The sequence below is a fragment of the Phytopseudomonas straminea genome (genome assembly GCF_900112645.1).
In the GTDB taxonomy this organism is placed as follows: domain Bacteria; phylum Pseudomonadota; class Gammaproteobacteria; order Pseudomonadales; family Pseudomonadaceae; genus Aquipseudomonas; species Aquipseudomonas straminea.
The window spans coordinates 57,672-173,014 of sequence record NZ_FOMO01000009.1 but is presented as its reverse complement, the minus strand read 5'-3'; the positions used below and the strand labels follow the sequence as shown (position 1 = coordinate 173,014).

The 115,343-nt window shown below is 64.2% G+C and carries 93 protein-coding genes, 2 tRNA genes, 1 pseudogene and 1 riboswitch (1 of these 97 only partly in view); of the genes and pseudogenes, 41 read left to right on the top strand and 55 right to left on the bottom strand.

Annotation, left to right across the window (positions count from 1 at the left end; translation table 11 throughout):
- Both dctM and BM279_RS19515 read left to right on the top strand, forming a co-directional pair.
- A protein-coding gene (gene dctM, locus BM279_RS19520; RefSeq protein ID WP_093506497.1) for a C4-dicarboxylate TRAP transporter large permease protein DctM crosses the window boundary here: on the top strand, window positions 1-904 show its 3' portion. Its footprint begins 380 nt before the window's first position; 904 of the gene's 1,284 nt are visible here — the last part of the coding sequence; its start codon lies beyond the left edge, outside the window; its stop codon occupies window positions 902-904.
- A 323-nt stretch (window positions 905-1,227) separates the two neighbouring features.
- Window positions 1,228-3,129 carry a beta-ketoacyl synthase gene (locus BM279_RS19515; RefSeq protein ID WP_093506495.1) on the top strand — a complete coding sequence of 634 codons (1,902 nt, stop codon included), beginning with the start codon at window positions 1,228-1,230 and terminating at the stop codon, window positions 3,127-3,129.
- Between the two features lie 95 nt (window positions 3,130-3,224).
- Here the strand turns inward: BM279_RS19515 and cysQ are convergent, their stop codons facing one another.
- Both cysQ and nudE read right to left on the bottom strand, forming a co-directional pair.
- Window positions 3,225-4,046: a 3'(2'),5'-bisphosphate nucleotidase CysQ gene (gene cysQ, locus BM279_RS19510; protein ID WP_093506493.1), complete on the bottom strand. Its 822-nt coding sequence runs from the start codon at window positions 4,044-4,046 to the stop codon at window positions 3,225-3,227.
- Complete coding sequence (nudE, locus tag BM279_RS19505; protein WP_093506491.1) at window positions 4,043-4,609, bottom strand: ADP compounds hydrolase NudE; 567 nt, start codon at window positions 4,607-4,609, stop codon at window positions 4,043-4,045. Before nudE ends, cysQ begins: the two co-directional genes overlap by 4 nt.
- A 134-nt stretch (window positions 4,610-4,743) precedes the next feature.
- Here nudE and yrfG point away from each other — a divergent pair, with 134 nt between their 5' ends.
- The 10 genes from yrfG to BM279_RS19455 all read left to right on the top strand — a co-directional run bounded on the left by yrfG (window position 4,744) and on the right by BM279_RS19455 (window position 19,111).
- Entirely contained in the window at window positions 4,744-5,403 is a 660-nt protein-coding gene (gene yrfG, locus BM279_RS19500) for a GMP/IMP nucleotidase (RefSeq protein ID WP_093506489.1), read from the top strand.
- Window positions 5,404-5,743: 340 nt separating this feature from the next.
- Window positions 5,744-7,549 carry an allophanate hydrolase gene (gene atzF, locus BM279_RS19495; protein ID WP_244154192.1) on the top strand — a complete coding sequence of 602 codons (1,806 nt, stop codon included), beginning with the start codon at window positions 5,744-5,746 and terminating at the stop codon, window positions 7,547-7,549.
- A gap of 208 nt (window positions 7,550-7,757) precedes the next feature.
- Window positions 7,758-11,387 (top strand): urea carboxylase, encoded by a 3,630-nt coding sequence (uca, locus tag BM279_RS19490; RefSeq protein ID WP_093506485.1) that lies wholly within the window; start codon window positions 7,758-7,760, stop codon window positions 11,385-11,387.
- Between the two features lies 1 nt (window position 11,388).
- Window positions 11,389-12,111, top strand: coding sequence for a GntR family transcriptional regulator (locus BM279_RS19485; RefSeq protein ID WP_075932414.1), 723 nt, complete (start codon window positions 11,389-11,391; stop codon window positions 12,109-12,111).
- A 61-nt stretch (window positions 12,112-12,172) separates the two neighbouring features.
- A complete protein-coding gene (gene urtA / locus BM279_RS19480; protein ID WP_093506483.1) occupies window positions 12,173-13,438 on the top strand; it encodes an urea ABC transporter substrate-binding protein in 1,266 nt (421 codons plus the stop codon).
- A gap of 68 nt (window positions 13,439-13,506) precedes the next feature.
- Entirely contained in the window at window positions 13,507-15,078 is a 1,572-nt protein-coding gene (gene urtB / locus BM279_RS19475; RefSeq protein ID WP_093506482.1) for an urea ABC transporter permease subunit UrtB, read from the top strand.
- A 112-nt stretch (window positions 15,079-15,190) separates the two neighbouring features.
- Window positions 15,191-16,279 carry an urea ABC transporter permease subunit UrtC gene (gene urtC, locus BM279_RS19470; protein ID WP_093506480.1) on the top strand — a complete coding sequence of 363 codons (1,089 nt, stop codon included), beginning with the start codon at window positions 15,191-15,193 and terminating at the stop codon, window positions 16,277-16,279.
- Complete coding sequence (urtD, locus tag BM279_RS19465) at window positions 16,276-17,115, top strand: urea ABC transporter ATP-binding protein UrtD (protein WP_093506478.1); 840 nt, start codon at window positions 16,276-16,278, stop codon at window positions 17,113-17,115. The genes urtC and urtD overlap by 4 nt, the downstream gene beginning before the upstream one ends.
- A 106-nt stretch (window positions 17,116-17,221) precedes the next feature.
- On the top strand, window positions 17,222-17,920 hold the full coding sequence (gene urtE / locus BM279_RS19460; RefSeq protein WP_093506476.1) for an urea ABC transporter ATP-binding subunit UrtE: 699 nt from the start codon (window positions 17,222-17,224) through the stop codon (window positions 17,918-17,920).
- 429 nt (window positions 17,921-18,349) lie between these two features.
- Window positions 18,350-19,111 (top strand): SDR family NAD(P)-dependent oxidoreductase, encoded by a 762-nt coding sequence (locus BM279_RS19455; RefSeq protein WP_070885232.1) that lies wholly within the window; start codon window positions 18,350-18,352, stop codon window positions 19,109-19,111.
- A gap of 24 nt (window positions 19,112-19,135) precedes the next feature.
- Here the strand turns inward: BM279_RS19455 and BM279_RS19450 are convergent, their stop codons facing one another.
- A complete protein-coding gene (locus BM279_RS19450) occupies window positions 19,136-21,130 on the bottom strand; it encodes a methyl-accepting chemotaxis protein (protein WP_093506474.1) in 1,995 nt (664 codons plus the stop codon).
- Window positions 21,131-21,324: 194 nt separating this feature from the next.
- Between BM279_RS19450 and BM279_RS19445 the strand changes: the two genes are divergently transcribed.
- Both BM279_RS19445 and BM279_RS19440 read left to right on the top strand, forming a co-directional pair.
- Window positions 21,325-21,843 carry a GNAT family N-acetyltransferase gene (locus BM279_RS19445; RefSeq protein ID WP_093506472.1) on the top strand — a complete coding sequence of 173 codons (519 nt, stop codon included), beginning with the start codon at window positions 21,325-21,327 and terminating at the stop codon, window positions 21,841-21,843.
- Window positions 21,840-22,377 (top strand): annotated as a pseudogene (locus BM279_RS19440) (GNAT family N-acetyltransferase). The gene BM279_RS19445 and the pseudogene BM279_RS19440 overlap by 4 nt, the downstream one beginning before the upstream one ends.
- On the opposite strand, the gene BM279_RS19435 reads toward BM279_RS19440, so the two are convergent.
- From BM279_RS19435 to BM279_RS19425, 3 genes are all read right to left on the bottom strand, one after another.
- Window positions 22,378-22,644 carry a DksA/TraR family C4-type zinc finger protein gene (locus BM279_RS19435; protein WP_093506470.1) on the bottom strand — a complete coding sequence of 89 codons (267 nt, stop codon included), beginning with the start codon at window positions 22,642-22,644 and terminating at the stop codon, window positions 22,378-22,380.
- Window positions 22,645-22,900: 256 nt separating this feature from the next.
- A complete protein-coding gene (locus BM279_RS19430) occupies window positions 22,901-23,764 on the bottom strand; it encodes an isocitrate lyase/PEP mutase family protein (protein ID WP_093506505.1) in 864 nt (287 codons plus the stop codon).
- 149 nt (window positions 23,765-23,913) lie between these two features.
- Window positions 23,914-24,669, bottom strand: coding sequence for a substrate-binding periplasmic protein (locus BM279_RS19425; protein ID WP_093506503.1), 756 nt, complete (start codon window positions 24,667-24,669; stop codon window positions 23,914-23,916).
- Window positions 24,670-24,942: 273 nt separating this feature from the next.
- On the opposite strand from BM279_RS19425, the gene BM279_RS19420 reads away from it, so the two are divergent.
- The 4 genes from BM279_RS19420 (at window position 24,943) to BM279_RS19405 (ending at window position 28,621) form a co-directional block, all read left to right on the top strand.
- Complete coding sequence (locus BM279_RS19420) at window positions 24,943-25,671, top strand: VC0807 family protein (protein ID WP_093506468.1); 729 nt, start codon at window positions 24,943-24,945, stop codon at window positions 25,669-25,671.
- 12 nt (window positions 25,672-25,683) lie between these two features.
- A complete protein-coding gene (locus tag BM279_RS19415) occupies window positions 25,684-26,124 on the top strand; it encodes a YqaA family protein (RefSeq protein WP_093506466.1) in 441 nt (146 codons plus the stop codon).
- Window positions 26,125-26,334: 210 nt separating this feature from the next.
- Complete coding sequence (locus tag BM279_RS19410; protein WP_027903231.1) at window positions 26,335-27,288, top strand: lysylphosphatidylglycerol synthase transmembrane domain-containing protein; 954 nt, start codon at window positions 26,335-26,337, stop codon at window positions 27,286-27,288.
- 67 nt (window positions 27,289-27,355) lie between these two features.
- Window positions 27,356-28,621, top strand: a complete 1,266-nt coding sequence (locus BM279_RS19405) for an Hsp70 family protein (RefSeq protein ID WP_093506464.1) — start codon at window positions 27,356-27,358, stop codon at window positions 28,619-28,621.
- Window positions 28,622-28,729: 108 nt separating this feature from the next.
- Here BM279_RS19405 and BM279_RS19400 read toward each other — a convergent pair whose 3' ends face one another.
- Window positions 28,730-31,033: a YgiQ family radical SAM protein gene (locus tag BM279_RS19400; protein WP_093506462.1), complete on the bottom strand. Its 2,304-nt coding sequence runs from the start codon at window positions 31,031-31,033 to the stop codon at window positions 28,730-28,732.
- Between the two features lie 196 nt (window positions 31,034-31,229).
- Between BM279_RS19400 and BM279_RS19395 the strand changes: the two genes are divergently transcribed.
- Window positions 31,230-33,080 (top strand): diguanylate cyclase domain-containing protein, encoded by a 1,851-nt coding sequence (locus BM279_RS19395; protein ID WP_093506460.1) that lies wholly within the window; start codon window positions 31,230-31,232, stop codon window positions 33,078-33,080.
- Between the two features lie 4 nt (window positions 33,081-33,084).
- Here BM279_RS19395 and dnaB read toward each other — a convergent pair whose 3' ends face one another.
- The 7 genes from dnaB to rnr all read right to left on the bottom strand — a co-directional run bounded on the left by dnaB (window position 33,085) and on the right by rnr (window position 40,125).
- On the bottom strand, window positions 33,085-34,479 hold the full coding sequence (gene dnaB, locus BM279_RS19390) for a replicative DNA helicase (protein ID WP_093506458.1): 1,395 nt from the start codon (window positions 34,477-34,479) through the stop codon (window positions 33,085-33,087).
- Window positions 34,480-34,600: 121 nt separating this feature from the next.
- A complete protein-coding gene (gene rplI / locus BM279_RS19385) occupies window positions 34,601-35,047 on the bottom strand; it encodes a 50S ribosomal protein L9 (RefSeq protein WP_013793171.1) in 447 nt (148 codons plus the stop codon).
- Between the two features lie 21 nt (window positions 35,048-35,068).
- Window positions 35,069-35,962: a YybS family protein gene (locus BM279_RS19380; protein WP_093506456.1), complete on the bottom strand. Its 894-nt coding sequence runs from the start codon at window positions 35,960-35,962 to the stop codon at window positions 35,069-35,071.
- 36 nt (window positions 35,963-35,998) lie between these two features.
- Window positions 35,999-36,229, bottom strand: a complete 231-nt coding sequence (gene rpsR / locus BM279_RS19375; protein ID WP_013793173.1) for a 30S ribosomal protein S18 — start codon at window positions 36,227-36,229, stop codon at window positions 35,999-36,001.
- A gap of 28 nt (window positions 36,230-36,257) precedes the next feature.
- A complete protein-coding gene (rpsF, locus tag BM279_RS19370) occupies window positions 36,258-36,680 on the bottom strand; it encodes a 30S ribosomal protein S6 (RefSeq protein ID WP_013793174.1) in 423 nt (140 codons plus the stop codon).
- Between the two features lie 203 nt (window positions 36,681-36,883).
- A complete protein-coding gene (gene rlmB / locus BM279_RS19365) occupies window positions 36,884-37,633 on the bottom strand; it encodes a 23S rRNA (guanosine(2251)-2'-O)-methyltransferase RlmB (protein ID WP_093506454.1) in 750 nt (249 codons plus the stop codon).
- The gene (gene rnr, locus BM279_RS19360; protein WP_093506452.1) at window positions 37,630-40,125 is read right to left on the bottom strand and encodes a ribonuclease R; all 2,496 of its coding nucleotides are present in this window, start codon (window positions 40,123-40,125) and stop codon (window positions 37,630-37,632) included. The genes rlmB and rnr overlap by 4 nt, the downstream gene beginning before the upstream one ends.
- 202 nt (window positions 40,126-40,327) lie before the next feature.
- On the opposite strand from rnr, the gene BM279_RS19355 reads away from it, so the two are divergent.
- Together BM279_RS19355 and BM279_RS19350 are read left to right on the top strand one after the other, a co-directional pair.
- A tRNA-Leu gene (locus tag BM279_RS19355) sits at window positions 40,328-40,414 on the top strand.
- Window positions 40,415-40,497: 83 nt separating this feature from the next.
- Window positions 40,498-40,584, top strand: a tRNA-Leu gene (locus BM279_RS19350).
- Between the two features lie 94 nt (window positions 40,585-40,678).
- Here BM279_RS19350 and BM279_RS19345 read toward each other — a convergent pair.
- The 12 genes from BM279_RS19345 to BM279_RS19290 all read right to left on the bottom strand — a co-directional run bounded on the left by BM279_RS19345 (window position 40,679) and on the right by BM279_RS19290 (window position 55,987).
- Window positions 40,679-42,613, bottom strand: a complete 1,935-nt coding sequence (locus BM279_RS19345) for a methyl-accepting chemotaxis protein (protein WP_093506450.1) — start codon at window positions 42,611-42,613, stop codon at window positions 40,679-40,681.
- A 189-nt stretch (window positions 42,614-42,802) separates the two neighbouring features.
- Window positions 42,803-44,095, bottom strand: coding sequence for an adenylosuccinate synthase (locus tag BM279_RS19340; protein WP_093506448.1), 1,293 nt, complete (start codon window positions 44,093-44,095; stop codon window positions 42,803-42,805).
- A gap of 79 nt (window positions 44,096-44,174) precedes the next feature.
- On the bottom strand, window positions 44,175-45,359 hold the full coding sequence (locus BM279_RS19335) for an ATP phosphoribosyltransferase regulatory subunit (protein ID WP_093506446.1): 1,185 nt from the start codon (window positions 45,357-45,359) through the stop codon (window positions 44,175-44,177).
- A 346-nt stretch (window positions 45,360-45,705) separates the two neighbouring features.
- Window positions 45,706-46,575 (bottom strand): protease modulator HflC, encoded by an 870-nt coding sequence (gene hflC / locus BM279_RS19330; protein WP_013793180.1) that lies wholly within the window; start codon window positions 46,573-46,575, stop codon window positions 45,706-45,708.
- Complete coding sequence (gene hflK / locus BM279_RS19325; protein ID WP_093506444.1) at window positions 46,575-47,765, bottom strand: FtsH protease activity modulator HflK; 1,191 nt, start codon at window positions 47,763-47,765, stop codon at window positions 46,575-46,577. Before hflK ends, hflC begins: the two co-directional genes overlap by 1 nt.
- A gap of 98 nt (window positions 47,766-47,863) precedes the next feature.
- Window positions 47,864-49,165, bottom strand: a complete 1,302-nt coding sequence (gene hflX, locus BM279_RS19320; protein WP_093506442.1) for a ribosome rescue GTPase HflX — start codon at window positions 49,163-49,165, stop codon at window positions 47,864-47,866.
- A gap of 14 nt (window positions 49,166-49,179) precedes the next feature.
- On the bottom strand, window positions 49,180-49,440 hold the full coding sequence (gene hfq, locus BM279_RS19315) for an RNA chaperone Hfq (RefSeq protein WP_013793183.1): 261 nt from the start codon (window positions 49,438-49,440) through the stop codon (window positions 49,180-49,182).
- A 111-nt stretch (window positions 49,441-49,551) separates the two neighbouring features.
- Window positions 49,552-50,508 (bottom strand): tRNA (adenosine(37)-N6)-dimethylallyltransferase MiaA, encoded by a 957-nt coding sequence (gene miaA / locus BM279_RS19310; RefSeq protein WP_093506440.1) that lies wholly within the window; start codon window positions 50,506-50,508, stop codon window positions 49,552-49,554.
- Window positions 50,509-50,722: 214 nt separating this feature from the next.
- The gene (gene mutL / locus BM279_RS19305; protein ID WP_093506438.1) at window positions 50,723-52,597 is read right to left on the bottom strand and encodes a DNA mismatch repair endonuclease MutL; all 1,875 of its coding nucleotides are present in this window, start codon (window positions 52,595-52,597) and stop codon (window positions 50,723-50,725) included.
- Entirely contained in the window at window positions 52,594-54,024 is a 1,431-nt protein-coding gene (locus BM279_RS19300; RefSeq protein WP_208604551.1) for an N-acetylmuramoyl-L-alanine amidase, read from the bottom strand. The genes mutL and BM279_RS19300 overlap by 4 nt, the downstream gene beginning before the upstream one ends.
- An 8-nt stretch (window positions 54,025-54,032) precedes the next feature.
- Window positions 54,033-54,500: a tRNA (adenosine(37)-N6)-threonylcarbamoyltransferase complex ATPase subunit type 1 TsaE gene (gene tsaE / locus BM279_RS19295; protein WP_027903242.1), complete on the bottom strand. Its 468-nt coding sequence runs from the start codon at window positions 54,498-54,500 to the stop codon at window positions 54,033-54,035.
- Entirely contained in the window at window positions 54,488-55,987 is a 1,500-nt protein-coding gene (locus BM279_RS19290; protein WP_093506434.1) for an NAD(P)H-hydrate dehydratase, read from the bottom strand. The genes tsaE and BM279_RS19290 overlap by 13 nt, the downstream gene beginning before the upstream one ends.
- Window positions 55,988-56,045: 58 nt before the next feature.
- On the opposite strand from BM279_RS19290, the gene queG reads away from it, so the two are divergent.
- A complete protein-coding gene (queG, locus tag BM279_RS19285; RefSeq protein ID WP_027903244.1) occupies window positions 56,046-57,116 on the top strand; it encodes a tRNA epoxyqueuosine(34) reductase QueG in 1,071 nt (356 codons plus the stop codon).
- A gap of 91 nt (window positions 57,117-57,207) precedes the next feature.
- On the opposite strand, the gene orn is transcribed toward queG, so the two are convergent.
- Complete coding sequence (orn, locus tag BM279_RS19280; RefSeq protein WP_093506432.1) at window positions 57,208-57,750, bottom strand: oligoribonuclease; 543 nt, start codon at window positions 57,748-57,750, stop codon at window positions 57,208-57,210.
- A 27-nt stretch (window positions 57,751-57,777) separates the two neighbouring features.
- Window positions 57,778-58,569, bottom strand: coding sequence for a class I SAM-dependent methyltransferase (locus BM279_RS19275; protein ID WP_093506430.1), 792 nt, complete (start codon window positions 58,567-58,569; stop codon window positions 57,778-57,780).
- Window positions 58,570-58,687: 118 nt separating this feature from the next.
- On the opposite strand from BM279_RS19275, the gene rsgA reads away from it, so the two are divergent.
- Window positions 58,688-59,719: a small ribosomal subunit biogenesis GTPase RsgA gene (gene rsgA / locus BM279_RS19270; RefSeq protein WP_093506428.1), complete on the top strand. Its 1,032-nt coding sequence runs from the start codon at window positions 58,688-58,690 to the stop codon at window positions 59,717-59,719.
- 31 nt (window positions 59,720-59,750) lie between these two features.
- Here rsgA and motB read toward each other — a convergent pair whose 3' ends face one another.
- A complete protein-coding gene (gene motB / locus BM279_RS19265) occupies window positions 59,751-60,785 on the bottom strand; it encodes a flagellar motor protein MotB (protein WP_093506426.1) in 1,035 nt (344 codons plus the stop codon).
- A gap of 5 nt (window positions 60,786-60,790) precedes the next feature.
- The gene (gene motA / locus BM279_RS19260; protein ID WP_013793194.1) at window positions 60,791-61,642 is read right to left on the bottom strand and encodes a flagellar motor stator protein MotA; all 852 of its coding nucleotides are present in this window, start codon (window positions 61,640-61,642) and stop codon (window positions 60,791-60,793) included.
- A 121-nt stretch (window positions 61,643-61,763) separates the two neighbouring features.
- Between motA and BM279_RS19255 the strand changes: the two genes are divergently transcribed.
- From BM279_RS19255 to BM279_RS19235, 5 genes are all read left to right on the top strand, one after another.
- Window positions 61,764-63,284 (top strand): HDOD domain-containing protein, encoded by a 1,521-nt coding sequence (locus BM279_RS19255; RefSeq protein ID WP_093506424.1) that lies wholly within the window; start codon window positions 61,764-61,766, stop codon window positions 63,282-63,284.
- A 66-nt stretch (window positions 63,285-63,350) separates the two neighbouring features.
- Complete coding sequence (locus BM279_RS19250) at window positions 63,351-64,166, top strand: rhodanese-like domain-containing protein (RefSeq protein ID WP_093506422.1); 816 nt, start codon at window positions 63,351-63,353, stop codon at window positions 64,164-64,166.
- Between the two features lie 62 nt (window positions 64,167-64,228).
- Window positions 64,229-65,080, top strand: a complete 852-nt coding sequence (asd, locus tag BM279_RS19245) for an archaetidylserine decarboxylase (protein ID WP_093506420.1) — start codon at window positions 64,229-64,231, stop codon at window positions 65,078-65,080.
- 128 nt (window positions 65,081-65,208) lie between these two features.
- Window positions 65,209-67,005, top strand: coding sequence for a molecular chaperone (locus BM279_RS19240; RefSeq protein WP_093506418.1), 1,797 nt, complete (start codon window positions 65,209-65,211; stop codon window positions 67,003-67,005).
- A gap of 64 nt (window positions 67,006-67,069) precedes the next feature.
- Entirely contained in the window at window positions 67,070-69,133 is a 2,064-nt protein-coding gene (locus tag BM279_RS19235) for an EAL domain-containing response regulator (RefSeq protein WP_093506416.1), read from the top strand.
- A 480-nt stretch (window positions 69,134-69,613) separates the two neighbouring features.
- Here BM279_RS19235 and serB read toward each other — a convergent pair whose 3' ends face one another.
- A complete protein-coding gene (gene serB / locus BM279_RS19230; RefSeq protein ID WP_093506414.1) occupies window positions 69,614-70,813 on the bottom strand; it encodes a phosphoserine phosphatase SerB in 1,200 nt (399 codons plus the stop codon).
- Between the two features lie 179 nt (window positions 70,814-70,992).
- Here serB and BM279_RS19225 point away from each other — a divergent pair, with 179 nt between their 5' ends.
- Window positions 70,993-72,519: an AhpA/YtjB family protein gene (locus tag BM279_RS19225; RefSeq protein WP_093506412.1), complete on the top strand. Its 1,527-nt coding sequence runs from the start codon at window positions 70,993-70,995 to the stop codon at window positions 72,517-72,519.
- A 153-nt stretch (window positions 72,520-72,672) separates the two neighbouring features.
- Here BM279_RS19225 and BM279_RS19220 read toward each other — a convergent pair whose 3' ends face one another.
- The 10 genes from BM279_RS19220 to BM279_RS19175 form a co-directional block, all read right to left on the bottom strand.
- Window positions 72,673-72,888 (bottom strand): TOBE domain-containing protein, encoded by a 216-nt coding sequence (locus tag BM279_RS19220; RefSeq protein WP_013793202.1) that lies wholly within the window; start codon window positions 72,886-72,888, stop codon window positions 72,673-72,675.
- 51 nt (window positions 72,889-72,939) lie between these two features.
- Window positions 72,940-73,752: an aliphatic sulfonates ABC transporter ATP-binding protein gene (gene ssuB / locus BM279_RS19215; RefSeq protein WP_093506410.1), complete on the bottom strand. Its 813-nt coding sequence runs from the start codon at window positions 73,750-73,752 to the stop codon at window positions 72,940-72,942.
- Window positions 73,749-74,540, bottom strand: coding sequence for an aliphatic sulfonate ABC transporter permease SsuC (gene ssuC, locus BM279_RS19210; protein WP_093506408.1), 792 nt, complete (start codon window positions 74,538-74,540; stop codon window positions 73,749-73,751). Before ssuC ends, ssuB begins: the two co-directional genes overlap by 4 nt.
- Window positions 74,541-74,589: 49 nt before the next feature.
- Entirely contained in the window at window positions 74,590-75,738 is a 1,149-nt protein-coding gene (ssuD, locus tag BM279_RS19205) for an FMNH2-dependent alkanesulfonate monooxygenase (RefSeq protein ID WP_093506406.1), read from the bottom strand.
- Between the two features lie 55 nt (window positions 75,739-75,793).
- Complete coding sequence (locus BM279_RS19200; RefSeq protein ID WP_093506404.1) at window positions 75,794-76,759, bottom strand: sulfonate ABC transporter substrate-binding protein; 966 nt, start codon at window positions 76,757-76,759, stop codon at window positions 75,794-75,796.
- 103 nt (window positions 76,760-76,862) lie between these two features.
- Window positions 76,863-77,450 carry an NADPH-dependent FMN reductase gene (gene ssuE / locus BM279_RS19195; protein WP_093506402.1) on the bottom strand — a complete coding sequence of 196 codons (588 nt, stop codon included), beginning with the start codon at window positions 77,448-77,450 and terminating at the stop codon, window positions 76,863-76,865.
- Between the two features lie 9 nt (window positions 77,451-77,459).
- Complete coding sequence (locus BM279_RS19190) at window positions 77,460-78,098, bottom strand: peroxiredoxin (protein ID WP_093506400.1); 639 nt, start codon at window positions 78,096-78,098, stop codon at window positions 77,460-77,462.
- A gap of 136 nt (window positions 78,099-78,234) precedes the next feature.
- On the bottom strand, window positions 78,235-78,786 hold the full coding sequence (locus BM279_RS19185) for a sugar O-acetyltransferase (RefSeq protein ID WP_093506398.1): 552 nt from the start codon (window positions 78,784-78,786) through the stop codon (window positions 78,235-78,237).
- 59 nt (window positions 78,787-78,845) lie between these two features.
- Window positions 78,846-79,514, bottom strand: a complete 669-nt coding sequence (locus tag BM279_RS19180) for a DMP19 family protein (RefSeq protein ID WP_093506396.1) — start codon at window positions 79,512-79,514, stop codon at window positions 78,846-78,848.
- Window positions 79,515-79,594: 80 nt separating this feature from the next.
- Complete coding sequence (locus tag BM279_RS19175) at window positions 79,595-81,952, bottom strand: DNA polymerase II (RefSeq protein WP_093506394.1); 2,358 nt, start codon at window positions 81,950-81,952, stop codon at window positions 79,595-79,597.
- A gap of 101 nt (window positions 81,953-82,053) precedes the next feature.
- On the opposite strand from BM279_RS19175, the gene BM279_RS19170 reads away from it, so the two are divergent.
- Window positions 82,054-82,689 (top strand): class I SAM-dependent methyltransferase, encoded by a 636-nt coding sequence (locus tag BM279_RS19170; protein ID WP_093506392.1) that lies wholly within the window; start codon window positions 82,054-82,056, stop codon window positions 82,687-82,689.
- Between the two features lie 436 nt (window positions 82,690-83,125).
- Here the strand turns inward: BM279_RS19170 and BM279_RS19165 are convergent, their stop codons facing one another.
- Entirely contained in the window at window positions 83,126-85,000 is a 1,875-nt protein-coding gene (locus tag BM279_RS19165; RefSeq protein ID WP_093506390.1) for a potassium transporter Kup, read from the bottom strand.
- A 169-nt stretch (window positions 85,001-85,169) separates the two neighbouring features.
- On the opposite strand from BM279_RS19165, the gene BM279_RS19160 reads away from it, so the two are divergent.
- The 8 genes from BM279_RS19160 to BM279_RS19125 all read left to right on the top strand — a co-directional run bounded on the left by BM279_RS19160 (window position 85,170) and on the right by BM279_RS19125 (window position 96,493).
- Complete coding sequence (locus BM279_RS19160) at window positions 85,170-86,696, top strand: sensor histidine kinase (protein WP_093506388.1); 1,527 nt, start codon at window positions 85,170-85,172, stop codon at window positions 86,694-86,696.
- Window positions 86,693-87,376 carry a response regulator gene (locus tag BM279_RS19155; protein WP_093506385.1) on the top strand — a complete coding sequence of 228 codons (684 nt, stop codon included), beginning with the start codon at window positions 86,693-86,695 and terminating at the stop codon, window positions 87,374-87,376. The genes BM279_RS19160 and BM279_RS19155 overlap by 4 nt, the downstream gene beginning before the upstream one ends.
- A gap of 381 nt (window positions 87,377-87,757) precedes the next feature.
- Complete coding sequence (gene betI / locus BM279_RS19150; RefSeq protein ID WP_093506383.1) at window positions 87,758-88,348, top strand: transcriptional regulator BetI; 591 nt, start codon at window positions 87,758-87,760, stop codon at window positions 88,346-88,348.
- Window positions 88,349-88,897: 549 nt separating this feature from the next.
- Window positions 88,898-90,370, top strand: coding sequence for a betaine-aldehyde dehydrogenase (gene betB / locus BM279_RS19145; RefSeq protein ID WP_093506380.1), 1,473 nt, complete (start codon window positions 88,898-88,900; stop codon window positions 90,368-90,370).
- A 163-nt stretch (window positions 90,371-90,533) separates the two neighbouring features.
- The gene (betA, locus tag BM279_RS19140; protein WP_093506377.1) at window positions 90,534-92,243 is read left to right on the top strand and encodes a choline dehydrogenase; all 1,710 of its coding nucleotides are present in this window, start codon (window positions 90,534-90,536) and stop codon (window positions 92,241-92,243) included.
- A 109-nt stretch (window positions 92,244-92,352) separates the two neighbouring features.
- A complete protein-coding gene (mdtD, locus tag BM279_RS19135; RefSeq protein ID WP_093506375.1) occupies window positions 92,353-93,768 on the top strand; it encodes a multidrug transporter subunit MdtD in 1,416 nt (471 codons plus the stop codon).
- Window positions 93,769-93,883: 115 nt separating this feature from the next.
- Window positions 93,884-95,221: an ATP-dependent RNA helicase DbpA gene (gene dbpA / locus BM279_RS19130; protein ID WP_425272697.1), complete on the top strand. Its 1,338-nt coding sequence runs from the start codon at window positions 93,884-93,886 to the stop codon at window positions 95,219-95,221.
- 36 nt (window positions 95,222-95,257) lie between these two features.
- On the top strand, window positions 95,258-96,493 hold the full coding sequence (locus BM279_RS19125) for a diguanylate cyclase domain-containing protein (RefSeq protein ID WP_093506371.1): 1,236 nt from the start codon (window positions 95,258-95,260) through the stop codon (window positions 96,491-96,493).
- Between the two features lie 4 nt (window positions 96,494-96,497).
- Here the strand turns inward: BM279_RS19125 and BM279_RS19120 are convergent, their stop codons facing one another.
- Window positions 96,498-97,232: a substrate-binding periplasmic protein gene (locus BM279_RS19120; RefSeq protein WP_093506369.1), complete on the bottom strand. Its 735-nt coding sequence runs from the start codon at window positions 97,230-97,232 to the stop codon at window positions 96,498-96,500.
- 269 nt (window positions 97,233-97,501) lie between these two features.
- Between BM279_RS19120 and BM279_RS19115 the strand changes: the two genes are divergently transcribed.
- The gene (locus BM279_RS19115) at window positions 97,502-98,686 is read left to right on the top strand and encodes a BaiN/RdsA family NAD(P)/FAD-dependent oxidoreductase (RefSeq protein WP_093506367.1); all 1,185 of its coding nucleotides are present in this window, start codon (window positions 97,502-97,504) and stop codon (window positions 98,684-98,686) included.
- Between the two features lie 57 nt (window positions 98,687-98,743).
- Here BM279_RS19115 and sstT read toward each other — a convergent pair whose 3' ends face one another.
- Together sstT and BM279_RS19105 are read right to left on the bottom strand one after the other, a co-directional pair.
- A complete protein-coding gene (gene sstT / locus BM279_RS19110; protein ID WP_093506365.1) occupies window positions 98,744-99,976 on the bottom strand; it encodes a serine/threonine transporter SstT in 1,233 nt (410 codons plus the stop codon).
- A 393-nt stretch (window positions 99,977-100,369) separates the two neighbouring features.
- Window positions 100,370-101,758 (bottom strand): L-serine ammonia-lyase, encoded by a 1,389-nt coding sequence (locus BM279_RS19105; RefSeq protein ID WP_093506363.1) that lies wholly within the window; start codon window positions 101,756-101,758, stop codon window positions 100,370-100,372.
- 142 nt (window positions 101,759-101,900) lie between these two features.
- Between BM279_RS19105 and BM279_RS19100 the strand changes: the two genes are divergently transcribed.
- Entirely contained in the window at window positions 101,901-102,842 is a 942-nt protein-coding gene (locus BM279_RS19100; protein ID WP_093506361.1) for a LysR family transcriptional regulator, read from the top strand.
- A 10-nt stretch (window positions 102,843-102,852) separates the two neighbouring features.
- Here BM279_RS19100 and BM279_RS19095 read toward each other — a convergent pair whose 3' ends face one another.
- The 9 genes from BM279_RS19095 to BM279_RS19055 all read right to left on the bottom strand — a co-directional run bounded on the left by BM279_RS19095 (window position 102,853) and on the right by BM279_RS19055 (window position 112,151).
- On the bottom strand, window positions 102,853-103,557 hold the full coding sequence (locus tag BM279_RS19095; protein ID WP_093506359.1) for a PqiC family protein: 705 nt from the start codon (window positions 103,555-103,557) through the stop codon (window positions 102,853-102,855).
- A gap of 249 nt (window positions 103,558-103,806) precedes the next feature.
- Window positions 103,807-106,056, bottom strand: coding sequence for a DNA topoisomerase IV subunit A (parC, locus tag BM279_RS19090; RefSeq protein ID WP_093506357.1), 2,250 nt, complete (start codon window positions 106,054-106,056; stop codon window positions 103,807-103,809).
- A gap of 7 nt (window positions 106,057-106,063) precedes the next feature.
- Complete coding sequence (locus BM279_RS19085) at window positions 106,064-106,588, bottom strand: retropepsin-like aspartic protease family protein (protein WP_093506355.1); 525 nt, start codon at window positions 106,586-106,588, stop codon at window positions 106,064-106,066.
- Complete coding sequence (locus BM279_RS19080; RefSeq protein ID WP_093506353.1) at window positions 106,585-107,571, bottom strand: esterase-like activity of phytase family protein; 987 nt, start codon at window positions 107,569-107,571, stop codon at window positions 106,585-106,587. The genes BM279_RS19085 and BM279_RS19080 overlap by 4 nt, the downstream gene beginning before the upstream one ends.
- A complete protein-coding gene (gene parE / locus BM279_RS19075; protein ID WP_013793230.1) occupies window positions 107,571-109,469 on the bottom strand; it encodes a DNA topoisomerase IV subunit B in 1,899 nt (632 codons plus the stop codon). Before parE ends, BM279_RS19080 begins: the two co-directional genes overlap by 1 nt.
- A gap of 45 nt (window positions 109,470-109,514) precedes the next feature.
- On the bottom strand, window positions 109,515-110,096 hold the full coding sequence (locus BM279_RS19070) for a YqiA/YcfP family alpha/beta fold hydrolase (protein ID WP_093506351.1): 582 nt from the start codon (window positions 110,094-110,096) through the stop codon (window positions 109,515-109,517).
- 61 nt (window positions 110,097-110,157) lie between these two features.
- The gene (gene cpdA / locus BM279_RS19065) at window positions 110,158-110,976 is read right to left on the bottom strand and encodes a 3',5'-cyclic-AMP phosphodiesterase (protein ID WP_093506349.1); all 819 of its coding nucleotides are present in this window, start codon (window positions 110,974-110,976) and stop codon (window positions 110,158-110,160) included.
- Window positions 110,977-111,090: 114 nt separating this feature from the next.
- Window positions 111,091-111,543: a DUF1249 domain-containing protein gene (locus tag BM279_RS19060; protein WP_093506347.1), complete on the bottom strand. Its 453-nt coding sequence runs from the start codon at window positions 111,541-111,543 to the stop codon at window positions 111,091-111,093.
- Window positions 111,534-112,151, bottom strand: a complete 618-nt coding sequence (locus tag BM279_RS19055) for an NUDIX domain-containing protein (protein ID WP_093506344.1) — start codon at window positions 112,149-112,151, stop codon at window positions 111,534-111,536. Before BM279_RS19055 ends, BM279_RS19060 begins: the two co-directional genes overlap by 10 nt.
- Window positions 112,152-112,324: 173 nt before the next feature.
- Here BM279_RS19055 and BM279_RS19050 point away from each other — a divergent pair, with 173 nt between their 5' ends.
- Window positions 112,325-113,080, top strand: coding sequence for a DUF3298 and DUF4163 domain-containing protein (locus tag BM279_RS19050; RefSeq protein WP_244154191.1), 756 nt, complete (start codon window positions 112,325-112,327; stop codon window positions 113,078-113,080).
- A gap of 52 nt (window positions 113,081-113,132) precedes the next feature.
- On the opposite strand, the gene thiC is transcribed toward BM279_RS19050, so the two are convergent.
- A complete protein-coding gene (gene thiC / locus BM279_RS19045) occupies window positions 113,133-115,019 on the bottom strand; it encodes a phosphomethylpyrimidine synthase ThiC (protein ID WP_093506342.1) in 1,887 nt (628 codons plus the stop codon).
- 175 nt (window positions 115,020-115,194) lie between these two features.
- Window positions 115,195-115,301: riboswitch (TPP riboswitch) on the bottom strand.
- Window positions 115,302-115,343: the final 42 nt, after the last annotated feature.

Sequence of the window (115,343 nt, the reverse complement as noted above, 5' to 3'; positions counted from 1 at the left end):
GCGCTCGGGCTACAAGAAGGAGTTCGCCGCCGGCATCGTCTGTAACGCCGGTACCCTGGGCATCCTGATTCCGCCGTCGATCGTCATGGTGGTCTACGCCACTGCGACCGAAACCTCGGTGGGCAAGCTGTTCATGGCCGGTGTGGTGCCGGGGCTGCTCTTGGGCGTGTTCCTGATGGTCACCATCTACATCATCGCCCGGGTCAAGAACATGCCGTCGCTGCCACGCGCCTCGATGGCCGAGATCCTCACGGCTGGGCGCAAGGCCGGCTGGGGCCTGGCGCTGATCGTGATCATCCTCGGCGGCATCTACTCGGGCATGTTCACGCCGACCGAAGCCGCCGCGGTGGCCGCGGTGTACGCTGCTTTCGTGGCGATCTTCATCTACAAGGACATGACCGTTCGCGAATGCCCGAAGGTGTTCATCGAGGCCGGCAAGCTCAGCGTGGTGCTGATGTTCATCATCGCCAACGCCATGCTGTTCGCCCATGTGCTGACCACCGAGCAGATCCCGCAGTCGATCACCGCCTGGGTAGTGGATCAGGGCTTCAGCCCGATCGAGTTCCTGATCGTGGTGAACATCGTGCTGCTGATCGCCGGCACCTTCATGGAGCCGTCGGCGATCATCCTGATCCTGGCGCCGATCCTGTTCCCGATCGCCATGCAGCTGGGTATCGACCCGATCCACCTGGGCATCATCATGGTGGTGAACATGGAAATCGGTCTGATCACGCCGCCGACCGGGCTCAACCTGTTCGTCACCTCGGCGGTCACCGGCATGCCGCTGACCCGCACGGTGCGCGCCGTATCGCCGTGGCTGCTGGTGATGCTGGCATTCCTGATCCTGGTGACGTACGTGCCGTTCATTTCCCTGGCGCTGCCGAACTGGCTGGGTATGAACTGATGGTTGCTGCGCCCTGCGGCATTGAAGCAGGGCTCTAGCTCGTAAGCCGTTGTACAGGCTGTTCCACGCGATAGAAAAGGAAGCCCGGCCTAGCGTCGGGCTTCTTCGTTGAGGACCGCGTACATGTGGGTCGTGCCGCCGCCCGCGATAACGGGTAACCTTGTATCCAGTCGTGACTTGCGGGTCATGAATCGCGTCAGCATAGGCACCTGAAAAGTCATCATGGCGCCTTCTTCTTGATAAGAAAGCGCGCCGCGCTCGACCCGCTGACCCGGTACGCGCCTGTCTTGCGTGCCGATCTGAATAGTTTAAGGAGTGTCCGCGTGAAGTCTCGTTTGCCTGTGATCGTCGGTTTCGGTGGCTATAACGCCGCTGGCCGCAGCTCCTTCCACCACGGTTTCCGCCGTACGGTGATCGAATCGCTGGACGAACAGGCACGTCAGGAAACCCTTACTGGCCTCGCGGTAATGACCAAGCTGGTGCGCGTGGTGGATGGCCGTTACCAGAGCCAGGACGGCGAAGCCCTGTCGCCCGCCGACATCGAGCGCCGCTACGGCACGCAGATTCTTGCCTCGACCCTGGTGCGCCGCATCGAAAAGCAGCACCTGGATCCCGATGCCGCCCACTGGCACAAGAGCATCGCGGTGGGTGGCGAAGCCGGCAGCCTGACCTTCGTCAGCAGCCGCAAGCAGCTGCCCGAGCCGCTGCCGGCCAATTGGTCGGTCGAAGAACTGGGCGGCAATGACGTGCGCGTCACTCTGCATGACAGCTGCGAATTCAAGGTCGACAGCTACCGCGCCCTGCCGGTGAAATCCGCCGGCCAGTTGCCCACCGGCTTCGAGCCTGGCGAGCTGTACAACTCGCGCTTCCACCCCCGTGGCCTGCAGATGGCCGTGGTCGGCGTGACCGACGCCCTGCGTGCCACCGGCGTGCCATGGCAGACCATCGTCGACCACGTGGCGCCTGACGAGATCGCCGTGTTCGCCGGCAGTATCATGAGCCAGCTCGACGAGAACGGTTTCGGCGGCCTCATGCAGTCGCGCCTCAAGGGCCACCGCGTCAGCTCCAAGCAGCTGGCCCTGGGCCTGAACACCATGCCGGCCGACTTCATCAACGCCTACGTGCTGGGCAGCGTCGGCACCACCGGCAGCGTAACCGGTGCTTGCGCGACCTTCCTGTACAACCTGCAGAAGGGCATCGAGCAGATCAACGCCGGCAAAGCCCGCGTGGTGATCGTCGGCAACAGTGAAGCACCGATCAACGCCGAGTGTATCGAGGGCTACGGCGCCATGGGCGCCCTGGCCACCGAAGATGGCCTGCGCCTTATCGAAGGCAAGGACGACGTCGACTTCCGCCGCGCCAGCCGGCCGTTCGGCGAGAACTGTGGCTTCACCCTGTCCGAGGCCTGTCAGTTCGTGGTGCTGATGGACGATGAGTTGGCCCTGCAGCTGGGCGCCGATATCCATGGCGCCGCCACCGACGTGTTCATCAACGCCGACGGCTTCAAGAAATCCATTTCCGCGCCAGGCCCGGGCAATTACCTGACCGTCGCCAAGGCAGTCGCCGCTGCCACTCAGCTGGTCGGTATCGACGCCGTGCGCCAGCGCAGCTTCGTGCATGCCCACGGCTCCAGCACCCCGGCCAACCGGGTCACCGAATCCGAACTGCTGGACCGCGTTGCCGCCGCCTTCGCCATCGACAGCTGGCCGGTCGCGGCGGTAAAAGCCTTCGTCGGCCACTCCCTGGCCACCGCCAGTGGCGACCAGGTGATCTCCGCCCTGGGCACCTTCAAGTACGGCATCATCCCCGGCATCAAGACCATAGATGAAGTGGCCAGCGACGTACACCAGCAGCATCTGAGCATCAGCAACGTCGACCGCCATGACCAGCGCATGGACGTGTGCTTCATCAACTCCAAGGGCTTTGGCGGCAACAATGCCAGCGCCGTGGTGCTGGCCCCCCATGTGGTCGAGCGCATGCTGCGCAAGCGCCACGGCGAGTCGGCGTTCAGCGCCTACCAGCAGCGCCGCGAGCAGACCCGCGCCAACGCCCAGGCCTACGACGAGCAGGCGACCAAGGGCCAGCTGGAGGTCATCTACAACTTCGGCAACGACCTGATCGACGACACCGAAATCGCCATCGATGACGCGCAGATCAAGGTGCCGGGCTTCGCCCAGCCGCTGGTGTATAAAAAGGATGATCGCTACAGCGACATGCTGGACTGACAGTCGAAGCCAAACTTGTGGGAGCGGGCCATGCCCGCGAACGCTCGCAAAGGCGAGCCCAGCAAAAGCCGGATCATCTGGTTAACGATCTGTCGCTAACCCAGCGCCTTTGCCTCTTCCACGATCAGCCCACGCCACTCGGCATCCGCCGGCAACGCCAGGAAGAACGGGTTGAGCAACGACTCGCGGGCTTCGTAGCGCAGCGGCCCGCCCTGCAGCGTCAGCACCACGCCGCCTGCGCCTTCCAGCACGCCCTGCGCCGCAGCGGTGTCCCACTGCGAGGTGGGTGCCAGGCGTGGGTAGAAGTCGGCGCTGCCCTCGGCCAGTTGGCAGAACTTCAGTGAACTGCCGACGCTGACCCGCTCGATCTCGCCGAAACGAGCCAACAGCGCGGCCAGCAGCTGTTCCTGGAGGGCGCTGCCATGGCGGCGGCTGGCGACCACGGTCAGGCCAGTGACTGGCGCCTCACGCATGGTGATCGCCTGGGGCTGCTTGCCCGGCTCGATCCGCCAGGCGCCGAACGCGCGGCCGCCGTGATAGATCACGCCCGTGGCGGGAATGCCGACCACGCCGAAGACCACTTCACCTTGCTCGATCAACGCCACGTTGACGGTGAATTCCTCGCTGTCGGCGATAAATTCCTTGGTGCCGTCCAGCGGGTCGACCAACCACCAACGCGACCAGCCGGCCCGCTCGCCCAGGGCGATATCGGCATCTTCCTCGGACAACACGGGAATGCTCGGTTCCAGCGCCAGCAGGCCCTCGGCCAGGATGCCGTGGGCGGCCAGGTCGGCGGCGGTGACCGGCGAGGCATCGGCTTTCTCGATCACATCCACGCCCTGACGCCAGAACGGCAGGATGGCCTCACCGGCGCGCTGCACCAGATCCAGCACACCGGGCAATAACGGATGATTCATCGGCTCAGTTCCCCACGTTGCTCCAGGAGGTCGCGCACCAGGTACAGGGCCGCCAGGGCGCGACCCTCGCTGAACTGTGGATGCTGAATCAGCGCGGACAGTTCGCGCAGGCTGACCTTGTCGACCCGCAGCGGCTCGGGCTCGTCGCCGGGCAGGCTCTGTGGATAAAGATCACGGGCCAGCACCACCTGGATCTTCTGGCTCATGTAGCCCGGCGACAGACTCAGCTCGGTCAGGTGCTCGAGGCGGCGGGCGCCGAAGCCGGCCTCTTCCTGCAATTCGCGATTGGCGGCATCGAGCACGTCTTCGTCCGGTTCGATCAGGCCCTTGGGCAGCGACAGCTCGTACTCGCCGGTGCCGCCGCAGTATTCCTCGACCAACAGCACGTGCTCGTCATCGGCCATCGCCACGATCATCACCGCGCCATGGCCGGTGCCGCGCCCGACCAGCCGCTCATAGGTGCGCTCGGCGCCGTTGCTGAAGCGCAACTGGATCTCCTCGACACGGAACAGGCGGCTGCTGGCGACGATCTCGCGGGCGATGACGGTGGGCTTCTGACGCATGGGTGAGTCCTGCTGTTGGGCTGACCGGAACGGTTATCATACCGTGCCTGCCCTGATTGTCTGCGTCCTCGCCGTAGCATTTGACGACCTGCAGGCAGCGTACCGCCATTTACCACCTGGAGAGTTGCCTCGCCATGAACCTGCCCTGGTCCGACATCGACACCGTCCTGCTGGACATGGACGGCACCCTGCTGGACCTGCACTTCGACAACCACTTCTGGCTCGAGCACCTGCCGCAGCGCTACGCCGAGCACCACGGCATCAGCCGCGCCCTGGCCGATGCCGAATTGCAGCCGCTGTTCACCGAGCACGCCGGCCAGCTGAACTGGTACTGCACGGACTTCTGGAGCCGCGAGCTGAAGCTGTCGATCAAGGACCTCAAGCGCGAGGTCGCCGACCTGATCGCCCTGCGCCCGGACGCCGACACCTTTCTCGCCGCCATCCGCCAGGCCGGCAAACAGGTGGTGATGATCACCAACGCCCACCGCGACTCCCTGTCCCTGAAGATGGAACGCATCGAACTGGCGCCCTACTTCGACCGCATGATCAGCTCCCACGACTATGGCTTTCCCAAGGAAGACCAGCAGTTCTGGGCGGCCCTGCAGCAGGACCTGACGTTCGAGCCGGCGCGCAGCCTGTTTATCGACGACAACCTGCCGATCCTGCGCAGCGCCGGGCGCTTCGGCGTGAAACACCTGCTGGCAGTGTACGAACCCGATAGCCGCAAGGGCGTGAAGGACACCGAGGAGTTCGCCGCGGTGGGCGATTACCGGGAGTTGTTGCAGGGGTTATAAGTCAGCACTGAGGTTGGCTGGTACAAAAACATTGTGGGAGCGGGCGGGGACGCCTAGTCCATGCCCGCGAAGCGATCGCGGACATTCCATTGCTATCGCTGATCGCCTCTCGATTTTCGCGGGCATGGCCCGCTCCTACAGATTCTGGACTTTCTCAAAGCCTGCGTAGCTGCCTCCAACGAACGTCGCACCAAAAGGCTCCACCAAGCTCCGACAAGGTGCAGAAACAGCTTAAAAAACAGCCTGATAAAAATAAAATCCATATAAATCAGTTCGTTAAAAACTGGCACCGCTATTGCTCTAGAGATTTCAACTTGGATACAAGATGGAATCTCAGTGCATGTCCCACGCCTCTTTCGCCTTCACCCTTGCCGACTGGCAACAGGCTTACCGTGACGCCGCCCAACCCGCCGAGTTGCTGCACGGTCTGCTGGCGGCCCTCGATACGGCCGACAACGCCTGGATCAGCCTCGCCACCGTAGCGCAGCTCGATGCCCAGCTGAGCCAGCTGCAGGCGCTGCTCGACCAGGCCGAAGGCCAGCAGAGCAAGCTGCCACTGTACGGCGTGCCCTTCGCCATCAAGGACAACATCGACGCTGCAGGCTGGGCTACCACTGCCGCCTGCCCGGAGTTCGCCTACCAGGCTGAAGCCGACGCCACGGTGGTTGGCCGCCTGCGCGCTGCCGGCGCCATCCTGATCGGCAAGACCAACCTCGACCAGTTCGCCACCGGCCTGGTCGGCACCCGCTCGCCCCATGGCGCCGTGGTCAACAGCTTCAATGCCGATTACGTCAGCGGCGGCTCCAGTTCCGGTTCGGCCAGCGTGGTCGCACGCGGCCTGGTGCCGTTCTCTCTGGGCACCGATACCGCTGGCTCGGGCCGTGTGCCGGCGGGCTTCAACAATATCGTCGGGCTCAAGCCGACCAAGGGCTGGCTGCCCAACACCGGCCTGGTGCCGGCGTGCCGCACCGTCGACTGCATCTCGATCTTCGCCCTCACGGTGGGCGATGCCGAAACCGTGGCGGGCATCGCTGGTGGCTACGACAGTGCCGACGCCTACTCACGGCAAAACCCCAACAGCGCACCGGTCGGCATGCAGGCCGCACCGACCTTCGCCGTACCGGACAGCCTGGAATTCTTTGGCGATACCCAGACCCAGGCGGTTTTCGAGCAGGCGCTGGAGCAGCTGAAAAGCCTTGGCGTGACGCTCAAGACCATCGACTTCGGCCCGTTCCGCCAGTTGGCCGAGCAGCTCTATTACGGCCCCTGGGTCGCCGAGCGCACGGTTGCCGTGGAAGGCGTCGACCCGGCGCATATCGACCCGGTGGTGCGCGGCATCGTCGAAAACGGCCACCAGTACAGCGCCTGCGACGCCTACAAGGCCGAGTACCTGCGCGCCGAACTGAGCCGCGCCATCAACGACGCGCTGGCCGGCTTCGATGCCCTGGTGGTGCCGACCTCGCCGACCATTCGCAGCCTCGCCGAAATGCAGCAGGAGCCGGTGCTGTTCAACAGCCAGTTCGGCACCTACACCAACTTCACCAACCTCGCCGACCTGTCCGCTCTGGCGCTGCCGGCCGGCCTGCGCGACGACGGCCTGCCCGCCGGCATCACCCTGCTCGCCCCGGCCTGGCATGACCGCGCCCTGGCGGCCTTCGGCAAACGCTGGCAGGCCAGCCTGGAGCTGCCACTGGGCGCCACCGGCCGTGCCCTGCCGCCGCAAACCGCTGCCACGGCGATACCGGCTGGCAGCGTACGGGTCGCGGTGGTCGGTGCGCACCTGACCGGCATGCCGCTGAACTTCCAACTGGCCACCCGCGACGCGGTGCTGGTCGAGCAGACCCTTACCTCGCCCGACTACCGCCTCTACGCCCTGGCCGGCACCGTGCCGCCGAAGCCGGGCCTGGCGCGCAGCACCGATGGCAGCTCGATCATCGTCGAGCTGTGGGACATCCCCCTAGCGCGCTTTGGCGAGTTCGTCGCCGAGATTCCCGCGCCGCTGGGCATCGGCAACCTGACCCTGGCCGACGGGCGCAGCGTGAAGGGCTTCATCTGCGAGCCCTGGGCGCTCGGTGATGCCCGCGACATCACCAGCTTCGGCGGTTGGCGCGCCTTTATCGCCAGCCAGCAAGCCACCAAGAACTGAACCCGCAGAGTGGATGGCCGAAGCCATCCACCCACGAACAGCTGGTGGAAAACGCTTCGCGGTTTCCCACCCTACGTCGAGGACACGAACATGTTCCATACCGTACTGATCGCCCACCGCGGGGACCAGCTGCGCAGCAGCGCAGCGACGAAGTCAAAGTGCCGGGCGGGCATAGCCCGTCGCGGCGATCTCGCCACGGAGAACCACTATGTTTGAAACAGTTCTGATCGCCAACCGTGGCGAGATCGCCGTCCGCGCCATCCGCACCCTGAAGCGCCTGGGCGTGAAGAGCGTGGCGGTGTATTCCGATGCCGACCGCAATGCCCAGCACGTACGTGATGCCGACGTGGCCGTGGCCCTTGGCGGCGACAAGGCTGCCGACAGCTACCTGCGCATCGACAAGATCCTTGCCGCCGCCAGGGAAACCGGCGCCCAGGCGATCTATCCCGGTTACGGCTTCCTCTCCGAGAGCGCCGAGTTCGCCGAGGCCTGCGAGAACGCCGGCATCGCCTTCGTCGGCCCGACGCCCGCTCAGATTCGCGAGTTCGGCCTCAAGCACCGCGCCCGTGAACTGGCCGCCGACGCAAAGGTGCCGATGGCGCCCGGCACCGCGCTTTTGCAGAGCCTGGACGAAGCCCTGGGCGCGGCGGAAACCATCGGCTACCCGATCATGCTCAAGACCACCGCCGGCGGCGGCGGCATCGGCCTGACCCGCTGCGCCGATGCCGTGGCCCTGGCCAGTGCCTACGACAGCGTCAAGCGCATGGGCGAGCAGTTCTTCAGTGACGCCGGCGTTTTCATCGAGCGTTTCGTCGACCAGGCGCGACACGTCGAAGTGCAGATCTTCGGTGATGGCAAAGGCCGCGTGGCCGCCCTCGGCGAGCGCGACTGTTCGCTGCAGCGGCGCAACCAGAAGGTGGTCGAGGAAACCCCTGCGCCGAACCTGCCACAAGCGACCCGTGAGCGCCTGCACGCGGCGGCCATCCAGCTCGGCGAGTCGGTGAGCTACCGCAGCGCCGGCACAGTGGAGTTCATCTACGACGCCGCGCGCGACGATTTCTACTTTCTCGAAGTGAACACTCGCCTGCAGGTCGAGCACCCGGTCACCGAGATGGTCACCGGCCTCGATCTGATCGAATGCATGCTGCGCGTGGCCGCCGGCGCCGAGCTGGATTGGGCCGCCCTGAGCCGCGCCCCACAAGGCGCCGCAATCGAAGTGCGCATCTATGCCGAAGACCCGCTGAAGAACTTCCAACCCAGCCCGGGCGTGCTCACCGACGTGCATTTCCCGGACGACGTGCGCGTAGACGGCTGGGTCAGTACCGGCAGCGAGGTGTCGGCGTTCTATGACCCGATGATCGCCAAGCTGATCGTCCACGCGCCAAGCCGCGATGAGGCCATCGCCAAGTTGCGCAAAGCCCTGGGCGAAACCCGCCTGCACGGCATCGCCAGCAACCTCGACTACCTGCGCCAGGTGGTGGCCGAACCGCGCTTCCACAGTGCGCAGATCTGGACGCGTCTGCTCGACACCTTCAGCTACGCGGCCCAGGTGGTGGAAGTGCTGGAACCCGGCACCTACAGCAGCGTGCAGGATTTTCCGGGCCGCCTCGGCTACTGGGACATCGGCGTGCCGCCGTCCGGGCCGATGGACGATTACGCCTTCCGCCTGGCCAACCGCATCGTCGGCAATCACGAGAGTGCTGCCGGCCTGGAATTCACCCTGCAGGGCCCGAGCCTGCGCTTTCACAGCGACGCGCTGATCGCCCTCGCCGGTGCCGACTGCCCGGCCGAACTGGATGGTGAAGCCGTGCCCTACTGGGCGCCAATCGCCGTCAAAGCCGGCCAGGTGCTCAAGCTCGGCCGTGCACAGAGCGGCTGCCGCACCTACCTCGCGGTGCGCGGCGGCTTCGACGTGCCGCTGTACCTGGGCAGCCGCTCGACCTTCGCCCTCGGCCAGTTCGGCGGCCATGCAGGGCGCACGCTGCGCGCCGCCGACATGCTGGCCATCTCCCAACCGGGGTTGCCAGCCTGCACCACGCCGGCGCCGGTCAGCGAACCCCAGGCGCTGGCCGACAGCCTGATTCCCGCCTACGGCACCACTTGGAACATCGGCGTGCTCTACGGGCCCCATGGTGCCCCGGACTTCTTCACACCCGAGGCCATCGAACAGTTCTTCGCCGCCGACTGGCAGGTGCACTACAACTCCAATCGCCTGGGTGTGCGCCTGTCTGGGCCGAAGCCGAGCTGGACCCGCGCCGACGGCGGCGAGGCCGGCCTGCACCCGTCCAACGTGCATGATTGCGAGTACGCCATCGGCGCCATCAACTTCACTGGTGACTTCCCGGTGATCCTCACCAAGGACGGCCCCAGCCTCGGCGGTTTCGTCTGCCCGGTGACCATCGCCAAGGCCGAGCTGTGGAAGGTCGGCCAGGTCAAGCCGGGCGATACCCTGCGTTTTCACCCGATCAGCTTCGAGCAGGCCCAGGCGCTGGAGCAGGCGCAACTGGCCAGCCTGCAGAGCCTGAGCGCGGTCAGTGCCGCGCAACTGCCGGCGCCGAGCCTGCAACCGGGCGACACGGTTTCCGCAACCGTACTGGCCGAGCTGCCCGCCGATGGCAACCGCCCGCGCACGGTCTATCGGCAAGCGGGCGATGCCTACATCCTGCTCGAATACGGCGACAACGTGCTCGACCTGGCGCTGCGCCTGCGCGTGCATCTGTTGATGGAAGCGCTCAAGGCCCAGCCGCTCGCCGGCCTGGAAGAACTGGCGCCAGGCGTGCGCTCCCTGCAACTGCGCTATGACAGCCGCGTGCTGCACCAGCAGGCGCTGCTCGATCATCTGCTGCGCCTGGAAGCCAGCCTGGGCGATGTGGCAGGCCTCAAGGTGCCGACCCGTATCGTCCACCTGCCCATGGCCTTCGAGGACAGCGCCACCCTGGCTGCCGTTACCCGCTACAGCGAGACGGTGCGCAGCCAGGCGCCGTGGTTGCCGAACAACGTCGACTTCATCCAGCGCGCCAATGGCCTGGCCACCCGCGAGGACGTACGCGACATCCTGTTCGACGCCAGCTACCTGATTCTCGGCCTCGGCGACGTCTACCTCGACGCGCCCTGCGCCGTGCCGCTCGACCCGCGTCACCGGCTGCTCAGTTCCAAGTACAACCCGGCGCGTACCTACACCGCCGAAGGCACCGTGGGCATCGGCGGCATGTACATGTGCATCTACGGCATGGACTCGCCCGGCGGTTACCAACTGGTCGGCCGCACCCTGCCGATCTGGAACAAGTTCGTGAAGAACGCCCAGTTCGAGGGCGGCCAGCCTTGGCTGCTGCACTTCTTCGACCAGGTGCGTTTCTACCCGGTCAGCGAGGCCGAGCTGGACGACTTCCGCGAGGCCTTCCGTGAAGGCCGCGCGCAGATAAAGATCGAGCAGAGCACCTTCGACTTCGCCGAGTACCAGGCCTTCCTGGCCGACAACGCGCAGAGCATCAGCGACTTCCAGCACCGGCAAAAACAGGCCTTCGACGCCGAAGTGCTGCTGTGGCGTGACGACGATGCCGACAGCCATGCTGCGCCAGCTGCCAGCCTGGAGGAGGACGAAGCCGTCGACGGCCACCTGGTCAGCGCCGATATGTGCGGCAGCGTCTGGAAGGTGCTGGTCGAGCCCGGCCAGTACGTCGAGGCCGGCGCCACGCTGCTGGTGGTCGAGGCGATGAAGATGGAGTTGGCGGTCACCGCACCGCTGGCCGGGACGGTCAAGGCCGTGCGCTGCCAGCCAGGCAAGGCGGTCACCCCGGGTGACGCGCTGCTGGTGCTCGAACCGGGCGAGGCGGCCTGAGATGCAACTCGTCGACCCGATCAGGCGCGGCAAGGAGCGCCCGGAGAATCTCGCCGAGCGCATCTACGGACAGCTCAAGGACGACATCTTCGAGTTTCGCCTGCTGCCCGGCGACCGCTTCAGCGAAGGCGAAGTCGCCGAGCGTATGGCGGCCAGCCGTACACCGGTGCGCCAGGCCCTGTACCGGCTGGAGCGTGAGGGTTACTTGGAGGTGTATTTCCGCAGCGGCTGGCAGGTCAAGCCGTTCGACTTCGCCCACTTCGAGGAGCTTTACGACGTGCGTATCGTTCTCGAGCAGGCGGCGGTCAAGCGCCTGTGCGACCGCGAGGCGGAGCAAACCCCCGCCCTGCTGAGCGAACTGAAACGCATCTGGATGGTGGCGCCCGAGCAGCGTCTGGAAGACGGCCGCGAAGTGTCACGCCTCGACGAGCGCTTTCACTGCCAACTGGTGGAAGCCACCGGCAACCGCGAGATGGCCCGCCTGCACGGCGAGGTCAGCGAAAAGATCCGCATCATCCGCCGTCTGGATTTCACCCAGACGCCACGGGTAGAAGCCACCTACGACGAACATGCACGCATTCTCGGCGCGATCCTGTCGCGCCGCTGCGAAGAGGCACAGCTGTTGCTCAAGGCCCACATAGAGGTCAGCAAGGCGGAAGTGCGCAAGATCACCCTGCACATGCTGCACAGCGCTCGCGAGCGCGCCGTGCAGGCGCAGGGTTGACGTGATGTCCCTTGATCCACTGCCAACAACACATAACTCGTTTGTGAATGGAGATCGAACTATGCAACGTCGCAGCCTGATCAAGGCCTTCACCCTTTCCGCGTCCATCGCTGCCATGGGCCTGACCTGGACAGTGCAGGCCGCCGAGACCATCAAGGTCGGCATCCTGCACTCGCTGTCCGGCACCATGGCCATTTCGGAAACGTCACTGAAAGACATGGCGCTGATGACCATCGACGAGATCAACGCCAAGGGCGGCGTGCTCGGCAAGAAGCTCGAGCCGGTGGTGGTAGACCCGGCGTCCAACTGGCCGCTGTTCGCCGAACGTGGCCGCCAGCTGCTGACCCAGGACAAGGTCGCGGTGACCTTCGGCTGCTGGACCAGCGTGTCGCGTAAATCGGTACTGCCGGTCTACGAGGAACTCAACGGCCTACTGTTCTACCCCGTGCAGTACGAAGGCGAAGAGATGTCGCCGAACGTGTTCTACACCGGCGCCGCGCCGAACCAGCAGGCGATCCCGGCAGTGGAATACCTGCTCAGCGAAGACGGCGGCGGCGCCAAGCGTTTCTTCCTGCTCGGCACCGACTACGTCTACCCGCGCACCACCAACAAGATCCTGCGCGCCTTCCTGCACAGCAAGGGCATTGCCGACAAGGACATCGAAGAGGTCTACACGCCGTTCGGTCACAGCGACTATCAAACCATCGTCGCCAACATCAAGAAGTTCTCCGCCGGCGGCAAGACCGCGGTGGTGTCCACCGTAAACGGTGACTCCAACGTGCCGTTCTACAAGGAACTGGCCAACCAGGGCATCGAAGCCACCGACGTGCCGGTGGTGGCGTTCTCGGTCGGCGAGGAAGAACTGCGCGGCATCGACACCAAGCCGCTGGTCGGCCACCTGGCGGCCTGGAACTATTTCCAGTCCGTGGAGAACCCGGTCAACGAGAAATTCGTCGCCGACTGGAAGGCCTACGCCAAGGCCAAGAAGCTGCCGAACGCCGACACCGTGGTCACCAACGACCCGATGGAAGCCACCTACGTGGGCATCCACATGTGGGCCCAGGCCGTCGAGAAGGCTGGCACCACGGACGTCGACAAGGTGCGCGCAGCCATGGCCGGCCAGGAATTCGCCGCACCGAGCGGCTTCACCCTGAAGATGGACGAGAAGAACCATCACCTGCACAAGCCGGTGATGATCGGCGAGGTCCAGGAAGACGGCCAGTTCTCGGTGGTCTGGGAAACCGAAGGGCCGATCCGCGCCCAGCCGTGGAGCCCGTACATCGAGGGTAACGACAAGAAAGGCGACACCCCGGTGAAGTCGAACTGATCCGCACCGTGGCACAGGCGCCGAGTCGTTCTCCGGCGCCTGTGCCACGGGACACCAAGGACACGCCCATGCCTTATGCCTTTGCCCGAATTCTCTTCAGCCTGCTGCTCCTGCTGCCATTGGCCGCACAAGCCGGCGAAGCCGACGATTTCGTCGCCGCAAGCGCCACGCAGCAAGCCAGGCAGCTGGAAAGCTGGGCCGCCATGCCCGACCCGGCACGCCAGCCGCTACTCGATGCGCTGCAACAGGGCCGTGTGGCCGCTGACGGCGACAAACGCGCCTTCATCGAAACCGACGCTGGCTACCGCGCCGCCGAAGGCGATGCCGAGCCGCAAGGCACCCTGCGCAAACTACGCCTGAACAATCGCCTGCGCGGGCTGATCGCCAACGCCCAGGCCAGCCATCAGTTGCTCGCCAGTGAGGCAAGCGTGCGCCTGAGCGCCGCCCAGCAATTGCAGAAGAGCGCCCAGCCGGCGCAACTGCCGCTGCTCGCCCAGGCGCAAGCCGAGGAAGACGACGACGCCGTGCGCGATGCCCTCACCCTCGCCCTGGCCAACCTGCAACTGGTCGACGCCAACCCGGCGGTGCGCCTGGCTGCCGTGCGCCTGCTCGGCGAAACCGGCGAGCCGCTGGCCCGTACCCGCCTGGAAAACCTGCTGGAGCCCGGCGTGGAAAGCGACGCAGCCGTGCGCACCGCCGCAGAAACCAGTCTCGCCCAGGTCAAGCGCAAGCTGCTGATCGGCGAATTGCTCGGCCAGGCATTCAGCGGCATGAGCCTGGGCTCGATCCTGCTGCTCGCCGCCCTCGGCCTGGCCATCACCTTCGGCCTGCTCGGGGTGATCAACATGGCCCACGGCGAAATGCTGATGCTCGGCGCCTACTCCACCTACATGGTGCAGATTCTCTTCCAGCGCTTCGCCCCCGACGCCCTGGCGCTGTACCCGCTGGTCGCCCTGCCGGTGGCCTTCTGCGTGACCGCGGTGATCGGCATGGCCCTGGAGCGCACGGTGATCCGTCATCTCTACGGCCGCCCGCTGGAAACCCTGCTGGCCACCTGGGGCATCAGCCTGATCCTGATCCAGCTGGTGCGCGTGCTGTTCGGCGCGCAGAACGTCGAAGTGGCCAACCCCTACTGGCTGTCCGGCGGCATTCAGGTGCTGCCCAACCTGGTGCTGCCGTACAACCGCATCGTGATCATCGGCTTCGCCCTGGCGGTGGTGGTGCTGACCTGGCTGCTGCTCAACAAGACCCGCCTGGGGCTCAACGTGCGCGCCGTCACCCAAAACCGCAACATGGCCGCCTGCTGCGGCGTGCCCACCGGCCGCGTGGACATGCTGGCCTTCGGCCTCGGCTCAGGGATAGCTGGCCTCGGCGGCGTGGCGCTGAGCCAAATCGGCAACGTCGGCCCCGACCTCGGCCAGAGCTACATCATCGACTCGTTCCTGGTGGTGGTGCTCGGCGGCGTCGGCCAACTGGCCGGCAGCGTCATGGCGGCCTTCGGCTTAGGCATCGCCAACAAGATCCTGGAGCCGCAGATCGGCGCCGTACTCGGCAAGATCCTCATCCTCGCGCTGATCATTCTGTTCATCCAGAAGCGTCCGCAGGGCCTGTTCGCCTTGAAAGGGAGGGTGATCGATTGAACCGCACGCTTAATCTCGATGCTGTGGGAGCGGGCCATGCCCGCGATTGCATCACCGCCGTCGTTGGCGCGCATGGCGCACTCCCACAGATCGGCCTACAGGGGATTCACCAATGAACGCCGCCAACCAAACCCTATTGGCTCGCGCCAGCCACAGGCTCGGCCCACAGGTGTCACTGGCCATCGGCCTGCTGATGCTCGCCATGTTGGTCGCCATGCCCGTTCTGCACCTGCTGCCGGCCGAGCATGCGCTGCACGTTTCCGCCTACAGCCTGACCCTGGTCGGCAAGATCCTCTGCTACTGCATCGTCGCCCTGGCGCTGGATCTGGTCTGGGGCTACGCCGGCCTGCTATCCCTCGGCCATGGGCTGTTCTTCGCCCTCGGCGGCTACGCCATGGGCATGTACCTGATGCGCGAAGCCGCCGGCGACGGCCTGCCGGCGTTCATGGGCTTTCTCGCCTGGACGGAGCTGCCTTGGTACTGGTACGGCACCGACAACTTCCTATGGGCCCTGTGCCTGGTGGTGCTGGCGCCCGGCTTGCTGGCGCTGGTGTTCGGTTTCTTCGCCTTCCGCTCGCGGATCAAGGGCGTGTACTTCTCGATCATGACCCAGGCGCTGACCTTCGCCGGCATGCTGCTGTTCTTTCGCAACGAGACCGGTTTCGGCGGCAACAACGGCTTCACCAACTTTCGCAGCATCCTCGGCTTCGAGATCACCGCCGCCGGCACCCGCGCCACGCTGTTCGCGCTCACCGTGCTGCTGTTGGTCGGCAGCCTGTACCTGGGCTGGCGCCTGGCGCGCAGCAAGTTCGGCCGGGTGCTAACCGCCCTGCGCGACGCCGAGAACCGCCTGATGTTCTGCGGCTACGACCCACGCGGCTACAAGCTGTTCATCTGGGTGCTGTCCGCCGTGCTGTGCGGCCTGGCCGGAGCGCTGTACGTGCCCCAGGTGGGCATCATCAACCCCAGCGAAATGGCCCCGACGCAATCCATCGAAGCCGCCGTGTGGGTGGCCCTCGGCGGGCGCGGCACGCTGATCGGCCCGCTGCTCGGCGCCGGCCTGGTCAATGGCATGAAGAGCTGGTTCACCGTGGCCTTTCCCGAGTACTGGCTGTTCGCCCTCGGCGCGCTGTTCATCGTGGTCACCCTGTTCCTGCCCAAGGGCGTCATCGGCCTGCTCAAACGAGGGGACAAGTCATGAGAAGCGCACCGATTCCGGAAATGCTGATCGACCCGGCTGGCAGCAGCCGCGATGCCATCGGCCTGGGCCAAAGTGCAGGCAGTGGTCTGAACGTACGCCACGGCACCATCCTGACACTGGAAGACATCAACGTCGCCTTCGACGGCTTCAAGGCGCTGACCGACCTGACGCTCTACATCGGCGTCGGCGAGCTGCGCTGCATCATCGGCCCCAATGGCGCCGGCAAGACCACCCTGATGGACGTAATCACCGGCAAGACCCGGCCCAATAGCGGCACCGCGTTCTTCGGTGAAACCTTCGACCTGACGCAGATGAGCGAGGTCGAGATCGCCCAGGCCGGCATTGGCCGCAAGTTCCAGAAACCGACGGTGTTCGAGGCGCTGAGCGTGTTCGAGAACCTCGAACTGGCGCAGAAGACCGACAAGTCGGTATGGGCCAGCCTGCGCGCCAGGCTCAGCGGTGAGCAGCGCGACCGCATCGACGAGGTGCTGGCCACCATTCGCCTGGACGGCTCGCGCCAGCGCCCGGCCGGCCTGCTGTCCCACGGCCAGAAGCAGTTCCTGGAAATCGGCATGCTGCTGGTGCAGGACCCGCAACTGTTGTTGCTCGACGAGCCGGTGGCGGGCATGACCGACGCGGAAACCGAATTCACCGCCGAGCTGTTCAAGTCCCTGGCGCGCAAACACTCGCTGATGGTGGTCGAGCACGACATGGGCTTCGTCGGCACCATCGCCGACCATGTCACCGTGCTGCACCAGGGCCGCGTGCTGGCCGAAGGCTCGCTCGACGCCGTGCAGGCCAACGAGAAGGTGATCGAGGTTTATCTCGGCCGGTAAAGGATTCGTAGGGTGGATGACGCTTTTTTCATCCACCAAGGCATCACACGGTGGATCGATAGAGCGTGAGCTACGCACCCCGACCACCTACGCAAAGGACATCGACATGCTGCAAGTCCAACAGCTTCACCAGTACTACGGCGGCAGCCACATCCTGCGCGGCCTGTCGTTCGACGTGAAGGTCGGCGAAGTCACCTGCCTGCTCGGCCGCAACGGCGTCGGCAAGACCACCCTGCTCAAATGCCTGATGGGCCTGCTGCCCGCCAAGGAAGGCAGCGTTCAGTGGGAAGGCAAGGCCATCACCGGCTACAAACCGCACCATCGGGTGCACGCCGGCATCGCCTACGTGCCCCAGGGCCGCGAGATATTCGGACGCCTGACGGTGGAGGAAAACCTGCTGATGGGGCTCTCTCGTTTCAGCGCGAAGCAAGCCAAGGAGGTGCCGGCGTTCATCTACGAGCTGTTCCCGGTGCTGCTGGAAATGAAGCACCGCCGCGGCGGCGACCTGTCCGGCGGCCAGCAGCAACAGCTGGCCATCGGCCGCGCGCTGGCCAGCCAGCCACGCCTGCTGATCCTCGACGAACCCACCGAAGGCATCCAGCCCTCGGTGATCAAGGAAATCGGCGCAGTGATCAAAAAACTCGCCGCCCGCGGCGACATGGCCATCCTGCTGGTCGAGCAGTTCTACGACTTCGCCGCCGAACTGGCCGACCAGTACCTGGTGATGAGCCGCGGCGAGATCGTCCAGCAGGGCCGCGGCGAAACCATGGAAGCGGACGGCGTGCGCGGGTTGGTGGCGATCTGATCACCTGTTCATAATCTCTCAGCCCAGGTTCGCCGATTTTGGCAGCTAATTAGCGAGAACGGCCGACCGCGAACTCGTGGGAGGGGCTTTAGCCCCGAGCTCTTAGCCCCCTAAAAGCTCGAGGCTAAAGCTCCTCCTACAAAAGCGGCGCCGCCCGATGTCCGCTTCTACCTTGTAGGCTCCGCTTCAGACGCATAAAAATCGTGAACAGGCTCTGAGCGGTAAAAGCCCGCCACTGTACCTACGCGGTAGCTGCCCAAGCCGGTTATTCTTGCCGTCCGCCCATCCCACTTTCACCTGCCGGCCAACCCGCAGGCGCCAAGGGTGGCGAGGATCCGCGTCGACGAGCCCACTCCGGCAGTCGATCAGCACGAATCGCCCAGGCCACTGGCCGGGCGGTGTTCACTGACGACAGACAAGAGGCAGAACATGACCCAGGTAGTTTTCATCACCGGTGCCACTTCCGGCTTTGGCCGCGCCACCGCTCGCCGCTTCGCCGAGGCCGGCTGGGCGCTGGTGCTTTCGGGCCGCCGCCAGGAGCGCCTGGAGGAACTCAAGGCCGAGCTGGAGAGCAAGGTGCCGGTACATATCGCCACCCTCGACGTGCGCGATGCCACCGCCGTGCAGGCCCTGGTCGACAGCCTGCCGGCGCCGTTCGACAAGATCCACGCGCTGATCAACAACGCCGGCCTGGCCCTGGCGCCGGAAGCAGCGCAGAAGGTGGCCTTGCAGGATTGGCACACCATGATCGACACCAACATCACCGGCCTGGTCAACGTCACCCACGCGGTGCTGCCCAAGCTGCTGGAAACCGGCAAGGGCGCCAGCATCATCAACATCGGTTCGGTAGCCGGCGAATGGCCGTACCCGGGCGGCCACGTGTACGGCGCCAGCAAGGCGTTCGTCAAACAGTTCAGCTTCAACCTGCGCTGCGACCTGGTGTCCACTGGTGTGCGCGTCACCGACATCGCCCCGGGCATGGCGGAAACCGAATTCACCCTGGTGCGTACCAAAGGCAACCAGGCGGCCTCCGATGCGCTGTACAGCACTACCACGCCACTGAGCGCGGAAGATATCGCCGAGCAGATCTTCTACGTCGCCACCCTGCCTGCCCATATCAACATCAACCGCCTGGAAATCATGCCCAGCCGCCAGGCCTGGGGCCCGTTCGCGGTCGACCGCGACAAGTAATCGATTGACGGGCTCGCCTGCCCGTCACTTGGCCCCCTGACTCATCCGCGCGAGCCGCTGGGACAGCTCCTCAATGGCCCGGCCCAGCTCGCGCAAGGTTCCGGAATCGCGCGCGCCCTCTTCGCTGGCGCCGTGAATACGCACGGCCAGCTCGCTGATTTCCTGGGTCACGTGGCTCTGCTCCTGGGCCGCGACGGCGATCTGCTGGGCGCGCTGCACGATATCCTCGAAGCCATTGACCGTGCCCTCCAGGGTGACCGCGACGCCATTGGCCTGCTCGACCGCTTCGTGGGTACGTCGCACGCCAGCCTGCATGGTGGCGACGGTCTGGCCCGACGCATCGCGCAGTTGGCCGATCATCACCTGAATCTCGTTGGCCGACGCCTGGGTACGGCCGGCAAGCGTACGCACCTCATCCGCCACCACGGCGAAACCGCGGCCCTGCTCCCCGGCGCGCGCCGCCTCGATTGCGGCGTTGAGCGCCAGCAGGTTGGTCTGCTGGGAGATCGAGGTGATCACCTCGAGCACGCTGCCGACCCGCTCGATATCGCTACCCAGGCGACCGATTGCCGCCTCGGCCTGACCGATCTCCTCGGACAGCGCCTGGATCGACGCGCTGTTGCTACGCACGTTCACCTGGCCTGCGCGCGCCGATAGCAACGAACGCTCCGCGGTATCCGAACAATCGGTGGTATTGCCGGCCACTTCCTGGGCACTGGCCGACATCTCGGTGATGGCGGTGGCCAACAAGGCATTGTCTTCACGCTGGGTTTCGGCCCGCTCGGCGATGGCCTGCGACAGGCTTGCCAGCTCGGCAGCCTGGCGCTCAAGCACGCGAGATTGTTCCGATATATCGAGCAGCATGTTGCGCAGCGAGCCGGCATAGCGATTCACCGCCGAGCGCAACGCACCAATTTCGTCACTTCGACCGACGGGCAACTCGCTTCCACCACCCTCACCGAGCTGCTCGATCTGCGCGGTGGTTTCTTCGATCTGCGCCAGCAAACGACGCCCGGCGAACCACGCCAGGCCGAGCAACACGGCCAGCAAGGGCAGCAGGAAGAGCAGAAGTTCTCCGGTCAGGCGATGACTCAGCCCGGCGACCTGGCCCTCGGGCGTGACGAGCCCGAGCTGCCAACCGGTATCCCCCAGGGGCGCGAAGCTGACATAGGCGCGGCCCTGCAGGCGCACGTCGTAGTCGAGCATGCTGGTCGGTGTGCCGGCGCGCGCGGCCTGCAAGGCAGCCTGCAACGGTGCGACCGCAGGATCACGCTCCACCAGCCCGGCCATGGTAGGCAGCCCACCGGTGGCCTTGGCATCCGGGAAGAACAACAGGTTACCGGCCCGATCGACCACGAAGGCATAGCCGCCGGTGACGTTGCCGCGCTCGCTCAGGAACGTGGCCAGGCCGTCGAGGCGCAGATCCACCGTCGCCACGCCGGCAAACTTCCCGCTCAGTTGATAGGGCACGCTGCAGGTGGTCATCGCCACGCTGGTCACCGGATCGAGATAACCGTCGGACCACACGCAACGACCAGGTGCGGACGAGCGCGCCGCGCTGTACCAGGATTCCTGCTGATAGGGCGGCGCGGAGGCGGCGTTGTAATCGCCACTGTACTCGAGACCGCCGCTCGCACTACGCGCCCAGAAGAAGCTGCGCAGCGCCACGCCGCTCTCGAAGGCACCCGGCTCGGGCCACAGGCCGCCACCGGCGATGGCGGCATTACCCTGGCTGTCGATCACCCCCGGCAGCACGTTGCGCACCAACTCGGCGTCCCGCGGCAAGGCCTCGGCCAAGTGCGCCAGGCCCGCCGTGGTGCCCTGGATTTCGCTGAGTTGCAGGGCCAGCTGGCGCGCCAGCGCAGCGGCAGCCTGCTCGGCGGATGTCACCCCGACCGCCATCAGTTGTGGTTTGCCACGCAGCGCCATGACCGAATAGACCGCCAGGGCGGTCAGGCTTAGCAACAGCAGTACGCCTACGGTCATCCGCTTGGCCACAGTCACCGGAAACAATGCCATGTCGTTTCTCCGCTGTTATCAGGGCTTCTCAACCGAACTGCACGACTATTGATACTAGGGCTATCTGCCATTACAGCAAGCGTTTCTCTGCGATAAACCGCTCAAGCTCGGGCAATCCACGATTGCCTCCGACGAGCGCCCAGACCGATACTGACCGCCGCGACTTATACCTCCATCTGCACCCGAGTTTGCCCATGTCCATTGCCATACGTAACGCCGCTGCAGACGACCTGCCCGCCCTGCTCGCCATCTACAACGATGCCGTGCTCAACACCACGGCCATCTGGAACGAGCGCCCCGTGGACCTCGCCAATCGCCAGGCCTGGTTCGAGGCGCGCGGCGCCCAGGGCTATCCGATCCTAGTGGCGGTCGATGAGGCGCAACAGGTGCTGGGCTATGCCTCGTTCGGCGACTGGCGGCCCTTCGAAGGCTTTTGCAATACCGTCGAGCATTCCGTGTACGTGCGCCACGACACCCGCGGCCGGGGTCTTGGCCCGCTGCTGATGCAGACGCTGATCGAGCGGGCACGAGAGGTCGGCAAGCACGTGATGGTCGCCGCCATCGAAAGTGGCAACGTCGCCTCGGTGCGCCTGCACGAGCGGCTGGGTTTCAGCGTCACCGGGCAGATGCCACAGGTCGGCTGCAAGTTCGGCCGCTGGCTGGACCTGACCTTCATGCAGCTGATCCTCACGCCGCAGCGCAGCACGCCATGATCCTGCAGATCCGCCAGCTCGACGAAGCCGGTTTCGACGCCTGTCGGCAAGGGCTAATCGCCTTGTTGATCGATGCGGTGGCCAACGGTGCCTCCGTCGGTTTCCTGGCCGATATCGACACCCGGCAGGCGGACGCCTACTTCGACGATGTGCGCCGTGCGCCGTGCGCTTTGCAGCGGCGCGCTGGCGATCTGGATCGCTGAAGAGCATGAAAAAGTGCTGGGTTCGGTGCAGCTCAACCTGTGCCAGAAACCCAATGGGTTGAATCGCGGCGAAGTGCAGAAATTGCTGGTGCTGAGCAACGCGCGTCGCCGTGGTATTACCCGGCTGCTGATGCAGCAACTTGAGACCCGTGCCAGGCAACTGAAGCGAGGTCTACTGTATCTGGACACCGAGGCCGCTAGCGAAGCCGAACACCTTTATCGCGCGCTGGGCTACACCACGATCGGCGGCCTGCCCGATTACGCCTGCGGGCCGGACGGCCAGTACCGAGCCAACGCCATCTACTACAAGACTCTCTTTCGGCCCAGCTGACTACCGCAGTTGGCTGTCCTTGCTGCCGCGACGGTTGAAACCTCCGGCCTTTGCCTGTTCCTGGTCAGCATGGGCCTGGCAGTTCACGCACAGGCGCACGCCGGGAACGGCCTGGCGTCGCGCTTCGGGAATCGGCGCATCGCATTCTTCGCAATGGGTCAGGCTCTCGCCTTTGGGCAGTTGACTGCGCGCGCGCTGCACGGCGTCTTCGATGGTGCTGTCGATCTGCTCCTGCACGGCGCCGTCTTGCGCCCAACCGGTGGCCATAGCGTTCTCCCAATGAGCGGGCTGATGAAATCCCAGGCAATGCCACGAAAACAGACGAAGCGCCTGGTTCACGTGGTGCAAGGGCCTATTGCTTGGACTCGTGTACGAGCCGTTCAACGCAGCAGTATTTCAACAAGCTGATGGTGGTGCTGGCTCGAAGATAGGAGCGTGAGGCAGGGCTTGGCAAGGGCGGCCGACGGCGGACGAATCGGCTCGCGTTGCGCGGCCGCTGTCCGGCGTGGCAGGTGAAGCGGGGTTATTCCTTGACGTTCATGAACTCGTCGGCCCAGGCCACGTAGTCCTCTGGCTGGGTGTACTTGTGCGCGAGCTCCGAGGCGCTCAGGTCACTGGCGACGGCGTTGCGCTGCTCGCGCAGGCAGTCGTAAGTGGCCTTGATGGCCGCGAAGTAAGCCGCATGGCCGTTGACCACGATGCGCACGCCCAGCTTGGCGAGACGCTCGTTATCGCGCAGCTTGGGGTTGCCGTAGGTCACCAGCATCAGCGGCACGCTGAGGTGCTCGGCGATCTTTTCCAGATGCTCGAAATCCTCGACACCGACCATGCAGATGGCATCGGCACCGGCCTTTTGATAGGCCACGGTACGTTTGACCACTTCATCGACGCTGAGCACGCCGGCGTTGGTACGGGCGATGATCGCCAGGTCCGGGTCTACACGCGCTTCAAGGGCCGCACGCACTTTGCCGACGCCTTCGGCGACGCTGATCAGATCGGTCGACTTGCGGTTGAATTGGGCGGGCAGCAGGGTGTCTTCGATGGTCAGCGCGGAGATGCCGGCGCGTTCCAGCTCGACCACGGTGCGCATCACGTTCAGGGCGTTGCCGTAGCCGTGGTCGGCATCGGCGATCACCGGCAGGCGGGAAACCCGGTGGATGCGGGTGGCCTGCTCGACGAACTCGCTCAGGGTGATCAGCGCGAAATCCGGCGCGGCGAGTACCTGCAGGGAGGCCACCGAGCCACCGAGAATGCCGACTTCGAAACCGAGGTCGCCGGCGATGCGCGCGGACATCGGGTCGAAAACCGAGGCGGTGTGGTAACAGGCGCCCGAAGCCAGCAGGGTGCGGAAGGCGCGCCGCAGTTCATGATGGGAAGCACGTTGCATATTGGTCATAGGCATTGTCCAAACGTCGAATGAATCGGGTGCCCGACGGCCTTGTCCCCTGCCGTCTGAAGCGAATTCTTGTGCTGTGCCGCGAGCGATGGCCGGCTGTTGTCGGCTGCTGCTCGCCTCGCAGCAATTTTCCCGCCAACTCAGCGCAGTGCGGCGGGAAGCTCTACATGGGGGAGCCACTGGCGGAAAATCGCCGAGAATCCCCCATCACGGCGCATTTCCGCCAATTTTGCCTGCCAGTCAGCAACCACTGCCGGATCGGTGTCCAGCGAGAAGGCGATGTAATACGAAGACTCCATGAACACCATCTGCGGCTGCACATCCGCCGGTTCAAGGCCTGCCGGGGCGAGCATGTCGCGTAGCAGGAGGTCTTCCAGCAGGATCAGGTTGCCGCGGCCATGTGCGAATAGCGTGACCATGGTCTGTGGCGTCGGCACGCCATACAGATTCGGCAGCCCCTTGGCCTGCAGCGCCTCGTAGCTGTACCACTGTTTGGGTACCGCCAACGGCCCGCTGGCCGCCACATCATCGAGGCTGTTCACCTGCATGCCCCGCGACTTCAGCGAATAGAAGCGTACTTTGCCATGCAATATAGGCCCCACCCATTGAAAACGCTTTTCACGCTCAGGCGTACGCACCATGGCGAACAGCGCAATATCCGGCTCACGCTGGGCAATCGTGTAGGCGCGGGTCCAGGGCATCATCTCGATCTGCGCGTGGGCGCCGGTTCGCTCGATCAGCTCACGCACCACATCGACGCCAAAACCGCGTAGCTGCCCATCCTGCATGAACGCCGTGGGTGGCCCCGGCTCAGTGAGAATGCGCAGCTCGGCGTGGGCGCGAGTGCACAGCAGCAACGCGACGATCAACACACCGTAGCAACGCAGCGGGCCCATCAGGCCGTACCCCCTGAACGCGAAAACGCAGTCGGCTGCCAGGCGGCGAATTGCACTGTCGATGCACGCCTTGCAGCTAAAGCCGGCAATTTTACCCCAGTAACCGGCCAATTTCAGCAAGCAGGCGAACGCAGGCATTAGAGGCCGACAGCTTATCCGATTGCGCCCAATACAAATGGCCGAAGGACTTTGTGGCCATTGCAACGACAATCGGGCTGGCGCCAGCGCTTCAGGCAGGCGATCATCGGCGCTCGCCCATCAACGCGCACCGACATGACCGACACCACGCAAATGCCCGCCCCGTCGCACAAACCCCGCCCGTTCATCGACCTGCTGATCAGCATCGTGATCCCCTCGCTGATTCTCATGAAGCTCAGCGGCGAAGCCCGCCTGGGCCCGGATGGCGCACTGGTGCTGGCTCTGGCATTCCCGCTCGGTTGGGGCGCGTTCGAGCTGATCAAGTACCGTAAATTCAACTTCGTCGCCCTGCTCGGTCTGGTCAGTGTGATCCTCACCGGTGGCATCGGCCTGCTGCACCTGGACAACCAGTGGCTGGCGATCAAGGAAGCGGCGATTCCCGGGCTGATCGGCATTGCCGTACTGGTCTCCACGCGCACTCGCTACCCGCTAATCCGCACGCTGCTGTTCAACAAAACGGTACTCAACGTCGACAAGATCCATGAGCGCCTGGAGCAGGGCGGGCACACACCGCGCTTCGAAACCCGACTGATGCGCGCCACCTACCTGCTCAGCGGCACTTTTTTCTTCTCCTCGGTAATGAACTACGTGCTGGCCAAGTGGATCGTTACCAGCCCGGCTGGCAGCGAGGCGTTCAACGACGAACTGGGTCGCATGACCCTGCTCAGCTACCCGATGATCGCCATCCCGTCGATGATCATGCTGATGGCCATCTTCTATTACCTATGGCGCACCATCCATGACCTCACCGGCCTCAAGCTGGAAGAGATCATGGCCAATAGCGAAACTGACAAGCAGCCCTGACAGCTCAGCGCTTTGCCGGATTTCTACGCCTATTTCGGGCTGTTCGCCGCCGCATTCGGCGCAGCGACGCTGCTGCCCCTGCAATCCGAGGCGCTGCTCGTCGGCCTGCTGCTCGGCAGCGCGCAGCCGGCCTGGGCTCTGGTACTGTTCGCCAGCGTAGGCAACGTGCTGGGCTCGCTGGTCAACTGGTGGTTGGGGCTTTATCTGGAGCGTTTCCGCGACCGCCGCTGGTTCCCGGTCAACGAACGGCGCCTGCAACAAGCGCAGCATTGGTACGGCCGTTATGGTCGTTGGTCGCTGCTGCTGAGCTGGCTGCCAGTGATCGGCGATCCGCTGACCCTGGTCGCCGGCATCATGCGTGAGCCGCTGTGGCGTTTCACGCTGATCGTCGCCTTCGCGAAAACCCTGCGTTATGCCGTGCTGGCCGCAGCCACACTGGGTTTGAGCCTGTAAAAAGACACACTCGGTAACGGCCTGCAAACCGGTGCCAGTTGAGCAAGCGGCCCGCCTCCGGGATACTGCGCACCCTGTACACCCACATCCCGCCGGGACATACCCCGGGAAAGGGCCTGAACGATGGGTACGACAGCCCATCGAATGCAGAGTCGACTGTCCGCAAAGACGTGAAACAGGGGATCGCCGTTGCAAGGTACCAAGCCCACGATGAAACGCAGTGACCTGATCTGGACGCTGATCGGGTTGTGCGCCGTGGTCGCGTCCTGCTTCCTGCTCTACCGCGAAGTGCGCAATATCTCCCTCGACGAGATCGCCGGCAGCCTCAAGGCCATCCCGCACCTGAACTGGATTCTCGCCGCCATCGCCACCCTTGGCGCCTACTCGGCACTGGCCTGGTACGACCGCATCGCCGTCGCTCACCTGGGCAAGAAGATCTCCTGGCGCTTCATCACCCTGTGCTCCTTCACCACCTACGCCCTGGCCCACAATATCGGTGCTTCGGTGTTCTCTGGCGCCGTGGTGCGCTATCGCGCCTACCGCACCAAGGGCCTGACGCCCCATGAAATCGGCATCCTGATCGTCTTCTGCTCCTTCACCTTCGCCCTCGGCACGCTGCTGGCCAGCGGCTGCGTACTGGTGCTGCAGCCGGATCTGATCCACCGCGTACTGAACGTCACCCCACTGGTTTCGGTGGCCATTGGCGGTCTGCTGTTGCTGCTGGTCGCCCTCTACGTGCTGGGTTCCTGGCTGCAGTTCAAACCCTGGAAGTTCGGCAAACTGCATGTCGAATACCCACGCCTACGCATCGTCGGTCGCCAATTGCTGGCCGGCCCATTGGAGCTGGCCTGCGCCGCGGCGATCATCTACTTCGCCCTGCCCGAAGCCTACAACCCGGGCTACATGGTGGTGCTCGGCGTATTCCTGGCGTCCTTCTCCCTGGCCCTGCTGTCCCATGCGCCGGGCGGCCTGGGCGTGCTAGAAGTGAGCTTCCTGGCGGCCCTGCCGGAGATTCCGGCGCCGGACGTACTGGCCGCACTCATCGTATTCCGTGGCTTTTACCTGCTGCTGCCGTTCGCCCTCTCGCTGCTCGTGGTGCTCGGCTTCGAGTGGGGCCAATGGCGCGAACGCCGCGGCGAAGTGCAAAATCCTCCACTGCCCTGACGAAGCGGCAGCACTGCCCGATCATTTCGCCTAGAATGCGCGGCCGTTTTTTCAGGAGCCGCGCGACATGCCTCTTTCCACCCCTGCCCGCGCCTGCGGTATCGACTTCGGCACCTCCAACTCCACCGTAGGCTGGTTGCGCCCGGGCGGCGAAACGCTGATCCCGTTGGAAGACGGCAAAATCACCCTGCCCTCCGTGGTGTTCTTCAATCTCGAGGAGCGCAGGCCGGTCTATGGTCGCCTGGCCCTGCACGAGTACCTGGAAGGCTACGAAGGCCGTCTGATGCGCTCGCTCAAGAGCCTGCTGGGTAGCAAGCTGCTAAAAAGCGAAACCGCGGTGATGGGCAGCGCCCTGCCGTTCAAGGACCTGCTGGGCTTCTTTATCGGCGAACTGAAGAAACGCGCCGAAGCGGTGGCCGAACGCCCCTTCGAAGCCGTGGTGCTGGGCCGCCCGGTGTTCTTCGTGGATGACGATCCGGCCGCCGATCAGGAAGCCGAAAACACCCTGATCGCCGTGGCGCAGAAGCTCGGTTTCAAGGACGTGTCCTTCCAGTACGAACCAATCGCCGCGGCCTTCGACTACGAGTCCAGCATTGAGCGCGAAGAGCTGGTGCTGATCGTCGATATCGGCGGCGGCACCTCGGACTTCTCCCTGGTGCGCCTGGCACCGGAGCGCCGCCAGCTGGCCGAACGCCAGGGCGATATCCTGGCCACGGGCGGCGTGCATATCGGCGGTACCGACTTCGACAAGCAGTTGTCGCTGGCCGGCGTGATGCCGCTGTTCGGCTATGGCAGCCGGATGAAGAGCGACGCGCTGATGCCCACCAGCTTTCACCTCAACCTGGCGACTTGGCACACCATCAACATGGTCTACTCGGCCGCCTCGCAGCGGGCGTTGCAGAACATGCGCTACGACATCGTCGACCCGACCGGCATCGACCGCCTGTTCAAGCTGATCGAGCAGCGCGCCGGCCACTGGCTGGCGATGCAGATCGAAGACAGCAAGATCGCCCTGACCGAGCACCAGCAGCACCCCATCGACCTGCAACGCATCGAAGATGGCCTGCGCGCCGAGCTGACCCGCGGGCTGTTCGAGGACAGCATCGCGGCGCTGCTCGAACGCATTCGCAGCAGCGTGGCCACGCTGCTCAGCGATGCTGGCGTGGCCCTGGAGCAAGTCGATACGGTGTTCTTCACCGGCGGCTCCAGCGGCGTGCCGGCCCTGCGCCAGAGCGTGGCGGCGCTGCTGCCCAACGCCCGGCATGTAGAAGGCAACACCTTCGGCAGCATCGGCAGCGGCCTGGCCATCGAAGCGAAGAAGCGTTACGGCTGACAGCTGGGAAGGGGCGGCGATAAGTTTGTGGGAGCGCGCCATGCGCGCGACTCGCGGGCATGGGCTAGACGCCTCCGCCCGCTCCCACCGGATAGCTGACTACCTGCCTTAGCGCGGCGCTACCGGACGCGGCTTCTTCTTGCCGCTAGCCCCTTTCCCGCCGCCCTTGCGCTGCTCCTGCAGCCGGGCTTCGGCCGCTGCTTTGGCCTGCTCGCGCTTGTCCCAGGGCTTGCTGCCGTCGCTGCCGCGCGGCGGCAGGCCGGTGTGCTGGGTGAGGATACGCCCGCCAGCAGGCTTGGCTGCCTGACCGACCTTCTTGCTACCTGCCGGCGTCGAGTTCTTGCGGCGCGCGCTCTGATACTCGTCGGTCTTGGGCTGGTAGGTCGGAATCAGCTGGTGCTTGCCGTTGCCGATCAGGTCGGCGCGGCCCATACGCTCCAGCGCCTCACGCAGCAGCGGCCAGCCCTTCGGGTCGTGGTAACGCAGGAAGGCCTTGTGCAGACGGCGCTGCTGCTCGTTCTTGACGATCTCCACGCCATCGCTCTTGTAGGTGACCTTGCGCAGCGGATTCTTGCCCGAGTGGTACATGGCCGTGGCGGTAGCCATCGGCGACGGGTAGAAGGCCTGTACCTGGTCGGCACGGAAACCGTTGCGTTTGAGCCACAGCGCGAGGTTCATCATGTCCTCGTCGGTGGTACCGGGGTGCGCGGCGATGAAGTACGGGATCAGGTACTGTTCCTTGCCCGCCTCCTTCGAGAACTTCTCGAACATGTGCTTGAAGGTGTCGTAGCTGCCGATGCCCGGCTTCATCATCTTGTCCAGCGGGCCGCGCTCGGTGTGCTCCGGGGCGATCTTCAGGTAACCACCAACGTGGTGGGTGACCAGCTCCTTGACGTACTCCGGCGACTCGACGGCCAGGTCGTAGCGCAGCCCCGAGGCGATCAGGATCTTCTTCACGCCCGGCAGCGCGCGGGCCTTGCGGTACAGCTCGATCAGCGACGAATGGTCGGTATTGAGGTTCTCGCAGATACCGGGGAACACGCACGACGGCTTGCGGCAGTGCTTTTCGATCTCCGGGTCTTTGCAGGCGATGCGGTACATGTTGGCGGTCGGCCCGCCGAGGTCGGAGACCACGCCGGTGAAGCCCGGCACCTTGTCACGCATCTCCTCGATCTCGCGGATGATCGACTCGTGGGAGCGGTTCTGGATGATGCGGCCTTCGTGCTCGGTGATCGAGCAGAAGGTGCAGCCGCCGAAGCAGCCACGCATGATGTTCACCGAGAAACGGATCATGTCGTAGGCCGGAATCTTCTCCTTGCCATACGCCGGATGTGGCACGCGCGCATAGGGCATGCCGAACACGTAGTCCATTTCCTCGGTGGTCATGGGAATGGGTGGCGGGTTGAACCACACGTCCACTTCGCCATGCTTCTGCACCAGCGCGCGGGCGTTGCCCGGGTTGGTTTCCAGGTGCAGCACGCGGTTGGCGTGGGCGTAAAGCACCGGGTCGTTGCGCACCTTCTCGAAGGACGGCAGGCGAATCACCGTCTTTTCACGCTCCAGGCGCGGGTGCGAAAGCAGCTGCACCACCTTGGCTTCGTTGGGATCCTCGACTGGGCCTTTTTCCTGCTCGATGGCGCAGGCTTCGGTGTCCTGGGTGTTCACGTAGGGGTTGATGATCTTGTCGACGCGACCCGGACGGTCGATACGCGTCGAATCCAGCTCGAACCAGCCCGCGGGCGTATCACGGCGGATAAAGGCGGTACCGCGAATGTCGGTGATGGTATCAATGGACTCGCCACGGGACAGGCGCTGGGCCACTTCGACCACCGCACGCTCGGCGTTGCCGTAAAGCAGGATGTCGGCAGTGGCATCCATCAGGATGGAGCGGCGCACCTTGTCCTGCCAGTAGTCGTAGTGAGCGATGCGGCGCAATGAAGCCTCGATGCCGCCGAGCACCACCGGCACATGGCTGTAGGCTTCCTTGCAGCGTTGGCTGTACACCAGGCTGGCGCGATCCGGGCGCTTGCCTGCCAGGCCGCCGGGCGTGTAGGCGTCGTCGGAGCGGATCTTCTTGTCTGCGGTGTAGCGGTTGATCATCGAGTCCATGTTGCCGGCCGCCACACCGAAGAACAGGTTCGGCTCGCCGAGCTTCATGAAGTCGTCTTTGGACTGCCAGTTCGGCTGGGCGATGATGCCCACGCGAAAGCCCTGGGCCTCCAGCAGACGACCAATGATCGCCATGCCGAACGACGGATGATCGACGTAGGCGTCACCGGTAACGATGATGATGTCGCACGAATCCCAGCCGAGCTGATCCATTTCCTCCCTGCTCATTGGCAGGAACGGCGCCGGGCCGAAACACTCGGCCCAGTATTTGGGATAGTCGAACAGCGGCTTGGCGGCTTGCATGGCGGTAACCGTTTTTGATCAGGAATTTCACGGGGCGCGGAATATAGCACAAATTTTAACCAAACCCGACTGCTGCGCTAGGTTGTACCGGACATCCGATAGCAGGCAGTCCGCTTCGCTCTGGTCATCAAAAACCCCAGCTTTGGGTGTAGGCTTAGGCTTACAAAACAATGCCTGCCTGCCCCAGGAGCCCCGCGTGCAGCGCCTAGCCAAATTCCTGACGCAGATTTTGTTGCTGACTTCCTTGAGCCTAGTCGCCTACGCCAACAGCATCACGCTGACGCCGGCCAGCAGCGGGCAAAGCCTTAACGAGCAGGTCGAGCTGCTCGAAGATAAGGGCGCAAAGCTAAGCATCGCGGATATGAGCGCTCCCGCTGTGCAGCAGCGTTTCATGCCGGCCCATGGCAAGGCCAGCGTCGGCCAGAGCCCTAATCCCTGGTGGATCAAGGTCACCCTGAGCGCCACAGCGGATGCGCCAAAGCAATGGTGGCTGGAAATCGCCTCGGTGACCCTCCTCGATCTGCAGCTCTATCTGCCCGATGACCAGGGTGGCTGGCAAATCCGTCAATCCGGCGAACGGGTGAGTTTCGCCGAAGGCCGCGATTATCCACACCGGCGTATGCTGCTGCGCCTGCCGGAACTGGGCGAACAGCCGCTCACCTTCTACCTGCGAAGCTATGACCCGGCCGGCAACTCCTTCCCGCTGAAAGTGTGGCAACTGGGCGATCTGAAGAGCCAGGTGAGCGGAGAAAACCTGCTACTGGGCCTTATTTACGGTGTGATCATCGCCCTTCTGCTCTACAACCTGTTTATCTTTCTGGCACTGCGTGACAGCGCCTACTTCTGGTATGTAGTGACCACCACCGGCGCTCTGCTGATGATCCTGAGCATGACCGGCCACGGTTTTCAGTACCTGTGGCCAGGCTCGGCGGTGCCCTTCTGGCTGGACCGCATCAGCATTCCAGCGCTCTGGGGCTTTGGTGCCTGTCGTTTCACTCAGAAGTTGCTGCAGACGCGTCGCTACGTACCCTGGGCTCACCACCTGTTAAACGTCAGCTTAGGCCTCTATCTGGTAGCAGTGACGGCTGATGCCTTCGGCTTGCGCGCCGTTGGCGCCTGGATATTCGTACTACTGGCGATCGCCACGATTCCCACCGCCCTTTGGGCTTCGTTAAAGCGCTGGAGGCAAGGCTACTTCCCGGCGTGTCTGTACTTCTGTGGCTATGGCACGATCCTGGCCAGCGTCAACCTGCTATTGCTGCGTGCCATGGGCATCATCCAGCCTGCTCCGTGGAGCAGCTACGTGTTTCCGGTCGCCGTTGCGCTGGAGTCCATCCTGTTCTCGTTCGCTCTCGCCTACCGCATTCAGCTGCTGAAGAACGAGCGAGCCGAAGCATTGCTGCGGGCTGACGAGGAGAAAGGTGCGCGCCTAGCGCAGGTGCAGGCCAGCGCCGATGAGCTGCAAGTGGCCGTCGACCGGCGCACCGCCGAACTGAAAAGCGCCAACCTGCAGCTCTCCCAGCAGGAACTGGAATTGCGACATGCCGCCTTCCACGATGCCCTGACTGACTTGCCCAACCGCCGCTACCTGATCGAGCAGTGCGAGAGCGCCATGCGTGGCGCACGGCAGAGCGATGAAAACCTGGCCTTGCTGCTGATCGATCTGGACCACTTCAAACCGATCAATGACCGCCATGGCCACGATGCCGGCGACCTACTGCTGCAGCACATCGGCCGAAGGCTGCGTGAGCAGGTACGCGGCAGCGATACTGTGGCGCGTCTGGGCGGGGATGAGTTCGCGGTATTGATCGGCGGTGCCGATGCCCAGCATTACGCCGAGGATGTCGCTGAACGCCTGCTCGCCGAACTGGCCCGGCCGGTGGAATATGCCGGCCACACCCTGAACGTCAGCATCAGCATTGGCGCAGCGTTCTACCCCCTGCACGCCGAGCAGTTCGCCGGCCTCTACAAGTCAGCCGACCAGGCGCTCTATCAGGCCAAGGCAGCCGGCCGCTCAGGTTACGCGGTGTTCCAGCCGGCCGACTGAGGCATCACTCGTCGTCGAACTGGTAGCTACCGGGCGCCAAATTCTCGAAGCGCGAGTATTTGCCGAGAAACGCCAGGCGCGCAGTACCCAGGGGGCCGTTACGCTGCTTGCCGATGATGATTTCGGCGACGCCCTTGTACTCGGTTTCCGGGTGGTAGACCTCGTCGCGGTAGACGAAAAGGATGATGTCGGCGTCCTGCTCGATCGCCCCGGACTCACGCAAGTCGGAGTTGATCGGGCGCTTGTTGGGCCGCTGCTCCAGGCCCCGGTTGAGCTGCGAGAGGGCAATGACCGGGCAGTTGAACTCCTTGGCCAGCGCCTTGAGCGAGCGCGAGATCTCGGAAATTTCGTTGACCCGGCTATCACCGCTGGAGCCGGGAATCTGCATCAGCTGCAGGTAGTCGACCATGATCAGGCCGATCTCGCCGTGCTCGCGGGCCAGGCGCCGGGTGCGTGCGCGCATCTCGCTGGGCGAGATACCGGCAGTGTCATCGATGAACAGTTTGCGGTCATTGAGCAGGTTGACCGCCGAAGTCAGCCGCGGCCAGTCGTCATCGTCCAGGCGGCCGGCACGCACTTTGGTCTGGTCGATGCGGCCGAGGGACGCCAGCATACGAATCACGATGGATTCGGAAGGCATCTCCAGGGAATACACCAGGATCGACTTGTCGCTGCGCATCAGCGCGTTTTCCACCAGGTTCATGGCGAAGGTGGTCTTACCCATCGATGGACGACCGGCGACGATGATCATGTCGGCCGGCTGCAGGCCGCTGGTCAGGTTGTCCAGGTCGGTAAAGCCGGTGGACAGGCCGGTGATCGCGTCACCGTTGTTGAACAGCTCATCGATGCGGTCGATGGCCTTGACCAGGATGTCGTTGATGCCCACCGGGCCACCGGTCTTCGGCCGCGCCTCGGCGATCTGGAAGATCAGCCGCTCGGCCTCGTCGAGAATTTCCTCGCCGGTACGGCCTTCGGGTGCGTAGGCACTGTCGGCGATCTCGTTGCTGATACCGATCAGTTTGCGCAGAGTGGCGCGCTCGCGAATGATCCCTGCGTAGGCCTTGATGTTGGCCACCGACGGCGTGTTCTTGGCCAGCTCGCCCAGGTACGCCAGGCCGCCGACCTGCGACAGCTGTCCTTCCTTGTCGAGCTGCTCGGACAGGGTGACCACGTCGAACGGCTGGTTACGTTCGGCGAGCTTGAAGATGGCGCGAAAGACCAGGCGATGGTCATGGCGATAGAAGTCGCCATCGGACACCTGATCCAGTACGCGCTCCCAGGCGTTGTTGTCGAGCATCAAACCACCGAGCACCGCCTGCTCGGCCTCGATTGAGTGCGGAGGCACTTTCAGGGCAGCGGTCTGCAGGTCGTACTGTTCGGTGATGCTGATGTCGTTCATGGGCGCCTGGAAAGAATGCTTGCGGTGAAAAACAAAGGGCACGGTACCGCTTTCGCAATACCGTGCCCGATGTTAGCGGGAAGGCACCTGAGTGCAAGCCCGCTAAGCAGTTCGCTGAGACTTAGGCAGCGACTACGACAACCTTGACGGTTGCTTCGACATCGCTGTGCAGGTGCACGGCCACGTCGTACTCGCCAACCTGGCGAATGGTGCCGTTCGGCAGACGAACTTCGGCTTTGGCCACTTCAACGCCGGAGGCGGTCAGGGCGTCAGCGATGTCGTGGGTGCCGATGGAACCGAACAGCTTGCCTTCATCGCCAGCGGTGGCGGTGATGGTGACTTCCAGCTCAGCTAGCTGAGCGGCGCGAGCTTCGGCGGAAGCTTTCTTCTCGGCAGCGGCTTTTTCCAGTTCGGCGCGACGTGCTTCGAAAGCAGCGACGTTGGCTTCGGTGGCAGCGGTAGCTTTGCCTTGCGGCAGCAGGAAGTTACGGCCGTAACCGGCTTTAACGTTCACTTTATCGCCCAGGTTGCCCAGGTTGGCGATTTTTTCCAGCAGGATGACTTCCATTTGGGTGTTACCTCTTAACTTTTAACCTTCACCGTTGGCGGGACCCGAACCGGGCTTGTCCGCCAGACGACCACGAAAATCAAACAGACTGTCGACGATGGCTAACACCACCAGCAAGGGATAGATCAGCTGCATGAACAGCAGCAGCGTAATGTACAGCCCGACCAGCCAGAACTTCGACAGTCGGCCCTTGGCCACCAGCCCGTGCAACAGAGCGATGGCAGCAAACACCAGCGGAACACTGCACAACGGCGTGAGCATGGCCATCTCGACACCCAGATTGGGCCCGAGCAGCATGCCGACCAGCAGCAACATCGCCAGCATCGGCGGAAATCTCAGCTCACGAAACTCGGAGCCGAAACCTCCAGGGTTGTACAACGCCGCCTGCCAGAAACGCCCAAGCATCAGGCTCAGCAAGCTGACCACCTGCAGCAGCGCTGCCAGCAATCCGGTCAGGATGGGTGCAATGAGACTCTGGAGACGCGCCTGATCATCCACCGACATCTGTTGGTGAACCCCATCGAGCATCTGCGGCAACAGCTTGGTCAGCTCCTGCGCCATGGCTTCGATGGGCTCGCGGAACGTCGCCCCCAATACCAGTCCATACACCAGGCCCAGCGCGATGCTGAACAACAGCACCCGCCTCCAGGACGGATTGGCGCGCAATACACACGCCAGCCCCAGCGCGCCCAGCAGCACCAGCAAGGTGCGCGGTTCGCCGAAGTACCACCAGCCAATGGCCGGCAGTAACGCCCAGGCGAGGATGCCGACGGCATCACTCAAGCCGCGCCGCAGAAGCACCAGGCTTCCCGCGGCAGCACTCAACCAGAACAGCAGCGGCAAAGCTGCAGATCCGACCACCACGAGGGTGGCCTGCATACGGCCGCGCATGATGAATTCTGCCAAGGCGCGCATGCGATAAATCCCTTACTACTTGTCGAACGTCAGATCTTAACGGCCGTGGCTGTCGGTGTAGGGCAGCAGGGCCAGGAAGCGGGCGCGCTTGATAGCGGTAGCCAGCTGACGCTGATAACGAGCCTTGGTACCGGTGATACGGCTAGGAACGATTTTGCCGGTTTCCGAGATGTAGGCTTTCAGGGTGTTGAGATCTTTGAAATCGATCTCTTTCACGCCTTCAGCGGTGAAACGGCAGAATTTACGACGACGGAAGAAACGTGCCATGGGATTGGCTCCTCAATAGATCCGGTGATTACTCGTCAGCGTTGTCGCTGTCGTTGTTGTCGCTGTCATCGCCGTCGTTGGACTCGGCGTTTTCAGGACGTTCACGACGCTCACGGCGCTCACTGCGGTTTTCTTCGGCCTTGAGCATCTCGGACTGACCGGTAACGGCTTCGTCGCGACGGATGACCAGGTTACGGATCACGGCATCGTTGTAGCGGAAGTTGTCTTCCAGCTCGGCCAGGGCCTTGCCGCTGCACTCAACGTTCAGCATCACGTAGTGAGCCTTGTGAACGTTGTTGATGGCGTAGGCCAGTTGACGACGGCCCCAATCTTCCAGACGGTGGATCTTGCCGCCGTCTTCTTCGATCAGCTTGGTGTAACGCTCGACCATGCCGCCGACTTGCTCGCTCTGGTCCGGGTGAACCAGAAAGATGATTTCGTAATGACGCATGAATGCTCCTTACGGGTTGTAGCCTGCCGCGAAATGCGGTCAGGCAAGGAGTGAATGACACTGTTGACTTGCTGAAACGGAGAGGCGCGCAAACACCTGCCATGACGGCAAGGGGCGACATTCTAGAGAAGCCCCCAGGCGCACGCAAGGCGATTTGGCGATTTTTTGAACAGCCAATCGCCGGCGCTGTACCGGCGATTGGTTCAGGCTTTGAGCGCGCGACGCTGACGCAGCGCCTCGAACAGGCAGATGCCGGTGGCGACCGACACGTTGAGACTGCTGACGCTGCCAGCCATGGGCAGCTTGACCAGGTAATCGCAGTGCTCGCGGGTCAGGCGGCGCATGCCTTTGCCTTCAGCGCCCATGATCAGCACTGTCGGGCCAGTCAGGTCCTGCTGGAACAACTCCTGCTCGGCTTCACCAGCCGTACCGACGACCCACAAGCCGCGCTGCTGGAGCTTTTCCAGGCTGCGCGCCAGGTTGGTCACGGCGACCAGCGGGATCACCTCGGCGGCCCCACAGGCGACCTTGCGCACCACCGGCGTGAGCGTGGCCGATTTGTCCTTCGGCACGATCACCGCCAGCGCACCCGCCGCATCGGCGGTGCGCAGGCAGGCGCCGAGGTTGTGCGGATCGGTCACCCCGTCGAGTACCAGCAGCAGCGGTGGGCCTTCACAACGGTCGAGCAACTCCTCGAGCATCGCCTCGCCCCATACCTGACTTGGGCTGACTTCCGCGACCACACCCTGGTGCACGCCTTCGACCCAGGCGTCCATCTCACGGCGCTCGCACTGGCCGACAGCTACACGCGCCTGACCGGCCAGCTCGAGCAGCGGCTGCACGCGCGGATCACTGCGACCATCAGCCAGCCAGATCTGCTTCACACGCTTGGGGTGATGACGCAGCAGCGCCTCGACGGCATGCACGCCGTAGATCTTTTCCAGCTGACTCATGACTTGGCCTTGCCTTTCGACGGGCCCTTGCGATGGCGACTCGGCTTGCCACCCTTGTCCGTCGGCTTGCCGCCTTTCTTGCCGGAAGTCTTGGACTCGGCGAGCAGCGCCTTCTTAACATCACGGCTTTTCTGGACGTCGGTATTACCAGCAGGCGTGTTGCGCGCCCCGCGGCCACTGCGGCTATCGCCGCCAGACTCACGACGCTTGCCGCGCGCCGCCGGCGCCTGCTCTGTACCTTCGGCCATCTCGAAATCGATCTTGCGCTCATCCAGATCGACACGCATGACCTTCACCGACACGCTATCGCCAAGGCGGAAGCTGCGGCCACTGCGCTCACCCGCCAGACGGTGATGCACGGGATCGAAGTGGTAGTAATCGCCAGGCAACGCGGTGACGTGCACCAGGCCTTCGACGTAGATGTCCTTGAGCTCGACGAACAGGCCGAAACCGGTCACGGCAGTGATCACGCCCGGGAAGGTTTCACCGACGCGATCCTTCATGAACTCGCACTTGAGCCAGTTGACCACGTCACGAGTGGCTTCATCGGCACGTCGCTCGGACATCGAGCACTGCTCACCGAGCTGCTCGAGCATTGGTTCGTCGTACGGATAGATGCGCGCCTTGGGCATGCTAACGGCACCGGCACGCTCGACGTGCGGGGTGTCCTGCTTGGAGCGGATCACGCTGCGGATCGCGCGATGGATCAGCAGATCCGGGTAGCGGCGAATCGGCGAGGTGAAGTGCGCGTAGGCGTCGTAATTGAGGCCGAAGTGCCCCTGATTGTCAGCGCTGTATACCGCCTGGCTGAGCGAGCGCAGCATCACCGTCTGGATCAGGTGGTAATCCTCGCGACCGCGGATGCTTTCCAGCAGTGCCTGGTAGTCCTTGGGCGACGGACCGTCCTTGGACTTGCCACGGTGCAGGGAAAGCCCCAGCTCGCCGAGAAACGCCTTGAGCTTTTCCAGGCGCTCCGGTGGCGGACCATCGTGCACGCGGTACAGCGCCGGAATGCCGTGCTTCTGCATGAACGCGGCGGTGGCCACGTTGGCGGCCAGCATGCATTCCTCGATCAGCTTGTGGGCATCGTTGCGCTGGGTCGGGCGGATCTCCGCGATCTTGCGGCCCGAGCCGAAGATGATGCGGGTCTCCTGGGTTTCGAAGTCGATGGCGCCGCGCTCGTGGCGAGCGGTGAGCAGCACCTGATAGAGCGAATACAGTTGCTTGAGGTGCGGCAGCACGTCCTTGTACTCGCTGCGCAGGGCCTTGCCTTCGCTGCTCTTGGGCTGCTCGAGCATGGCACTGACCTTGTTGTAGGTCAGGCGCGCATGGGAGTGGATCACCGCCTCATAGAACTTGTAGTCGGTCATCTTGCCGGTCTTGGAGATCGAGATCTCGCAGACCATGGCCAGGCGATCGACCTTGGGGTTCAGCGAGCACAGGCCGTTGGACAGCTCTTCCGGCAGCATCGGAATGACCCGCTCCGGGAAGTACACCGAGTTGCCGCGTACCTGGGCCTCGGCGTCCAGCGCCGAGCCGACCTTCACGTAATGGGAAACGTCGGCGATGGCCACGTAAAGCTTCCAGCCGCCGGAGAACAGGCGCCAGTTGCTGCCGCTCTTCTCGCAGTACACCGCATCGTCGAAATCGCGGGCATCCTCGCCGTCGATGGTGACGAACGGGATATGCCGCATGTCGACGCGGTTTTCCTTGTCCTTCTCCTCGACCTCGGGCTTGAGCTTGCGGGCTTCCTTGAGCACCGCCTCTGGCCAGACATGAGGAATGTCGTAGCTGCGCAGGGCCACGTCGATTTCCATGCCCGGTGCCATGTAGTTACCGACCACTTCGGTCACGTCGCCCTGGGGCTGGAAGCGCGGGGTCGGCCAGTGGGTGATCGTCACTTCGACGAACTGGCCCTGCTTGGCGCCGCCGTTACGGCCGGCAGTGACCAGCACTTCCTGCTGGATCTTCGGATTGTCGGGAATCACGAAGCCGATACCGCTCTCTTCGTAATAACGACCGACAATGGTCTGATGGCCACGGGAAATCACTTCGACGATAGCGCCTTCGCGGCGACCTCGACGGTCGAGGCCCGAAACCCGCGCCAGTGCGCGGTCGCCATCGAATACCAGACGCATCTGCGCGGGGCTCAGGAACAGGTCATCGCTGCCGTCATCGGGCACCAGAAAGCCGAAGCCGTCGCGGTGGCCACTGACGCGACCAAGGATCAGGTCCAGCTTGTCCACCGGCGCATAGGTGCCGCGGCGGGTGTAGATCAGTTGACCGTCGCGCTCCATGGCGCGCAGTCGGCGGCGCAGGGCTTCTATCTGCTCGTCGGTGGTCAGCCCGAACTCTTCGAGCAGCTCCTCACGACTGGCGGGCGAGCCGCGATCAGCCAGTTGCTGAAGAATCAGCTCGCGGCTGGGAATGGGGTTGTCATACTTTTCCGCTTCTCGGGCGGCCTCGGGATCGAGGGATTGCCAATCGGCCATTAGAAACTGTTCACCTTATCTATAGAGTCGTTTTTTGCCATGTATCTATTGAAGCGCGAAAGCGCCCTCCGGGTCAGCTCTCAGCACAAATAATTTTTCGACGTCAGGGGTTTACAAGGTAAAAGCGCGACCGTATAGTTCGCGCCCACAGCGTCGAGCAGACGTTGTAACACGAAGCAGATGAGCAATCATCAGTTTCAGTGCCCAGGTGGCGGAATTGGTAGACGCGCTGGTTTCAGGTATCAGTGATCGCAAGATCGTGGAAGTTCGAGTCTTCTCCTGGGCACCAAATTTCGTGAAGCAGCTTGATAACCTGCTTTGCAAATAACGGATGTAATGATCCGTACCGGCAACGGTGAACATTACTGCAGTGCCCAGGTGGCGGAATTGGTAGACGCGCTGGTTTCAGGTATCAGTGATCGCAAGATCGTGGAAGTTCGAGTCTTCTCCTGGGCACCAAAATTCAAAAAACCGAGCCAATGGCTCGGTTTTTTATTGCCTGAGCAAAAGTGACCCGCAAGGCCTGGCAATCACCAGGCCCGCGCTGCCCTCCTCACACCTTGAACTGACCCAGGCTGTCCTTGAGCTGCCCCGCCAGGCCATCGAGTACACGACCGCTATTGGCCGTCGCCGCCACCGCCTCGGCCGCACGCTGGGCCTCGGCGTGGATTACCTCGACACGACCGCGCACCGCATCGGCCCCTTCGGCCTGATGCGCTGCAGCCTGAGTGGCGGCATTGATGGCGCCGTGTACGTCCTCAACCGAGCGCTGTACCGCCTGCTGGATACGCGCGCTTTCACGAAGCGCCGCCAAGCCTTGGTCCGCCTGCTGCCCAGCCTGACCGATTGCCCCGACCGCTTCACGGGCGCCCTGCTGCAGGGCGACGATATGCGACTGGATATCGCCGGTCGATTGCTGGGTCTTGCTGGCCAGAGCACGCACCTCATCGGCCACCACGGCAAAGCCACGGCCGCTCTCGCCGGCCCGCGCCGCCTCGATGGCCGCGTTGAGGGCCAGCAGGTTGGTCTGCTCGGCGATCGAGCGAATCACCGTGAGCACCACCTCGATCTGCTCACTCTGCTTGGCCAGACGCTCGATGACCGCCGAACCGGCGTCGACCCGCTGCACCAGCTCTTCGATGGAGCCGCCGACCCGGTTGGCGATGGCGGTGTTTTCCTGGGTCGACTGGCGAATCGCCTCGACCCGCTGCAAAGCCTCCTGCATGGCCCGACTTTCGGCCTGAGCCTCGTCAGCCATTACTGCCAGCGCCTGCAGGCTGGCTGCCACTTCGTCACGCTGGCGTTCGGCAGCCTGCTCCGCGGCAACGCTGCGAGCGCTCAGCGCGGTAATTTCCTGTCCGGTGCGCACCGCCACGTCACCGGCCTCACGCACGATGGGCTGCAGTTTGGCGACGAAACGGTTAACGGCAGAGGCCATTTCACCCACCTCGTCACGACTGTCGATTTCGATTCGCCGGGTCAGATCGCCCTCGCCAGCGGCCAAGTCGTCGAGCGCCGCGATCAAGGTGCGCAGGCGCACCACCACGCGACGCCCCAGCACGATCGCCAGCGCCAGCAATACGCCGAAGCCAACCACCGCCAGGCCCATGCCGATGCGCCAGCGCAGGTTGGAGGCGGCCGCGTCGACCGCTGCACCGGTATTGGTCGCCATGCCCTGGGCCGCCTGCTGCGCCGAGGCCAGCCGCTCCGAAAGCGCCTTGGCGCTATCCGTTGAGGCGCCGGCCAGACTATCGGCCACCAGCTGACCACCGCTAGCAAGCAAGGCCTCGAAACGCTTGTCGACCGCCTGCAGCTCGGCCTCGATGGCGGACGTGGAAACCCCCATCAGCACCTTGCCGATTTCCACATCATTGGGGCTGATGCTGGCTTCGACGAAATACACGCCCGGGTCGGTCTTGGCTGCATTGATTACCTTGTCCAGCGCACGCTCACCCGCCCCGGTATCGAGCATGTGCTGAATCTGCTCGTTCTGACGGTTGAGGTAACGGGTCAGATGGTTACCCTCGGCATCGTCGTAGATTACGAACAGCACGTTGGGGTTACGCTGCGCACGGCGGGCGAATTCCGACAGCGCAGGGATATCGGAATCCCACATGGCACGCGGCGCCACGGCAGCGAGCAGCTGCGCCAGATCATTGGCGGAATCGCGCAGACTGCGCTCGAGACTGGCACGAATCTGCACACGTTCATCACTGAGGCGACTCGACAGCCCGGCCGACAGACTCTCACGGGTACGCACCGAAAGCCCGCCCAGGCTAGCCGACACGTCCTTGTTGGCCTGCTCCAACTCGCTCGCCAGACGCTGGGAATCGCTGCCCAGCTGGCGCTCAAGATCGGTCACCAGACCATCCACGGTGCTGCGCGTCAGTGCCAGCACCAGCACCACCTGAACGAACAGCGCCACGCCCAGCGCGATGAACACGGGCAGTAACAGGCGACTACGCAGCAGCGAAAAGACAGCGATCACGGGCAAATCCTCCGACCGCCAGAGGAGCGGCAACTTCAGGGTAGGAGCAAGTCAAAGCAAGGCGCGTGCCGAATAGCGGCACATCGCCAGATTGCACCCAGACCTCGCGCCTCGTCAAACGAAAACGGGCCGCCCAAGGGCGACCCGTTTCGTTTACCGACCTGCGGCTGCCACAGCAGCCGTTACCACTCAGGCGAAAGGATGGCGCAGCACGATGGTCTCGTTGCGATCCGGGCCGGTGGAGATGATGTCGATCGGCGCACCGACCAGCTCTTCCAGGCGCGAGATGTAGGCACGGGCGTTGGCCGGCAGTTCTTCCAGGGTCTTGGCACCCAGGGTCGACTCGCTCCAGCCCGGCATCTCCTCGTACACCGGCTCCAGGCCAATGTAGCTGTCGGCATCGGTCGGGGCGTCGATGACAGCGCCGTTCTCGTTCTTATAGCCCACGCAGATACGGATGGTTTCCAGGCCGTCGAGCACGTCCAGCTTGGTCAGGCACAGGCCCGAAATGCTGTTGACGTCGATGGCGCGACGCAGGATCACCGCGTCGAACCAGCCGCAACGACGGGCACGACCGGTGGTAGCACCGAACTCGTGGCCACGCTTGGCCAGGAAGGCGCCGACATCATCGAACAGCTCGGTCGGGAACGGGCCGGAACCGACACGGGTGGTGTAGGCCTTGGTGATGCCGAGGATGTAGTCGATGTACATCGGGCCAACGCCAGAACCGGTGGCGATACCGCCGGCAGTGGTGTTGGAGCTGGTGACGTACGGGTAGGTGCCGTGGTCGATGTCCAGCAGCGAGCCCTGGGCGCCTTCGAACATGATGTCCTTGCCGGCGCGACGCAGGTTGTGCAGCTCGGCAGTGACGTCGAGCATCATCGGCTTGAGCTGCTCGGCGTATTCCATGCACTGATCCAGGGTTTCCTGGAAGTCGATGGCCGGCTCTTTGTAGTAATTCACCAACTGGAAGTTGTGGTAATCCAGCAGCTCGCCGAGCTTGGCGGCGAAACGCTCGCGGTGGAACAGGTCACCGATGCGCAGGCCGCGACGGGCGACCTTGTCTTCGTAGGCCGGGCCGATACCGCGACCGGTGGTACCGATCTTCAGCTCGCCACGGGCCTTCTCGCGCGCCTGGTCCAGGGCCACGTGGTAGGACAGAATCAGCGGGCAGGACGGGCTGATGCGCAGGCGCTCACGCACCGGTACGCCCTTCTCTTCCAGCTTAGTGATTTCACGCAGAAGAGCGTCGGGAGCGACCACCACGCCATTGCCGATCAGGCACTGCACGCCTTCACGCAGCACGCCCGACGGAATCAGGTGCAGTACGGTTTTCTCACCGTCGATCACCAGCGTGTGGCCGGCATTGTGACCGCCCTGGTAACGCACGACGGCGGCGGCGTGTTCGGTCAGCAGATCGACGATCTTGCCCTTGCCCTCATCACCCCACTGGGTGCCCAGGACGACGACATTCTTACCCATGATACTTGTCCTCTTCGCGCAAGCTTGAGCCGGTCGCGGCCGGCGAAAATAAATCAGAATAGACGAGCCAGCAGGCCGCTCAGTCCAGCGCCAGCACCTGCCAGCGACCCTCATGCAATACCAGTTGGCGATCACAGTGCGCCTGCACCGCCTCGCTCAATTCCTGCCCCGGCAGCGCCTGTACCACGCGCTCACCATCGGCGCGCAAGCGGCGGACCGCCTGCCACAGATAAACATCATGACTGTCCGGCGCCCAGATGCCTGCAGGCTCTTCGCCCAGCGGCATACGGCCGAGCGTCACCAGCGTCTTCAGGTCGGTGGAGAAGCCGGTAGCCGGACGGGCACGACCGAAGTCGGCTCCGATGTCGTCGTAACGACCGCCCTGGGCGATGGCCTGCCCCACGGACGGTACGAACGCGGCGAACACCACGCCAGTGTGGTAGTGATAACCACGCAGCTCACCGAGATCGAAATACAACGGCAGCTCCGGATAGCGCAGCTCCAGCGCATCGGCGATGGCCACCAGCTCGTCGAGAGCGGCATGCACGTCATCCGGCGCATCGACCAGACAGGCCAGGGCCAGATCCAGCACTTCGCGACTTCCGCACAGCTCGGCCAGGGCCCGCAGCATGCGACGCAGCGAGTCCGGCAGCGCCTCGGTAAGCGCATCGATCTCGTCCATGGCCTTGCGCTGCAGGGCATCGAACAGCTGCTGCTCGGCCTCACCAGAGAGTTCAGCAGCACGCACCAGGCCGCGGTAGATACCGACGTGCCCCAGGTCCATGTGCACGTCCGGCACTTCGGCCAGCTCCAAGGTGTCGACCAGCAGGCTGATCACTTCTACATCGCTGGCCGGACTGGCGTCGCCGTAAAGTTCGGCGCCCAGCTGAATCGGGCTGCGCGAGGTGGTCAGCGCCCGCGGCTGCGCATGCAGTACGCTGCCGGCGTAGCACAGGCGGCTCGGCCCTTCACGGCGCAGGGTATGCGCATCGATGCGCGCGACCTGCGGGGTGATGTCGGCACGGAAACCCATCTGCCGGCCAGACAGAGGATCAGTCACCTTGAAGGTACGCAGATCCAGATCCTGGCCCGCGCCGGTGAGCAGCGACTCCAGGTACTCGATGTGGGGAGTGACCACGAATTCATAGCCCCAGCGCTGGAACAGATCCAGTACCTGACGACGCGCGATTTCGATGCGCGCCGCTTCCGGGGGCAATACTTCTTCGATCCCATCTGGCAGCAGCCAGCGGTCTACCGTTGCCATTTCGCCATTTCCCTCTTGATTCGGGCGGCACAAGCCTTCAGTGAAGCGGATGGGAAGCCGAGCACGGCAACAGGCCGGCCGACTCCAGGAACGGGCATCGAGACGATCAGAGATTTGATTGCACGAAGCCCCCACGCCAGCGGCGCGGAAAGGGACAAGGTCAGGGACCTTGAAAGACAGAACGTAACGCTCAGTTCGTGCCGCATGATTCCCACAGGCGTAAAAAAGCCGGGATTTTCCCGGCTGCTGCATCATACCACGTCGAAAGCCTCAAGCCGCAAGCTTCACACGACAAGCGAGCACGGGGCTTCGGCTTGCGGTGTTTGGCTTGCGGCTCGGAGCCTCGTTACGGCTTGGACTTTTCCAGGTAACGGAAGAAGTCGCTGCTCGGATCCAGTACCAGCACGTCACGCTTGTCGGAGAAGCTCTCGCGATAGGCGTTAAGGCTGCGATAGAAGGCGTAGAACTCCTGATCCTGGCCATAGGCCTTGGAGTAGATGGCCGCGGCCTGGGCATCACCCTCACCGCGCAGTTCCTCGGCCTGGCGATAAGCCTCGGCGAGAATCACGCGTTGCTGACGATCGGCGTCAGCGCGAATACCCTCTGCCAACTCCTTACCCTTGGCACGGTGCTCACGCGCCTCGCGCTCACGCTCCGAGCTCATGCGGTCGAAGACGCTGCGGTTGACTTCCTTGGGCAGGTCAATGGCCTTGACGCGAACGTCCACCACTTCGATACCCAGCTCACGCTGCGCCGCGCGGTTAAGCGAGGCGGTGACGTCAGCCATCAGTGCATCACGCTCGCCGGATACCGACTCGTGCAGGGTGCGCTTACCGAACTGGTCACGCAGCGAGGCTTCGAGACGACGCGACAGACGCTCGTCGGCGATCTGCTTCACACCCGAGGTCGCGGTGTAGTAACGCTCGGCATCCTGCACGCGCCATTTGGCGTAGGCATCGACCATCAACGCTTTCTTCTCGAGGGTCAGGAAGCGCGAATTGACGGTATCCAAAGTCAGCAGACGGGCATCGAATTTGCGCACCTGGTTGACGTACGGAATCTTCATGTGAAGACCCGGCTGCACGTCCGCCTCTACGATACGACCGAACTGCAGCAGTACCGCCCGCTCGGTCTGCGCCACGATGTAGAAGCTGCTCCAGGCCACCAGGGCCAGCACTACGCCCGCGATCAGGGTCACCAGTGATTTATTGCTCATCAGCGGCTCTCCCTTGTACGCACGTCTGGCTGCCCAACATTGTTACCCACACGCGCGCCGAGATCGGCAGCGCCGGCACCAACCGCGCCGGACGACGAATTGCTGCTGCCGCCACGGCTGTCGATCATCTTGTCCAGCGGCAGATAGAGCAGATTGTTCTGCCCCTTGTCACCGGTGACCAGCACCTTGCTGGTGTTGGTCATCATCTGCTGCATGGTGTCCAGATACAGACGCTCGCGAGTGATTTCCGGGGCCTTGCGGTACTCGGCGACCAGCGCGGTGAAACGATCCGCCTCGCCCTGGGCGCGGGAGATCACTTCGTCGCGGTAACCGCTGGCATCCTCGATCAGACGCTGGGCCTGACCACGGGCTTCCGGCACCACACCGTTGGCGTAGGTTTCCGCCAGGTTCTTCTCGCGCTGCTCGTCTTCACGGGCACGAATCACGTCATCGAAAGCCTCTTGCACTTCACGCGGTGCCGCAGCGCTCTGCAGGTTCACCTGGGTAACGGTGATACCGGTGCGATAGGTGTCGAGGAAACGCTGCAGACGCTCGCGAACATCGCCGGCCATCTGCTCACGGCCTTCGGTCAGCACCTGATCCATCTCGGTGGAACCCACCACGTGGCGCACGGCGCTGTCAGTGGCGTGCTGCAGGCTGGTTTCCGGCATGTCGACGTTGAGCACGTAATCCTTGAGGCTGCTGATCTTGTATTGAACGGTCAGCGGCACTTCGATGATGTTCTCGTCTTCGGTCAGCATCTGCCCCTGCTTGCTGTAGGCACGCTCGCGGGTGACGTTTTCCTGAAACTTGCGATCAATCGGTGGGAAGTAGATGTTCAGACCCGGGCCGACCGTCTCGTAGTACTTGCCGAAGCGCAGCACCACGGCCTGCTCCTGCTCGTCGACCACGTAGATGGCGTTATACAGCCAGAAGACGCCGACCACGGCCAGCGCAACGAACAGCAGGCCGAAACCGCCGCTCTTGCCGCTATCGGAGCCGCTACCATCACTGCCGCGTTTCTTGCGACCACCGAACAACCCATTGAGGTTGTCCTGCAGCTTGCGGAAGGCTTCGTCAAGATCCGGTGGTCCCTTGCGATCGCCGCCACCGCCGCCTTTACCGCCACGGCCGCCGCCACCCCAGGGATCCTGATTATTCGAGTTGCCACCCGGCTCATTCCAAGCCATAGCGCTCTCCATACTGATAAAGCAAAGACGCGCCCAACGGCGCGCCCACCAATGCTACAGAATGCCTGCTTCCAGCGGCAAAATCACCGCCGCGGGCTTTATTGCAAAGTGTGTTGCTCAATGAACTCCAGCGGCTGCAGGCCCTCGCGGCTGACCAGACGATTGAGCTCGACCCGCGGGATGCGCACCTGTAAGAGGCTGCTGCCGTCTTCGGCATAGGACTCCTGCAGCACCGCGCCCAGCTCAAAGAATTGCGCCCGCAGGCGCGCCAGGCGCTGCGGCAGCTGCAGGGTGGCGACGAACAGATCGTCACCGAGCAGCTCGGCCACCGCCTGCTTGAGCAGCGGCAAACCGCGACCATCACGCGCCGACAACCACACCCGCTCGGGGCGCCCGTCGGCATTGCGCTGGATCTGCGGCTCAACACCCTCGAGCAGGTCGAGCTTGTTGTAGACCTCAAGTACCGGCAGATCCTGGGCGCCGATTTCGCCCAGCACCTCGAGCACCTGCTCGATCTGCGCATCGCGCTCCGGCTCGTGCGAATCGATCACGTGCAGCAGCAGATCGGAGTTGCTCGATTCCTCAAGCGTCGCGCGAAACGCCTCGACCAGCTTGTGCGGCAGGTGACGAATAAAGCCCACGGTATCGGCCAGCACCACGGGGCCCAGGTCGTCGAGCTGGAGACGACGCAGGGTCGGGTCAAGGGTGGCGAACAGTTGATCAGCCGCGTAGACCTCGGATTCGGTCAGGGCGTTGAACAATGTGGACTTGCCGGCGTTGGTGTAGCCGACTAGCGACACGGAAGGAATATCGGCCCGTTTGCGGCCGCGGCGCGCCTGCTCCCGCTGACTGCGCACCTTCTCCAGCTTCTGCTTGATCTGGCGGATACGCACGCGCAACAGGCGGCGGTCGGTTTCCAGCTGGGTTTCACCCGGGCCGCGCAGACCGATCCCGCCTTTCTGTCGTTCGAGGTGAGTCCAGCCACGCACCAGGCGCGTGCTCATGTGATCGAGCTGAGCCAGCTCGACCTGCAGCTTGCCTTCGTGGGTACGTGCGCGCTGGGCGAAGATATCGAGAATCAGCCCGGTGCGATCCAGCACGCGACACTCGAACATGCGCTCGAGGTTACGCTCCTGACTAGGCGTGAGGACATGATTGAAAATGACCAGGTCGGCCTCGTGGGCCTTGACCTGGTCACGCAGCTCTTCCACCTTGCCGCTACCGATAAGGAACTTCGCGGTGGGCCGGCTATTGGGCACACTGAAGAACGCCACGGTATCGGCACCGGCAGAAAGCGCCAATTCCTGAAACTCCTGGGGATCCTCGCTCGCCTCGGTGCTCTGACTATCCAGATGAACCAGGATGGCCCGTTCACCCCCTTCATGGCGCTCGAAGAACAATGCGACCCCCTGGCTTAGACGTTACCTGGCTCGGACTCGGCCTGATCGGACTCCGACGCGCTTGGCAGACGAACCGGACGGCTCGGCACCACGGTGGAGATCGCGTGCTTGTAGACCATCTGGCTGACGGTGTTCTTCAGCAGAATGACGAACTGGTCAAAGGATTCAATCTGGCCTTGCAGCTTGATGCCGTTGACCAGGTAGATGGAAACCGGAACGCGCTCCTTCCGCAGGGTATTGAGGTAAGGGTCTTGTAGCGAATGCCCTTTTGACATGTGCCGCACTCCTAAATGAATCGATAAATGAATAGTGTTTGAACGGGTTGCTTGGCCTACAAACGGCTTTGGCACGTCTTCCCCCAAGGATAGACGGCCCGCGGCAAGGTCTCAGCTCAATATGGAGACCGTTGCCATGTATTTCAAGGCACGTGGCAGATTGTCGCAATCGAGACTGTCCAGCCAGTGCACATTTTGCCAACTGCGTAACCAGGTGAATTGCCGTTTGGCCAGCTGGCGGGTGGCGATGATGCCGCGCTCGCGCATCTGCGCTGCACTGAGTCGCCCTTCCAGATGATCCCACACCTGTCGGTAACCTACCGCTCTAATAGACGGCATTTCACCGTGCAAGTCACCTCGCCGATGCAGGCGTTCGACCTCGGCGACGAAGCCCTGTTCCAGCATCAGATCAAATCGTTTGGCGATTCGTTCGTGGAGAATCTGCCGCTGCGCAGGCGCTATCGCCAACTGCGCGACAGTATAGGGCAAGCCGCCGCCCTCAGTCGCTGCTTCGCTCTGCTGCTCACGCAGTTGCGTCATGGTCATGCCGCTGACCCGGAACACCTCCAGGGCGCGGACCAGACGCTGCGGATCGTTCGGATGAATGCGCGCCGCCGATTGCGGATCCACTGCCTGCAGCTCGGCATGCAGCGCCGCCAGGCCCTCCTGTTCGGCCCGTGCCTCCAGCTCGGCGCGCACCTCGACGTCAGCGCCCGGCATATCGGCCAGGCCCTCGAGCAGCGCCTTGTAGTAGAGCATGGTGCCGCCAACCAGTAGCGGAATACGCCCGCGCGCGGTGATGTCAGCCATAGAGGCCAGGGCATCACGTCGGAAATCGGCCGCCGAATAGGCTTCGGACGGATCGCGAATATCCACCAGATGATGGGGAAAGGCCTCGAGAGTGGCGCGATCCGGCTTGGCGGTGCCGATGTCCATGCCGCGATAAACCAACGCCGAGTCCACACTGATCAGCTCGCAGGGCAACACGCGCGCCAGGGCCAGGGCCAGATCGGTCTTTCCGGACGCGGTCGGGCCCATCAGAAAGATGGCGGGAGGCAAAGAAAACATCAACACGACTCGAATCAACGGCGGCCCATTTTCCGGGCCTGAGCCGCCGACCGCAAGCGCGGCACCGAAGGCACCAGGCCGTTGAAAAACGTAGGCGAGGCAGGTAAGACAAGGCAAAAACGGCCGAAAAAGCGCAGTTTACGTGTTGTAAACGAGTATTTTGAGACCGTTTTTAACGCAGTATTGCCAACGCAGGTAGTTTTTCAGCGGCCTGTTACTGGCCGCGCAGGAACAGCTTGTCGAGCTGGTCGAGACTCATCTGCGTCCAGGTCGGCCGGCCATGGTTGCACTGGCCACTACGCTCGGTCTGTTCCATATCACGCAGCAGGCCATTCATCTCCGGCAGGGTCAGGCGGCGATTGGCGCGCACCGCGCCATGGCAGGCCATGGTCGCCAGCAGCTCGTTGAGATGCGCCTGAATGCGGTCACTGGTGCCGTACTCGAGCAGGTCGGACAAGACGTCGCCCACCAGGCGCGTCGCCTCGGCCTGCTTGAGCAGCGCCGGAATCTGGCGAATCGCCAGGGTTTCCGGCCCCAGGCGCTGCAACTCGAAGCCGAGTTTCTGGAACCACTGGCCATGCTCTTCGGCGCAGTCCGCTTCACGCTGGCTGACGGCGATGGACTCGGGCACCAGCAGCGGCTGGCCGCGCAGGCCTTCACTGGCCATTGCCACCTTGAGACGCTCGTAAGTGATGCGCTCATGGGCCGCGTGCATGTCCACGACCACCAGGCCGTGGGCATTTTCGGCCAGGATATAGATGCCTTTGAGCTGAGCGATGGCGTAACCCAGCGGCGGGATATCACCTTGAACCTCCGGCAAGGCAGCCGGCGCGCTGCTGGTGGCCAGCGGCGCGTAGAACTCGCGATAGACGCCCTGCGCCTCGGCGGCCGGCAGCGTGGCTTCGCTGCGCTGGCCCTGATAACCGGCACCGGGGGAACGCCAGACCGAATCGGTCGGGCGCTCGAGCACGCTGGCGGAAAGCCCCATTTCACCTTGCGGGCCGAACTCACCGGCAGCCAGGCCGCTAGGTCGCAGCACCGTCTCGGCGGCGGCCGGCGTGGCCAAATGGTCTTCCGGACGCACCTCGCCAAGCGCTCGGTGCAGGGTGCCGTAGAGGAAGTCGTGAACCATGCGCCCTTCGCGGAAGCGCACTTCGTGCTTGGTGGGGTGCACGTTGACGTCGACGGCGGTGGGGTCGATTTCCAGAAACAGCACGAAGGTCGGATGGCGGCCATTGAACAGCACGTCGCGGTACGCCTGGCGCACCGCGTGGGCGACCAATTTGTCACGCACCATGCGGCCGTTCACGTAGAAATACTGCAGGTCCGCCTGGCTGCGGGAGAAGGTCGGCAACCCGACCCAACCCCACAGGTGCAGGCCATTGCGCTCGATATCGATGGGCAGCGCCTGCTCCAGAAAGCCTGCGCTGCACACCGAGGCGACACGCCGGGCACGGCTCACGTCGTCATTGGCTTCATGCAGCGACAACACGCTCTTGCCGTTATGACGCAGGTGGAAGGCTACATCGAAACGCGCCAGCGCGAGGCGTTTGATGACCTCCTGCAGGTGATCGAACTCGGTCTTCTCGGCCTTGAGGAATTTGCGCCGCGCCGGGGTATTGAAGAACAGGTCGCGCACCTCCACCGAGGTGCCGACCGGATGGGCCGCCGGCTGCACGCGCGGTTGCATCTCGCGGCCTTCGGTCTCCACCTGCCAGGCCTGTTCGGCGTCAGCGGTACGGGAAGTGAGCGTCAGCCTGGCGACCGAGCTGATGGACGCCAGGGCTTCACCACGAAAGCCCATGCTCAAGACCTGTTCGAGGTCTTCGAGCTCGCGAATCTTGCTGGTGGCATGGCGGGCAAGCGCCAGCGGCAGATCATCGGCGGCGATGCCGCGACCATCGTCGCGCACGCGCAGCAGCTTGACACCGCCCTGCTCGACATCTACTTCGATGCGCTTGGCCCCTGAATCCAGGCTGTTTTCCAGTAGTTCCTTGGCCACCGACGCCGGGCGTTCGACCACCTCACCGGCGGCGATCTGGTTCGCCAGCCGCGGGCTGAGCAGCTGGATGCGTGCCACGTCACTCATGGCTGGACGGCCAGGGCGGTCGCGGGAATCTGCAGCGTCTGGCCGACTTTGATCACGTCGGACTTCAGCGAATTGGCACTGCGCAGGCTCGCCAGGCTGACCTGATAGCGCTGGGCGATCAGCGCCAGGCTTTCCCCGGAGGAGACCCGGTGCTCACGCGGCCCCTGGGCAACTTTGCCGTTGTCGCGCAGCCAGGCGATGTAGGTGCCGGGCGGCGGGTTCTGTTCGAAGAACTGCTTCACACCGGTGACGATGGAGCGCGCCAGGCTCTGCTGGTGACCAGCCGAGTGCAGCTTGCGCGCCTCGCTGGGGTTGGAGATGAAGCCGGTTTCGACCAGGATCGACGGAATGTCCGGCGACTTCAATACCATGAAGCCGGCCTGCTCGACGCGGCGCTTGTGCAGCGGCGTGACCTGGCCCATCTGACCAAGCACTTTCTGCCCGACATTGAGGCTGGACGACAGCGACGCGGTCATCGACAGATCGAGCAGCACGCCGGCAAGCATGCGGTCCTTGTCTTCGAGACTGACGTTGCCGGCACCGCCGATCAGGTCGGACTGGTTCTCGGCGTCCGCCAGCCAGCGCGCGGTTTCCGAGGTGGCGCCGCGGTCGGACAACGCATAAACCGAAGCGCCGAAAGCGGCCGCACGGGGCGCCGCATCGGCGTGAATGGACACGAACAGATCGGCGCCCTTTTTGCGGGCGATCTCGGTACGCTTGCGCAACGGAATGAAATAGTCGCCGGTACGCACCAACTCGCCGCGGAAACCCTTCTGAGCATTGACCTGGCGCTGCAGCTCCTTGGCGATGGCCAGGGTCACGTTCTTCTCGAACTGGCCCCTGGTCGGGCCCAGTGCACCAGGGTCTTCGCCACCATGACCGGCGTCGATGGCGATCACGATATCGCGTTTGCCACCCGGCACGGGGGCCACCTTGGGCGGTGCCTGGGTCGGCGTGACGGGAACCGGGGGCTCACTGGCGGTGGTGGTGGATGGCAGACTCGGCGCGGCATCCGACGGCTGATCGAACAGGTCGACGACCAGGCGATTGCCGTACTGCTGATTGGGCGCCAGGGTGAAACTCTTCGGGGTGACCTGGGCCGAGACGTCGATGACCACGCGCAAGTCGTCCGGTGTACGCTGCGCCGAGCGCACCGCGGTTATGGGCGTGTTGCTCAGGGCCAGCTTGTCCAGCGGGGTGACCAGCTTGGCGCCGCTGATATCGATCACGATACGATCCGGCGCGGTCAGGGTGAACACGCTGTGCTGCACCGGGCCGGACAGGTCGAAGACCAGGCGCGTGTTGTCCGGTGCGCGCCACAGGCGAACACTGCGCACATCCGACGCGGCCCACACGTCGGCAGCCATGACCGCCAACATCAGCCCGACCGCGATCATTCGCGCGCCTATGCGCATACCCGCCCCCACTCTCTTGTTCATGCTCCGGGTGCCAGAACGGCACACCAGCTTTCACCCTTCGCACCATGACTGCGAAGCAGCAGCGACCGGCCACCCGATCGCGGGCTAATGGTAATGTCCAGGTCGGCCTTTGGCAAAACGCCGGCACCCCGCTGGGGCCACTCGATCAGGCACAGGGCGTCGCCCTCGAAGTAATCGCGAATGCCGAGAAACTCCAGCTCCTCGGGATCGACAAGGCGATAGAGGTCGAAATGAAAGGCACGGACTTCGCCGATCTCGTAGGGCTCGACCAGGGTGAAGGTCGGGCTTTTCACCGCGCCACGGTGACCAAGGCCCTGCAGGATGCCGCGCGACAGCGTGGTCTTGCCGGCACCCAGATCACCTTCCAGGTAAATCACGCCACGCCCTCCAGTGGCCGCAGCGATACGCGCGCCGAGCGCCAGCATGGCGTCCTCATCGGCGGCGAACAGTTCTAATTCCGACAAGCGGCTCGCTCCTGTAACAAATGACGGATAGCGTCGCACAGATCGCTGGCCGCCAGACCATTTCCTTTATGGGCCAGTGACTCACCGGCGCAGGCATGCACCCACACGCCTAGGGCCGCTGCCTGCCACGTACTGCAGCCCTGGGCAATCAGCGCGCCGATCAGACCGGCCAGCACATCGCCCAGCCCGGCGCCAGCCATCACCGGATCGCCGCGATCACACACCAGCAGGCGACCAGCCGGATCGGCAACCAGCGTGCCGGCCCCCTTGAGCACACAAACTACGTCGTAACGCCGGGCCAACGCCCTGGCCGCAGCCGGGCGATCGGCCTGCAGCTCAGCCGTGGAGATACCCAACAGGCGCGCCGCCTCGCCGGGGTGCGGAGTGATCACGCTGCCGGGGACGATGCGCACATTATCTGTGGCCAGCAGGTTGAGCGCGTCGGCATCCCATACCTGAACGCCACTAGCGGCAGCGGCTGCCGACAGCAGACTGCGGCCCCAGGCGCCCTGCCCGAGCCCAGGCCCGACCACCCACACGGTGATCTTGCCTGCCAACACGTTTAATTGATTGGCCGAAGCGACCGCCAGACTCATCACCTCGGGCAGGCGCGTTTGCGCGGCGCCGATATGCTCCGCGCGAGTGGCCAGGGACACCATGCCGGCACCGCCGCGCAGCGCGCTCTGCGCCGACAGCAGCGCCGCACCGCCGGTGCCTTGATCACCGCCAACCACCAGCAAGTGGCCCAGCTGGCCTTTATGGGTGGTCGGCTGACGAGGGGCAACCCTTGGCAACATCTCGCCAGCCAGGCGATGCGCTACGGATGGCTGACCGGCCACGATCTCGGCGTCAGCCTGCAGATCATCGAATACCAGGCGGCCGACATGATCGAGCACCTGGCCGACGAACAGGCCGATCTTCAAGCCAATCAGGGTGACGGTCAGGTGCGCCGTGACCGCCTGCCCAAGCACCTGGCCGCTGTCCGCACAGATGCCGGATGGAATATCCACTGCCAGCACCGGCTGGCCACTGCGGTTGATCCAGTCGACAGCCAATGAATAAGGTTCGCGCACCTCGCCCGCCAAACCAGTGCCGAGCAGCGCATCGACCAGCACACCCCGAGGCTCGGAATCCGCCTGCCAATTCAGTATCTCGACACCGGCAGCGCAGGCCTCGTCACGGGCCAGCGCGGCATCGCCCTGCAAACGCTGCGGCTCGCTGACGGCCAGCACCCGCACCTGCCACCCGGCACGCCGGGCCAGGGCCGCGACCAGGTAGCCGTCGCCCGCATTGTTGCCGTGACCGGTCAGAATGGTTACCGCGCCGACCTCCGGCCACTCACGGCGCAGCGCCCGCCAGATGATGTGGGCCGCGCGCTGCATCAACTCGAAACCTGGCGTGCCGGCAGCGATCAACGCCGCATCCAGCGCCCGCACCTGGGCGGCGCTATAGAGCGCGAGGGGAAGATCGTCTGATGAATGCCGCATGCCTGAGCTCCGATGTCTGGCAGAATTATACGCCGCCTACTGCAGATTCCCGCCCAGCATGACCGACGCCGCCCCCGACCTCGCCAGCCTCGCCCAGTCCATCAAGGACTGGGGCCGTGAACTGGGCTTCCAGCAGGTGGGCATCAGCGGCCTGGAGTTGGGCGAGCACGAGGCCCACCTGCAGCGCTGGCTGGATGCCGGCTACCAGGGCGAGATGGACTATATGGCCGCGCATGGCCGCAAACGTTCACATCCCGACGAGCTGGTGCCCGGCACCCTGCGCGTGGTGTCGCTGCGTATGGACTACCTGCCCGGCGATACGCAGATGGCCCAGCGCCTGCAGGAGCCGGAAAAAGCCTACGTGTCGCGCTACGCTCTGGGCCGCGATTACCACAAGCTGATCCGCAAACGTCTGCAGCAGCTGGCCGAGCGTATCCAGCAGGCCATCGGGCCGTTCGGTTACCGCGCCTTCGTCGACAGCGCGCCAGTGCTGGAGAAGGCCATCGCCGAACAATCCGGCCTGGGCTGGATCGGCAAGAACACCCTGGTGCTCAATCGCAAGGCTGGCAGTTACTTCTTTCTCGGCGAGCTGTTCGTCGACATCCCGCTGCCCGAGGATGCGCCCCACGGCAGCGAACACTGCGGGCGCTGCAGCGCCTGCCTGGACATCTGCCCGACCGCCGCCTTCGTCGGCCCCTACGTGCTCGATGCCCGGCGCTGCATTTCCTACCTGACCATCGAGCTCAAGGGGCCGATCCCGGAAGAGCTGCGCGCGCCCATCGGCAATCGCGTGTTCGGCTGCGACGACTGCCAGATGGTCTGCCCCTGGAACCGCTTCGCCAAACCTACCGAGCAGAGTGATTTCCAGCCGCGGCACAGCCTCGACAATGCCGAGCTGGCCGAGCTGTTTCGCTGGAGCGAGGAGGAGTTTCTTAGCCGTACCGAAGGCTCACCCCTGCGCCGCGCCGGTTACGAGCGCTGGCTGCGTAACCTGGCCGTCGGCCTGGGCAACGCGCCGTCGAGCATCCCGGTACTGGAAGCACTGGAGGCCCGCCGCGAGTATCCGTCGGAGCTGGTGCGCGAGCATGTGCGCTGGGCACTGGAGCAGCACGCCCAGCGCCAGAGCTGATCCAATACCGTAGCCTGGATCGAGCGCAGCGAAACCCAGGAATCTCCCCGGGTTACGCCTATGGCTAACCCGGGCTACGGAATTGCAGCCTTCACACCCTGAGCAGGTGCTGGCGGTAGTACTTGAGCTCGGCGATGGACTCGCGGATGTCGTCCAGCGCCTGGTGCGTGCCGGTTTTCACAAAGCCTTCCTTGACGCCGGGCGCCCAGCGCTCGGCAAGAATCTTGAGGGTCGACACATCCAGGTAGCGGTAGTGGAAGTAGGCTTCCAGCGCCGGCATGTACTTGTAGAGAAAGCGACGATCCTGGCCAATGCTGTTGCCGCAGATCGGCGACTTGCCTTTCGGCACCCACTTTTCCAGGAAGGCGATGGTCTGCGCCTCGGCCTCGGCCTGGCTGACCTTGCTGTCGCGCACGCGCTGGGTCAGCCCGCTCTCGCCGTGGGTGCGCGTGTTCCACTCGTCCATCGCCGCGAGGCGCTCGTCGCTCTGGTGCACGGCGATCACCGGGCCTTCGGCCAGCACGTTGAGTTCGGTATCGGTGACGATGGTCGCCATCTCGATGATGACGTCCGTTTCGGGATCGAGACCGGTCATTTCCAGGTCGATCCAGATCAGATTCTGTGGGTTCTGCATGCTGCGCTCCTCTTTGGGTTCGTCATTCTAGCCAATCTCCCAGAGCAGCAGGCGTGAATCGCGCCAGTCCTTGAGCTCGACCACGCGCTGCGGCGCCACGCCGGGAATCTCGAAGGTATTGCTGATCAGCCAGGCACCTTTCGGCAACTCGGTGTGGGCCTTGTCCCAAAGCGCAGGCATCGGCGCAGGTGAGAGAAAGCAGTAGGCGACGTCGATGGCGCTCAACTCGGTGCGCCACAGGTTCTGATAACGAATCCGGCAGTTGCGCCGGCCGAGGCAGCGCAACCAGGCAATTGCAAAGGACAGCGGCGCAGTTTCCACGCCGGTGAACTGTGCCTGGGGAAAACGCCGCGCCAGCCACAGCAAGGTGCCGGCCGGGCCGCAGCCCAGATCGACGAAGCTGAAACGCTGGCCGCGGGCTTCGAGCAGGCGAGCCAGTTCATGCCGGGTACCGGCGCCGGTCAGGTAAAGCGGCACGCGCTCGCCGAAGCTGTTCCAGTTGAGCATCAGTAATAACAGAAAGCCGAGCAGAAACAGCCAGGACGGCAGCGGCGCACCACTGGCCAGCAGCAAACTCGGCACGAACAGCAGATTCAGCCACCACCACCAGCGCGACAGGCCCAGCCAGCGAGCCAGGCAGGCGCAAAGCAGGCCGTGCAGCAAACCGGCGACCAAGGGGCTCGCGCGCCAGTCGAACAGCCGGGCCGCAGCAATGATCGCCACGCCCATGACTAGGGTGACCACCAACTGGATCAACAGGGCCAGGAGGGCCGGATAACGTTCACCCAGGCGATGCAGCGCGCGGTAGGAAGCAGCCATGCCGTTGAGGCTCGTAGAAAGACGGGTGGCCAGTCTAGCGCCGGCCTCGACAAATTGTCGCGCCATCAGGCGTGCTAGAATCCGAGCCATTTCAAGCGCAGCACAACTCGGAAGCCCCATGGCCAAACGCCAACTCAACCGCCGGCAAAACTGGCGCATCGAAAAGATCCAGGGCGAGCGCGCCGCACGCGCCGCCAAGCGCGAATCCCGCGTGGTGGAAACCCTGGAAGGCGGCGATCTGGGCCCGGAGCAGACCGGCCTGGTGATCGCCCACTTCGGCGTGCAGGTGGAAGTCGAAGCCACCGACGGCGAGCTGAGCGGCCAGGTGTTCCGCTGCCACTTGCGCGCCAACCTGCCGACGCTGGTCACTGGCGACCGTGTGGTGTGGCGCCCGGGCAACCAGGGCATCGGCGTGATCGTCGCCCAGCTGCCGCGCGACACCGAGCTGTGCCGACCGGACACCCGTGGCCAGTTGAAGCCGGTCGCGGCCAACGTCGACCTGATCGTCATCGTTTTTGCGCCGCTGCCCGAGCCCCACGCCAACCTGATCGACCGCTATCTGGTGGCCGCCGAACATGCCGGCATTCGCCCGCTGCTGCTGCTCAACAAGGCGGACCTGATCGATGCACAAAACGAAACCGCGCTGAACGCACTGCTCGGCGTCTATCGCCAGCTGGGTTATCCGCTGCTGGAAGTCTCGGCGCTGGAAGGCGATGGCATGGAGCAGCTCAAGAAGCAGCTCGACGGCAACATCAGCGTCTTCGTGGGCCAGTCGGGCGTCGGCAAGTCGTCGCTGGTCAACAGCCTGCTGCCGGGCGTCGACACCCGCGTCGGCGCGCTGTCGGAGCTGACCGGCAAGGGCACCCACACCACTACGACCGCGCGCCTGTTCCACTTCCCCGGCGGCGGCCAGCTGATCGACTCACCGGGTATTCGTGAGTTCGGCCTCGGCCATGTCAGCCGTGACGATGTGGAGGCGGGCTTTATCGAGTTCGCCGACCTGCTCGGCCATTGCCGCTTCCGCGACTGCAAGCATGACCGCGAGCCCGGCTGCGCCCTGCTCAAGGCGCTGGAAGATGGGCGGATTCAGCCGCAGCGGATGAACAGCTACCGGCACATTCTGGCCAGTTTGCCGGAACCCGAGTATTGATCCGCTCCGCACACGTTGGTGTGCGAGCCGATCACTCCTTGGGCTGATCCATCTTCAACGTGCCATCTTCGAATATGTTCAGCTTCTCGCGCACCTGATCACTGGAAAGCGGCTCGGCTGCAGGCGCCGCGCTTGAGCCCGCACCCGCATCGCCGAAAGGCGAACCCGACGCGGGATCCGGCGCAAGCGCGCCACCGCCCTGCTCGCCTTCGATGTTGCGCTGTGCCTTCTTGGTCAGCACCACGATATCGATGCGCCGGTTCACCGGGTTGAACGGATCGTTGCGGTCGAACAGCGCCGACGAGGCATAGCCGACCACGCGCGCCACCTGGGCATCGTCGTAGCCCGCCGCGATCAACACGCGCCGCGCCGCATTGGCGCGGTTGGCCGACAGCTCCCAGTTGCCGAAGCCGCCAGCGCCGGCAAACGGCTTGGCGTCAGTATGGCCGCTGATGCTGATCTTGTTGGGCACCGTCTTTATGGTGTCTGTGAGGGCGAACAGGATGTCCTCGAAGTACGGCTGCAGCTGCGCGCTGCCGAGGGCGAACATTGGCCGATTCTCGGCATCGACGATCTGGATGCGCAGGCCGTCCTGGGTGATCTCGAACAGGATCTGATCCTTGAAACGCTGCAGCTGCGGGTCCTGCTCGACCTTGGTCTGCAGCTCCTGCAGCAGCAGCTCCAGGCGCTCGCGCTCGACTTCCTCGGCCTTGGCTTCGGCCTGCTCGGCGTCCAGCTCGGCGGGATCCTTGGGATCGGCCTTCGCTTCGTCCCCCGGGGCCTCCTGGGGTTGTTCGTTGAGGGTGCGGTCCGGCGACGGGGTCGGCGAGCCGCCGAGGTCGATCACATAGGGGCTGGCGCTCTCGGAGAAACCGATGGGGTCCTTGAAGTAACCGGAGATCAGTTTCTTCTGCTCGGGGGTGGCCGAGGACATCAGCCACATCACCATGAAGAAAGCCATCATCGCCGTGGCGAAGTCGGCAAAGGCGATCTTCCAGGCGCCACCATGGTGGCCGCCGGCAACCTTCTTGACCCGCTTGACGATGATCGGCTGGTTGTTTTCCATGGTGCTTAGTTCCCGCGCATGGCCTGCTCAAGCTCACTGAAGCTCGGGCGGTGCGCCGGATACAGGGTCTTGCGCGAGAACTCGACGGCCAGCGACGGCGGCATGCCGGACGCCGAGGCGACCAGGCCGGCCTTGATGGCCTCGTAGACGTTCAGCTCTTCCTTGGCGTCGTGCTCGAGCGCCGCGGAGAGCGGGCCGAAGAAGCCGTAGGAGGCGAGAATACCGAGGAAGGTACCGACCAGCGCGGTACCGACCTTCTCACCGATCTGCGCGTTGTCCGCCTCGGCGAGAATCGACATGGTGATCACGATACCCAGTACCGCGGCGACGATACCCATCGCCGGCATGCCGTCGGCGATCTTCGCCACCGCGTGGGCCGGGTGCTCGAGTTCCTCCTTGAGGCCGACCAGTTCCATGTCGAACAGGCCTTCGAGCTCGTGGGGCGCCATGTTGCCCGAGGACATGATGCGCAGGTAATCGCAGATGAACGCGACCATGCGCTCATCGCCCAGCACCGCCGGGTACTTGCTGAAGATCGGGCTCGCCGCCGGGTCTTCGAGGTCGGCTTCGATAGCCATCATCCCCTCGCGGCGCGCCTTGTTGAGAATTTCATAGAGCAGGCGCAGCACTTCCAGGTAGTAATCGTGGGTGAAGCGCGACTTGAACATCTTCAACGACTTCTTGAAGACAGTCATGAACATGCTGCCCGGGTTGGCCTGCAGGAAGGCGCCCAGCGCCGCACCGCCGATGATCAGCACTTCGAAAGGGTGCACCAGGGCCATGAGATGACCGCCCGACGCGACGAAGCCGCCGAACACGCAAGCGAATACAACGATGATGCCGATGATTTTGGCCATAGAAAAAACTTGATCAGGTGAATAAGAAAGGGCGACCGCGCGAATCCCCTTCTATTTATCGGAAGAGATGCGCCAGACTATAGTCAGTTAAGTCTAAAAAAAGCCATTTTGGCACACCCCCATGGTCGCAAGCACGCCGTTACCGCGCACCCTCGATGCCTGGCTCAAGCAGCTGGACGGTCAGCTGCTGCCCATCGCGGCCGATCATCACCTGCAGGTACGCCGCGCATTGGCCGACAGCCGCCGCTCGCTGCGTGAGATCGCCGACCTGATGCAGGACAGCCCGGCACTGGTGCTCAGCGTGCTGCGCGAGGCCAACAGCAAGGGCAGCGCCCTGGGTGAGGCAGCGGAAAGCCTGGAGACTGCCCTGACCCGCCTGGGCTTGAAGCGCGCCGAAGAGCTTCTGGCCCGCTTGCCCGCCCGGCCGCTTGCCGATATTCCAGCTCCACTACGGCAGATCCAGCTAATCAGCCAGCACGCCGCTTTCCAGGCCAATGGCCTGTTCGCCGCGCGCCTGGCGCGTCTGTGGCAGGAAATTCACTGGGGCAGCCTGCTATTCCTATCGCCAGTCTGGGTCTTGCTGGCCGCTCACCCCCACCTGTTCGAGGCCTGGGAACGGCGTGTACTGATAGACGGCGAGCAGCCCGTAAAGGTCGAACGCGACATGCTCGGCATACCGTTGTTCGCGCTGTGCCTGGCGCTGGCCGAGCGCTGGCGCCTGCCGGCGTGGATCTCTCAGGGCTATCGCTTGCTGATTGATGATCGCCGCCTACTGGGCAGAGCCCTGCACATTGCCCGACGCAACGATGAGCCGCTGCGCCAGCAGCAGGCACTGGACGCCAACCCAACGCTGCAGCGCTGGCTCACCCAGCCGGCCAACAGCATTCTGCTAGCCAATGTGATCGCGGTGTCGGCACACAACGCCTGGAACGGCCCCCACACCCGACGCTGGCACGGACTCAATTGCCTGTACCTGCAGCTACCACTGACCGAGCTGCAGCAGCAGATCCACCAGAACGCCGCGCACAGCGCCCGGCAACTGGATACCGTCGGCCTCTGGCACCCCGCCGAGGCGCTGCTGTGGCCCTGGGATGCACGCCACTTCCAGCCAAAGCCAGTGCCGGCGCCTGCCCCGTCACCTCAAGCGATCGATTGGCGGCAGCTGTGCAGCCAACTGCTGGCCCAGCCTTCAGCCTTCAGCAACGTCCAGCAGCTCACCACCTGCGCTCGCCAGGCGCTGCAGGCCACTGGGTTGTCGCGGGTGGTGATGCTGCTGGCCGACCGCAACCACAGCCGTCTGCAGGTGCAGCAGCACGCTGGGGTGACGGCCAGCGCTGGCGGCCTGACCCTCCATCCGGCGCAGAGCCAGGTGCTGCGTCGGCTGCTGGAAAAGCCCGCACAACTGCGCCTGACGCCAGCCAACATGGCGCAATTCTCTGCCCTGCTGCCAGGCGACCTGAAAGCCTTGCTGCCTAGCGAACACCTGCTGATCCGCTCGCTGGCCAGCAACGAGCGGGTGGTGATGCTGCTGTTTGCCGACCAGGGCGGCCAGCCGATCAGTGACACCAGCGTGCAGGCCTTCACCAAGACCGCGCAGTGCATCGAGCGCGCGCTGGACACCTTCAGCAAACGTAAGCGCTGAGCGCCGCCGCTTCGCGGTATTCTTCTGCGCTACAATCGCCCGCTTAACTCAGCCAACGAGGCCTGTATGACAGCCTTCGACAATTTGCCGCTGGTCATCGAGCCGGTAGACCTCGCCGCACACCTGGATGCCCCCGAGCTGATTCTGGTCGACCTGAGCAACCAGCAACGCTACCTAACCGGGCATATCCCGGGCGCCCGCTTCGTCGACGGCAAACGCACCCAGGCCAGCCCTCCATCGGCTCCCGGCCTGCTACCGGAAAAGGCGCAGCTCGAGCAGCTGTTCAGCGAACTCGGCCATCACCCACAGGCCACCTATGTGGTGTATGACGACGAGGGTGGCGGCTGGGCCGGCCGTTTCATCTGGCTGCTGGATGTGATCGGCCACTCGCGCTACCACTTCCTCAATGGCGGCCTGACGGCCTGGCAAGCCGAAGGCCTGCCGCTGAGCCAGGATGTGCCTGCGCCAAAGCACACGCCGGTGTCGCTGACCCTCAGCGATGCGCCTACTGCCAGCGCGGATTACCTGAAATCCCGCCTGGGCGCCGACGACCTGGCCATCTGGGATGCACGCTCGGCCGAAGAATACCGCGGCGAGAAAGTGCAGGCCGCTCGCGGCGGGCATATTCCCGGCGCCATCCACTTCGAGTGGACGGCGGGCATGGATCCGGCCCGTGCCCTGCGCATCCGCCAGGACATCGCCGAACAGCTCGAGCAGCGCGGGCTGAGCGCCGACAAGGAAATCATCACCCACTGCCAGAGCCATCGCCGCTCCGGCTTCACCTACCTGGTCGCCAAGGCGCTGGGCTACCCGCGGGTCAAGGCTTATGCCGGCTCCTGGGGCGAGTGGGGCAACCTGACCGATACACCAGTCGAACGTTGAAGCCGATCTGACTGTCCACTTACCGTGCCCGGCCTGCACAGCCGAGCAGCCAAGGAATAAAGATGAAAGAACGCCTGTTTATCCTAAGCCAGCACCTGATACCGCACCACCTGCTGTCGCGCCTGATCGGCTGCGCCGCGCAGTGCCGCGCTGCCTGGTTCAAGAACCGTCTGATCGGCTGGTTCGCCAAGCAGTACCAGGTCGACATGAGCGAAGCGCAGGTCGAAGACCTCAACGCCTACGAACACTTCAACGCCTTCTTCACCCGCGCACTGAAGGAAGGCGCCCGGCCGCTGGATAATACCCCCGGCGCGGTGCTGTGCCCGGCCGACGGGGCGATCAGCCAGCTGGGCCGCATCGAGCATGGCCGGGTATTCCAGGCCAAGGGCCACAGCTACAGCGTGACCGAACTGCTGGGTGGTGACAGCGAGCGCGCCGCGCCCTTCATGGGCGGCGACTTCGCCACCGTGTACCTGTCGCCCAAGGACTACCACCGCGTGCACATGCCGCTGGCCGGCACCCTGCGCGAGATGATCTACGTGCCGGGCCGGCTGTTCTCGGTGAACCAGACCACCGCGGAAAACGTGCCCGAGCTGTTCGCCCGCAACGAGCGTGTGGTGTGCCTGTTCGATACCGAGCGCGGGCCGATGGCCGTGGTGCTGGTCGGCGCAATGATCGTCGCCTCTATCGAAACCGTATGGGCCGGACTGATCACCCCACCCAAGCGTGAGCTGAAAACCGTGCGCTACGATGAGGCAGCCCGCGGGCCGGTCAACCTGGAGAAAGGCGCTGAGCTGGGCCGCTTCAAACTGGGCTCCACGGCTATCGTGCTGTTTGGCCCCGAGCAGGTCAAATGGGCTGACGAACTGGGCGCCAACAGCCCGGTACGCATGGGCCAACTGCTCGGCCAATGACCAGATGGCACGCCGCGCAGGCCTGGCCCGCGGCGCCGCAAAGGCTGCGACGATGGCAAGATGCTGCTAGAGTCGCTAAACCTGACCAATCAGTCGATCGAATGCTGGCGCTGGAGTAACGAAGCTAGATGGATAAACAGAGCCCCCACCTTTTGCTCCGCGTCCCGACGCCGACCAAGCAGGGCCTGACTTTCTGCGACGCCACGCCACGCGACCTGAAACGCTGGATCGCCGGCCTGCCCAAGGCCAACATCGGCGAAACGGCCCGCCAGCTCTACCAGGCGCTGATCGAGCTCAACCAACTGCTGACACCTTCTGACAACCGCCTGCAATTGCTCGAGCTGCTACGCCCGGAAGTGTATTTCGTCTGCCAGCATCTGGAACGCCACTTCCTCAACCAGGCCATCGTCCTCGACGAGCGCCCGCGCAAGGTCGCCAACCTCTGCCAGGCGCTGCAAAACCACCTGGCCATCGGTTACAAACTGATCATTTCGCGCCTGGCTGCGCAGCCCAACCGTGAGCGCAACGCGCTGCTCGGTACGGCGCTGCAGCGGGCGGTGCATAGCCTCAACGGCCCGCTGATTCGCACCAGCCAACTGTACTGCCCGGTGCCTGAGGGCCTGTGGCTGGAGCTGCATCAGATCTACCTGATCGCCCGTCGCCACGAGCTGCACAAGGTGGTGATCCGCGACCCACTGGCACGCCACACCCAGGGGCTGAGCGTCGAGCAGGGCTATATAGTCGCCTTGCTGATTGGCTGCTCGCGTTGCAACCAGATGCGCCAGAGCGCCATTGCCCGCCTCGCCGAAGCACTGGAGGCCTGGAGCCCGCTGGTCAATTTGCAGGCTGGCAGCCAGCCGAGCAGCATCTTCGCCGTGGCGCCACAGCTGGACGGCCCGCCGCGCTACACCTCGCTGTTCCAGCCAAGCGAATTGCAGGGCGCGCTGGGGATCGACCCGACGCCACTGGTCGATGCGATCAAGGATCATCTGGAACTGCTGCCCGAGGATCGCGCGCGCTCTCGCCTGACGGTACCCGATGGTTTCACCATCGACATGCTGCAACATGCAGCAGCGGCCTGGGGCGACATCTCCGAGCGAACCTTCCAACGCACCCAGGGTACCGGCAGCATGACCCTCTGCATCGGCATGAGTGCACTGAACTATTACCTGGCCAATGGCCGCGTGTTCAGCGAGATACTCAAGCAGCAGGTCGACACCGCCGCCTCGTTCAAGCCGCGTAGCGGAGAGCCCGATGTGTGGGCCAACGCCCCGGATGCACGGCGTAACGAATGGGAAAACGGCCTTTCCTTCGAGGAAATCGAATATCCCAAACCTGCCCAGGAGCTGGAAACCCAGGCTGATGGCGGCGAAAGCTTCCCAACCTTCCTGTTGGCTATCGTCAACCATAGCCCTGGTGGCTATTGCCTGTCGTGGCCCAAGGAAGTGCCGACCCAACTGCAGGCTGGCGAGATCCTTGGTATCCGCGATAACCCGCAGCAGGGCTGGAGCGTTGCCGTGGTGCGCTGGATCCGCCAGGTGCGCGGCGGCGGCACGCAGATGGGCATCGAGCTGATCGCGCCCCACGCACAGTCCTGTGGTCTGCAGCTGGTACGCAAGGCCGAGCAGAACAGCCAATACCTGCGCGCGCTGCTGCTTCCGGAAATCGCCGCCATCTCCCGCCCGGCTACGCTGATCACTCCACGCCTGCCGTTCCAGGAAGGCAGCAAGGTGCTGATCAATATCAACGGCAAGGAACGCCGTGCCGTGCTCAGCCAGAAACAGCTCAGCACAGGCAGTTTCAGCCAGTTCGAGTACCACGATCTGGAGCAAAAAGCGGCGGATCACGCGACCTCCGTCACAGCCTCCAGCACCCAGCGCCCAGCCGGGGAGGAAGACTTTGACTCACTCTGGAAGTCGCTGTAGATTGCCGGAAACCCCTTAATTCCCGCTCTTTTTCTGCTGTCTTATCGCAGATTCGACTTCGCTAATGGCCATCGAAAAGAAAACCATCCGCCTGCTGATTCTCGAAGACTCGCAGAACGAGGCCGAGCGTCTCGTCAGTCTGTTCCGCAATGCTGGTAATGCCACCCGCGTCCATCGTCTGACCTCCAGCGAAGACCTGCTCGATGCCCTCAAGCAAAACTGGGATTTGCTGATCTGCTCGCCGAACAGTGACAACCTCGACCCGCACGAAGCGCTGTCCAGCATTCGTCATCAGGGTAAGGACATTCCGGTCATTCTGCTGCTGGCCGACAACGAGCCGGACAGCGTCACCGAAGCGCTGATGCTCGGCGCCCAGGACGCCCTGCCACAAGGCGAGGACGAGCGCCTGGTGCTGGTGGCCCGCCGCGAACTGGTAAACCTCGAGGAACGCCGCGCCCGCCGCGCCGCAGAAGTGGCCCTGCGCGAGGCCGAGAAACGCTGCCAGTTACTGCTCGACAGCTCGGTCGACGCCATCGCCTACGTTCACGACGGCATGCACATCTACGCCAACCGTGCCTATCTGGAACTGTTCGGCTTCGATGACGCCGAGGAGCTCGAAGGCCTGCCGATGATCGACCTGATCGGTGCCAGCGACCAAGGCGCGTTCAAGGATTTCCTGAAGAACCACCAGCAGGTGGACGGCCAGGAACTGGCCTGCGCTGGCGTGCGCACCAACGACAGCAGCTTCCCGGCGCGCATCAGCCTGTCGCCAGCGGCCTACGATGGCGAGCCGTGCATCCAGGTAGTAATCCGCGCCGAGACCGCCAACGCCGAGCTGGAAGAGAAGCTACGCGAAATCAGCAGCCTGGACCTAGTCACTGGCCTATACAACCGCAGCCACTTCCTCGAGCTGATGGATCAGGCCGCGCACCGCGCCGTCCACAACGAACAGCCGGCCAGCCTGGCGTACATTCGTGTCGACCGCTATGCAACCCTGCTCGCCGAAATGGGCTTGGGCGCCATCGACCTGCTGCTCACCGACCTGGCCACCCTGCTGCGCACCCATTTCCCCAAGGATGCCCAGCTGGCGCGCTTTGGTGACGATGTGTTCGCCGTGCTGCAGACCGGCCTGTCGCCGCAGCAACAGCGTCCGCAGCTCGAGGTACTGCTTAAGAAAGCCGAAACCCACCTGTTCGATATCAACGGCCGTACCGCGCAGACCACGCTGTCCATCGGCGTCGCCGGCCTCAACGACACCACGCCCAAGGCGGGTGAGGTCATCGACCGTGCCCAGCGCTGCGCAGACCAGTTGAATGAGCCAGGCACCCTCAAGCTGTTCGACCCGGCCGAGGAACTGGCGGCTGCCGCCAGCCGCGGCAGCGTGGTGGCCATGGTCCAGCAGGCACTGGAGCAGAACAGCTTCCGCCTGCTGTTCCAGCCGGTGATCAGCTTGCGTGGCGACGAGCACGAGCACTACGAGGTACTGCTGCGCCTGCTCAGTCCGTCCGGGCAGGAAGTGCCGCCCCATGAATTCCTGGCCGTGGCCAGGGAGTCGGGTATGGGCGAGAAGATCGACCGCTGGGTGATTCTCAGCTCGATCAAGCTGCTTGCCGATCACCGTTCCAAGGGCCACGCCACGCGCCTGTTCGTGCACCTGTCCAGCGCCAGCCTGCAGGACCCGACCCTGCTGCCGTGGCTCAGCGTGGCGCTGAAGGCCGCCCGCCTGCCTTCCGATGCGCTGGTGTTCCAGTTCAGCGAACCGGATGCGGTCACCTACCTCAAGCAGGCCAAGGCCCTGGCCCAAGGGCTCAAGGACCTGCATTGTCATATCGCGCTCAGCCAGTTCGGCTGCGCCCTGAACCCGTTCAACACCCTGCGCCACCTACCGGTGGACTTCGTCAAGGTGGACGGTTCCTTCACCAAGGAGCTGACCGACCCGGCCAATCAGGAAGCGCTGAAAACCATGCTGGCCAACCTGCACAGCCAGGCCAAGCTGACCATCGTGCCGTTCGTGGAGTCGGCCAGCGTGCTGGCTACGCTGTGGCAGGCGGGCACCAACTATATTCAGGGCTACTACCTGCAGGGCCCGAGTCAGTCGATGGACTACAACTTCTCGTCGGACGATTGATCGGCGGAGCAGCACGGCTGCCCCGCGCCTGGTGATTACCTGTGGGAGCGGGCCATGCCCGCGAAAAAATCACGGGGGTCGTCCCCGCCCGCTCCCAGAATGAGTCCGCCAGCATTACCGTATTGCCTGTAAGCTCGGCTCCGCTCTGACGAGCGGGTTTCTTTTGGCATTGCCCGGATGGCCGGCCCCGCCAAAAGTAACCAAAAGGTCTAGCCCCGACATCCGGTCCCAGCTTCGCTGGGGTTCCCTCATTTCATCGTCGTTCCGGGGCCGGCCTGGAAGGGCCATCCATGCCCATCAGGCCTCTCGCCGCATCCATGCGGCTCGTCCCCAGCACAACGATTCCATTCGGCCTCCTGAAGGGGCGATTGGTGTCGCCTGTTATTGCCGTGCAGGAAAAACATTAAAGAGCCAAAGTGGCGAGCGGCTGCTCTGGCCTTGTAGTTGCCGCTTTATTCGCACAAAGATCGTGAAAGGTTCTTAGCGCTGCAGATCGCGCTCGTGCACACCCAGCAGATACAAAACGCCATCCAACCCAAGGGTCGAGATCGCCTGCTTGGCCGATTGCTTGACCAGCGGTTTGGCGCGGAAGGCCACACCCAGGCCAGCGATGGCCAGCATCGGCAGGTCGTTGGCACCATCGCCCACGGCGATGGTCTGCTCCAGCTGCAGGCCTTCCTTCTGCGCCAGCTCACGGAGCAGATCAGCCTTGCGCTGGGCGTCAACGATCGGCTCGACGGCGACGCCGGTGACCTTACCGTCGACCACCGCCAGCTCATTGGCGAATACGTAGTCGATACCCAGCTTGGCCTGCAGCTGCTTGGCGAAGTAGGTGAAGCCGCCGGACAGGATGGCGGTCTTGTAGCCCAGGCGCTTGAGCTCAGCGAACAGCCGCTCGGCGCCCTCGGTCAGGCGCAGCGAGGCACCGATCTCGTCCAGCACGCCGACATCCAGGCCCTTGAGCAGCGCCAGGCGCTCCTTGAAGCTGGCGCGGAAATCCAGCTCGCCGCGCATGGCCCGCTCGGTGATGGCCGAGACCTTGTCGCCGATGCCGGCGGCCTTGGCCAGCTCGTCGATCACCTCGGCCTCGATCAGCGTCGAGTCCATGTCGAACACCGCCAGGCGGCGGTGACGGCGCTGCAGCGAATCGGCCTGGAAGGCGATGTCCATGTTCAGTTCGTCAGCCGCGCGCAGGAACTCGGTACGCAGTGCCGCGGCATCACTCGGCTCGCCACACAGGGAGAACTCGATGCAGGCGTTGCCCGGCTGGGCGCCCGGTACTACTGGCAGGGACAGGCGCTCGATACGCTCGATACGCAGGCCCTGCTCGGCGCTCAGCGCGGTGACGCGCTGCAGCTGCGCGGCGCTGACCTGACGGCTCAGCAGGGTGACGATATGGCGCTGGCTGCCCTGCCCCTCGACCCAACGCCGATAGTCGGCGGCATCGAGCTCCGTGAAATGCACCTGCTGACCCAGCGTCTGGGCCGCGGCCAGCACGGCCTCGTTCAGCGCCGCAGCATCAGCCACTTCCACCAGGATGCTCAGCGACGAGACACCGTGCACGGCGGACTGGGCGATATCGATAACGGTAACGCCAGCCTGGGCCAGCACGCCGGTAACAGCAGCCGTGAGGTCGGGCCGATCTTCACCGGTAACGTTGATCAGGACGATTGGGCGCAAGGCGTACTCCGGGGCTCGCAGGACTATGAACGGTCTGCCGAACGGCAATGTGCAGCAGGGCCGGTGAAAAAACGCACATTCTAACCATTTCAGGCCTCTGCCGGCACGCGCGGCGCTTTGCCCTGTGCGGGCCGCTCGCTATACTGCGCGCCACTTCCAGTCAACGAGAGCCGAGCTCTGTGAACCGGCCCGCCCCCGTAAAGCCCGACAACTTCTTCCTCCTGCTCTTCCGTGCACTGCGCCAACGTCGCGTGCCGCTGGCATTGCGCATCGTCAGCCACAGCCTGCTGCTGGTGGCCATGGCGCTGGTGATCTATGCCTGGGTGATCGGCATGCAGTTCAAGCAGGCCATGCAGCAGCAGGCCGAAGCGCTGGGCAGCAGCCTGACCACCCAGACGGCCGCTTCGGCCACCGAGCTGCTGGTGTCCAACGACATCCTCAGCCTCAACGTGCTGCTCAATAACCTGGTGAAGAACCCGCTGGTGGCCCACGCAGCCATCTACAGCGTGGACAACCGCATCCTCGCCGAAGCCGGCACCCGGCCGAGCAAGAACATGCTGGGTGAAACCGAAGGCCTGTATTCGACGCCGATCACCTTCCAGGAGGTAATGGCCGGACAGCTGCGCATCAGCCTGGACATGCAGCAGTTCGAGCAGCCGATGACCATCAGCCTGCAGAGCATGGGCATTCTTAGCCTGATTTTGCTGGCCTTGACCCTGTCGCTTAGCCTGCGTCTGGGCCGGCAGATTTCCACACCATTGATGCAGATGCGCGTGTGGCTACGTGACCCGGACGACTATGCCCCAGGTGGCAACCGCCAGGACGAGATCGGCGACCTGGCGCGCCAGCTACAGGCGCGCCTGGCGCCGGAGAAGCCGGAACCTGAGCCCGAGCCGGAATTCGACGACCTGGATGAGCTGGGCGAGGACTTCCTCGACGACGAGCACGAGGACGACCGCAATCAGCGTGACGAGCGCCCTGCCCCGAGCTTCGCGATGCGTGACCTGCGCGACAGCCGCTTTGACAGCGATGACGACTACGACCCGCCAAGCCGCCGCCGTGACGAGCACGACGACGATGCCTTCGCCGACCTCTATGACGACGAAGACAGCCCGGCCGTGAGTGCGCCGAAGGCACCGCGAAAAAGCGCTGTGCTGGCCGTGCAACTGGGCGCCCAAGAGCAGCTGCGTCGCCTGCCGCGTTCGCGCCTGATGGAACTGCTGGAAAGCTATCGCGGCTGCCTGGATAAGGTGGCGACGCTCTACAAGGCCGAGCTGCACACCCTCAACGATGGCAGCAGCCTGATGCTGTTCCATCACGAGGCCAACGGGAACGATTACCTGACCCATGCCATTTGCTGCGGCGAACTGCTGCGCGCCCTTGGCCACGCCCTGCAGATCGAGGTGGCCGACAGCGGCATCACCCTGCACCTGCAACTGGGCCTGACCCTGGGCGAAGGCCTGCAGGGCCTGAGTCAGGGCGACCTGCTGCTCAGCGAAACCGCCCAAGATGCCCTGGCGCTGTCGCAGCACAGCCGCAACCTGCTGCTGGTCGAGCGCCGCGTCGGCGAAGACGCCACCCTGCGCCAGCGCGCACGCATCCGCGCCATCGCCAGCCCCGAAGGCGCCAGCTGCGTCGAGCGCCTGCTCGATCCGTATCCGGCACTGCTGGAACGACAGATGGCCAAGCTGCGCGAAGAGCGGTAGGGATTCGGCAGTAGAGATGAGGAAGGCCGGCATTTATGCCGGCCTTTTTAATGCGCGGTCCATTCGCAGTCAGCTTGTGGAAGCGCGGAGTGGGCAGGATTTTTCGCGGGCATGGCCCGCTCCCACAAATCGTTTCGTAAGGCGCGTCAGCAATCAGAGCTTGGCGATCGACACTTCGGTGGACTTCACGAAGGCGATCACTTCGCTGCCCACCCCCAGTTCCAGCTCGCGCACGGAACGGGTGGTGATCACCGAGGTGACGATGCCGGCGGCGGTCTGCACGTCGATTTCCGACAGCACGTCGCCTTCGACGATTTCCTTGATGGTGCCTTTGAACTGGTTGCGAACGTTGATGGCTTTGATGGTCATGGCTGAATCTCCAGGGGTCGTGAAGTGCCCACAACGGGCTTCAAGTCAGGGTTAGAGCGCCCAGCGCAGCTGGGTCGGCAGGGGTGAAACCGGGTCGGGTTCGGCAGGCAGCGCCGGTATCTGCAGCACGCGGTTGAGCACGTCGGCTTCCAGGGCCGCCAAGTGAGCGGAGCCGCGGTTGCGTGGGCGTGGCAGATTCACTTCGATGTCGAGGCCGATCTCGCCGTCCTCGATGAGGATCACCCGGTCCGCGGTGGCTACCGCCTCGCTGACATCGTGGGTGACCAGCAACACGGTGAAGCCGTGCTGCTGCCACAGGCTTTCGATCAGTTGCTGCATCTCGATACGGGTCAGCGCATCCAGGGCGCCGAGAGGTTCATCGAGCAACAGCAGGCGCGGCTCGTGGATCAGCGCGCGGGCCAGGGCGACACGTTGTTTCTGGCCACCGGACAGGGACGCCGGCCACTCGTTGGCACGATCGGCCAGGCCCACTGCTTCGAGCACCTGCTGAGCCTTGGGCCGCCAGTCACCCGTGAGACCGAGGCCGACGTTGTCGATCACCCGCTTCCAGGGCAGCAGCCGCGCCTCCTGGAACATCAGTCGGGTATCATCGCGGGTCGCTGCCAACGGCCCGTTGCCGGCCAGCAGTTCACCGCCCGTGGGCGCGTCGAGCCCGGCGAGCAGACGCAGCAAGGTACTCTTGCCGCAACCACTGCGACCGACCACGGCGACGAACTGACCGGATGGGATACGCAAGTCGATATCCCTGAGCACCTGGCGCTCACCGAAGGATTTCTGGATGCCGCGAATGGTCAGCGGCGTGCCTCGCTTGAGGTTGTGTAAAGCATTCAGTGGCGCATTCATTTCGCAGCCGCTCCCTGATAAGCCGGGTGCCAGCGCAACCAGGCACGTTCGAGGCCGCGTGCAGCGACGTCGGCCAGCTTGCCGAGCACGGCGTAGAGCAGAATGGCCAGCACCACCACGTCGGTCTGCAGGAATTCGCGGGCGTTCATCGCCAGGTAACCGATACCGCTGCTGGCGGAAATGGTCTCAGCGACGATCAGGGTCAGCCACATCAGGCCGAGAGCGAAACGCACACCGACCAGAATCGACGGCAGCGCGCCGGGCAGGATCACCTGACGGAACAGCGCGAAGCCGGACAGGCCATAGCTGCGCGCCATTTCCACCAGCGCTGGGTCGACGTTGCGGATGCCGTGGTAGGTGTTCAGGTAAATCGGGAACAGGGTGCCGAGGGCGACCAGGAAAATCTTCGCGCTCTCGTCGATGCCGAACCACAGGATCACCAGAGGAATCAGCGCCAGGTGCGGCACGTTGCGGATCATCTGCACCGAGCTGTCGATCAGCCGTTCGCCCCAGGTCGACAGGCCGGTGATGAAACCCAGCGCCAGGCCGATGCCGCCGCCAATGGCGAAACCGACACCGGCGCGCCAGCCGCTGATCGCCAGGTGGGTCCAGATTTCGCCGCTGGACAACAGCTGCCAGCCGGCTTCGAACACCGCGCTCGGCGCCGGCAAAATGCGTGTGGATAACAGCCCCAGGGCCACCGAGCCCTGCCAGGCGACCAGCAGCGCCACCGGTAGTGCCCAGGGCGCCAGGCGCAGGGCCAAGCTGCTAGAAGATGTTTTGCTCATTGCGTACCTCGAAATCATCGCGGGGCCGGGCATCCGGCCCGGCCGTGTCTCAACTGGCCGAAGCCGCCTTGGGCAGAATGTCGTTGGCGACCATTTCACCGAACGGGCTCACGTAGTTGGCGCCTTCCGGCAGCGCCGGGCGGTTCACCTCCAGATGGGGGAACAGCAACTCGGCAACGCGATAGGATTCTTCGAGGTGTGGATAACCGGAGAAGATGAAGGTATCGATGCCCAGCGCGGCGTATTCCTTGACCCGTTCGGCGACCGTCGGGCCGTCACCGACCAGTGCGGTACCGGCACCGCCACGCACCAGACCAACGCCGGCCCAGAGGTTTGGCGACACTTCCAAGTTGTCCTTGCTTCCACCGTGCAGGGCGGCCATGCGCTGCTGGCCGACCGAGTCGAAGCGCGCCAGGGAGGCCTGGGCGCGGGCGATGGTGTCGTCGTCGACATGGGCGATCAGCTTGTCGGCAGCCTTCCAGGCCTCTTCGTTGGTTTCCCGCACGATCACGTGAAGGCGAATGCCAAAGCGCACTTCGCGCCCCTGGGCCGCAGCCTTTTTGCGTACCGCAGCGATCTTCTCGGCCACCGCGGCTGGCGGTTCGCCCCAGGTCAGGTACAGCTCGACCTGCTCGGCAGCGAGATCCTGCGCAGCCTCCGAGGAGCCGCCGAAATACAGCGGCGGGCGCGGTTGCTGGACGGGTGGATAGAGCAACTTGGCGCCCTTCACCTGAATGTGTTTGCCGTCGTAATCGACCACTTCGCCTTCCAGCACGCGGCGCCAGATGCGGGTGAATTCGACGGAGGCCTCGTAACGTTCGGCGTGGGACAAGTTGAGGCCGTCGCCAGCCAGCTCATCCGGGTCACCACCGGTCACCAGGTTGAACAGCGCGCGGCCGCCGGACAGACGATCCAGCGTGGCCGCCTGGCGCGCGGCCACGGTTGGCGAAATGATGCCCGGGCGCAGGGCAACGAGGAATTTAAGCCGCTGAGTCACCGGAATCAGCGACGCCGCAACCAGCCAGGAATCCTCGCAGGAACGCCCGGTGGGAATCAGCACGCCGCCGAAACCGAGGCGATCCGCCGCCTGGGCGATCTGCTGCAGGTAGCCGTGGTCAACGGCGCGGGCCCCTTGCGAGGTACCGAGGTAGTGGCCATCGCCGTGGGTGGGCAGGAACCAGAAGATGTTGAGGCTCATGGAGTGGTCTCCTTGGAAATCGCGATGCCCCCGCCCAATCGGCGGGGGCGAGAATTTATTGCTTGGCGACCTTGGTGGCCGGCGCATGCCAGATCACGTCGCTGATGTTCAGCTTCTTGGGGATCAGCTTGAGCGCCGTGAAGGTGTCGGCGATCTTCTGCTGGGCCTCGACCACCTGCGGGGTGATCAGCTGCGCGCCGTAGCTTTGCCGCTGCACCGCCAGGCGGGTGATGTCCGCAGACAGACCGAGCAGCGGCGCGACCTGGGCTGTAGCCGCGTCGTTATTGGCCTTGACCCACTCGCCGATGGCGCGGATTTCCTCGACCAGCACTTCGATCACTTCCGGGTGCTGCTCGGCATAAGGGCGGGTCGCCAGATAGAACTGGTGGTTGCTCACCAGGCCCTTGCCGTCGATCAGGGTGCGTGCCTGCAGTTGCTGCTCGGCAGCGGCCTGGAAGGGATCCCAGATGACCCAGGCATCGACGCTGCCACGCTCGAACGCGGCGCGGGCATCGGCAGGCGGCAGGTACACCGGCTGAATGTCGCTGTATTTCAGGCCGGCGTCTTCCAGTGCGCGCACCAGCAGGTAGTGCACGTTGGAACCCTTGTTGAGCACGACCTTCTTGCCCTTGAGGTCGGCGACCGATTTGATCGGCGAATCTTTCGGCACCAGGATGGCTTCGCTGGTCGGCGCTGGCGGCTCGAAGGCCACGTAGAGCAGATCGGCGCCGGCGGCCTGGGCGAATACCGGTGGCGTTTCGCCGGTAGTGCCGAAGTCCACCGAGCCGACGTTCAGGCCTTCGAGCAGTTGCGGGCCGCCGGGGAACTCGGTCCATTTGACGTCAATGCCCTTGGCCGCCAGGCGCTTTTCCAGCGCGCCGTTGGCCTTGAGCAACACCAGCGTGCCGTACTTCTGATAACCGATACGCAGTGTCTCGGCCTGGGCTTGGGTGATGGCGCCGAAGTAAATGGCCGCGGCAAACAAGGCGACCAGACTCCGACGCAGGGTGACAGTGCGCATGGCGCTCTCCTCTGCATTGAGTGTGTGGCCACCTGCTGCCTCGTTGACGGGCTAGTAAGGTGGGGCGGCAGCGAACTGCCTGGGATTTGTAGGTTGACTCGCGTCAGGCGCTCCAGCGCCCACTGAGCAGCCGCTCGTTCAACAGGCCCGGCTCGATGGGCTGGGGCCGGCGATTGAGCGCCTGAATCAGGTGTTGCAAGGCGTCGTCCAGACGCTGCTCCAGGGCCGGCGCCAAGTCGCCACCGTCCTCGGTGTAACTGATCTGGCTGTCATCGGCGAATACGCCGTGCAGCACTTCCTGGGCCTTGAGCGCGGACAGCACCGGCTTCAGGGCGTAATCCACCGCCAGCATGTGCGCATTGCTGCCGCCGGTAGCCACCGGCAGCACCACCTTGTGATGCAACGCGCGTTCGGGCAGTACATCGAGCAGGGTTTTCAGGGCCCCGGAGAACGACGCCTTGTATACCGGCGTCGCCACCACCAGCCCGTCAGCCGCTGCCACATGGGCTTGCAAGCCTTGAATAAGCGGGCTATCGAAGCGGGCAAACAGCAGGTCCTCGGCCTCGAAGTCGCGCACCTGATAGGTCACCACCTCGACACCATGGGCCTGCAGCCACTGCCTGGCCTTGCCCAGCAACACATTGGAACGCGACCGCAGGCTCGGGCTGCCGCCCAGAAAAACCACCAGCATGAGACGTCCTTACTTGTTGGGCTGCGGGGTGAGGCGCAGGTAAGGCTTCACGGCGCGATAGCCTTTGGGGAAGCGCTGCTTGATCTCGTTCTCGTCCTTGAGCGACGGCACGATTACCACCTCGTCACCGTCCTGCCAGTTGGCGGGCGTGGCTACCTTGTGGCTGTCGGTGAGCTGCAGCGAATCGATCACCCGCAGGATTTCATGGAAGTTGCGCCCGGTGCTCGCCGGGTAGGTGATGGTCAGGCGCACCTTCTTGTTCGGGTCGATGACGAACAGCGAGCGCACCGTCAGGGTGTCGTTGGCATTGGGGTGGATCAGGTCGTAGAGCTCGGACACCTTACGGTCGGCATCGGCGAGGATCGGGAAGTTGACCGCGGTATTCTGGGTCTCGTTGATGTCGTCGATCCATTTGAGGTGCGAATCGACCGGATCGACGGACAGGGCGATGGCCTTGACGTTGCGCTTGGCGAACTCGTCCTTCAGCTTGGCGGTGAAGCCCAGCTCGGTGGTGCACACCGGGGTGAAGTCGGCCGGGTGGGAGAACAGAATGCCCCACTGATTGCCCAGCCACTCGTGAAAACGAATGGGGCCTTCACTGGAATCCTGCTCGAAGTCGGGGGCGATATCGCCCAGACGGATGCTCATGGCTGTGCTCCTCAGGTGAGTCGTTGCGTGGTGCTCACTATGCTGAGGAACAGAAAATATTAAAAAGAATAAATAATGATTTATTTATAACCAAATCAAAAAATCGTTATGACCCGCGACCCCGTCGTTCATCCGCTCAATCCAGCACCCGCGCCGGATTCCCCGCCACCTTGGCGCCAGCCGGAACATCGCGGGTCACCACGCTGCCCGCACCGATCAGCGCATCGTCGCCCACCGTCACGCCTGGCAGGATCAGCGCCCCGGCGCCAATCCACACGTTGCGACCGATGTTCACCGGCCGCCCGAATTCCAGGCCGGACTCACGTTCACCCGGATCGCGCGGATGGTCGGCGGTGAGGATCTGCACGCCCGGGCCAATCTGCGTCTTGTCACCGATGCTCACCGCCACCACGTCGAGAATCACACAGTTGAAGTTGATGAACACGCCGTCACCCAGGCTGATGTTGAAGCCGTAGTCGCAATGAAACGGCGAGCGCACCACCACTCCCCTGCCGACCGCCGCCAGACGCTCGCCCAGCACCTGATTGCGCTCGGCCTGGGACAACCCCAGTTTGGCGTTGTAGCGCGCCAGCCAGGCCATGGTCGCGGCGCTGTCGGCCTGCAGCTCCGGGTCACTGGCCAGGTAGAGTTCGCCGGTGAGCATCTTGTGTTTTTCACTGAGCGCCATGGCGGGTCGCCTCCTTACGAATGTTCAGTAAGGAACCCAGTGGGGTGGGGAGGTTCCGGCTAATTGGCCGGCGGTCGCTCGGTGTCGATGATCAGGAAGTGATGCAGCGCACGAATCGGCAGGTCGGCGATCAACGCATCGAAGCCATCGTCCAACTCGTCGATGCGGGCGTTCTCCGCCTCGTCGAGCCAACTGCAGATGCTCCACAGCTCGATCTCCTCGGGTTCATCCTCCAGGCGAGCGAATACCGCATACAGATCACGCAGTGCCTGGCAGGCAGCCGGCAAGCCGATCAGGGTAAGCACCTGCTGTGCCAACTCGAAGGTCGGCATGCCCCAGTTGGCGAAGAACTGCATCAGGCCGCCGTTGTAATAGTCGGCCTGCAAGCGCCACAGCACCACCAACTGCCGATCGCGCTGGCTGATGGTTTGCAGGTCCCAGCCGGCTGCGTGCAGGCGCTTCAGGGCCTGATCCTGCAGCTCATCCCAGGCTAGGTCGATGCTGTCGCACAGCCCCGCGTCATGATGCCGCCAACTGGCGACGAAACCACCGCCCTCCAGCCGCACGTCGTCACGCTGCGCGGCCGAAAGGCGGTCGAGGCGCAGATAACCGTCGAGCTTGAGGGCAAACTGCTGGCCATCGCGCAGACGGATATGCGCGGCCTGGCTATCGACAACGACGCGTTCGATCTGCAGGCAGCCGAGCTCGGCATGCAGGGGATGGATCATCGGAGCTCCGGTCGATGGTGAAATCAGCCTCGACGATGCCAGAGCCCCGGCGCGAGAGCCAGACGCAAGGCTGTGCAAACTCAAAACAGCTCCAGCTGCCCGCCGATCAGTGCACTGAAGTCATCGTCCACGAACGGCAGGATGGCATCAGCCACCGGCTGCAGCTGCTTAGTCAGGTAGTGGCCGTAATCGATGGGCGCGCGGCGCAGCTCCAGGGGTTCTGGGCCGGCGACGCTGATCACGTAGCTGATCCAGCCGCCGCTCTGGTACTGGCGCGGGCGGCCCATGGCGTCGTTGTGTTCGTCGGCCAGGCGCGCGGCGCGCACGTGGGGCGGCACGTTACGCTGGTAGTCGTCGAGGCGTCGGCGCAGGCGTTTGCGGTACACCAGACGCTCCTCGAACTCGCCAGCCAGGGTGCGTTGCACGTAGTCGCGCACGTAGTCCTGGTAGGGCTGGCCCTTGAAGATGCGCAGATACAGCTCCTGCTGGAATTGCTGGGCCAGCGGCGACCAGTCGCTGCGCACGGTTTCCAGGCCCTTGAAGACCATGTCCTCGCGGCCATCGGCGCGGCGGATCAACCCGGCATAGCGCTTCTTGCTGCCCTCCTCCATGCCGCGGATGGTGGGCATCAGAAAGCGGCTGAAGTGGGTTTCGAACTGCAACTCCAGGGCGCTCTGCAAACCGAACTCGGCCGCCAGGTGTTCACGCCACCAGGCGTTGACGCCCTGCACCAGGCCACGCCCGATACGCTCGGCGTCTGCCTCCGAATGAGCGCGGCGCAGCCAGACGAATGTGGAGTCGGTGTCACCGTAGATCACCGTGTGGCCTTCGGCCTCGATCAGCTCGCGGGTACGGCGCATCACTTCGTGACCGCGCAGGGTGATGGACGACGCCAGGCGGGTATCGAAGAAGCGGCAGCCGCTGGAGCCGAGCACGCCATAGAAGGCGTTCATGATGATCTTCAGCGCCTGGGACAGCGGCGCGTTACCGGCGCGCTTGGCCGCCTCGCGGCCCTGCCACACGCGCTCGACGATGGCCGGCAGGCAATGCCTGGTGCGCGAGAAGCGCGCGCCACGAAAACCGGGAATCGAATGTTCGTCGTCGGGCTGGCGCAGGCCCTCGATCAACCCCACCGGGTCGATCAGGAAGGTGCGGATCAGCGACGGATACAGGCTCTTGTAATCGAGCACCAGCACCGACTCGTAAAGCCCCGGCCGCGAATCCATCACGAAACCGCCGGGGCTGGCTTCGGGTGGGCGCTCGCCCTGATTGGGCGCGACGAAGCCCTGGCGGTGCATGAGCGGCATGTACAGGTGGCTGAACGCCGCCACCGAGCCGCCGCTGCGATCCACCGGCAGCCCGGTGACCGTGGCCCGTTCGAGCAGGAAGGTGAGCAGCTCGGTCTTGGCGAAGATGCGCGTGACCAGCTCGCAGTCCTTGAGGTTGTATCGGGCCAGGGCCGGCTTGTCCTCGGCGAACATACGGTTGATCTCGTCCATGCGCTGGTACGGGTTGTCGATCGCCTTGCCCTCGCCGAGCAGTTGCTGGGCGACGCTTTCCAGGCTGAAGGACTGGAAGCTCCAGGTCGCCGAACGCAGCGCCTCGATGCCATCGATGATCAGCCGACCCGGCGCGCTGGCGAAGAAATGCTGCTTGGAACCATGTTCGCGCCAGCTCAGCAATTCGCCGCCACGGCCCAGGCGCAACGGCACCTGCAGGCGCTGGGCATGTTCGTGCAGCACGCGCAGGTCGAACTGCACCAGATTCCAGCCGATGATGGCATCCGGATCAAAGCGCTCCAGCCAGCCGTTGAGCGCGTCCAGCAGCGCAGCGCGGCTATCCAGATAGTCGAGATCGAAATCGACTTCAGCGTGACCATTCGGCGGCCCGAGCATGTACACCTGGCGCTGGCCGCAGCCTTCCAGGGCGATGGAATACAGCTCGCCCCTGGCGGTGGTCTCGATATCCAGGGACACCAATTTGAGCTGCGGGCGGTAGTCCGGTGCCGGCTTGAGCTGGGCGTCGACCAGCACGCCGTCTGCCGTCTCGGTACCGCTGAACAGCACCGGTGCAGTGATGAAACGCTCCATCAGGTAGCGCTCGGGCGGGCGGATATCGGCCTCGTAAACGGCCACTCCGCCCTGGCGCAGGGTCTGTTCGAGCTGGAGCAGCGGACGTTGCTGCCGGCAGTACAGCCCCAGCACCGGCCGTTGGTGGAAATCGCGCAGCTGCAACGGGCGCAGCTCGAATTGTTTGTCGCCAGCGATCAGGGCCTCGGCGCGGGCACGCTGCTCGGCGGGAATGAAGGCCACCGAGGTTTGCGGCGGCAGGCGCACCAGGCGCGGGCCGGCGTCGGTCGACAGCCAGAATTCCACCTGGGTACCGGCCGGCGTATCGCGCCAGTGCCGGGTCAGGACGAAGCCCTGCTGTAGATCCACCCTGCCACCTCGAATGCTGTTCAGGGTGCGATGGTAACCCGGCGGCGCAACGCCTGCAGAATGGGGTTAAATGGCCGCCAGGTTTTGTACGGAGGCTCGCCATGCCCCTCGATCATCAACAGCTGCAACAGATCACCACCCGCACGCTGGCCCATTACCAGGCCGGCGCCGAAGACTTTCGCGAGGGCACCCGCGACCACGACGTCAGCCAGAACATCGCGGCGCTGCTGCGTCATGTGCACGGCAGCGCGCCGTTGAGCATCCTCGACTTCGGCTGCGGCCCGGGTCGGGATCTGCGCGCCTTCAAGGCCCTGGGCCACCAGCCTGTCGGCCTCGACGGTTGCCCCGAATTCGTCGCCATGGCCCGCGCCGATAGCGGCTGCGAAGTCTGGCAGCAGGACTTTCTCGCCCTGGATCTGCCGGCCGAACGCTTCGACGGCATCTTCGCCAATGCCGTGCTGTTCCATATTCCAAGCCAGGAACTGCCGCGCGTACTAGGCGAACTGCGCAGCAGCCTGAAGCCCGGCGGCGTGCTGTTCAGCTCCAACCCGCGCGGCGACAACCAGGAAGGCTGGAGCGGCGAACGCTACGGCGCGTGGCACGACCTGGAAAGCTGGCGCCGTCTGCTCGACGCCGCCGGTTTCGAGGAACTGGAACATTACTATCGCCCCACCGGCCTGCCGCGGGAGCAGCAGCCGTGGCTGGCGAGTGTTTGGCGCAAGCGGGAGAAGGTTTGAATCGAGGGGCGATGGTTCTGGCCATACGGAGCCCCATGTGCCGTTCGCACGATTTTCGCGGGCATGGACTGGGCGTCCCCGCCCGCTCCCACGGAGATGGTGATAACTCTCGGCTCCGTGTGAAGGCACTCGAGGCATTACCGACCAAGCGCTTTAAGCTGTGATGCCACGCTTCTTTAGAAGTCGGCCATGCCCGCGATTTAAATGATGGCTCCCACGCTCCAGCGTGGGAGTCAGGCCAAGGCGCTCCGCGCCTGCTTTGGTGGTGGGCTGCATTCAAAATCGGACGCGGAGCGTCCACGGATGCATTCCCGCGCAGAGTGTGAGGAACGATCAATTAGGCGGTGGACGGATGAGGCGTCCTTCTCCCCTACGAGTTCGAAAGTTCCACGCTCCACAGGCATAGCATTGCTGGCGGCTTCAGCTCTGCGGCAACCTAAATCTCCACCTGCGTCCCCAACTCGATCACCCTATTCACCGGCAGGCGGAAGAAGCCCAACGAACTGCCGGCATTCTTCTGCAGCACGGCGAACAGCCGTTCGCGCCACATGGCCATGCCGATGCGCTCGGAGGGGATCACCGTTTCCCGGCTGAGGAAATAGGTGGTCTGCATCGGCGGGCAGTCGATGCCCTTTTCGCTCAATTGTGCCAAGGCCCGGGGAATGTCCGGTGCCTCGAGGAAGCCGAAGCGCAGGCGCACGCGGTAGAAGCCCTGGTCATAGGCCTCCAGATCGAAGCGTTCGGCCAGCGGCACCCGCGGGCGATCCTCGTAAAGCACGGTGAGCAGCATCACCCGCTCGTGCAGCACCTGGTTGTGCAGCAGATTGTGCAACAGCGCGTGGGGCACCACCTCGACCCGACTGGTCAGGAACACTGCCGTACCGGTCACCCGATGGGGCGGCTGCAGGGCGATGCTGGCGATGAAGTCACGCAGCACCAGGGAGTGTTCGTCGAGACGCTCGAGCACCAGTTGGCGACCACGCTTCCAGGTTGTCATCAGGCCGAACAGCAGCAGGCCGACGACCATCGGCACCGCACCGCCGCCGATGATCTTCGGCACGTTGGCAGCGAAGAAGATGCCGTCGACCAGCAGGAACACCGCCAGCAGCGGCACGGCCAGCACCTTCGGCCAGCGCCACAGCAGCAGGATCACCGACGACACCAGCAGCGTGGTGCACAGCATGGTGCCGGTCACCGCCACGCCGTAGGCGCCAGCCAGGCCGCTGGACGACTGGAAGCCGAGCACCAGCAGCACCACACCGACCAGCAGCATGCTGTTGATCAACGGAATGTAGATCTGCCCCTGCTCGGCGCTGGAGGTGTGCAGGATCTGCATGCGCGGCACGTAGCCGAGCTGGATGGCCTGGCGAGTCACCGAGAAGGCGCCGGTGATCACCGCCTGGGAGGCGATGATGGTGGCCAGCGTCGACAGGCCGATCAGCGGAATCAGCGCCCAGCCCGGCGCCAGCAGATAAAACGGGTTGCGCACCGCCTCGGGGTCGCCGAGCAGCAGCGCACCCTGGCCGAAGTAGTTGAGGATCAGGCACGGGAACGCCAGGAACAGCCAGGCATGCACGATAGGCTTGCGGCCAAAATGGCCGAGGTCGGCGTACAGGGCTTCCGCGCCGGTGATGGTCAGCACCACGGCGCCCATCACAGTCAGGCCGAGCAACGGGTTGGCGATGAAGAACTGCAGCGCCCAGTAGGGGTTGAGCGATAGCAACACTTCCGGGCGCTGCACGATGCCATGCACGCCCAGGGCGCCGAGCACCAGAAACCACACCACCATCACCGGGCCGAACAGGTAACCGATGCGCGCGGTGCCATGGCGCTGCAGCAGGAACAGCGGAATCAGGATCAACAGCGCCAGCGGCACCACCCAATGGTCGATGCCGTCGACCACCAGGCCGACGCCTTCGACCGCGGAAAGCACCGAGACCGCCGGCGTGAGCATGCTGTCGCCGTAGAATAGCGCGGCGCCGAACAGGCCGAGCATGATCAGCACGGTGCGCAGCCGCGGATAATCGGCGGCCGCCCGTTGCGCCAGGGCGGTGAGCGCCATGATGCCGCCCTCGCCGCCGTTGTCGGCGCGCAGGATGAACATCACGTACTTGACCGTGACCACCAGGGTCAGCGACCAGAAAATCAGCGACAGGATGCCCAGCACGCTGGCCTGGGACAGGCCGACGCCGTAATGCGGCGAAAAGATTTCCTTGAGGCTGTACAGCGGACTGGTACCGATGTCGCCATAGACGATGCCGACGGCGCCGACCAGCAGGGCGATGGGCGAGGTACGGGAAGGGGTGCTCACGTTGCAGGGTATCCGTGATGAACTCGATTACCCTTAGGTATACGCCGGCTTTACGCGCGCAGCAGCTTGATGCCGCGCAGTTTTACGGCTTTTTTACGCGCAGGCGCGCTTCTTTACGCCAACCTTGCACGACGCCATGATCTGCCCACGCCCCGCACCGGAATTGCGCATGACCACCGCCGCCGATCGCCCTGCACGCCGCACGCCCGCCCCGCCACGCGATTACCTGCTCGCTACCCTCGCTGCCGGGCTCGGCTGCCTGTTGGCGTTGGCCGTCTCGCGCTGGCTGGACTTGCCAAACATCTCCCTGGTGTTTCTCGCCGTGGTACTGGTGGTGGCGGTGCGCAGCAGTGTCGGCCCGGCCCTGCTGTGCGCCCTATTGTCGTTCGTCGCCTACGGGTTCTGCTTTCTGCCACCGACTTGGTCGGTGGTGGTGCACCGCGAGCAGGACGTGCTGACCCTGCTGTTCTTCCTGCTCATCGCCCTGCTCACCGGCAACCTCGCCGCCCGCCAGCGCCAGCAATTCCGAGACCTGCAGGTGGCCCAGCGGCAGACCGAAAGCCTGTTGGGCTTCGCCGGCAGACTGTCCAGCGCCCAGGACCAGCGCGACCTGCTGGCCGCCATGCTCAGCCAGTTGGACCTGCCGGCCGAGCGCCTGTGCCTGCTCAGCCGCGACGCCCAGGGCAACTGGTACCAGGCCGACGGCAGCCGGCTGGCGCTTAGCGAGCTGGAGCGCATCAGCGCCGAACACGCCTGGCAGAGCCGTCATCCGCGTGGTTACGACAGCCACAGCCTGACCCATCCGCACTGGTGGTGGTGGCCATTGATGGACAACGATCAGCCGCTGGCGCTGCTGGGCATGCGCACCGCCCAAGGCGACCCGCCAGCGGGTGAGCAGCGCCAACTGATCGACGTGCTGTTGCCGCTGCTGGCCCACGCCCTGGCCCGTGTACAACTGGTCGAGACGCTCGGCCATACGCGCCTGCAACATGAAACCGAGCGCCTGCGCAGCGCCCTGCTCGCTTCGGTGTCCCACGACCTGCGCACGCCGCTGACCGCCATGCGCGGCAATATCGAAACCCTGCAGTTGTTCATCGACAGCCTGGACGCAGCGACCCGCGACGACCTGCTGCAAAGCACCGCCAGCGAAGCCTCGCGCCTGGACCGTTACATCCAGAACCTGCTGGACATGACCCGCCTGGGCCACGGCGGCCTGCACCTGGAGCGCGACTGGGTGGCCGCCAGCGACCTGCTCGCTGCCGCTCTGCAGCGCCTGCAACCGGTGCTGCAGCACCTGCAGGTGCGTATGGATGTACCCGCCGACCTGCCGCTGCTGTGGGTGCAGGGCGCACTGATCGAACAGGCGCTGGTCAACGTGCTGGACAATGCCGCGCGCTTCTCGCCGCCCGGCGGCGTCATCGACATCCGCCTGAGCCACGACGGCGAAACGTTCAGCTTCGCCATCAGCGACCAGGGCCCGGGCATTCCCGCTGACGAACAGACGCAGATCTTCGATCTGTTCTACACCGCCGCCCGGGGCGACCGTGGCGGCCAGGGCACCGGCCTGGGCCTGGCGATCTGCCTGGGCATGCTCAACGCCCACGGCGGCACGGCGCGGGTCGAATCGACGCCCGGCCAGGGCACTACCCTGATCCTGCAACTGCCCCTGCAAGCCCCTGACGAGAACCCGGCATGACTGAAGCGCGCATCCTCCTGGTCGACGACGAAGCGGCGATCCGCAAGTTCCTGCGCATCGGCCTGCAGGCCCAGGGCTACCAGGTACTGGAGGCCGACTGCGGCGAGGCGGCCCTGCGCCTGGCGGCCCTGGAACAACCCGACCTGGTGGTGCTCGACCTAGGCCTGCCCGACCTGGACGGCCAGGAGGTACTGACCCGCCTGCGCGAATGGTCCGCCGTGCCGGTGCTGGTGCTGTCGGTGCGCGCCGGCGAAAAGGACAAGGTGCAGGCCTTGGACAACGGCGCCAACGACTACGTCAGCAAGCCCTTTGGCGTGCAGGAATTTCTCGCCCGGGTGCGCGCCCTGCTGCGCAGCCGGCCAGCGGGCGAAAAGCCCGCCGCGTCGCTGGCCAGCGGCCCGCTGCGGGTCGACTTCGCCTTTCGCCGCGTCACCCTGGATGACCAGGAAATCAGCCTGACGCGCAAGGAATACGCGGTACTCGAAGCCCTCGCCCGTCACCCCGGCATGGTCGTTACCCAGCAGCAACTGCTGCGCGACATCTGGGGCCCGACCCACATCGAGCACAGCCACTACCTGCGTATCGTCATCGCTCATCTGCGCCAGAAGCTCGGTGATGACCCGGCGGCGCCGCGGCTGATCATTACCGAAGCAGGTGTCGGGTACCGGCTGATCGCCTGAGCGCCTGTTCATGATCTTTCAGCTCAGATTCGTCGATTTTGGCAGCTGAGTGGCGGGAATGGACGTTCGACCCGTAGGGTGGATGGCGCTTTTTTCATCCACCATTGCGATCGCATAGCGGTGGACAGATCGGGCCGCATAAGTGAAACGTCATCTACGCACCCCGGTCCATCCTACGAATTATCCCGTGTGAACGAGCCATGTCCGTGATTTTTCGCGGGCATGGCCCGCTCCCACAATGGATCAATGTCGGATGCTTTTTCCTTTAAAGTTGCCGCTTCATGCGCATAGAGATCGTGAGCAGGCTCCGAGAAACCTGAGCACGCCGACAACTCCCCGCGCTCTGTTAGACTCCCGCAAAACCCTTCGCCGGAGAACACGATGCCCAAGGTCGGAATGCAGCCGATCCGCCGCTCCCAGCTGATTGCGGCAACCCTGGAAGCCGTCGACCAAGTTGGCATGAGCGATGCCAGCATCGCCTACATCGCGCGGATTGCCGGCGTATCGAACGGTATCATCAGCCATTATTTCCAGGACAAGAACGGCCTGCTCGAAGCGACCATGCGCCACCTCATGCAGGCGCTACGCGAGGCGGTGCATGCACGCTACCGGCTGCTGCGCGAGGACACGCCGCGAGCGCGACTGCGCGCCATCATCGACGGCAACTTCGACGAAACCCAGGTCAGCGGCCCGGCGATGAAAACCTGGCTGGCGTTCTGGGCCAGCAGCATGCACCAACCGGCCCTGCGCCGCCTGCAGCGGGTCAACGACCAGCGACTGTATTCCAACCTGTGCGGCCAGTTCCGCCGCGCCCTGCCGCAAGCACAAGCCCGCGCCGCCGCCCGCGGCCTGGCAGCGCTGATCGACGGCCTGTGGCTGCGCGGCGCCCTGACCGGCGAGAACTTCGACACCCGCCAGGCCGCGCAGATCGCTTACGACTATCTTGATCTGCAGCTCGCCAAAGCCGAGTAAAACCAGCCGCCTTTCCTTAGGATGGCTCGGGCAGCTTAGGTGCAACCCATGCCCCCGATGGGTTGCACCCAGCCTACAAATCCGAGGCGTATGTGGGAGCGCGCCATGCGCGCGAATCGCGGGCACGGCCCGCTCCCACAATATTGATGACATCCTTCGACACTTGATCGATTCACCTAAGCTGCTCGATCCATCCCACAAATCTTCCCCAGTCCTTCCGTAGGATGGGTGAAACCCATCACACCTTGATGGGTTTCACCTATGCAGCCCGATCCGTCTATATTTTGATTCGCATGTGGAAGCGTAATTGCAAGCCTGGTCCGCTCCTTCAGCAATCATTCGCCTGCCCCCTGGAAACACCTGAAGCCCTGCACTCATGCCGCTCCTGGCACGTTTTCGGTCGTCTTCAGGTTTTTTATTGATTGATCAATCAATAAAAATAAAGTAGGCTGTTTTTTAACCAAATCGGCTGACATCCCTTTTCATCTCGTTCAGTCGATCCATTCGCCAAGGCGCTGAGCGCGTCTTGCCCCGATCAGGAGACGCCCCATGGCCCGATTCGCAGATCAGCAGCTCTACATTGGCGGCCAGTACGTCGACGCCAGCAGCGGTACCACCTTTCAAAGCATCAACCCGGCCAACGGCGAGGTGCTGGCCAACGTGCAGCGCGCCAGCCAGGACGACGTCGAACGCGCCGTGGCCAGTGCCGAACGAGGCCAGAAGGTGTGGGCGGCGATGACCGCCATGCAGCGCTCGCGCATCCTGCGCCGTGCTGTGGACATCCTGCGCGAACGCAACGATGAGCTGGCCGAGCTGGAAACGCTCGATACTGGCAAGCCGCTGTCGGAAACCCGCTATGTGGATATCGTCACCGGCGCCGACGTGCTGGAGTACTACGCCGGCCTGATTCCTGCCATCGAGGGTGAGCAGATCCCGCTGCGCGACACCAGCTTCGTTTACACCCGCCGCGAGCCGCTGGGCGTGGTCGCCGGCATCGGTGCCTGGAACTACCCGATCCAGATCGCCCTGTGGAAATCCGCGCCGGCCCTGGCTGCCGGCAACGCGATGATCTTCAAGCCCAGCGAAGTCACCTCGCTGACCGCCCTGAAGCTCGCCGAGATTTACACCGAGGCCGGCGTGCCGGACGGCGTGTTCAACGTGCTGACCGGCCTGGGCGCCGAGGTCGGGCAGTGGCTGACCGAGCATCCGCGCATCGAGAAAATTTCCTTCACCGGCGGCACCGTGACCGGCAAGAAGGTCATGGCCAGCGCGTCCAGCTCGTCGCTCAAGGAAGTGACCATGGAGCTGGGCGGCAAGTCGCCGCTGATCATCTGCGAAGACGCCGATCTCGACCGCGCCGCGGACATCGCCATGATGGCCAACTTCTACAGCACCGGTCAGGTGTGCACCAACGGCACACGGGTGTTCGTGCCCCGTGCCCTGCAGGCGCGCTTCGAGAGCAAGATCGTCGAGCGGGTCAAACGTATCCGCCTGGGCAATCCCCAGGACGACAACACCAATTTCGGCCCACTGGTCAGCTTCGCCCATATGGAGCGCGTGCTGGGCTACATCGAGCAAGGCCGCCAGCAGGGCGCGCGTCTGCTGATCGGTGGCGAGCGCGTCACCGACGGCGACTACGCCAACGGCGCCTACGTGGCACCCACGGTGTTCACCGACTGCCGTGACGACATGACCATCACCCGCGAGGAAATCTTCGGCCCGGTGATGAGCATCCTCGTCTACGACAGCGAAGACGAAGTGATCCGCCGCGCCAACGACACCACCTACGGCCTGGCCGCCGGCATCGTGACCCGCGACCTGAACCGCGCGCACCGGGTTATCCACAAGCTGGAAGCGGGCATCTGCTGGATCAACACCTGGGGCGAGTCGGCGGCCGAGATGCCGGTCGGCGGCTACAAGCAATCCGGCGTGGGCCGCGAGAACGGCCTGACCACCCTGGCCCATTACACCCGCATCAAGTCCGTGCAGGTCGAGTTGGGCGATTACGCCTCGGTGTTCTGACCGCCAGCACAGCGTGGGAGCGAGCGGGCAGCGCATCGCTTCAGCCGAAAAAGCATCGCGGATGAATCCGCTCCCACAAGAAAGTCGCAGCCCCCTAGCCCGGATGCCATCCGGCAACAGTCACCGTGTTCTCCCGGACCACAGCCGGGTAACAGGAGGAGCCATGACCCAGGAATTCGATTACATCATCATTGGCGCCGGCTCGGCCGGTAACGTGCTGGCGACCCGCCTGAGCGAAGATGCGGATGTCAGCGTACTGCTGCTCGAAGCCGGTGGCCCCGACTACCGCCTCGACTTCCGCACCCAGATGCCCGCTGCCCTGGCCTTTCCGCTGCAGGGCCGCCGCTACAATTGGGCCTATGAAACCGACCCGGAGCCGCACATGGGCAATCGCCGCATGGAGTGCGGGCGCGGCAAGGGCCTGGGCGGCTCGTCGCTGATCAACGGCATGTGCTACATCCGCGGTAACGCCATGGACTTCGACAACTGGGCCAAGCAGCCGGGTCTTGAAGACTGGAGCTACCTGGATTGCCTGCCGTATTTCCGCAAGGCGGAAACCCGTGACATAGGCGCCAACGACTACCACGGCGACAGCGGCCCGGTCAGCGTGACCACGCCCAAGGCCGACAACAACCCGCTGTTCCACGCCATGGTCGAGGCCGGCGTGCAGGCCGGCTACCCGCGTACCGATGACCTCAACGGCTATCAACAGGAAGGCTTCGGCCCGATGGACCGCACCGTGACGCCCGAAGGCCGTCGCGCCAGCACCGCCCGCGGTTATCTGGACCAGGCCCGCGAGCGACCGAACCTGACCATCGTCACCCACGCCACTACCGACCGCATCCTGTTCGAAGGCAAGCGCGCCAACGGTGTCGCTTACCTGATCGGCAATGCGAACGAGGCGACCATCGCCCATGCACGCCGCGAGGTGCTGCTGTGCGCCGGCGCCATCGCCTCGCCGCAGATTCTGCAGCGTTCCGGTGTTGGCCCGGGTGAGCTGCTGCGTGGTCTGGATATCGACGTGGTGCACGAGCTGCCGGGCGTCGGCCAGAACCTGCAGGACCACCTCGAGGTTTACGTGCAGTACGCCTGCACCCAGCCGGTGTCGCTGTACCCTGCGCTGAAGATGCTCAATCAGCCCGGCATCGGCGCAAAATGGCTATTCGCCGGCGAAGGTGTTGGCGCCAGCAACCAGTTCGAGGCCGGCGGTTTCATTCGCTCGCGCCCGGAATTCGAGTGGCCGAACCTGCAGTATCACTTTCTGCCGGTGGCGATCAATTACAACGGCAGCAACGCGGTGAAGGAACATGGCTTCCAGGCTCATGTTGGCTCCATGCGCTCGCCGAGCCGTGGCCGCGTGCACTTGAAATCCAAGGACCCGCGCCAGCACCCGAGCATCCTGTTCAACTACATGAGCAGTGAGCAAGACTGGCAGGAGTTTCGCGACGCCGTTCGTATCACTCGCGAGATCATGGCGCAGCCTGCCCTCGACCCCTATCGAGGCCGCGAGATCAGCCCGGGTGCTGATGTGCAAACCGATGAGCAGCTGGATGCCTTTATCCGCGAGCATGCGGAAACCGCGTTCCATCCGTCCTGCTCTTGCAAGATGGGCACCGACGACATGGCAGTGGTCGACGGCCAGGGCCGCGTGCACGGCATCCAAGGGTTGCGCGTGGTGGATGCGTCGATCATGCCGGAGATCATCACCGGCAATCTCAACGCTACCACCATCATGATCGCCGAGAAGATCGTCGACCGTATCCGTGGCTGTGAGGCGCTGCCACGCAGCACCGCGCCTTACTACGTGGCCAATGGCGCGCCGGTACGCGGCACGCCACAGCGACTGGTCGAGGAGATGCGTTCGGCCTCGTGAGGCGACTCGCACACCTGTGCCTGATCGGGGCACGGGTGTGTCTGTTTGTTGCGACATTCGCCGCCAAGTTGGGTCACACTGTTCCAACCACCGCAGATCGCCGATCGCCATGACTTTGCTCGACGCCCGCACTGCCCGCCTGCTGCCCTGGATCGTCGCCATCGCCTTTTTCATGCAGACGCTGGACGGCACCATCCTCAACACCGCCCTGCCGAGCATGGCGGCGGATCTGTCCGAAGATCCGCTGCGCATGCAGTCGGTGATCATCGCCTACATGCTCACCGTGGCGCTGCTGATTCCCGCCTCCGGCTGGCTGGCCGATCGTTTCGGTACGCGGCACATCTTCTTTGGCGCCATCGCCCTGTTCAGCCTCGGCTCGCTGCTGTGCGCGGTCTCGCAGTCGCTGACCATGCTGGTGATCGCGCGCATCATCCAGGGCCTGGGCGGTGCGCTGATGATGCCGGTGGGGCGCCTGGTGGTGCTGCGCGCCTACCCGCGTACCGAGCTGGTACGCATCATGAGTTTCATCACCCTGCCCGGCCTGCTAGGCCCACTGATCGGCCCGACCCTGGGTGGCTGGCTGGTGGAATACGCTAGCTGGCACTGGATCTTCCTGCTCAATCTGCCGGTAGGCGCCCTGGGTTGCTGGGCTGCCTACCGTTTCATGCCGGAGCTGCGCGGCAGCGAGCGTACCCGTTTCGATCTGATCGGCTTCCTGCTGTTCGGCGCCAGCATGCTGTTGATCACCATGGCACTGGAAGGCCTGGGCGAGCTGCACCTGCCGCACATGCGCGTGGTGCTTCTGCTGCTCGGCGGTCTGGCGTGCCTGGCGGCCTACTGGCTGCGCGCCGCGCGCACGCCCAACGCACTGTTCCCGCCGCGGCTGTTCAATACCCGCAGCTTCGCGGTGGGCATCTTCGGCAATATCTTCGCGCGCCTGGGTACCGGCGCCCTGCCGTTCCTCACTCCGCTGCTGTTGCAGCTGGGCATGGGCTACTCGCCGGCCCAGGCGGGCATGAGCATGATTCCCCTGGCGCTGGCCGCCATGGCGATGAAGCCGTTGGCCAAGCCGTTGATCGACCGCCTCGGCTACCGACGCATCCTGACCTTCAACACCGTACTGCTGGGCCTGCTGATCACCAGCATGGCGCTGGTCGACGGCGAGACTTCGCATGTGCAACTGGCCATCCAGCTGAGCCTGATCGGCGCCTTCAACTCGCTGCAGTTCACCGCCATGAACACCGTGACCCTGATCGATGTGCCCGATAGCGAGGCCAGCAGCGGTAACGGCCTGCTGTCGGTGGTGGTACAGCTGTCGATCAGCATGGGTATCGCCACCGGCGCCGCGCTGCTCAGCGGCTTCAGCCTGGACAACCCGGATGCGGCCGGCGGCGTGCTCAGCGCCTTCAAGTCGACCTACCTGTGCATCGGCCTGTTGACCATCCTGGCGGCCGGCATCTTCCTGCAGCTGGCACCAGAAGGCGGGCGCAGCGCCAGACGGGTGAAGGTAGACGTCGACGAATGACGAGCAGTCGGCAGGCCATGGCGTGGCGCCTGTTACACTAGCGCTCTTTTCGAACGCTCTTCAGGCCCGTACCGTGACCGCCACCGCTTTCTCCTCGCTTGCCCTGTCGCCCGCCATGCTGGCGAACCTCGAGTCCCTCGGTTACGCGCAGATGACGCCCATCCAGGCGCAGAGCCTGCCAGTGATGCTCAAGGGCATGGACCTGATCGCCCAGGCCAAGACCGGTAGCGGCAAGACCGCGGCCTTCGGCATCGGCCTGCTGGCGCCGCTCAATCCGCGCTACTTCGGCTGCCAGGCGCTGGTGCTGTGCCCGACCCGAGAGCTGGCCGACCAGGTCGCCAAGGAATTGCGCCGCCTGGCGCGCAGCGAGGACAACATCAAGATTCTCACCCTGTGTGGTGGTGTGCCCATGGGCCCACAAATCGGCTCCCTGGAGCATGGCGCGCAGATCATCGTCGGCACCCCGGGTCGTGTGCAGCAACACCTGGCCAAAGGTACTCTGACGCTGGATGGCCTCAACACCCTGGTGCTCGACGAAGCCGACCGCATGCTCGACATGGGCTTCTACGACAGCATCGCCGAGATCATCGGCCAGACCCCTGAGCGCCGCCAGACGCTGCTGTTCTCGGCCACCTACCCAGCCGGTATCAAGCAGCTGTCGGCGACCTTCATGCGCAATCCGCAGCAGGTCAAGGTCGAGGCGCTGCACGACGACAGCCAGATCGAACAGCGCTTCTACGAAATCGCCCCGGAAGACCGCCTGGACGCCGTGGTCAAGCTGCTCAACTGCTTCCGCCCGACCTCCTGCGTGGCCTTCTGCTTCACCAAACAGCAGTGCCAGGAGGTGGTCGACCATCTCACCGCCAAGCGCATCTCCGCCGCCGCCCTGCATGGCGACCTGGAGCAACGTGACCGCGACCAGGTGCTGGCGATGTTCGCCAACCGCAGCCTGTCGGTACTGGTCGCCACCGACGTGGCCGCCCGCGGCCTGGATATCGACGCCCTGGACATGGTGATCAACGTCGAACTGGCGCGCGATTCGGAAATTCATATCCACCGCGTAGGTCGTACTGGCCGTGCCGGCGAGAAAGGCCTGGCGGTGAGCCTGGTCGCCCCGGCCGAAGGTCATCGCGCCCAAGCCATCGAGAACCTGCAGAAATCGCCGCTGAACTGGCACCCGCTGAGCAGCCTGAAACACCAGGGCGGCGCGCCATTGCAGCCGCTGATGATGACGCTGTGCATCGGCGCCGGGCGCAAGGACAAGCTGCGCCCCGGCGATATTCTCGGTGCCCTGACCGGCGAAGGTGGCATCCCTGGCGCGAAGGTCGGCAAGATCGCCATCTTCGACTTCCAGGCCTATGTCGCCGTTGAACGCAGCCTGGCCGTGCAAGCGCTCAAATGTCTCAGCGAAGGCAAGATAAAAGGTCGCTCGCTACGCGTGCGCACGCTCTAGACTCAAGCTATCGGCAGAGCGGGTATAGGGGGCTCCGTGCGCAATATTCTGGTCATCGAAGACAGCCCGCTGGTGCTCAAGATCCTCGAGCACCTGTTTCGCCACGAGCCGAACCTGCAACCAGTGTTCTGCGCCTCCCTCGCTGAAGCCGAGATGATGCTCGAAGCCTCGGCCGAACTGTTCTTCGCCGCCATCGTCGACCTGCACCTGCCCGATGCACCGGATGGCGAAAGCGTCGACCTGGTGATGCGCTACGGTTTGCCCTGCATCGTGCTCAGCGGCTCGTACAACGAGAAGCGCCGCGACGAGCTCCTGCTCAAGGGCGTGGTCGACTACGTGCTCAAGGAAAGCCAGCACTCCTACGAGTATGCGTTCCGGCTACTGCATCGCCTGGAGAGCAACAGCCACGTGAAAATCCTGGTCGCCGAGGACTCCGAGGCCACCCGCAACTTCATCCGCCACGTGCTGGTGCCGCACCGCTACCAGATCATCGACGCCCACGACGGCGATGAAGCCCTGCGCATTCTCAAGGAGCAGCCGGATGTCGACATGCTGGTGGTCGACCACAGCATGCCGGGCATCAGCGGCTTCGAGCTGGTCAAGCTGCTGCGCCAGAAGATGAAGCGCAACGACCTGGTGATCCTCGGCCTGTCCGCCGACACCAAGGGCTCGCTGAGCGCCATGTTCATCAAGCACGGCGCCGATGACTTCCTGCGCAAGCCGTTCTGCCCCGAAGAGCTGACCTGCCGGGTGATGTTCACCCTGGAGCGCCGCGACATGCTGCGCGCCCTGAAAAAGGCCGCGCAGTACGACGCCCTGACCGGTCTGAACAACCGCCGCGCCTTCTACGAGCAAGGCATCCAGCAGTTCCAGCAGGCGCAGCGCAGCGGCCACAACCTGAGCGTGGCGATGCTGGACATGGACCTGTTCAAGCAGATCAACGATGAATACGGCCACGCGGCCGGCGATGCCGCGCTGATCGGCTTCAGTCGGGCGTTTCGGGCGGCCTTTCCGGACACGCTGCTCGGCCGCCTGGGCGGCGAAGAGTTCGCCATGGTCAGTCCGCAGGATGGCGAGTCATTGCGCCTGGCGCTCGATGAACTGCGCGAACAATGCCGGCAGGTGAAATACGCCGCCAGCGCGCCGCCGCTGTCATTCAGCGCCGGCATCTACCATGGCGCACCCGAAGACTTGGAAAGCCTGCTGCACCTGGCGGACCAGCAGCTCTACCAGGCCAAGCGCCAGGGCCGCGGGCGCACCGTCTGGCAATGACCGCTCACTGCAAGCCGTAGCGCGCCATGATCGCCGCATAGCTGCCGTCCGCCTGCATGGCGGCGATGGCGGCATCGAAACGGCGAGCGATCTCGGCATGCTCGCCGTGAGTCAGGCGAATGAGAATGTGCAGGCCGTTCTCGCTCAGCGGCATCGGCAGAAACTCGAGGTCGTCGGCTATGTCGCGCAGCGCGTTGTTGTACAGAAAGCGCGCCACGTACTCATCCTCCAGCGCCAGCTCCACCCGGCCGTGGTGCACCATCTGCGCGGCACTCTCGAAGCTGCTGACCTCGACCGTCTGCAACTGGTCGTCGGCCATGAACGCCGGCGAGTAGGCATAGCCGCGGCGCACGGCAATCTCGTGGGCATGCAGGTCGGCGAGCTGATTGAAGATGACGCCGCCGCCCTTGCGCTGTACCACACGAATACGGTTGACCAGATAAGGCGCCGAGAAATGACCGAAGCCCTCGCGCTCCCGGCTGTACCAGGCGGTGATCAGCACATCGTAGTCGCCACGTTGCAGGCCCAGCACGGCACGCTGCCAGGGCACTTCACGGTAGTCGCTGGCGTAGCCGGCACGCGTGAGTGCGGTGCTTACCAGCTCCACCGCCAAACCGCCGCCGGGTAGGCGCTGATCGGTGAACGGCGGCCAACTGTCGGCGACCAGACGCAGAGGCTGCGCATTGGCAACCCACGGCAACAACACCAGCGACAGCAACCAGACACGCCCGATTTTCAATTGGTGGCAAGCCCTGCAGGGTGGACGGGAAGGAAGCCGCGAAAGAACACGGCAATAAGGCTGATAGACAAGATAGCGGCAAATCGCCAGCCCAGCTCGCGATTGACGCTTATCTGCTAGACCTGAATCGCGCAGCCACGGTTCGAAGAATCCTGCCAGCCGGACGCGCGGCCAGGCTGGCCTCCACAGCGTCCGCATGCCTTCAGGTAAACTGCGCCGTTTCGCGCCGGCCCAGCCACGCCGGCGCCCCAGCGTATGAGGAACATGCCGTGCTTTCACCCCAGGTTGTCATCATCGGTGCCGGCGCCGCCGGACTGATGTGCGCGATGACCGCCGCAGCTCGCGGGCGGCGCGTGCTGCTGCTCGACCACGCCAACAAGGCCGGCAAGAAGATCCTGATGTCCGGCGGCGGGCGCTGCAACTTCACCAATATGTACTGCGAGCCCGGCAACTTTCTGTCGCACAACCCGCATTTCTGCAAATCCGCCCTGGCGCGCTTCACCCAGTGGGATTTCATCGCTCTGGTCGCCAAGCACGGCGTGCCCTACCACGAGAAGAAGCTCGGCCAGCTGTTCTGCGATAACAAATCCAGCGACATCCTCGCCATGCTGCTCGATGAATGCGCGCAGACCGGCGTCGACCTGCGTCTGGACACGTCGGTGACCGCCATCGAGCGCGCCGAAAATGGCTACCGGCTAACCACCAGCCTCGGCGCGGTCGCCTGCCAATCCCTGGTGATCGCCACTGGCGGGCTGTCGATCCCGACCCTGGGCGCCACTGGCTTCGGTTACCAGATTGCTCGCCAGTTCGGCCACGAACTGCTACCGACCCGCGCCGGCCTGGTGCCGTTCACGCTCACAGACCCGCAACTGAAAACCCTGTGCACGGAGCTCTCAGGCACTTCAGTGGAAGATTGCCGGGTCAGCTGCAACGGCCAGAGCTTCGTGGAGAACATACTGTTCACCCACCGCGGCCTCAGCGGCCCGGCGATTCTGCAGATTTCCTCCTACTGGCAGCCCGGCGATACGGTCAGCATCGACCTGCTGCCGCATATCGACCTGCCCGAGTGGCTACAGACCCAGCAGCGCGAACGGCCCAACAGCGAACTGAAAACCCTGCTGGGCGAGCTGTTCACCAAGAAGATGGCCGGCCTCTTGGCCGAACACTGGTTCGCCTCCAAGCCGATGAAGCAATACACCCCGGCGGAGCTGAAGGCGATCGCCGAACGTCTCTCGGACTGGCAGCTGGTGCCGGCCGGCACCGAGGGCTACCGCACGGCGGAAGTCACCCTGGGCGGCGTCGACACCCGCGAGGTGTCGTCCAAGACCATGGAGTCGCTGAAATCACCGGGACTCTACTTCGTCGGCGAGGTGCTGGACGTCACCGGCCATCTGGGCGGCTTCAACTTCCAGTGGGCCTGGGCCTCGGGCTACGCCGCCGCACAATACGTATAGCCGGCAGTCGCTCATAAAAAACGCGCCCAAGGGCGCGTTTTTTCTTAGCAGAGCAGGTCAGGCATCGACCTGACCGGCCTGCGCCTCCCCCGCATAGGACACCGCCGCAGTGAACACCACGTCGGTGTGGGAGTTGAGCGCCGTTTCGAAGGAATCCTGCACCACGCCGATGACGAAGCCGATGGCGACTACCTGCATGGCGATTTCGGTGTCGATGCCGAACAGACTGGTGGCCATCGGGATCAGCAGCAACGACCCACCGGCCACACCGGATACGCCCGCCGCCGCCAGGGACGACACCACGCACAGCAGCAGCGCGGTCGGCAGGTCGACGTTGATGCCCAGAGTGTGAGTAGTCGCCAGGGCCATCACGGAGATGGTGATCGCCGCGCCGGCCATGTTGATGGTCGCGCCCAGCGGGATGGTGATCGAGTAGGTGTCCTTGTCCAGCTTGAGCTTCTCGCACAGGCGCAGGTTGACCGGAATGTTGGCCGCCGAGCTGCGAGTGAAGAAGGCCGTCACCGCGCTTTCGCGCAACACGGTGAACAGCAGCGGGTATGGGTTGCGGCGCATCTTCAGGTAGGCCAGCAGCGGGTTGATGACCAGGGTCACGACCAGCATGCAGCCGATCATCACCATCAGCAGTCGCGCGTAGCCGTAAAGCGCATCGAAACCGGACTGGGCCAGGGTGCTGGACACCAGGCCGAAGATGCCGATCGGGGCCTGGTTGATGACGAAGCGCACCACCTGGGTAAAGGCGCCCGACAGGTCATGCAGCATGGTGCGGGTGCTTGGCGCAGCATTACGCAGGAACAGACCCAGTGCGATCGCCCAGGCGAGGATGGCGATGTAGTTGGAGGTGTTGAGCGCCTGGATCGGGCCGACGAAGATGCTGGTCAGCAGATTGTGCAGCACGTCGATGATGCTGCCCGGCGGGTTGCCTTCGGCCGCTCCGACATCCAGCGACAGCATGGTGGGAAACAGGAAGCTGGCGCACACTGCCAGGGCCGCGGCGCTGAAGGTGCTGATCAGGTACATCAGCAGCACCGGGCGAATGTGGGTCGGCTGGCCGCTCTGATGGGCCGCCAGGGAGGAAGTCACCAGCACCAGCACCAACACCGGTGCAACGGCCTTCAGGGCCAGGACGAACAGCTCGCCGAGCAGGCCGACCTTGAGGGCCGCATCAGGGGCGAAGTAGGCGAGCAGAATGCCGAGCACCAGGCCGATGAAGATGCGTAGCACCAGGCTGGTGTTCGAGTAGGCGGAAGCAATGCGTTTTAAGGTATTCATGTTGTAGACGCTGTCCAGAATTCGAGGCTTGGTTGCATTGGGGACAGGTCAGCAAGGGCATGGGCCGCGCCAACCGGGCAGGTCACTCCAAAACAACCGGCGATTATATGAGCCTGCTAACGATCTAGCGAGCTAGAGCGACAGAAGACAAGAACGAATGCAGGCCGAACGCAGCGCGCTCGGCTTCACGAGCTGCGGATAGGGCAGCCCGGGTTCGTTGTTGACGTGGCAGAGCCGAGGCGAGCGGGCTCAAGGAGAGGGACTGGAATCAGCGCCATCAGGATGGCTTGAATGGTCATGCAGGTGGATCTCACTTGTTATTGTTGTGGAACGGGTGAAGCAGGATGCGCGACCTTCAGGCCGCGCATCCGGTAGCTTGCGCAGGCGCTCGGTTCAGCACTCGACGATATTCACCGCCAGGCCGCCACGGGCGGTTTCCTTGTACTTGGTCAGCATGTCGGCGCCGGTTTCGCGCATGGTCTTGATCACCTTGTCCAGACTCACGTAGTGCGAACCATCGCCATACAGCGCCATGCGTGCGGCGTTGATGGCCTTTACCGAAGCGATGGCGTTACGCTCGATGCAGGGGATCTGTACCAGGCCGCCGACCGGGTCGCAGGTCAGGCCCAGGTGGTGCTCCATGCCGATTTCCGCGGCGTTCTCGACCTGCTCCGGAGTGCCGCCAAGCACCGCGCACAGCGCACCGGCAGCCATCGAACAGGCCACGCCGACCTCGCCCTGGCAACCCACTTCGGCACCGCTGATCGAAGCGTTTTCCTTGTAAAGAATGCCGATGGCGCCAGCGGTGAGCAGAAAATCGATGACGCCGCGCTCGTTGGCACCGGAAATCGCGTTGGCGTAGTAATGCAGCACGGCGGGGATGATGCCGGCGGCGCCGTTGGTGGGCGCGGTCACCACGCGGCCACCCGCTGCGTTTTCTTCGTTCACCGCCAGGGCCCAGAGGTTGACCCAGTCGAGCATGCGCAGCGGATCTTCGGTGTAGCTGCGCTGGAAGCCGCCCAGCTTGCGCGCCAGGATCGCCGCCCGGCGACGCACCTTGAAGCCGCCGGGCAGAATGCCTTCGGTACGGCAGCCGCGCTCGACGCAGCCCTGCATCACCTTCCAGATCCCCAGCAGACCGTTATCGATTTCTTCATCGGTGCGCCAGTGGCGCTCGTTGCGGCGCATGATCTCGGCGATGCCCACGCCATGCTCGCGGCTCAGACGCAGCAGGTCGGCACCAGTGCGAAACGGCAGCGGCAGCGTAGTGGCGTCCGGCGCGATGACCTTGTGCTTGGAGCCGTCGGCGAGCACCGCCTCGCTGACCACGAAACCGCCGCCTACCGAGTAATAGGTGGCCTCGTGCACCTGCAGCCCGGCCTCATCGAAGGCGGCGAAGCGCAGGCCGTTGGCGTGCAGCGGCAGCGCCTTGCGGATCATCTTGAGGTCGGTCTTCTCGTTGAAAGCGACCGAATGACCACCAGGCAAGGTGATGCGCTTATCGGTGCGAATGGCATCGATATAGCCAGGAACCTGCTCGACATCCACGGTATCCGGCTCATAGCCGCTAAGGCCGAGCAGTACCGCCTTGTCACTGCCATGGCCCTTGCCAGTGGCGCCCAGCGAACCGTACAGCTCGGCGACCACACGCACCACATTGGGCATGTGGCCCTGGTTTTCCAATGCATGGGTGAACAGGGCGGCCGCACGCATCGGGCCAACGGTGTGTGAGCTCGATGGGCCGATGCCCACTTTGAACAGGTCGAATACGCTGACGGCCATGGCTGTATTTTTCTTCTGTGAGTTGAGACGGATACCCGGTTACGTACCGTCGACAGGAAAAATCTAAGACTGCCATTCCATTATGTATACTGATTTATTCTTACTATATTGATTAGTAATTCTTACCTTTCAGGTATCACCCATGGATCTGATCCGCCTGCGCACCCTTCGCGAACTGGCCCGTTGCGGCACCATGGCGGCGACCGCCGAGTTTCTGCACCTGACGCCCTCGGCGGTGTCCCAGCAGGTCGCCCAGCTGGAACGTGAGGCGGATGTGGCGTTAATCGAGCGGCGTGGCCGCGGCGTGGCGCTCACGCCCGCCGGTACCCGGCTGGTGGCCCACGTGGAGCGGATTCTGGTGATTCTCGACGAGGCGCGCTCGGAACTGGCGCAGCTGCGCAGCGAGATCGCCGGTGAGCTGCGCGTTGCCGCCTTCCCGTCCATCGCCGTGGCGCTGGTCGCGCCCATCGTGCACAACCTGCGCCAGGCCTACCCGCGCCTGGAAGTGGTGGTCGCCGACCTGGAGCCTCAGGAAAGCCTCAGCGCCCTGAGCGCCTGGCAGATCGACGTGGCGGTGGTCGATGACCTGGCCGGCGCCAGCAAGGCGCGCCAGGAACATTACGAACTGATTCCGCTGACCGAGGACCGCCTGCATGTGCTGCTGCCGACCAACCACCCGCTGGCTTCGCGCACCACGCTGACCATTGCCGACCTGCAAGATGAAGCCTGGGCGCTGGACTCCACCAACAGCTCGTTCGGCGAATTCATCGCCAACCTGTGCCGCCGCTCGGGCTTCACGCCGCGCATCAACGCCCACTGTGCGGGCTTCGAAATGGTCGCGGCGATGGTCGCCTCGGGCAATTCGATTTCGGTGGTTTCCGGCCTGCGCCTGCTCAGGCCGGTGGAAGGCGTCACAGCCGTGCGCCTGGCACCGGCGATCCAGCGCAAGATCTTTCTGGCCTACCGCAAGGGCGCGCGCGCGCATCCGGCTGTGACCGTATTTCTCGACGAGGCGATAAGCACGGCGGGCGTGCTGGAAGGTTACCAGCGTGAGGAAGGCGAAAACGGGTCAGGCCAAGCCTGACCCGTCAGCCTCAAAAGCGAAACACTTCGGCGTCGATACGAATCGGCTCGGCCACCGGCATCTTCGGTGGTTCCTGCCGTGCAGCCGGCACCGGCGCCTTGCGACGCGGTTCTTCGGCGGCAATCGGATTGCTGCCGCTGTTCTTCACCGCAGTGGCCAACTGGTCGACCAGTTGCTGCACTACAGCGCTTTGGGCACGCACCTGATCGGCGATCGGACCCTTGTGCTTCTCTTCCAGGTGCACCAGGCGGGTGTCGAGCAACTGCCCGTCACGGCCGACCAGGCGCCATTGACCTTCGAGCACCGCCGGTTGGCGCGGGCCGGAATCCAGGCGGGTAATGGACAGCAGCACCTGCACCTGGGCCTTGTAGTTGGGGTTGTCCGAGGCCAGCACCAGGCGCTGGCTGTTGATGCGGTTGGACAGCTGGCGCAGCACCTGACGATCCAGGTCCGTGGCCAGACTGCCGGCCCAGCGCGAGGTCATCGCGGGGCTCAGGCTGCCGTCATCCTGGCGTTGCAGCAGAGCTTCACGCTGCAGGTAATCGGCCACGGTAATCGGGCCCAGCAATACGCTCATGCCATCCTTGTCCGCCGTCTTGGTGGCCGCCGGGCCGCCGTCGAGCTGATAGAGGGATACGGGCATCAGGTGCGAACAGCCGGTCAGCATCAGCAGACCGGTGAGAAGCAGGGTGAGAGGAAGCCGCTTAGCAATCATCAATGTCTTCCAGCTGGCAGCGGGGCCAGCGATCGTGGCAGGTGAACATGCCAATACAAAAATAGGTGAATCACCACGCCGGCTTACGCCTGCGCGGTGCAAATAATCCCTGTACACATGCAATGCGCCTGCCACCCGACGACTTGAATAAAGGATGGCAGATGGCCCACCGTCCGGCGGGCATGCGAGGGGCGGTATCATCCGATAAACCGCCCGCGAACTCCAGCCCCAGGCCATTGGCCAGCAGGGTTACTCGACCAACAGGCCGTCCACACGCTGGAAACCACGCGGCAATTTGTTGCCGCGCCGGCCGCGCTCGCCCTTGTAGTGCTCGAGGTCATCGGCCTTCAAGGACAGCGTACGCTTGCCAGCTTGCAATACAAGAGTGGCGCCCGCCGGCAGCACCGCCAGGTCGGTGAGGTACTCCTCGCGGCTGGCCACGCGGTCACCGGGAATGCCGATGATCTTGTTGCCCTTGCCCTTGCCCAGTTGCGGCAGGTCGGCGACCTTGAACAGCAACAGGCGGCCTTCGGTGGTCACCGCCGCCAGCCAGTCTTCCTCGCGGTTATTCAGCGGCCGTGGCGGCACCACGCGCGCACCATTGGGCAAACTGAGCAGCGCCTTGCCGGCCTTGTTCTTGGCCTGCAGGTCCTCGCCCTTGACCACGAAACCGTAGCCGGCATCGGAGGCGATCACGTACAGCGCCTCATCATCGGGCAGCAGCACGCACTCAAAGGAGGCGCCCGGCGGCGGTGTCAGACGGCCGGTCAGCGGCTCGCCCTGGCCACGGGCCGACGGCAGCGAATGGGCGGCCAGCGAGTAACTGCGCCCGGTGGAATCGATGAACACCGCGTACTGGTTCGAGCGCCCGGGCGCCGCGGCCTTGAAGCCGTCGCCAGCCTTGTAGGACAGGCCGGTGGCGTCGATATCATGGCCCTTGGCGCAGCGCACCCAGCCCTTTTCGGAAATCACCACGGTGACCGGCTCGGTCGGCATCAGCTCGGTTTCCGACAGGGCGCGGGCTTCGGCGCGGGCGACGATCGGCGAACGGCGGTCGTCGCCGTACTTCTCGGCGTCCTCGAGAATTTCCTTGCGTACCAGCTTCTTCAGCTTGGCTTCGCTGCCCAGCAAGGCCAGCAGCTTGTCGCGCTCCTTCAGCAGCTCGTCCTGCTCGCTGCGCAGCTTCATCTCTTCCAAACGCGCCAGCTGACGCAGACGGGTGTCGAGGATGTAGTCGGCCTGGATCTCGCTCAGTTCGAAACGCTCGATCAGGCGCGCCTTGGGATGCTCCTCGGTACGGATGATGTGGATCACTTCGTCGAGATTGAGGAAGGCGACCAGCAAGCCTTCCAACAGGTGCAGGCGCTTCTCGACCTTGTCCAGACGGAACTGCAGGCGGCGGCGCACGGTGCCCAGGCGGTACTGCAACCATTCGACGAGCATCTGCCGCAGGTTCTTGACCTGAGGCTTGCCATCCAGGCCGATGACGTTGGTGTTGACCCGGTAGCTGGATTCCAGATCGGTAGTGGCGAACAGGTGAGTCATCAGCTCGTCGGCATCGACGCGATTGGAACGCGGGATGATAACGATGCGGCACGGGTTCTCGTGGTCCGACTCGTCGCGCAGGTCGGCGACCATCGGCAGTTTCTTGGCCTGCATCTGGCTGGCGATCTGCTCCAGCACCTTGGAACCGGAGACCTGATGCGGCAGCGCGGTGACCACGATGTCGCCGTCTTCGACGCTGTACACGGCGCGCATGCGCACCGAGCCGCGGCCGGTTTCGTAGATCTTCAGCAGGTCGGCACGCGGCGTGATGACTTCCGCCTCGGTCGGGTAATCCGGACCCTGTACGTGTTCGCACAGCTGTTCGACCGTGGCGTTGGGCTCGTCGATCAGGCGCACGCAAGCGGCGGCCACTTCGCGCAGGTTGTGCGGCGGTACGTCGGTGGCCATGCCCACGGCGATGCCGGTGGTGCCGTTGAGCAGCAGGTTGGGAAGCCGTGCCGGCAGGGTCGCCGGCTCGTTCAGGGTGCCGTCGAAGTTCGGCACCCAGTCCACGGTGCCCTGGCCCAGCTCGCTGAGCAGCACCTCGGAATAGCGCGACAGGCGCGCCTCGGTGTAGCGCATGGCGGCGAAGGACTTGGGATCGTCCGGCGCACCCCAGTTGCCCTGACCGTCGACCAGCGTATAGCGGTAGCTGAACGGCTGCGCCATCAGCACCATGGCTTCGTAGCAGGCGCTGTCGCCGTGGGGGTGGAACTTGCCGAGCACGTCGCCGACGGTACGCGCCGACTTCTTGTGCTTGGCGTCGGCGTCCAGGCCCAGTTCGCTCATGGCATAGACGATACGGCGCTGCACGGGCTTCAGACCGTCGCCGATATGCGGCAGCGCGCGATCCATGATCACGTACATGGAGTAATTGAGATAAGCCTGCTCGGTGAAGTCGGCAAGGGAACGGCGTTCGACGCCGTCCAGGCTCAGATCGAGGGTTTCGCTCATGCGTGCCTCATTGCAAGGTTGATTGGCGCAGCACCAGGCTGCCGCCCTTCTGACTGAATTCGAGTTGTTTCAAGGCGCTCATGCCCAGCAGGATCTCATCGCCATCCATGCCCGGGGCGATCAACGCCGACACGTCGTGCAGCACGATATCGCCGAGTTGCAGACGCTCCAGGCGCGTGCGATGCGCCGTGGCGATGCCGTTGGCGGTACGGATCTGCACCGGCGCGCCGGCTTGCAAGCCAAGATCGCTGGCGACCTGGCTGGGAATCGCCACCTGGGTGGCGCCGGTGTCGAGCAGAAAGCTCGCCGCCTCGCCGTTGATCTGCCCGTCGACCCGGTAATGGCCGCCGGGGCTGCTGGCCAGGCGCACTTCGACGTAGCCGCTGCCGTGCACCGATTCCGGCTGGCGATTGGGATGGCTCTTGTCCTCTTCCCACTTGCCGAAGAAATGCGTGGCCAACAGCAGGCCGGCGCCCCAGGCGAGCACCAGCATCACCCGGCCGGCTCGACGCCCGACGGTCTGCTCGCTCACTGCACGGCACCCCAGCCACCGGCCGGTGCGGCGAAGCGCCAGACGATCGGGCGCTTCTCGCCATCGCTGCGGGTTTGGCTACCGTTGTCGACGCCGATCCAGGCGCCCTGCGCGTCAACGGACAACGCCTCGGCCATGCCGTAATGCACGGGATAGCGGCGCGCGTCGGTCAGCGCTTCGGCGACGAACGACCAGCAGCGCTCGACCTCGCCATTGGCCGGCGTGCGCCGGCAGATGCGATGGGCCTGGCGCTCCAGGGTGTAGAGTTTCTCCTCGAAGAAGGCCACATCGGAGAAGTCCACCGGCGCGGACCGGCCGCCCAGCGCTTCGGGCGAGATTTCTTCACCGCCCTCGTTGAGCAGCACGCAACCACCCTCGCAGCGCCAGGCGTTGTTGCGGTTATGCACAATCACCAGGCCACGACGCTCCTTTTCCGCCGCCAGCCACAGGCGCTCGCCGGCCGGGTCGATGGCGATGCCTTCGAACAGCGCGTTGAAGTTCAGCAGCATGCCGCTGGCCCGGGCCTGGCGCACCATGCCTTCAGGCAGGTTCAGCCACTGCGCGTCGGCGGCTGGCGGCACCTGCAGCACCGCCGCGCGGGCTTCGCTGACCAGGTAGCGATCGCCCCTGGCGTCACAGGCAATGCCTTCGAAGTCAAGATGCCCGCCGCGCACCAGCCCGGCCATCCAGGTGCGCATGCGCAGGCCCCAGGGCAACGGCATCGACGGCGCGGGCGGCGCCACGAAACGCTCGGCTTCGGCCTGCCAGACGGTGGCCGAGGAATCCAGGCGGTACAGGCGATCATCTTCACGGTCGGACACCGCCCACAGCGCATCGCCGCACCAGGCCAGGCCCGACAGGTTGCCAGCATCCATACCGTCTACCGGGTGCTCGCTGACCAGCTTGAGCTCTTCCAGCGGCGGCATGTCGGCCAGTACCGGCGTCATGGCAGCGAGCAGCAGGGCGCCGGCCAGTCGGCGCATCAGAGCAACACCTCAGCCAGGTTGCCCTTGGACTCCAGCCAGGATTTGCGGTCGCCGGCGCGCTTCTTGGCCAGCAGCATGTCCATCACTTCGCGGGTGCCCTCGAAGTCTTCGAGGGTCAGCTGCACCAGGCGGCGGGTGTTGGGGTCCATGGTGGTTTCGCGCAGCTGCGGCGGGTTCATCTCGCCCAGACCCTTGAAGCGGGTGACCTGGGGCTTGCCACGCTTCTTCTCGGCCACCAGGCGATCGAGAATGCCGTCGCGCTCGGCCTCGTCGAGGGCGTAGTAGATGTCCTTGCCCAGATCGATGCGGTACAGCGGCGGCATGGCCACGTAGACATGACCGGCGTCGACCAGCGGTCGGAAGTGGCGCACGAACAGCGCGCAGAGCAGCGTGGCGATGTGCAGGCCGTCGGAGTCGGCGTCGGCGAGGATGCAAATCTTGCCGTAGCGCAGCCCGGAGAGATCGTTGGAGCCGGGGTCGATACCTATGGCCACGGCGATGTCATGCACCTCCTGGCTGGCCAGCACCTCGCCGCCGTCCACTTCCCAGGTGTTCAGGATCTTGCCGCGCAGCGGCATGATCGCCTGAAACTCCTTGTCCCGCGCCTGTTTGGCGCTGCCGCCGGCCGAATCCCCCTCGACCAGGAACAGCTCGCAGCGCAGCGGGTTCTGGCCAGCACAATCGGCCAGCTTGCCGGGCAGCGCCGGGCCCTGGGTGATCTTCTTGCGCTCGACCTTCTTGCCCGCCTTGAGGCGGCGGCTGGCATTGCTGATAGCCAGTTCGGCGAGCTGCTGGCCGAATTCCGGGTGGGCGTTGAGCCACAGACTGAAGGCGTCCTTGACCACACCGGAAACGAACGCCGAGGCCTCGCGAGACGACAGGCGCTCCTTGGTCTGTCCGGAGAACTGGGCATCCTGCATCTTCATCGACAGGACGAAGGCGATGCGCTCCCAGACGTCTTCAGGCGCCAGTTTGACGCCACGCGGCAAGAGGTTGCGGAACTCGCAGAACTCGCGCATGGCGTCCAGCAGGCCCTGACGCAGGCCGTTGACGTGGGTGCCGCCCTGGGCCGTGGGGATCAGGTTGACGTAGCTTTCCTGCACCGCGTCGCCGCCTTCGGGCAGCCACAGCAGCGCCCAGTCCACGGCTTCCTTGTTGCCGGCCAGGCTGCCGCAGAAGGGCTCGTTGGGCAGGCGCTCGAATTCGCTGACCGCATCGACCAGGTACGAGCGCAGGCCGTCTTCGTACAGCCACTCGACTTTTTCGTTACTGGCCTTGTCGTGGAAGCTCACCGCCAGGCCGGGGCACAGCACGGCCTTGGCCTTGAGCACGTGCTTGAGGCGGCTGACCGAGAACTTGTGGGAATCGAAATACTTGGCGTCCGGCCAGAAGTGCACGCTGGTGCCGGTGTTGCGCTTGCCGACGCTGCCGATCACTTCCAAGTCGCTGGCCTTGAAACCGTCGGCGAAGGCCATGGAGTACTCGCTGCCGTCGCGCTTGACGCGCACCTCCACGCGGGTCGACAAGGCGTTGACCACCGAGATGCCGACACCGTGCAGGCCGCCGGAGAACTGGTAGTTCTTGTTGCTGAACTTGCCGCCGGCGTGCAGCTTGGTAAGGATCAGCTCGACACCGGGCACGCCTTCTTCAGGGTGGATGTCCACCGGCATGCCACGGCCGTCGTCGATCACTTCCAGGGAGTTGTCCTCGTGGAGGATCACCTGAATGGACTTGGCGTGGCCGGCCAGGGCTTCGTCGACACTGTTGTCGATGACTTCCTGGGCCAGGTGGTTGGGGCGAGTGGTGTCGGTGTACATCCCCGGGCGCTTGCGCACCGGGTCGAGGCCGGAAAGCACTTCGATGGCATCGGCGTTGTAGGCGTTTTGCTGGGCCATGGGTCTCTGCAATGCTCTGATTGATCGGGGATTGGCAGCGCCCGCTCAGCTGGCGGGCGCAATGCCGGCAAAGGCGAACAACATCGGCAGGCGCTCGGCGAAACCCTGGAAACCGTGGTCGCCACCCGCTTCGATGCGCAGGGCGCAGTGCCGGTAATAGGCCTGGGCGCGCCGGTAGTCGAGGGTTTCGTCGCCGGTCTGCAGCCACACCTGATAACGCGCCGGGTCCGCAGGCGGCTCGACGGCCAGTTCAGCCAGGGCCGCCACGTGGTCCTCGGTCAGTTCCCAGGTTTCGCCGCTGTAATGGTTGGTCTGCGTGCCCAGGTAGCCGTCGAACAACTCGTGGGGCCGCACCGCCGGGTTGATCAGCAGCGCCTTGAGCCCGTGCCGCTCGGCCAGGTGGGTCGCATAGTAGCCGCCCAGGGAGCTGCCGACCAGCGTGGGGCGTCCCAGCTCGGCGATCAGGGCTTCGAGCTGGGCGATGGCCTGGCGAGGATGGTGATGCAGGGCCGGAACCCGCAACTGGTTCTGCAGGCCGCGGTCGGTCATGGCGGCGATCAACTGGCTGGCCTTGGTGGAAACCGGCGAACTGTTGAGGCCGTGGATATAAAGAATGGTATTGGTCATAACGGGAGGCTACTAGTGCCAGCCAGCAGGCTGCAAGCGCTGCTGTTGCCGCCCGCGCGTCTCAGTAGCCGCCAACGTTGTAGTCGGGCTCGAAGACGAAGCCTTCGACCCGCGATACGCCGGTATCAAGGCGCCCGTCGTCGTGCAGACGCAGCCAGCGATAACCTGGCGCCGCACTGTCGGCCTGGAAGTCTTCACTACCCGGGGTGAACTGCACGCAGGTCGACGGCGACGCCAGCAGGCGCAGGTCGCCACGGCGGGTGTCGATGGTCTGGTGCACGTGGCCCCAGAGCACGGCGCGCGCCTGGGGAAAGCGTTGCAGCAGCGAGAACAACGCATCCGGATTACGCAGGCCGATCGGCGCCATCCACTGGCAGCCGATATCCACCGGGTGGTGGTGCAGGCAGATCAGGTGATGACGATCCGGCGCCTCGCTCAGCGCACGTTCCAGCAGCACCAGCTGGGATTCCTGCAGGTAACCCGGCACAGCGCCCGGGATCGACGAGTCGAGCAGCGTGACCCGCCAGTTACCCAGATCGACGATCGGCTCGAGCAGATCGGTGCCCACGCAGGCGGCCTGCATGGTGTGAATGTCGTCATGGTTGCCAGGAATCCAGCGGGCCGGGGCGTCGATGGAGTGGCTCAACTCGACGAAGCGTGCGTAGGAAGCCGCCGTACCGTCCTGGGACAGGTCACCGGTGGCCAGGATCATGTCGATGGCCGGTTGCTCCTTGAGCACCTGCTCGACCACCCGGCGCAGACTTTCCGCGGTGTCCATGCCCAGCAGCCGGCCGCTGTCATCGGCGAACAGATGGCTGTCGGTGAGCTGCACCAGCAGCACCGAGGAATCGACAGAGGGGGGAACGGCCGCACGCGCCAAGGTACGTCTCCTTGAATGAGTGCGAATTATGGAAGCGTCAAACGAGGTGGTAAACCCGCAAACAAGCACTGGTTCACAGAAAGCCGATGCATTTTCATGGCCATAGGCCATCAATCAAATCAATGACTCGGTTTCGTGCCCGCATGCCAGGCAGTGGCTCAACCATTCGCCGAGAAACACGTTGAGCTGAGTTTTCTCGTCCGGCTGATGCATGGCGGCGTTGGGATAGGGATAGATGCCGCGAAAGCGCCGTGCGCTCTGGGCGCCGGTGACTTCGGCCATGCGCGCGTCATGGTAGACGCGCACTTCCAACTGCGGCACCGGCAGCCACGGCAGGCTGTGCTCCTGACGCACCTGCACCGTGGAGGTATAGGGGCAGCTCTCGACCACCTCCAGAGCCAGCACGCCCAGCTGCCGCTCGCCCTGACTGAGAGCCACGCGCCGCGCACCCTGGGCCTCACGCATGCCAGGCAAGAGGCGCATCAGCCGCGCATAGTTGGCTTCGCAAGCCGCTTGCAGCTCGATCAAGTCGACCCGGTAGCGCTCGCGCAGCAGATTCAACCCCATAGACCCCGGACCTCGGCACGGTTGAGCGCCAGCCACTGCAGGGCAATGATACTCGCCGCGTTGTTGATCTTGCCGTCCTTGACCGCCTGCAGGGCATCCTCGAAGGGCCATACCTGCACGCGAATGTCTTCGCCTTCTTCCTCCAGGCCGTGGATGCCGCCTACGCCAGTGCTGTCGCAGCGGCCGAGGAACAGATGCACGAATTCATCCGAGCCGCCGGGCGACGGGAAGTAGCGTGTCATCGGCCACAGCGAGGTCAGCGTCAGGCCGGCCTCCTCCTCGGCTTCGCGCAGGGCGACTTCGTCCGGCTCTTCGTTCTTGTCGATCAGCCCGGCGACCAGTTCGACCAGCCAGGGATTGGTGGCCTTGTGCATGGCGCCGACCCGGAACTGCTCGATCAGCACCACGCTGTCGGTTACCGCGTCGTAGGGCAGCACACACACCGCGTCGTGGCGGATGAACAGTTCGCGACGCAGCACCGGACCCATTTCGCCGGAGAACTGCCGATGACGCAGGTGGAAACGATCCAGGCGATAGAACCCGCGAAAGCATTCCTCACGCTCGATGATTTCCACCGCGTCCGGGCCGGGGGTAAAGGTTTCGGTCATCTGCTGGTCTCTCGTTGAGCTGTACACAATGGGGCCATCCTAGGGGCTGTTAAGGCTCCCCGGCAAGCGATGCGGCGAAAGCCTGGCCGATCCGCCTGCATTGACGAATAATCGCGAACTACCCTGCCGTCAGGCAGTCGAACGCCCGTCCTCTGCCAATGGCTTTTTCCTGCATGAACATGTCCCGCATTGCCCGTCTCGGCGCCCTCCTCGGCCTCGCCCTGCTGCTTGGCGCCTGCCAGAGCCTGTCCCGCTCCGAACAGCCTGAAGGCATCGCCACCACCCACGAGAAATGGGAACACAAGCCGGCCGACTGCAGCGGCCAGGATTGCCCGCTGGTCAATGTGGAACTGCAGCCAATAACCGGCCAGCCCGCGCTCAATGCGCGCATCGAAGCCACCCTGCTCGACCTGGTCAAAGCAGCCACCGGCAACCGCCCGGCGTCGCTGGCCGAACACGAGCGCGAGTTTCTGGCCAATGGCAAACCGGGCTGGGTCAGCTACCTGCAGGCCAAGGTACTCAGCCAGCATGACCAACTGGTGGTGATCGAGCTGTCCAGCTATCACTTCATCGGCGGCGCCCACGGTGTACCCGGGCGCACCTACCTGAACTACGACCGAACGCAGAACAAGGTGCTGAGCCTGCAGGACATGCTGGTGCCGGGCGAGGAAGCGGCGTTCTGGCAGATCGCCGCGCGCGCCCACCAGGCCTGGCTGATCGCCCAGGGCCACGGCAACGATACGGAGTACCGCAAGACCTGGCCGTTCGAGCGCACCGCCAACATCGCTCTGAACCCCGATGCGGTGATGCTCAAGTACGACGTGGCACGCCTGGCGCCTTACGCCGACGGCCACCCGGAAATTCTGATTCCTTACAGCCAGCTGCAGGGCATCCTGCGCCCGGCATATATGCCCGGCGCAGCACGTTAAAGAGGGATAGTCAGCTGCAAGCGTGATGCTCATTGCGCTTGCGGCTGCAGTTTTACACCTGCCGGTAAATCACCGAGCCCTCCTCCTTGAAACGCTCGGCCTGCTCCTTGAAGCCCGCCTCCACCGCCTTGCTCTCGTCAGACAGGCCGTTCTCCCGGGCGTACTCGCGTACTTCCTGCGTGATCTTCATCGAACAGAACTTCGGCCCGCACATGGAGCAAAAGTGGGCAACCTTGGCCGACTCCTTGGGCAGCGTCTCGTCGTGATAGGCGCGTGCGGTGTCCGGGTCGAGGCCGAGGTTGAACTGGTCTTCCCAGCGGAACTCGAAACGCGCCTTGCTCAGCGCGTTGTCGCGGATCTGCGCGCCCGGATGACCTTTGGCCAGGTCGGCAGCATGGGCGGCGATCTTGTAGGTGATGATGCCGGTCTTGACGTCATCCTTGTTCGGCAGGCCCAGGTGTTCCTTCGGGGTCACGTAGCAGAGCATAGCGCAGCCGAACCAGCCGATCATCGCCGCACCGATGCCCGAGGTGATGTGGTCGTAGCCCGGCGCAATGTCGGTGGTCAGCGGGCCGAGGGTGTAGAACGGCGCCTCGTCGCAGCACTCGAGCTGCTTGTCCATGTTCTCCTTGATCAGTTGCATCGGCACGTGGCCGGGGCCTTCGATCATGCACTGCACGTCGTGCTTCCAGGCGATCTTGGTCAGTTCGCCCAAGGTTTCCAGCTCACCGAACTGGGCAGCGTCGTTGGCGTCGGCAATCGAGCCGGGGCGCAGGCCGTCGCCCAGCGAGAAGCTGACGTCGTAGGCCTTCATGATTTCGCAAATTTCCTCGAAGTGGGTGTAGAGGAAATTCTCCTTGTGGTGCGCCAGGCACCACTTGGCCATGATCGAGCCGCCGCGGCTGACGATGCCGGTGACCCGCTTGGCGGTCAGCGGCACATAGCGCAGTAGCACGCCGGCATGAATGGTGAAGTAATCCACACCCTGCTCGGCCTGCTCGATCAGCGTGTCGCGGAACAACTCCCAGGTCAGGTCTTCGGCCACACCGTTCACCTTTTCCAATGCCTGGTAGATCGGTACCGTGCCGATCGGTACCGGCGAGTTGCGGATGATCCACTCGCGGGTTTCGTGGATATGCTTGCCGGTGGACAGGTCCATTACCGTGTCCGAGCCCCAGCGGATGCCCCAGGTCAGCTTGGCGACTTCTTCTTCAATGGAAGAGCCCAGCGCCGAGTTGCCGATGTTGCCGTTGATCTTCACCAGGAAATTGCGGCCGATGATCATCGGCTCCAGCTCGGTGTGGTTGATGTTGGCCGGGATGATGGCACGGCCACGGGCCACTTCATCACGCACAAACTCGGGGGTGATTTCCTTGGGGATGCTGGCGCCAAAGCTGTTGCCGCCATGCTGCTCGTTCAGCAAACCGGCTGCGCGGTGCTCGGCGAGCTTCATGTTCTCGCGGATGGCGACGTATTCCATCTCCGGCGTGATGATGCCCTGACGTGCGTAGTGCATCTGGCTGACGTTCTTGCCAGCCTTGGCCCGGCGCGGGTTGCGCACGTGGGCGAAGCGCATCTTGGTCAGCTCTTCATCGGCCAGGCGGCGCTGACCGAATTCGGAGGACAGGCCATCCAGGCGCTCGGTGTCGCCACGATCCTCAATCCAGGCGCTGCGCACATCGACCAGGCCCTTGCGCACGTCGATGGTCACGCTGGGGTCGGTGTAGGGGCCGGAAGTGTCGTAGACGGTGACCGGGGCGTTGATCTCGCCACCGAAGTCGGTCGGCGTGACGTCCAGGCTGATTTCGCGCATCGGTACGCGAATATCCGGGCGACTGCCCTGCACGTAGATCTTCTGGGAACGGGGGAAAGGCTGAATCGACTGCTGGTCGACCTTGGCCGACTCACTGAGGTTCTGCTGTTGTTGTTTGACGCTCATCGGTTGGCTCCTCGGCTGGATGTCGGGGAGAACCTGACGGGCACGCGCGATGAGCCAACGCCGGGCCCGAGCTGCTTGAACATGCGGAGATCGTGACGAGCGCCGGCATGATCAAACAGCCAGGGCGCGGGCACACCACGAGTGCGGTGTGGGGGAATCCATCCAGCGGGTGCCGGAGCGGATACCTCTTGTTCCCTACGCAGGCCTTAACCTGATCAGGTTCAACGGGATCCGGAACTCTCCGATCTCAGCCTCCGATTCGAGGCACCCCGACAAGAACCCGGCCAGTCTACTGACAGCCGCGGGTGGCGGCAATCGCCAGCA

Excerpts from the sequence above, each read along its gene's own strand:
- cysQ (WP_093506493.1), bottom strand. The coding sequence starts at position 4,046 with ATGAATCATCCGTTATTGCCCGGTGTGCTGGATCTGGTGCAGCGCGCC.
- nudE (WP_093506491.1), bottom strand. The coding sequence starts at position 4,609 with ATGCGTCAGAAGCCCACCGTCATCGCCCGCGAGATCGTCGCCAGCAGC.
- yrfG (WP_093506489.1), top strand. The coding sequence starts at position 4,744 with ATGAACCTGCCCTGGTCCGACATCGACACCGTCCTGCTGGACATGGAC.
- atzF (WP_244154192.1), top strand. The coding sequence starts at position 5,744 with ATGTCCCACGCCTCTTTCGCCTTCACCCTTGCCGACTGGCAACAGGCT.
- uca (WP_093506485.1), top strand. The coding sequence starts at position 7,758 with ATGTTTGAAACAGTTCTGATCGCCAACCGTGGCGAGATCGCCGTCCGC.
- BM279_RS19485 (WP_075932414.1), top strand. The coding sequence starts at position 11,389 with ATGCAACTCGTCGACCCGATCAGGCGCGGCAAGGAGCGCCCGGAGAAT.
- urtA (WP_093506483.1), top strand. The coding sequence starts at position 12,173 with ATGCAACGTCGCAGCCTGATCAAGGCCTTCACCCTTTCCGCGTCCATC.
- urtB (WP_093506482.1), top strand. The coding sequence starts at position 13,507 with ATGCCTTATGCCTTTGCCCGAATTCTCTTCAGCCTGCTGCTCCTGCTG.
- urtC (WP_093506480.1), top strand. The coding sequence starts at position 15,191 with ATGAACGCCGCCAACCAAACCCTATTGGCTCGCGCCAGCCACAGGCTC.
- urtD (WP_093506478.1), top strand. The coding sequence starts at position 16,276 with ATGAGAAGCGCACCGATTCCGGAAATGCTGATCGACCCGGCTGGCAGC.
- urtE (WP_093506476.1), top strand. The coding sequence starts at position 17,222 with ATGCTGCAAGTCCAACAGCTTCACCAGTACTACGGCGGCAGCCACATC.
- BM279_RS19455 (WP_070885232.1), top strand. The coding sequence starts at position 18,350 with ATGACCCAGGTAGTTTTCATCACCGGTGCCACTTCCGGCTTTGGCCGC.
- BM279_RS19450 (WP_093506474.1), bottom strand. The coding sequence starts at position 21,130 with ATGGCATTGTTTCCGGTGACTGTGGCCAAGCGGATGACCGTAGGCGTA.
- BM279_RS19445 (WP_093506472.1), top strand. The coding sequence starts at position 21,325 with ATGTCCATTGCCATACGTAACGCCGCTGCAGACGACCTGCCCGCCCTG.
- BM279_RS19435 (WP_093506470.1), bottom strand. The coding sequence starts at position 22,644 with ATGGCCACCGGTTGGGCGCAAGACGGCGCCGTGCAGGAGCAGATCGAC.
- BM279_RS19430 (WP_093506505.1), bottom strand. The coding sequence starts at position 23,764 with ATGCAACGTGCTTCCCATCATGAACTGCGGCGCGCCTTCCGCACCCTG.
- BM279_RS19425 (WP_093506503.1), bottom strand. The coding sequence starts at position 24,669 with ATGGGCCCGCTGCGTTGCTACGGTGTGTTGATCGTCGCGTTGCTGCTG.
- BM279_RS19420 (WP_093506468.1), top strand. The coding sequence starts at position 24,943 with ATGACCGACACCACGCAAATGCCCGCCCCGTCGCACAAACCCCGCCCG.
- BM279_RS19410 (WP_027903231.1), top strand. The coding sequence starts at position 26,335 with ATGAAACGCAGTGACCTGATCTGGACGCTGATCGGGTTGTGCGCCGTG.
- BM279_RS19405 (WP_093506464.1), top strand. The coding sequence starts at position 27,356 with ATGCCTCTTTCCACCCCTGCCCGCGCCTGCGGTATCGACTTCGGCACC.
- BM279_RS19400 (WP_093506462.1), bottom strand. The coding sequence starts at position 31,033 with ATGCAAGCCGCCAAGCCGCTGTTCGACTATCCCAAATACTGGGCCGAG.
- dnaB (WP_093506458.1), bottom strand. The coding sequence starts at position 34,479 with ATGAACGACATCAGCATCACCGAACAGTACGACCTGCAGACCGCTGCC.
- rplI (WP_013793171.1), bottom strand. The coding sequence starts at position 35,047 with ATGGAAGTCATCCTGCTGGAAAAAATCGCCAACCTGGGCAACCTGGGC.
- BM279_RS19380 (WP_093506456.1), bottom strand. The coding sequence starts at position 35,962 with ATGCGCGCCTTGGCAGAATTCATCATGCGCGGCCGTATGCAGGCCACC.
- rpsR (WP_013793173.1), bottom strand. The coding sequence starts at position 36,229 with ATGGCACGTTTCTTCCGTCGTCGTAAATTCTGCCGTTTCACCGCTGAA.
- rpsF (WP_013793174.1), bottom strand. The coding sequence starts at position 36,680 with ATGCGTCATTACGAAATCATCTTTCTGGTTCACCCGGACCAGAGCGAG.
- rlmB (WP_093506454.1), bottom strand. The coding sequence starts at position 37,633 with ATGAGTCAGCTGGAAAAGATCTACGGCGTGCATGCCGTCGAGGCGCTG.
- rnr (WP_093506452.1), bottom strand. The coding sequence starts at position 40,125 with ATGGCCGATTGGCAATCCCTCGATCCCGAGGCCGCCCGAGAAGCGGAA.
- BM279_RS19340 (WP_093506448.1), bottom strand. The coding sequence starts at position 44,095 with ATGGGTAAGAATGTCGTCGTCCTGGGCACCCAGTGGGGTGATGAGGGC.
- BM279_RS19335 (WP_093506446.1), bottom strand. The coding sequence starts at position 45,359 with ATGGCAACGGTAGACCGCTGGCTGCTGCCAGATGGGATCGAAGAAGTA.
- hflC (WP_013793180.1), bottom strand. The coding sequence starts at position 46,575 with ATGAGCAATAAATCACTGGTGACCCTGATCGCGGGCGTAGTGCTGGCC.
- hflK (WP_093506444.1), bottom strand. The coding sequence starts at position 47,765 with ATGGCTTGGAATGAGCCGGGTGGCAACTCGAATAATCAGGATCCCTGG.
- hfq (WP_013793183.1), bottom strand. The coding sequence starts at position 49,440 with ATGTCAAAAGGGCATTCGCTACAAGACCCTTACCTCAATACCCTGCGG.
- miaA (WP_093506440.1), bottom strand. The coding sequence starts at position 50,508 with ATGTTTTCTTTGCCTCCCGCCATCTTTCTGATGGGCCCGACCGCGTCC.
- mutL (WP_093506438.1), bottom strand. The coding sequence starts at position 52,597 with ATGAGTGACGTGGCACGCATCCAGCTGCTCAGCCCGCGGCTGGCGAAC.
- BM279_RS19290 (WP_093506434.1), bottom strand. The coding sequence starts at position 55,987 with ATGCGGCATTCATCAGACGATCTTCCCCTCGCGCTCTATAGCGCCGCC.
- queG (WP_027903244.1), top strand. The coding sequence starts at position 56,046 with ATGACCGACGCCGCCCCCGACCTCGCCAGCCTCGCCCAGTCCATCAAG.
- orn (WP_093506432.1), bottom strand. The coding sequence starts at position 57,750 with ATGCAGAACCCACAGAATCTGATCTGGATCGACCTGGAAATGACCGGT.
- BM279_RS19275 (WP_093506430.1), bottom strand. The coding sequence starts at position 58,569 with ATGGCTGCTTCCTACCGCGCGCTGCATCGCCTGGGTGAACGTTATCCG.
- rsgA (WP_093506428.1), top strand. The coding sequence starts at position 58,688 with ATGGCCAAACGCCAACTCAACCGCCGGCAAAACTGGCGCATCGAAAAG.
- motB (WP_093506426.1), bottom strand. The coding sequence starts at position 60,785 with ATGGAAAACAACCAGCCGATCATCGTCAAGCGGGTCAAGAAGGTTGCC.
- motA (WP_013793194.1), bottom strand. The coding sequence starts at position 61,642 with ATGGCCAAAATCATCGGCATCATCGTTGTATTCGCTTGCGTGTTCGGC.
- BM279_RS19255 (WP_093506424.1), top strand. The coding sequence starts at position 61,764 with ATGGTCGCAAGCACGCCGTTACCGCGCACCCTCGATGCCTGGCTCAAG.
- BM279_RS19250 (WP_093506422.1), top strand. The coding sequence starts at position 63,351 with ATGACAGCCTTCGACAATTTGCCGCTGGTCATCGAGCCGGTAGACCTC.
- asd (WP_093506420.1), top strand. The coding sequence starts at position 64,229 with ATGAAAGAACGCCTGTTTATCCTAAGCCAGCACCTGATACCGCACCAC.
- BM279_RS19240 (WP_093506418.1), top strand. The coding sequence starts at position 65,209 with ATGGATAAACAGAGCCCCCACCTTTTGCTCCGCGTCCCGACGCCGACC.
- BM279_RS19235 (WP_093506416.1), top strand. The coding sequence starts at position 67,070 with ATGGCCATCGAAAAGAAAACCATCCGCCTGCTGATTCTCGAAGACTCG.
- BM279_RS19220 (WP_013793202.1), bottom strand. The coding sequence starts at position 72,888 with ATGACCATCAAAGCCATCAACGTTCGCAACCAGTTCAAAGGCACCATC.
- ssuB (WP_093506410.1), bottom strand. The coding sequence starts at position 73,752 with ATGAATGCGCCACTGAATGCTTTACACAACCTCAAGCGAGGCACGCCG.
- ssuC (WP_093506408.1), bottom strand. The coding sequence starts at position 74,540 with ATGAGCAAAACATCTTCTAGCAGCTTGGCCCTGCGCCTGGCGCCCTGG.
- ssuD (WP_093506406.1), bottom strand. The coding sequence starts at position 75,738 with ATGAGCCTCAACATCTTCTGGTTCCTGCCCACCCACGGCGATGGCCAC.
- BM279_RS19200 (WP_093506404.1), bottom strand. The coding sequence starts at position 76,759 with ATGCGCACTGTCACCCTGCGTCGGAGTCTGGTCGCCTTGTTTGCCGCG.
- ssuE (WP_093506402.1), bottom strand. The coding sequence starts at position 77,450 with ATGCTGGTGGTTTTTCTGGGCGGCAGCCCGAGCCTGCGGTCGCGTTCC.
- BM279_RS19190 (WP_093506400.1), bottom strand. The coding sequence starts at position 78,098 with ATGAGCATCCGTCTGGGCGATATCGCCCCCGACTTCGAGCAGGATTCC.
- BM279_RS19185 (WP_093506398.1), bottom strand. The coding sequence starts at position 78,786 with ATGGCGCTCAGTGAAAAACACAAGATGCTCACCGGCGAACTCTACCTG.
- BM279_RS19180 (WP_093506396.1), bottom strand. The coding sequence starts at position 79,514 with ATGATCCATCCCCTGCATGCCGAGCTCGGCTGCCTGCAGATCGAACGC.
- BM279_RS19170 (WP_093506392.1), top strand. The coding sequence starts at position 82,054 with ATGCCCCTCGATCATCAACAGCTGCAACAGATCACCACCCGCACGCTG.
- BM279_RS19160 (WP_093506388.1), top strand. The coding sequence starts at position 85,170 with ATGACCACCGCCGCCGATCGCCCTGCACGCCGCACGCCCGCCCCGCCA.
- BM279_RS19155 (WP_093506385.1), top strand. The coding sequence starts at position 86,693 with ATGACTGAAGCGCGCATCCTCCTGGTCGACGACGAAGCGGCGATCCGC.
- betI (WP_093506383.1), top strand. The coding sequence starts at position 87,758 with ATGCCCAAGGTCGGAATGCAGCCGATCCGCCGCTCCCAGCTGATTGCG.
- betB (WP_093506380.1), top strand. The coding sequence starts at position 88,898 with ATGGCCCGATTCGCAGATCAGCAGCTCTACATTGGCGGCCAGTACGTC.
- betA (WP_093506377.1), top strand. The coding sequence starts at position 90,534 with ATGACCCAGGAATTCGATTACATCATCATTGGCGCCGGCTCGGCCGGT.
- mdtD (WP_093506375.1), top strand. The coding sequence starts at position 92,353 with ATGACTTTGCTCGACGCCCGCACTGCCCGCCTGCTGCCCTGGATCGTC.
- dbpA (WP_425272697.1), top strand. The coding sequence starts at position 93,884 with ATGCTGGCGAACCTCGAGTCCCTCGGTTACGCGCAGATGACGCCCATC.
- sstT (WP_093506365.1), bottom strand. The coding sequence starts at position 99,976 with ATGAATACCTTAAAACGCATTGCTTCCGCCTACTCGAACACCAGCCTG.
- BM279_RS19105 (WP_093506363.1), bottom strand. The coding sequence starts at position 101,758 with ATGGCCGTCAGCGTATTCGACCTGTTCAAAGTGGGCATCGGCCCATCG.
- BM279_RS19100 (WP_093506361.1), top strand. The coding sequence starts at position 101,901 with ATGGATCTGATCCGCCTGCGCACCCTTCGCGAACTGGCCCGTTGCGGC.
- BM279_RS19095 (WP_093506359.1), bottom strand. The coding sequence starts at position 103,557 with ATGATTGCTAAGCGGCTTCCTCTCACCCTGCTTCTCACCGGTCTGCTG.
- parC (WP_093506357.1), bottom strand. The coding sequence starts at position 106,056 with ATGAGCGAAACCCTCGATCTGAGCCTGGACGGCGTCGAACGCCGTTCC.
- BM279_RS19080 (WP_093506353.1), bottom strand. The coding sequence starts at position 107,571 with ATGCGCCGACTGGCCGGCGCCCTGCTGCTCGCTGCCATGACGCCGGTA.
- parE (WP_013793230.1), bottom strand. The coding sequence starts at position 109,469 with ATGGCCCAGCAAAACGCCTACAACGCCGATGCCATCGAAGTGCTTTCC.
- BM279_RS19070 (WP_093506351.1), bottom strand. The coding sequence starts at position 110,096 with ATGACCAATACCATTCTTTATATCCACGGCCTCAACAGTTCGCCGGTT.
- BM279_RS19060 (WP_093506347.1), bottom strand. The coding sequence starts at position 111,543 with ATGGGGTTGAATCTGCTGCGCGAGCGCTACCGGGTCGACTTGATCGAG.
- BM279_RS19055 (WP_093506344.1), bottom strand. The coding sequence starts at position 112,151 with ATGACCGAAACCTTTACCCCCGGCCCGGACGCGGTGGAAATCATCGAG.
- BM279_RS19050 (WP_244154191.1), top strand. The coding sequence starts at position 112,325 with ATGAACATGTCCCGCATTGCCCGTCTCGGCGCCCTCCTCGGCCTCGCC.
- thiC (WP_093506342.1), bottom strand. The coding sequence starts at position 115,019 with ATGAGCGTCAAACAACAACAGCAGAACCTCAGTGAGTCGGCCAAGGTC.